This is a genomic window from Desulfonatronospira thiodismutans ASO3-1 (assembly GCF_000174435.1).
In the GTDB taxonomy this organism is placed as follows: Bacteria; Desulfobacterota; Desulfovibrionia; order Desulfovibrionales; family Desulfonatronovibrionaceae; genus Desulfonatronospira; species Desulfonatronospira thiodismutans.
The window spans coordinates 657,832-773,174 of the sequence record NZ_ACJN02000001.1; the positions used below are offsets into that span (position 1 = coordinate 657,832).

104 protein-coding genes and 1 tRNA gene (1 of these 105 running past the window's edge) are annotated in these 115,343 nt (G+C 51.2%); 39 read left to right on the forward strand and 66 right to left on the reverse strand.

Annotated elements, in window-relative coordinates; genetic code table 11:
• The first annotated feature begins 120 nt into the window (after window positions 1-120).
• Entirely contained in the window at window positions 121-1,248 is a 1,128-nt protein-coding gene (locus tag DTHIO_RS03025; protein ID WP_008868883.1) for a hypothetical protein, read from the forward strand.
• 149 nt (window positions 1,249-1,397) lie between these two features.
• On the opposite strand, the gene DTHIO_RS03030 is transcribed toward DTHIO_RS03025, so the two are convergent.
• The 3 genes from DTHIO_RS03030 to DTHIO_RS03040 are packed head-to-tail and all read right to left on the reverse strand — an operon-like array spanning window position 1,398 to window position 5,112.
• On the reverse strand, window positions 1,398-3,260 hold the full coding sequence (locus DTHIO_RS03030; protein WP_008868884.1) for a putative nucleotidyltransferase substrate binding domain-containing protein: 1,863 nt from the start codon (window positions 3,258-3,260) through the stop codon (window positions 1,398-1,400).
• Window positions 3,257-4,804, reverse strand: coding sequence for a sodium:solute symporter family transporter (locus tag DTHIO_RS03035; protein ID WP_008868885.1), 1,548 nt, complete (start codon window positions 4,802-4,804; stop codon window positions 3,257-3,259). The genes DTHIO_RS03030 and DTHIO_RS03035 overlap by 4 nt, the downstream gene beginning before the upstream one ends.
• A complete protein-coding gene (locus DTHIO_RS03040; protein ID WP_008868886.1) occupies window positions 4,804-5,112 on the reverse strand; it encodes a DUF485 domain-containing protein in 309 nt (102 codons plus the stop codon). Before DTHIO_RS03040 ends, DTHIO_RS03035 begins: the two co-directional genes overlap by 1 nt.
• Before the next feature lie 379 nt (window positions 5,113-5,491).
• Between DTHIO_RS03040 and DTHIO_RS22235 the strand changes: the two genes are divergently transcribed.
• Together DTHIO_RS22235 and DTHIO_RS22240 are read left to right on the forward strand one after the other, a co-directional pair.
• Entirely contained in the window at window positions 5,492-6,565 is a 1,074-nt protein-coding gene (locus DTHIO_RS22235; RefSeq protein WP_050775116.1) for a Druantia anti-phage system protein DruA, read from the forward strand.
• A 56-nt stretch (window positions 6,566-6,621) separates the two neighbouring features.
• Window positions 6,622-7,287: an ISAs1 family transposase gene (locus DTHIO_RS22240; RefSeq protein WP_050775117.1), complete on the forward strand. Its 666-nt coding sequence runs from the start codon at window positions 6,622-6,624 to the stop codon at window positions 7,285-7,287.
• Window positions 7,288-7,477: 190 nt separating this feature from the next.
• Here the strand turns inward: DTHIO_RS22240 and DTHIO_RS03055 are convergent, their stop codons facing one another.
• The 6 genes from DTHIO_RS03055 to DTHIO_RS03080 all read right to left on the reverse strand — a co-directional run bounded on the left by DTHIO_RS03055 (window position 7,478) and on the right by DTHIO_RS03080 (window position 10,959).
• Window positions 7,478-7,774 carry a hypothetical protein gene (locus tag DTHIO_RS03055; RefSeq protein ID WP_008868889.1) on the reverse strand — a complete coding sequence of 99 codons (297 nt, stop codon included), beginning with the start codon at window positions 7,772-7,774 and terminating at the stop codon, window positions 7,478-7,480.
• Between the two features lie 73 nt (window positions 7,775-7,847).
• Window positions 7,848-8,711: a plasmid pRiA4b ORF-3 family protein gene (locus DTHIO_RS22245; RefSeq protein ID WP_244156297.1), complete on the reverse strand. Its 864-nt coding sequence runs from the start codon at window positions 8,709-8,711 to the stop codon at window positions 7,848-7,850.
• Between the two features lie 20 nt (window positions 8,712-8,731).
• Window positions 8,732-9,061 (reverse strand): hypothetical protein, encoded by a 330-nt coding sequence (locus tag DTHIO_RS22250; protein ID WP_244156298.1) that lies wholly within the window; start codon window positions 9,059-9,061, stop codon window positions 8,732-8,734.
• Window positions 9,062-9,145: 84 nt separating this feature from the next.
• Window positions 9,146-9,427 (reverse strand): type II toxin-antitoxin system RelE family toxin, encoded by a 282-nt coding sequence (locus DTHIO_RS03070; protein ID WP_244156299.1) that lies wholly within the window; start codon window positions 9,425-9,427, stop codon window positions 9,146-9,148.
• Entirely contained in the window at window positions 9,402-9,632 is a 231-nt protein-coding gene (gene relB, locus DTHIO_RS03075) for a type II toxin-antitoxin system RelB family antitoxin (protein ID WP_008868892.1), read from the reverse strand. The genes DTHIO_RS03070 and relB overlap by 26 nt, the downstream gene beginning before the upstream one ends.
• Window positions 9,633-9,798: 166 nt before the next feature.
• Window positions 9,799-10,959: an ATP-binding protein gene (locus DTHIO_RS03080; RefSeq protein ID WP_008868893.1), complete on the reverse strand. Its 1,161-nt coding sequence runs from the start codon at window positions 10,957-10,959 to the stop codon at window positions 9,799-9,801.
• A 14-nt stretch (window positions 10,960-10,973) separates the two neighbouring features.
• Between DTHIO_RS03080 and DTHIO_RS20925 the strand changes: the two genes are divergently transcribed.
• Entirely contained in the window at window positions 10,974-11,300 is a 327-nt protein-coding gene (locus DTHIO_RS20925) for a hypothetical protein (protein ID WP_144311426.1), read from the forward strand.
• 152 nt (window positions 11,301-11,452) lie between these two features.
• Here the strand turns inward: DTHIO_RS20925 and DTHIO_RS20300 are convergent, their stop codons facing one another.
• The 14 genes from DTHIO_RS20300 to DTHIO_RS03135 form a co-directional block, all read right to left on the reverse strand.
• Entirely contained in the window at window positions 11,453-11,695 is a 243-nt protein-coding gene (locus DTHIO_RS20300; RefSeq protein WP_008868894.1) for a type II toxin-antitoxin system HicA family toxin, read from the reverse strand.
• Window positions 11,695-11,961, reverse strand: a complete 267-nt coding sequence (locus DTHIO_RS03085; protein ID WP_008868895.1) for a type II toxin-antitoxin system HicB family antitoxin — start codon at window positions 11,959-11,961, stop codon at window positions 11,695-11,697. Before DTHIO_RS03085 ends, DTHIO_RS20300 begins: the two co-directional genes overlap by 1 nt.
• The gene (locus DTHIO_RS03090) at window positions 11,949-12,173 is read right to left on the reverse strand and encodes a hypothetical protein (RefSeq protein ID WP_144311427.1); all 225 of its coding nucleotides are present in this window, start codon (window positions 12,171-12,173) and stop codon (window positions 11,949-11,951) included. Before DTHIO_RS03090 ends, DTHIO_RS03085 begins: the two co-directional genes overlap by 13 nt.
• Window positions 12,174-12,814: 641 nt before the next feature.
• A complete protein-coding gene (locus tag DTHIO_RS03095) occupies window positions 12,815-14,203 on the reverse strand; it encodes a hypothetical protein (RefSeq protein WP_008868896.1) in 1,389 nt (462 codons plus the stop codon).
• 184 nt (window positions 14,204-14,387) lie between these two features.
• A complete protein-coding gene (locus tag DTHIO_RS19455; RefSeq protein ID WP_008868897.1) occupies window positions 14,388-15,062 on the reverse strand; it encodes a DUF4276 family protein in 675 nt (224 codons plus the stop codon).
• Window positions 15,055-15,531: an AAA family ATPase gene (locus DTHIO_RS19460; RefSeq protein WP_050775119.1), complete on the reverse strand. Its 477-nt coding sequence runs from the start codon at window positions 15,529-15,531 to the stop codon at window positions 15,055-15,057. The genes DTHIO_RS19455 and DTHIO_RS19460 overlap by 8 nt, the downstream gene beginning before the upstream one ends.
• Complete coding sequence (locus DTHIO_RS19465) at window positions 15,506-16,162, reverse strand: AAA family ATPase (protein WP_050775120.1); 657 nt, start codon at window positions 16,160-16,162, stop codon at window positions 15,506-15,508. The genes DTHIO_RS19460 and DTHIO_RS19465 overlap by 26 nt, the downstream gene beginning before the upstream one ends.
• Window positions 16,163-16,228: 66 nt before the next feature.
• Window positions 16,229-16,477 carry a hypothetical protein gene (locus DTHIO_RS03110; RefSeq protein WP_144311428.1) on the reverse strand — a complete coding sequence of 83 codons (249 nt, stop codon included), beginning with the start codon at window positions 16,475-16,477 and terminating at the stop codon, window positions 16,229-16,231.
• Window positions 16,478-16,514: 37 nt separating this feature from the next.
• Window positions 16,515-16,823 carry a HigA family addiction module antitoxin gene (locus DTHIO_RS03115; protein ID WP_008868899.1) on the reverse strand — a complete coding sequence of 103 codons (309 nt, stop codon included), beginning with the start codon at window positions 16,821-16,823 and terminating at the stop codon, window positions 16,515-16,517.
• A gap of 12 nt (window positions 16,824-16,835) precedes the next feature.
• On the reverse strand, window positions 16,836-17,114 hold the full coding sequence (locus tag DTHIO_RS03120; RefSeq protein WP_008868900.1) for a type II toxin-antitoxin system RelE/ParE family toxin: 279 nt from the start codon (window positions 17,112-17,114) through the stop codon (window positions 16,836-16,838).
• 361 nt (window positions 17,115-17,475) lie between these two features.
• Entirely contained in the window at window positions 17,476-17,895 is a 420-nt protein-coding gene (locus DTHIO_RS03125; protein ID WP_008868901.1) for a helix-turn-helix domain-containing protein, read from the reverse strand.
• A gap of 389 nt (window positions 17,896-18,284) precedes the next feature.
• A complete protein-coding gene (locus tag DTHIO_RS22875; protein ID WP_083803939.1) occupies window positions 18,285-18,338 on the reverse strand; it encodes a hypothetical protein in 54 nt (17 codons plus the stop codon).
• Complete coding sequence (locus DTHIO_RS03130; RefSeq protein WP_083803913.1) at window positions 18,335-18,760, reverse strand: ATP-binding protein; 426 nt, start codon at window positions 18,758-18,760, stop codon at window positions 18,335-18,337. Before DTHIO_RS03130 ends, DTHIO_RS22875 begins: the two co-directional genes overlap by 4 nt.
• A 253-nt stretch (window positions 18,761-19,013) precedes the next feature.
• The gene (locus DTHIO_RS03135; protein WP_040417458.1) at window positions 19,014-19,226 is read right to left on the reverse strand and encodes a type II toxin-antitoxin system HicB family antitoxin; all 213 of its coding nucleotides are present in this window, start codon (window positions 19,224-19,226) and stop codon (window positions 19,014-19,016) included.
• Between the two features lie 206 nt (window positions 19,227-19,432).
• On the opposite strand from DTHIO_RS03135, the gene DTHIO_RS22620 reads away from it, so the two are divergent.
• Both DTHIO_RS22620 and DTHIO_RS03140 read left to right on the forward strand, forming a co-directional pair.
• The gene (locus DTHIO_RS22620) at window positions 19,433-19,567 is read left to right on the forward strand and encodes an AAA family ATPase (protein ID WP_279614608.1); all 135 of its coding nucleotides are present in this window, start codon (window positions 19,433-19,435) and stop codon (window positions 19,565-19,567) included.
• A 176-nt stretch (window positions 19,568-19,743) separates the two neighbouring features.
• Window positions 19,744-20,745: an ATP-binding protein gene (locus DTHIO_RS03140; protein WP_050775122.1), complete on the forward strand. Its 1,002-nt coding sequence runs from the start codon at window positions 19,744-19,746 to the stop codon at window positions 20,743-20,745.
• Between the two features lie 112 nt (window positions 20,746-20,857).
• On the opposite strand, the gene DTHIO_RS03145 is transcribed toward DTHIO_RS03140, so the two are convergent.
• From DTHIO_RS03145 to DTHIO_RS03155, 3 genes are all read right to left on the reverse strand, one after another.
• Window positions 20,858-21,196 carry a type II toxin-antitoxin system PemK/MazF family toxin gene (locus tag DTHIO_RS03145; RefSeq protein WP_008868903.1) on the reverse strand — a complete coding sequence of 113 codons (339 nt, stop codon included), beginning with the start codon at window positions 21,194-21,196 and terminating at the stop codon, window positions 20,858-20,860.
• On the reverse strand, window positions 21,181-21,423 hold the full coding sequence (locus DTHIO_RS03150) for a ribbon-helix-helix domain-containing protein (protein ID WP_008868904.1): 243 nt from the start codon (window positions 21,421-21,423) through the stop codon (window positions 21,181-21,183). Before DTHIO_RS03150 ends, DTHIO_RS03145 begins: the two co-directional genes overlap by 16 nt.
• Before the next feature lie 188 nt (window positions 21,424-21,611).
• Window positions 21,612-23,522, reverse strand: a complete 1,911-nt coding sequence (locus tag DTHIO_RS03155; protein WP_008868905.1) for a DUF294 nucleotidyltransferase-like domain-containing protein — start codon at window positions 23,520-23,522, stop codon at window positions 21,612-21,614.
• Between the two features lie 371 nt (window positions 23,523-23,893).
• Here DTHIO_RS03155 and DTHIO_RS03160 point away from each other — a divergent pair, with 371 nt between their 5' ends.
• The 7 genes from DTHIO_RS03160 to DTHIO_RS03190 all read left to right on the forward strand — a co-directional run bounded on the left by DTHIO_RS03160 (window position 23,894) and on the right by DTHIO_RS03190 (window position 28,809).
• Window positions 23,894-24,148: a DUF4212 domain-containing protein gene (locus DTHIO_RS03160; protein WP_008868906.1), complete on the forward strand. Its 255-nt coding sequence runs from the start codon at window positions 23,894-23,896 to the stop codon at window positions 24,146-24,148.
• Window positions 24,149-24,199: 51 nt separating this feature from the next.
• A complete protein-coding gene (locus DTHIO_RS03165) occupies window positions 24,200-25,975 on the forward strand; it encodes a sodium:solute symporter family protein (protein ID WP_008868907.1) in 1,776 nt (591 codons plus the stop codon).
• Between the two features lie 196 nt (window positions 25,976-26,171).
• The gene (locus DTHIO_RS03170) at window positions 26,172-26,426 is read left to right on the forward strand and encodes a glutaredoxin family protein (protein ID WP_008868908.1); all 255 of its coding nucleotides are present in this window, start codon (window positions 26,172-26,174) and stop codon (window positions 26,424-26,426) included.
• Entirely contained in the window at window positions 26,423-26,755 is a 333-nt protein-coding gene (locus DTHIO_RS03175; RefSeq protein ID WP_008868909.1) for a ferredoxin-thioredoxin reductase catalytic domain-containing protein, read from the forward strand. The genes DTHIO_RS03170 and DTHIO_RS03175 overlap by 4 nt, the downstream gene beginning before the upstream one ends.
• A gap of 57 nt (window positions 26,756-26,812) precedes the next feature.
• A complete protein-coding gene (locus tag DTHIO_RS03180) occupies window positions 26,813-27,034 on the forward strand; it encodes a NifU family protein (protein ID WP_008868910.1) in 222 nt (73 codons plus the stop codon).
• Between the two features lie 83 nt (window positions 27,035-27,117).
• The gene (gene gltX / locus DTHIO_RS03185; RefSeq protein WP_008868911.1) at window positions 27,118-28,509 is read left to right on the forward strand and encodes a glutamate--tRNA ligase; all 1,392 of its coding nucleotides are present in this window, start codon (window positions 27,118-27,120) and stop codon (window positions 28,507-28,509) included.
• A gap of 63 nt (window positions 28,510-28,572) precedes the next feature.
• Window positions 28,573-28,809, forward strand: a complete 237-nt coding sequence (locus DTHIO_RS03190) for a type II toxin-antitoxin system RelB/DinJ family antitoxin (RefSeq protein ID WP_008868912.1) — start codon at window positions 28,573-28,575, stop codon at window positions 28,807-28,809.
• Here the strand turns inward: DTHIO_RS03190 and DTHIO_RS03195 are convergent.
• The 22 genes from DTHIO_RS03195 to DTHIO_RS03305 all read right to left on the reverse strand — a co-directional run bounded on the left by DTHIO_RS03195 (window position 28,775) and on the right by DTHIO_RS03305 (window position 58,698).
• Window positions 28,775-29,677 carry a Rossmann-like and DUF2520 domain-containing protein gene (locus tag DTHIO_RS03195; RefSeq protein ID WP_008868913.1) on the reverse strand — a complete coding sequence of 301 codons (903 nt, stop codon included), beginning with the start codon at window positions 29,675-29,677 and terminating at the stop codon, window positions 28,775-28,777. The genes DTHIO_RS03190 and DTHIO_RS03195 overlap by 35 nt on opposite strands.
• Window positions 29,678-29,689: 12 nt before the next feature.
• A complete protein-coding gene (locus DTHIO_RS03200) occupies window positions 29,690-30,565 on the reverse strand; it encodes a methylenetetrahydrofolate reductase (RefSeq protein ID WP_008868914.1) in 876 nt (291 codons plus the stop codon).
• A 52-nt stretch (window positions 30,566-30,617) separates the two neighbouring features.
• Complete coding sequence (locus DTHIO_RS03205) at window positions 30,618-31,265, reverse strand: methylenetetrahydrofolate reductase C-terminal domain-containing protein (RefSeq protein WP_008868915.1); 648 nt, start codon at window positions 31,263-31,265, stop codon at window positions 30,618-30,620.
• 131 nt (window positions 31,266-31,396) lie between these two features.
• Window positions 31,397-33,328 carry an FAD-dependent oxidoreductase gene (locus DTHIO_RS03210; RefSeq protein ID WP_008868916.1) on the reverse strand — a complete coding sequence of 644 codons (1,932 nt, stop codon included), beginning with the start codon at window positions 33,326-33,328 and terminating at the stop codon, window positions 31,397-31,399.
• Between the two features lie 66 nt (window positions 33,329-33,394).
• Window positions 33,395-34,174, reverse strand: coding sequence for a dihydropteroate synthase (locus DTHIO_RS03215; RefSeq protein ID WP_008868917.1), 780 nt, complete (start codon window positions 34,172-34,174; stop codon window positions 33,395-33,397).
• Between the two features lie 283 nt (window positions 34,175-34,457).
• On the reverse strand, window positions 34,458-35,231 hold the full coding sequence (locus DTHIO_RS03220) for an ATP-binding protein (RefSeq protein ID WP_008868918.1): 774 nt from the start codon (window positions 35,229-35,231) through the stop codon (window positions 34,458-34,460).
• A gap of 28 nt (window positions 35,232-35,259) precedes the next feature.
• The gene (acsC, locus tag DTHIO_RS03225; protein ID WP_008868919.1) at window positions 35,260-36,603 is read right to left on the reverse strand and encodes an acetyl-CoA decarbonylase/synthase complex subunit gamma; all 1,344 of its coding nucleotides are present in this window, start codon (window positions 36,601-36,603) and stop codon (window positions 35,260-35,262) included.
• 78 nt (window positions 36,604-36,681) lie between these two features.
• Entirely contained in the window at window positions 36,682-37,629 is a 948-nt protein-coding gene (locus tag DTHIO_RS03230) for an acetyl-CoA decarbonylase/synthase complex subunit delta (protein WP_008868920.1), read from the reverse strand.
• A gap of 365 nt (window positions 37,630-37,994) precedes the next feature.
• Window positions 37,995-38,843 carry a bifunctional methylenetetrahydrofolate dehydrogenase/methenyltetrahydrofolate cyclohydrolase FolD gene (gene folD / locus DTHIO_RS03235; protein WP_008868921.1) on the reverse strand — a complete coding sequence of 283 codons (849 nt, stop codon included), beginning with the start codon at window positions 38,841-38,843 and terminating at the stop codon, window positions 37,995-37,997.
• 172 nt (window positions 38,844-39,015) lie between these two features.
• Window positions 39,016-39,471, reverse strand: a complete 456-nt coding sequence (locus DTHIO_RS03240; protein ID WP_008868922.1) for a cyclic nucleotide-binding domain-containing protein — start codon at window positions 39,469-39,471, stop codon at window positions 39,016-39,018.
• Window positions 39,472-39,552: 81 nt separating this feature from the next.
• Window positions 39,553-42,315, reverse strand: a complete 2,763-nt coding sequence (gene fdhF, locus DTHIO_RS22255; RefSeq protein WP_492207314.1) for a formate dehydrogenase subunit alpha — start codon at window positions 42,313-42,315, stop codon at window positions 39,553-39,555.
• 8 nt (window positions 42,316-42,323) lie between these two features.
• The gene (locus tag DTHIO_RS03255) at window positions 42,324-44,105 is read right to left on the reverse strand and encodes an NADH-ubiquinone oxidoreductase-F iron-sulfur binding region domain-containing protein (protein WP_008868925.1); all 1,782 of its coding nucleotides are present in this window, start codon (window positions 44,103-44,105) and stop codon (window positions 42,324-42,326) included.
• 58 nt (window positions 44,106-44,163) lie between these two features.
• Window positions 44,164-44,625: an NADH-quinone oxidoreductase subunit NuoE family protein gene (locus DTHIO_RS03260; protein ID WP_008868926.1), complete on the reverse strand. Its 462-nt coding sequence runs from the start codon at window positions 44,623-44,625 to the stop codon at window positions 44,164-44,166.
• A gap of 318 nt (window positions 44,626-44,943) precedes the next feature.
• Entirely contained in the window at window positions 44,944-46,992 is a 2,049-nt protein-coding gene (locus DTHIO_RS03265) for a molybdopterin-dependent oxidoreductase (RefSeq protein ID WP_008868927.1), read from the reverse strand.
• 17 nt (window positions 46,993-47,009) lie between these two features.
• Entirely contained in the window at window positions 47,010-47,621 is a 612-nt protein-coding gene (locus tag DTHIO_RS03270; RefSeq protein ID WP_008868928.1) for an NADH-ubiquinone oxidoreductase-F iron-sulfur binding region domain-containing protein, read from the reverse strand.
• 219 nt (window positions 47,622-47,840) lie between these two features.
• Window positions 47,841-48,248, reverse strand: a complete 408-nt coding sequence (locus tag DTHIO_RS03275) for a CBS domain-containing protein (protein WP_008868929.1) — start codon at window positions 48,246-48,248, stop codon at window positions 47,841-47,843.
• Window positions 48,249-48,278: 30 nt separating this feature from the next.
• Entirely contained in the window at window positions 48,279-50,603 is a 2,325-nt protein-coding gene (locus DTHIO_RS03280; protein ID WP_008868930.1) for an NADH-ubiquinone oxidoreductase-F iron-sulfur binding region domain-containing protein, read from the reverse strand.
• Window positions 50,604-50,684: 81 nt separating this feature from the next.
• Window positions 50,685-51,170, reverse strand: a complete 486-nt coding sequence (locus DTHIO_RS03285; protein ID WP_008868931.1) for an NADH-quinone oxidoreductase subunit NuoE family protein — start codon at window positions 51,168-51,170, stop codon at window positions 50,685-50,687.
• A gap of 72 nt (window positions 51,171-51,242) precedes the next feature.
• Entirely contained in the window at window positions 51,243-53,201 is a 1,959-nt protein-coding gene (gene cooS, locus DTHIO_RS03290) for an anaerobic carbon-monoxide dehydrogenase catalytic subunit (RefSeq protein ID WP_008868932.1), read from the reverse strand.
• Window positions 53,202-53,247: 46 nt separating this feature from the next.
• Entirely contained in the window at window positions 53,248-55,428 is a 2,181-nt protein-coding gene (gene acsB / locus DTHIO_RS03295) for an acetyl-CoA decarbonylase/synthase complex subunit alpha/beta (protein ID WP_008868933.1), read from the reverse strand.
• A gap of 357 nt (window positions 55,429-55,785) precedes the next feature.
• Window positions 55,786-56,556 carry an ATP-binding protein gene (locus DTHIO_RS03300; protein WP_008868934.1) on the reverse strand — a complete coding sequence of 257 codons (771 nt, stop codon included), beginning with the start codon at window positions 56,554-56,556 and terminating at the stop codon, window positions 55,786-55,788.
• 246 nt (window positions 56,557-56,802) lie between these two features.
• On the reverse strand, window positions 56,803-58,698 hold the full coding sequence (locus tag DTHIO_RS03305; protein ID WP_008868935.1) for an ASKHA domain-containing protein: 1,896 nt from the start codon (window positions 58,696-58,698) through the stop codon (window positions 56,803-56,805).
• A gap of 427 nt (window positions 58,699-59,125) precedes the next feature.
• Here DTHIO_RS03305 and DTHIO_RS03315 point away from each other — a divergent pair, with 427 nt between their 5' ends.
• Together DTHIO_RS03315 and DTHIO_RS03320 are read left to right on the forward strand one after the other, a co-directional pair.
• Window positions 59,126-59,947 (forward strand): DUF3786 domain-containing protein, encoded by an 822-nt coding sequence (locus tag DTHIO_RS03315; protein ID WP_008868936.1) that lies wholly within the window; start codon window positions 59,126-59,128, stop codon window positions 59,945-59,947.
• Between the two features lie 21 nt (window positions 59,948-59,968).
• Window positions 59,969-60,598, forward strand: coding sequence for a DUF3786 domain-containing protein (locus tag DTHIO_RS03320; RefSeq protein ID WP_008868937.1), 630 nt, complete (start codon window positions 59,969-59,971; stop codon window positions 60,596-60,598).
• A 10-nt stretch (window positions 60,599-60,608) separates the two neighbouring features.
• Here DTHIO_RS03320 and DTHIO_RS03325 read toward each other — a convergent pair whose 3' ends face one another.
• On the reverse strand, window positions 60,609-61,190 hold the full coding sequence (locus DTHIO_RS03325; RefSeq protein ID WP_008868938.1) for a flavodoxin family protein: 582 nt from the start codon (window positions 61,188-61,190) through the stop codon (window positions 60,609-60,611).
• A 149-nt stretch (window positions 61,191-61,339) separates the two neighbouring features.
• Window positions 61,340-62,890 carry an ASKHA domain-containing protein gene (locus DTHIO_RS03330; protein WP_008868939.1) on the reverse strand — a complete coding sequence of 517 codons (1,551 nt, stop codon included), beginning with the start codon at window positions 62,888-62,890 and terminating at the stop codon, window positions 61,340-61,342.
• Window positions 62,891-63,220: 330 nt separating this feature from the next.
• Between DTHIO_RS03330 and DTHIO_RS03335 the strand changes: the two genes are divergently transcribed.
• The 5 genes from DTHIO_RS03335 to DTHIO_RS03355 all read left to right on the forward strand — a co-directional run bounded on the left by DTHIO_RS03335 (window position 63,221) and on the right by DTHIO_RS03355 (window position 70,248).
• On the forward strand, window positions 63,221-64,984 hold the full coding sequence (locus DTHIO_RS03335; protein WP_008868940.1) for a formate--tetrahydrofolate ligase: 1,764 nt from the start codon (window positions 63,221-63,223) through the stop codon (window positions 64,982-64,984).
• Window positions 64,985-65,166: 182 nt separating this feature from the next.
• Complete coding sequence (locus tag DTHIO_RS03340; protein ID WP_008868941.1) at window positions 65,167-67,128, forward strand: transglycosylase SLT domain-containing protein; 1,962 nt, start codon at window positions 65,167-65,169, stop codon at window positions 67,126-67,128.
• A gap of 135 nt (window positions 67,129-67,263) precedes the next feature.
• Window positions 67,264-68,574: a histidinol dehydrogenase gene (hisD, locus tag DTHIO_RS03345; RefSeq protein WP_008868942.1), complete on the forward strand. Its 1,311-nt coding sequence runs from the start codon at window positions 67,264-67,266 to the stop codon at window positions 68,572-68,574.
• 5 nt (window positions 68,575-68,579) lie between these two features.
• Complete coding sequence (locus tag DTHIO_RS03350; RefSeq protein WP_008868943.1) at window positions 68,580-69,494, forward strand: phosphoribosylaminoimidazolesuccinocarboxamide synthase; 915 nt, start codon at window positions 68,580-68,582, stop codon at window positions 69,492-69,494.
• On the forward strand, window positions 69,484-70,248 hold the full coding sequence (locus DTHIO_RS03355; protein ID WP_008868944.1) for an enoyl-ACP reductase FabI: 765 nt from the start codon (window positions 69,484-69,486) through the stop codon (window positions 70,246-70,248). Before DTHIO_RS03350 ends, DTHIO_RS03355 begins: the two co-directional genes overlap by 11 nt.
• 476 nt (window positions 70,249-70,724) lie before the next feature.
• Here DTHIO_RS03355 and DTHIO_RS03365 read toward each other — a convergent pair whose 3' ends face one another.
• Window positions 70,725-71,753, reverse strand: coding sequence for a M48 family metallopeptidase (locus DTHIO_RS03365; RefSeq protein WP_008868946.1), 1,029 nt, complete (start codon window positions 71,751-71,753; stop codon window positions 70,725-70,727).
• Between the two features lie 78 nt (window positions 71,754-71,831).
• A complete protein-coding gene (locus DTHIO_RS03370; protein ID WP_008868947.1) occupies window positions 71,832-72,428 on the reverse strand; it encodes a LemA family protein in 597 nt (198 codons plus the stop codon).
• A gap of 457 nt (window positions 72,429-72,885) precedes the next feature.
• Between DTHIO_RS03370 and DTHIO_RS21340 the strand changes: the two genes are divergently transcribed.
• The 3 genes from DTHIO_RS21340 to DTHIO_RS03380 all read left to right on the forward strand — a co-directional run bounded on the left by DTHIO_RS21340 (window position 72,886) and on the right by DTHIO_RS03380 (window position 74,085).
• Window positions 72,886-73,044 carry a hypothetical protein gene (locus tag DTHIO_RS21340; RefSeq protein ID WP_008868948.1) on the forward strand — a complete coding sequence of 53 codons (159 nt, stop codon included), beginning with the start codon at window positions 72,886-72,888 and terminating at the stop codon, window positions 73,042-73,044.
• A 509-nt stretch (window positions 73,045-73,553) separates the two neighbouring features.
• Window positions 73,554-73,644 (forward strand) — tRNA-Ser (locus tag DTHIO_RS03375).
• A 105-nt stretch (window positions 73,645-73,749) separates the two neighbouring features.
• The gene (locus DTHIO_RS03380) at window positions 73,750-74,085 is read left to right on the forward strand and encodes a hypothetical protein (protein WP_008868949.1); all 336 of its coding nucleotides are present in this window, start codon (window positions 73,750-73,752) and stop codon (window positions 74,083-74,085) included.
• A gap of 221 nt (window positions 74,086-74,306) precedes the next feature.
• On the opposite strand, the gene DTHIO_RS19470 is transcribed toward DTHIO_RS03380, so the two are convergent.
• Together DTHIO_RS19470 and DTHIO_RS03395 are read right to left on the reverse strand one after the other, a co-directional pair.
• A complete protein-coding gene (locus DTHIO_RS19470; protein WP_008868950.1) occupies window positions 74,307-76,736 on the reverse strand; it encodes an ATP-binding protein in 2,430 nt (809 codons plus the stop codon).
• A 291-nt stretch (window positions 76,737-77,027) separates the two neighbouring features.
• On the reverse strand, window positions 77,028-79,088 hold the full coding sequence (locus DTHIO_RS03395) for an SEC-C metal-binding domain-containing protein (protein WP_008868951.1): 2,061 nt from the start codon (window positions 79,086-79,088) through the stop codon (window positions 77,028-77,030).
• Between the two features lie 1,213 nt (window positions 79,089-80,301).
• Between DTHIO_RS03395 and DTHIO_RS03400 the strand changes: the two genes are divergently transcribed.
• The gene (locus tag DTHIO_RS03400) at window positions 80,302-80,811 is read left to right on the forward strand and encodes a nitroreductase family protein (RefSeq protein ID WP_008868952.1); all 510 of its coding nucleotides are present in this window, start codon (window positions 80,302-80,304) and stop codon (window positions 80,809-80,811) included.
• Window positions 80,812-81,046: 235 nt separating this feature from the next.
• On the opposite strand, the gene DTHIO_RS03405 is transcribed toward DTHIO_RS03400, so the two are convergent.
• The 4 genes from DTHIO_RS03405 to DTHIO_RS03420 are packed head-to-tail and all read right to left on the reverse strand — an operon-like array spanning window position 81,047 to window position 85,151.
• Window positions 81,047-81,898, reverse strand: coding sequence for a transglutaminase family protein (locus DTHIO_RS03405; RefSeq protein ID WP_008868953.1), 852 nt, complete (start codon window positions 81,896-81,898; stop codon window positions 81,047-81,049).
• Window positions 81,895-82,680, reverse strand: a complete 786-nt coding sequence (locus DTHIO_RS03410; protein ID WP_008868954.1) for a proteasome-type protease — start codon at window positions 82,678-82,680, stop codon at window positions 81,895-81,897. Before DTHIO_RS03410 ends, DTHIO_RS03405 begins: the two co-directional genes overlap by 4 nt.
• A gap of 24 nt (window positions 82,681-82,704) precedes the next feature.
• Entirely contained in the window at window positions 82,705-83,700 is a 996-nt protein-coding gene (locus DTHIO_RS03415) for an alpha-E domain-containing protein (RefSeq protein ID WP_008868955.1), read from the reverse strand.
• A gap of 14 nt (window positions 83,701-83,714) precedes the next feature.
• Window positions 83,715-85,151, reverse strand: a complete 1,437-nt coding sequence (locus DTHIO_RS03420) for a circularly permuted type 2 ATP-grasp protein (RefSeq protein ID WP_244156301.1) — start codon at window positions 85,149-85,151, stop codon at window positions 83,715-83,717.
• Between the two features lie 1,100 nt (window positions 85,152-86,251).
• Here DTHIO_RS03420 and DTHIO_RS03425 point away from each other — a divergent pair.
• From DTHIO_RS03425 to DTHIO_RS03450, 6 genes are all read left to right on the forward strand, one after another.
• Complete coding sequence (locus DTHIO_RS03425; protein ID WP_008868957.1) at window positions 86,252-87,376, forward strand: branched-chain amino acid ABC transporter substrate-binding protein; 1,125 nt, start codon at window positions 86,252-86,254, stop codon at window positions 87,374-87,376.
• A 226-nt stretch (window positions 87,377-87,602) separates the two neighbouring features.
• Window positions 87,603-88,508: a branched-chain amino acid ABC transporter permease gene (locus DTHIO_RS03430; RefSeq protein WP_008868958.1), complete on the forward strand. Its 906-nt coding sequence runs from the start codon at window positions 87,603-87,605 to the stop codon at window positions 88,506-88,508.
• A gap of 40 nt (window positions 88,509-88,548) precedes the next feature.
• On the forward strand, window positions 88,549-89,511 hold the full coding sequence (locus DTHIO_RS03435; protein WP_008868959.1) for a branched-chain amino acid ABC transporter permease: 963 nt from the start codon (window positions 88,549-88,551) through the stop codon (window positions 89,509-89,511).
• Window positions 89,508-90,311, forward strand: a complete 804-nt coding sequence (locus DTHIO_RS03440; protein ID WP_008868960.1) for an ABC transporter ATP-binding protein — start codon at window positions 89,508-89,510, stop codon at window positions 90,309-90,311. Before DTHIO_RS03435 ends, DTHIO_RS03440 begins: the two co-directional genes overlap by 4 nt.
• A gap of 2 nt (window positions 90,312-90,313) precedes the next feature.
• Complete coding sequence (locus DTHIO_RS03445) at window positions 90,314-91,021, forward strand: ABC transporter ATP-binding protein (RefSeq protein ID WP_008868961.1); 708 nt, start codon at window positions 90,314-90,316, stop codon at window positions 91,019-91,021.
• A 17-nt stretch (window positions 91,022-91,038) separates the two neighbouring features.
• On the forward strand, window positions 91,039-94,650 hold the full coding sequence (locus DTHIO_RS03450) for a proline dehydrogenase family protein (RefSeq protein WP_008868962.1): 3,612 nt from the start codon (window positions 91,039-91,041) through the stop codon (window positions 94,648-94,650).
• Between the two features lie 254 nt (window positions 94,651-94,904).
• Here the strand turns inward: DTHIO_RS03450 and DTHIO_RS21800 are convergent, their stop codons facing one another.
• Entirely contained in the window at window positions 94,905-97,727 is a 2,823-nt protein-coding gene (locus DTHIO_RS21800) for a PocR ligand-binding domain-containing protein (RefSeq protein WP_008868963.1), read from the reverse strand.
• A gap of 84 nt (window positions 97,728-97,811) precedes the next feature.
• Window positions 97,812-98,252 carry a hypothetical protein gene (locus DTHIO_RS03465; protein ID WP_008868964.1) on the reverse strand — a complete coding sequence of 147 codons (441 nt, stop codon included), beginning with the start codon at window positions 98,250-98,252 and terminating at the stop codon, window positions 97,812-97,814.
• Between the two features lie 612 nt (window positions 98,253-98,864).
• Between DTHIO_RS03465 and DTHIO_RS03470 the strand changes: the two genes are divergently transcribed.
• Window positions 98,865-99,194: a helix-turn-helix transcriptional regulator gene (locus DTHIO_RS03470; RefSeq protein ID WP_008868965.1), complete on the forward strand. Its 330-nt coding sequence runs from the start codon at window positions 98,865-98,867 to the stop codon at window positions 99,192-99,194.
• A gap of 555 nt (window positions 99,195-99,749) precedes the next feature.
• A complete protein-coding gene (locus DTHIO_RS21945; protein WP_208596363.1) occupies window positions 99,750-100,034 on the forward strand; it encodes a hypothetical protein in 285 nt (94 codons plus the stop codon).
• 289 nt (window positions 100,035-100,323) lie between these two features.
• On the opposite strand, the gene DTHIO_RS03480 is transcribed toward DTHIO_RS21945, so the two are convergent.
• Window positions 100,324-101,781, reverse strand: a complete 1,458-nt coding sequence (locus DTHIO_RS03480; RefSeq protein WP_008868966.1) for a protein adenylyltransferase SelO — start codon at window positions 101,779-101,781, stop codon at window positions 100,324-100,326.
• Between the two features lie 394 nt (window positions 101,782-102,175).
• On the opposite strand from DTHIO_RS03480, the gene DTHIO_RS21595 reads away from it, so the two are divergent.
• Window positions 102,176-102,532, forward strand: a complete 357-nt coding sequence (locus DTHIO_RS21595) for a hypothetical protein (RefSeq protein ID WP_161598624.1) — start codon at window positions 102,176-102,178, stop codon at window positions 102,530-102,532.
• A gap of 388 nt (window positions 102,533-102,920) precedes the next feature.
• Here the strand turns inward: DTHIO_RS21595 and DTHIO_RS03485 are convergent, their stop codons facing one another.
• Window positions 102,921-103,745: a sensor histidine kinase gene (locus tag DTHIO_RS03485; RefSeq protein ID WP_008868967.1), complete on the reverse strand. Its 825-nt coding sequence runs from the start codon at window positions 103,743-103,745 to the stop codon at window positions 102,921-102,923.
• Window positions 103,746-104,022: 277 nt separating this feature from the next.
• Here DTHIO_RS03485 and DTHIO_RS03490 point away from each other — a divergent pair, with 277 nt between their 5' ends.
• From DTHIO_RS03490 to DTHIO_RS21345, 5 genes are all read left to right on the forward strand, one after another.
• The gene (locus tag DTHIO_RS03490) at window positions 104,023-106,455 is read left to right on the forward strand and encodes a glycosyltransferase (RefSeq protein ID WP_008868968.1); all 2,433 of its coding nucleotides are present in this window, start codon (window positions 104,023-104,025) and stop codon (window positions 106,453-106,455) included.
• A gap of 73 nt (window positions 106,456-106,528) precedes the next feature.
• Window positions 106,529-108,127: a phosphate signaling complex PhoU family protein gene (locus DTHIO_RS03495; protein WP_244156302.1), complete on the forward strand. Its 1,599-nt coding sequence runs from the start codon at window positions 106,529-106,531 to the stop codon at window positions 108,125-108,127.
• Between the two features lie 75 nt (window positions 108,128-108,202).
• A complete protein-coding gene (locus DTHIO_RS03500) occupies window positions 108,203-109,105 on the forward strand; it encodes a GAK system ATP-grasp enzyme (RefSeq protein WP_008868970.1) in 903 nt (300 codons plus the stop codon).
• A 240-nt stretch (window positions 109,106-109,345) separates the two neighbouring features.
• On the forward strand, window positions 109,346-109,705 hold the full coding sequence (locus tag DTHIO_RS03505; protein WP_008868971.1) for an amphi-Trp domain-containing protein: 360 nt from the start codon (window positions 109,346-109,348) through the stop codon (window positions 109,703-109,705).
• Window positions 109,706-109,989: 284 nt separating this feature from the next.
• Window positions 109,990-110,199: a hypothetical protein gene (locus DTHIO_RS21345; RefSeq protein WP_161598625.1), complete on the forward strand. Its 210-nt coding sequence runs from the start codon at window positions 109,990-109,992 to the stop codon at window positions 110,197-110,199.
• Window positions 110,200-110,208: 9 nt separating this feature from the next.
• Here the strand turns inward: DTHIO_RS21345 and DTHIO_RS03515 are convergent, their stop codons facing one another.
• From DTHIO_RS03515 to DTHIO_RS03530, 4 genes are all read right to left on the reverse strand, one after another.
• Window positions 110,209-111,294 carry an HprK-related kinase B gene (locus DTHIO_RS03515; RefSeq protein WP_008868972.1) on the reverse strand — a complete coding sequence of 362 codons (1,086 nt, stop codon included), beginning with the start codon at window positions 111,292-111,294 and terminating at the stop codon, window positions 110,209-110,211.
• 260 nt (window positions 111,295-111,554) lie between these two features.
• Window positions 111,555-112,412 carry a phosphate ABC transporter permease PstA gene (gene pstA / locus DTHIO_RS03520; protein WP_008868973.1) on the reverse strand — a complete coding sequence of 286 codons (858 nt, stop codon included), beginning with the start codon at window positions 112,410-112,412 and terminating at the stop codon, window positions 111,555-111,557.
• Between the two features lie 35 nt (window positions 112,413-112,447).
• On the reverse strand, window positions 112,448-113,344 hold the full coding sequence (pstC, locus tag DTHIO_RS03525; RefSeq protein ID WP_008868974.1) for a phosphate ABC transporter permease subunit PstC: 897 nt from the start codon (window positions 113,342-113,344) through the stop codon (window positions 112,448-112,450).
• Window positions 113,345-113,467: 123 nt separating this feature from the next.
• Entirely contained in the window at window positions 113,468-114,283 is an 816-nt protein-coding gene (locus DTHIO_RS03530) for a PstS family phosphate ABC transporter substrate-binding protein (RefSeq protein ID WP_008868975.1), read from the reverse strand.
• Window positions 114,284-114,648: 365 nt separating this feature from the next.
• Between DTHIO_RS03530 and pstB the strand changes: the two genes are divergently transcribed.
• Window positions 114,649-115,343, forward strand: partial view of a phosphate ABC transporter ATP-binding protein PstB gene (gene pstB, locus DTHIO_RS03535; RefSeq protein ID WP_244156328.1) — the 5' portion only. The gene runs 94 nt beyond the window's last position; the window shows 695 of its 789 coding nt (coding positions 1-695); its start codon is at window positions 114,649-114,651; its stop codon lies beyond the right edge, outside the window.

Consider the following 115,343-nt stretch of genomic DNA (forward strand, 5'->3'; position numbering starts at 1 on the left):
GTCCCCAGTTTAGACAGGTTGAAAAATTTTATAAGTTTCGCTGTAGTGTTAAATGAAATCAAGAAAAGGGAAGCAAGCATTATCGCAGCCCAAATTACAAGCCCGGAGAACTAGTCGATCATGAGCGAATACCAGTATTATGAGTTTCTAACTGTAGAAAGAAAGCTGACCTCTAAAGAGATGTCCGCTTTACGCAACATATCTTCCAGAGCACATATCACCCCGGTAAGTCTGACCAATGTATACAATTTTGGTGATTTCAAGGGGAACCCGACTGATTTGGTCCGGAAATTTTTCGACGCCCATGTATACATGGCCAACTGGGGAACCGCAGTGTTTATGATCAACCTGCCCCTGGAAGCCATTTCCAGGGAAACGGTGGAAACAATGCAGGCGGAGGACTTTCTGGATTTCAAGGCATTCCAGAATCACTGGGTGATTACCTGGAGCCTGGATGAAGAACCAGAAGATTTAGATCGTTTCGTCATGGACGATGGAACAAGCTGGATGCAGCGCCTGCTTCCCATCAGAGACGAGCTGTTGCGCGGAGACTTGCGAAGCCTGTATATCGGCTGGTTGGCTGCAGTGACCAAGGAAATGGTAGATGATGATGAGCTTGAACCCTTAAGCTTAGAAGGACTGAAGAGCCTGACTCCTGCACAGCAGGCACTTGCAGAGTTTCTGGAGGTGGATCCAGATCTTTTGGCAGCAGCTGGAATGGGCAGCACAGATGCAGAGGATCCCGAGCGGAAACAGGAGATGATGGAAAAATGGCTGAACACTATGTCCCATGAGAGATTGGTGAGTGTTTCGCGTCTTCTTTTGACCGGCCAGAGTCAGCAGGCAGAAAGAGAACTCAAGAATGAATACTATGCCTGGATGCGTAGCTTATCAGATGGATCCAGCCGGAAAGATTTGCGCACAGTGGAAGAACTTCGAGAGAATGCCGATTCTGCGCAAAAGATACGTCTGGAAAAGGAGCGGCTGAAAAAGAAGAAGGAAGAGGAAAACGCCGCCAAAAAAGACAAGCCCATCTCAAGGAGCTGGCCCAGAATTGCTACCAGGAATGGAAAACAATTCAAAGTACTGTGGCCCGTGGTTCCGGGGTGGCTTACCAGGAAGCGTGCCAGGCCCTTGTTGACCTATCTGAGGCCTGTGCCAACTACCGGGATCCAGAGACTTTTCAGCAGGAGCTCAATCAATTCGTGGAAGATAACATGCGTCGCAAAGCACTTATCAATCGCTTGATAAAAGCCGGTCTTTTGGATCAGGCTATGCGAGCCAGGAGACCAACTGGTAAATGACTGAAAAAGTCAGGCAGGTTGTCCAGGAACCATAACTGAGTGCCCCCAGAATGGTTACAGCCCGTTTATTCAGCTGGAGTCATCAAAAAACTGTCAGGTCAGCAGGCGCAGGCTGTATTTATTGCTCAATAATGACTGAAATTCCATGACCACCTTGAAACAGTCCTTTAATCTGTCCCGTTCCATGATCGAAAGTCTGTCCGGGGATATGAAATTATCAGGTATTGCCTGGCTATTAATTTGTTGGGCCTGGGTCCTGACCCTTAGGGTCTGAAGGAACTCAAAAGACTGCCTGAGACCTGCGGCAAAACCTGTTGAGAATACGCCCTGTTCATGCAAACGGGAGATTCGTTCTTCCGTGGGTGTTTCCAGGACTGCATGCTCCACTGCAAGAGTTCTGATTCCGTGGGTCAGGGGGAAAACACCTCCCATCTTTATGTCCAGCCTGCCCTTGTTCCTACCGCTTTTATCCACCACCAGCTTGTTGAAAAACCCCAGTGGAGGCTTAAAACGCACGGCTTCATGGGCCATGTATTTCAACAGCAGATTGCTTCTGCGGATCCGCTTGAACAGATAGGACTTGAGCATTCCGGCCAGGGTGCCGTCCCCGGCTACATGGCGCATATCCAGCAACAGGGAGGTAACAATGATGCTGTTCATGTCCGCAGACTGGGCCATGTCGTCAACCAGATCCAGGGCCTGGTCAATGCTCATGCGCCATTTGGAGTTGCTCAGCATGACTTCATGGGGACATGCAGGAAAGCCAAGATCAAGCAGAGCTCCAATGAATTTTGAAGAAAAATCCTCAAAGAAAGACAACTGGGTTTTCCCGGAAGCCTCGGAATAAATAAGGGCATTGTCCTGGTCCGTGGCCAGATACTGTTCCCTGCGGCCTTCACTTCCCAGGGCCAGAATGCAGAATGAAGCGGGGGCAGGCTGTTCCATTTCAGCCAGGATCAGATCATGGACACGGACCTGGATCTGATGGTGCATTTCACTGATCAAACGTCCCAGTTGAAAAACACCCACTCCTTCGGCCACCGAGCGCAGGACCATGTTCCGGACCTGTTGAAACACTCTTTTCAGTTCCGAAAAATCTCCGGCCCGAACTATCTCTCTGGACAGGTAGACAGGGTTCTCCCCTTTCACCGAAAGCAGATCCCTTTCCTCGATAATCCCCCTGGGGTCTGTCCCGCTGTCCTGGACCACCAATCTGTGGATTCCCCGGGAAACCATTCTGGAAAAAGCCTGAAAAAGCAGTTCATGCGATGCCACGGTAATCAACGGAGAAGACATTACCCCTTCTACCGTAATACTCCCGGGATCCAGGTCCCGGGCCACCACCTTTTTCAATATGTCCTGCTGGGTGACTATCCCCAGGAACTTACCTTCCTGTCTGACCAGGCAGGCCGTAGTCCCTTCCTGCAACATGATTCTGGCGGCCAGAGACACAGATGTGTCCATCTGCACAGTTACGGGAGCCTTTACTGATACATCCTGCAGGGTCAGGCACATATAGGGATCCATGCGGGAAAAGCTTCGCCATTGCCGGATATCCTGAATCCTGTTTCGTAAGATCCCGGCTTTGCTTTGAAAAAAACTGTTCATCCGGTCATGGCCAAGAAAGAGCCTGAAGTCGTCTCCGCTTATGGCGCACAGGGTGCTCTCCCGGATGGCTATTGCAGCCTGGCCCTGGGGGGGTAAGAAAAAAAACGACTCGTAACCGAAAAACTCTCCGGAAACCAGGGTGTCCACGACTTCGTTGTCGGACAGGATCTGCATAACGCCGTCCAGAATGAGATAGAGATAGTCGTGGTCCTTTTGATCCAGAAGGATCATCTCGCCAGGTGAAACTTCTTTCCGGCCTGCACGGGCTCCGGCCTTTTTAAGTTCTTCAGCCGAGAGGCCGGACAGAGGATGGACTCCGGCCAGAAAATCGGCAATCTCGCTGCTCATTCAGATCCAACACCCAGGTAGTTCCTTATTTTCTGTTCGTCGTATCTGCTTGAAGCTTCTGCATCAGGCCTCAGCCTGGAGCCTATGTATCCGGCTGCAAAAGCTCCGGCTACGGAGATGATGGCCGGATTGGACAGGGGGAAAATGGCCGTGGGATTGCGCAGGAGGTCAACCCAGACCGTGGGACTGAGGACAATCAGGCCTACTGCCAGTGTCGTGCCCGTGGCAATGCTTGCAACCGCTCCGAACGTGGAATAGTTTCTCCAGAGAATGGACAGGACCAGGGCGGGAAAATTGGCGCTGGCAGCCACGGCAAAGGCCAGACCTACCATGAAGGCCACATTCTGTCCCTGAAAGATGAGCCCAAGTACAATGGCCAGGACTCCCATGGATAAAGTGGCGATCCTGGCCACCTTGACCTCTTCTTCTTCGGTGGAACGCCCGGCTCGGAACACTCCTGCATAGAGGTCATGAGACAGGGTGCTGGCACCGGCCAGGGTCAGGCCGGCCACCACCGCCAGGATTGTGGCGAAGGCCACGGCGGCCATGAAACCTAGAAATACCGCCCCTCCTGTGGCCTCAGCCAGAAGCATGGCAGCCATGTTGCCTCCGGAGTCAATGGCCGAAATAATATCCTGACCTACAATGACCATTGCTCCAAAACCGATGGTAAAGGTCAGAATGTAGAAAAAGCCAATGAATCCAGTGGCATAAAAAACGGATTTTCGGGCTGTCTTGGCGTCGCGCACAGTATAGAAGCGCATGAGTATGTGCGGCAGGCCGGCTGTTCCAAACATGAGGGCGATGCCCAGGGATACAGCGTCCATGGGACTGGCCACCAGCCCGCCGGGCTCCAGCACCCTGTCTCCGTAGCTCATGGCTGCCTGGCTGAACAGTTCACCATAGCTGAATCCGAAATGCAGCATGATCAGGAAGACCAGGATGGAGCCCCCGCTCAAAAGCAGCACCGCCTTGATGATCTGTACCCAGGTGGTGGCCAGCATCCCTCCGAAGAGCACGTACATGATCATGACCATGCCTACGATCACCACAGCTATCTCATAGGGCATTCCGAAAATCATCATGATCAGGGTCCCTGCTCCCACCATCTGGGCGATGAGGTAAAAGAACACAGTCATAAGAGAACCCACAGAGGCAGCAATGCGGATGGGCTTTTTGGAGAGACGGTAGGCCAGCACATCCACAAAGGTGAATTTCCCGAGATTGCGCAGGGGTTCGGCAATGAGAAACATAAGGATTGGCCATCCCACCAGAAAGCCGATGGAATAGATGAGCCCGTCGAAGCCACGCAGGGAGACAAGTCCGGCGATACCCAGAAAAGAGGCAGCGCTCATGTAGTCCCCGGAAAGGGCCAGACCGTTCTGCAGACCGGTTACCCCCCGGCCTGCGGCGTAAAACTGGGAAGCAGACTGGCTTTTTTTGGCTGCATAATAGGTAATGCCCAGTGTAGCACAGATAAAGACCAGGAAAAACAGGATGGAGGTGGTGCTTGGTTCTCCTATGGCTGTATCCACTACTTCCATCACTTTCTCCTCATGCTTTGCAGGATTTCCTGGACAGATTTGTCATAATAAGAATTGGACCAGAAGACATAGATGCCGGTGAGAATAAAGGCCAGGACGATGACGAAAATGCCCACTGGAATACCCAGGGTCATATGTTCACCTATCTTCACGGACAGAAGATGGGGGGCATAGGCCAGAACCAGGATAAATCCGAAGTAGGCCAGCATCATTATGGCGGTCAGGCTCAGGGAGACCTTCCACCTGTTGACTACAAGCCTGCGGAATTTCTCTTTGTCCATGGAATCCGGAGAGGGAGGCGGCTGCATTGTTGGCTCCTTGGGATGTAATCATTCAGGGGGTGCCGGAATCGGCCAGGGGACAGTCCCCGCGACACATTGCCTTTACAATCACCAATATTACAAGCGCAAAATTCCGTGATCCTGCACAGACCTACACAGCGAGGGACAGTCCCCAGGCCTTGCGCCAGTTATCAACATCGAGAACCACCTGAATGGTTACCTTGGGATTATGGTGGGGGTACAATCGGCTCGGTCAGAATAAATATAGAATTATTCGGAAAAAATATCAAGTACTGCCAGGTATCTGTTCAGGGCCAATTTATGCTCACAAAAAAATTCAAAAAATTTATAGAATTAACCCCAAATCCTGGACAAGTGCTCGAAAGTTTGTTACAAGGGGCTCGCCATGCACACAAAGCCCCGTCCTTCATATTTGCTCAGCGTAAGGCTGCAACCAATCAAAAGGGAGCAGGAAAGCCTGTTCAAGTCTTTGATGGCCAAGTATCACTATCTTGGAGCCTCGCCTAAAATCAGCGAAACGCTCTGGTATGTCGCCACCTACTCTGATCAGTGGGTTGCCCTGCTTACATTCTCGGCTGCAGCCTTGAAATGCGCGGCCAGGGACCGTTGGATTGGATGGGAATATCGGCATCGGTTTGACCGCTTGAAGCTTCTGGCCAACAACACTCGTTTTCTTATTCTGCCGGGCTGGAATCTGCCAAACCTGGGATCTCGCATCCTATCGCTTTGTGCAAAGCGCATCTCTTTTGATTGGCAACAACATTTTGGCCATCCACTGCTGCTCCTGGAAACCTTTGTCGATCCCAGACGTTACACAGGCACTGTATACCGCGCCTCAAACTGGACAGAGCTTGGACTGACCAAAGGCTTTAAAAGAGTCGGCCAAGGATACAGTGCCAAACCTTCATCCCCCAAACTCATCTTTGTCTTGCCGCTTCAAGCCAACGCCAGAAAACTGTTGTCTTGTGCCATTCTTAACGCAGCATATCAAAAAGGAGAACCCAAAATGACCATGAATGCTAAACAGATGGAATCACTCCCGGATTACTTCAAAACTGTCACCGACCCTCGAAGAACACATGGACGCCGTCATCGAATCTCTACAGTTCTGTCCATTGCAGCAGCAGCCACCCTGTGCGGAATGAAAGGCTACAAGGCCATTTATGGCTGGGCCAACAAACTGGGACAAAAGGCCCGGCAACGGTTTCGGTGCCGCAAGGAAAATGGAAAATATGTTATCCCCAGTCAGTTCGTCATACGTGATGTTCTAGTCCGTGCGGACCCAGTTGAATTAGATCTGGCTATGCAACGCTTTAACGAAGATCAAGGCCTCGAAGACACTTGTCTGGCTTTTGATGGCAAAACCATGAAAAACGCCATTGATGAAAATGCCCGGCAAACCCATATTGCCAGTGTTGTTGGCCATGAATCCAAGACCACCCACACCCAAAAAAAGTAGGTGCTCTGCCTGCAGAGGATGATGACCAAGAAACGAAGCAGACAAACGAAATCGGGATGTTTATCCCCATCCTGGAACAAATAGAAATCTCCGGGAAAACTATCACCGCCGACGCGCTTCTTACTCAGAAAAAACTGGCCGAATACATCGTTGGGCGCAACGCAGCCTACCTTTTTACCGTCAAAAAAAACCAGCCCACTCTCTACTTCGACATCAAGAAATACTTTGAACACCGCAAAGAACCTGACTATTGCCTCCAAGATCCACCAGGTCATGGCCGAATAGATACCCGCTCCATATGGACTACCACCGAGCTAAATGAATACCTTGAATTTCCCCATGTTGGCCAGGCGTTTTGCATTCATAAAAAAAGCTATGACCCAAAAACCAATAAAGTCTGTGAAAACACTTTTTATGGCGTAACCAGCCACCATCCAAATAAGGCTGATCCGGCCAGAATATTACAAATCCATCGTGGACATTGGAGTATTGAAAACAGCAAACATTATATCCTTGATTGGACTTATGACGAAGACAGAAACAGAATAAGAACCGGAAACGGCCCTGCAAATACAAATCGCTTGAGAGGTTTTGCCATAGGCTTGCTCAAGTCCAAAGGAGTTAAGGACATCGCTCAAAAAGTGAGAGACCTGCACCAACAAATCAGGCCCGTTCTGGACTATTTCAAGATGACAAAAAATTCTCAAAAACACAGAACATAACAAAGGAGAACAAATTTGCCGTGGGTATCTGTTTAGCGCTTTGCATGTGGCATGGGGAATGGCTCTCCCCACACTTATTTTTTAAACCTGTCAATCTTCATAATAATAATTACTGGAGTGCCTGTCCCTGCTTTCCCTGTAAGGGTCCGTCAAGTTGAGACGCTTGAATTTGTTTCCTACATACATATTATCAAAACTTCTGATATTCTTCCTTCAGTCTTTCAAAAAGATTGCAGAGCGCAATATAGCCTGGATCAGATCTGTCCGGGTACTCCCTGGGGTCTTTCAAAACATCCTCAATTACATCCAGCAGGCAATCAAAATCCCAGGAGTACAATCCAAGTGGCCGCTTACCCTTGTAATTCTCTATACGCCTATCCAACCCGAAGGCTTCTGCCATGCAATGAGTATGCCGCTGAAGCTCTTCCAGCTCCTTTCCACTTATCAAAATATTGAGTTTGATGTCATGCTTGCCTGGTTTTATCATGATTTGTTCCTGGAGTTAGTCTTTGGAATGCTGAAAATGAAAAGTGCCGGCTACCAGAGAGTCTGACCATAATTCAAAGGACATCATTCTTCCAGAAAGGCTTTTTTCCATCGGGTTGTGGGACTGGAAAAGCGCACTTTCTCAGGGCGAAACTCATGTCAGGATTATAGGGGTAATATTTTTTAAGATGCCCTTTCAGCCAGGCAACCATCTCTTGATGGTCTTCATGGTCTGGATCATTCAAGATATCCAGTAATTGATAATATCCGCGCACGCCCCCGCAATCCTCCGGCGGACAGGCCCTTTCGCCCCCTAAGCATTTAGGATATTTACTCCCTTTCTCTTTGACCAGCAGGCCTTCAAACAAGGCATCATGCATCCATCCATCTCCAAAATCGTATTCATATTCAAACCATTGTCCGGGCTGGTGCAAATAAGAATCAAGCTTTATGTCCCATCCAGGCAAAGTTTCCAGGTCATCCCACTTCTCAGATGGAATACCGATTTCTATGACATCCCGCTTATGTTTGGGACGGAATCTAAAAGCGTGCAGATGATAGTCCAGCCAGCCCATGGCATCCTGAATAGCAACGTGCAGCCCCCAGAAAGTGTAGGTATCAGGGACCTGAATTCTTCGCCATATGGGCGGTTCAATCTCTTGAAGCCTGATGTAGAACTGGTAAATCAATTGGCTCATTACTGCCCTCCCCTTTTGTCTCTTGGATGGATACCTGAAAAGAACCTTTGCCTGGTTGCCGGCTGCATAATCCAGCATCCGGCCCAAGATTTCGTGCCTGATCCTGCTGTCCGAGCTGTGCTCGATCTCCACATAATCCAGGCGGAGTTCTTCCAGACTGGCCCTTGCCACGTTGGTCAGTTTCAGTTCGATCTTTTTGGACGTTCCACTGGCCTTACTGCCTTCCGCTATGTTTTGCACACCCGACCTGGCCGCCTGGATCATCTGTAACCATTCAGGAGGTCCTCGGTGGTGATTACTGGCACGAGGCTTGGGGACTGTCCCTCGCTAAGTACCGGCTGTGCTGGTACACAAAACTTCGCGTCTGTAATTTTTGTAATTGTGCGTAAAAGGTGTCGCGGGGACTGTCCCCAGGCCGGTTCCGGCACCCCCTGAATGGTTACGATCATCTGATCCTTTGTCCTGCTGAACCGGTTAATGTAGCGGTCGCAGAATCGAACAGTTACATCATATACCAGCTGGGCCAGCTGAAAACTTTTGAGATTTCGATAACCGCCGTGCTTGGGTATGAGGGTTTCTCGCTGAGGCAATCCCGACCTACATCAACAAATCAACTTTCACCATCTGGCAAACTCCTGAGGCAGTCATTTGTGGACCTGACTGTTCTCACTACCTCAGTGTCCGCCATATACATTTTTTCTATTACCCACCCTGACTACCAGGACGACAAGCTCTTGGTCCCGAATTTCAACAATAATCCGGTAGCTCCCCACCCGATATTTCCAGAATCCGGCCAAGTCCTTGCGCAAGGGGTCGCCGTATATCCTGGGATCTTCAGCAGGAGCTATACGGTTCAAGAGATACGACCAAATATCAGCCTGGCCTTGACGGTCAAGGCTTAGAAGCTCCTTTTTTGCGTGCCTGTCAAATCTAATCTTCCAGGAAGCCAAGCTCACGTCCCACTTCTTCTAAACTGTAGGTTTCGCTTCTCCCGGCCCGGAGGTCCTCGCTTCGTTTTTGAGCCAAGTATATATCCTCCAGGTCCTCCAGGTACTCGTTGAGGGCTTCCTTGATATAGTATGCCTTGGTTCGTCCAGTGGCCTCGGCCAGCTCGGTCAAGCGTCTATTAATATCGTCAGGTATTCGTATTGAGGTTGGCATTTTTGTCCTCCTTGTTATGTGATAAATGTATCACGCTAGATACCGTAAAGTCAACTTGGCCTTATTCAGGAAATAGGGGTTTTTATTGTCGAAATTCACTGTATCCTTAAGCAGTTAACGTCCATTTAACCTCATCTTTTTATCCGTACGATGTACTTTAAGGTTGTCATCGCCCGCAAAACAAGGCTGCTGCAGGGATCAGCCGGACATCTTCCACGGTTTGGTATTCTTCTCCAAGATAGAACAAAAACCGTTTTACCTTCAGATTTTTTTTCGGTTTAAAGTTCATCAGGCTGGTAATGTCACTTCTTCCTGGATGCCTGGTGGATTTGACCTCAATTGCGTACAAACAGTCCCTGGTTTCAAAGATCAGGTCTATTTCGTGGCCTGAAGCGCTTTTGTAGTAGCAGAATTCGTCTGTGGGAATAAATCCCAGCTTACGACGCTTTTCCAGTTCGGAAATGACGAAGTTTTCCAGAAGGGCGCCCGGCCCGGCCTGCGTCCTGAGACTGAAGATGATGCCGTTATCTGCAAAATATGTTTTGGTTGCTTTAATATAACGCTTTGCAGGCCCGAAATTGTATCCCCTCAATTGAAAGGTCAACTGGGCCTGGTTCAGGGAGTTCAGATATTTTTTCGCGGTTGGATGGCTGACTCCGGATTCCCTGGCAAAATTGGACACTTCAAGGTGAGATCCAAGGCAGTGGACCAGGTTGTGCATAATCCCCAGCAGACCCTGAAGGTTTTCAATGTTGGACAGCTGCATGAGATCCCTGGTGAAGTAGGAATTTTTGTAACGGATCAGTATCTTTGCCTTCCCTTCTTCATTCTTCTGTGCAGCCACTTCCGGAAATCCGCCGAAGGTTACGGCCTGATCCAGCATTCTTGCCCCCTGCTTGAGCTGAACATGATTTGCTTCATCAATGAAAACATTATGGGTTGGCCGACCAAGTTCCTCCCCCCAGCAAAGTGCAGGCAATGACAGAATTTCAATCCTTCCGGCCATGGTGTCTGCTGCAGCATCCAGCAGTCCGATTGAACTGGAGCCGGTCATAAAAATTTTTGCATCCCTCTGATCAATGGCATGCTTGACCGCAATGGTCAGCCTGGGGGAGCGCTGAATTTCATCTATTATGCAGGAATTACCCAGATCCTGGACAAAACCTTTTGGATCGCGTTCAGCCCAGTCCAGATAATCCAGGTCATCCAGGGTGGTGTAGTTTAAATCAGGGAACAATCCCCTGAGAAGGGTTGTCTTGCCTGACCGGCGAGGGCCGATGAGCAGACAACTTTTATATGAAGGAATGGTCAGCCATCTTGAAAACATAGTTTAAAAATATCATGGATATTTTAAAAGTCAAGTTTAAAATTATCCAGGCTGAGTGGTCAAAAAATCCAGATCTGATTTTTAATCAATGCTTTCAAAGTTGTCCTGGGAGTTCATCTCTTGGCGAATTTCAGCATAAATTCCTTTTTAAGACATCTATGGGTTATTTACCCACACATGCGACGGCACAGACGGGGACAAGAACCGCAAACTCATGCCTTATCTGGAGTATGCCGAACCCGGTACCTGATGATCCGCAAAAAAGCAGCCCGTTGCCATACCCATTGGCGGCAGAAGTGGCCGGTCATGGCAAAGATTATCTGTCTTTGGGTCTTTTATAGGATATGGGTCCGTCCTCGTAGCCCACTTGCTTCAGCCACCAGGCTGGATATGGCACGGGCTGGGCAATGGCCCCTTTCTGGTATTTTCTGTATCATATCAAGCTGTTGACCTGACCCGGCTCCGCATTTAATTGGAAAAGTGTAGATTGGTATCAGGAAAGACTATCCAGAAGCTCAAAATATCTTGTTCTGGATATTCCGGCAGTAGTCAAGTTAGTACGGATATGTGTGGTGGGTACATTTCCGGGGCTGGTTTTGATTACCAGCGGACGATTGATCCCTGGCTTAGTCATGATTATATGGTCGCCTCTTTGTCTTTTTACAGTGAAGCCTTCAAGCTCAAAAAGGCGGATCAGGGTCTTGTGATGAACAGGTACAATCTTACGCGTGCTCATTAAATTGCCAGAGCAACCCGTTCTTCTATAACAGTCTCTCTCGGTTTCCAGGTTTGATTATCTCTGGTAAAACCTGATTCTTCGAGAACTTGATCAAGTGTTCCCATTTCGGAACATTCCTCAATAAAGATTTCTAAAGCTTCTACAAGGGATTTTTTGGCTTCCTCTATTGTCTCTCCAAAGCTGGAAACATTTAATGAGGGACAAAGTGCTACATAGATGTCGTCTTCCTTAAAAATTTCAACCTTAATATTTAGCTGCTGCATTTTTGACCACCTCCTGCTGGACTTAACCAGATATTTAGAGCACGCATCACCTTTTGACAACCCTGTTGATCCTGCTTCACCCCACCAAGCCTCTTAATCAGCTGCAAAGCAACCTTCACGAAGGGTTTAAGGGGAAGAACTAAATCAACCCCGATGTTTTCTGATGAATCATTCATAAAAAGATCTTCAAAGCCCTCAAAGCTGTCAGTCACAGTCAATTTTACTTCGCTGTCCAGAACCTGTAAGTGCTTTCGGCCGCACTTGATCCTGGCCTGCTTTCAAGTTTAGTTGTGACAACCTAAAATTGACCACCCTCAAGTCAGTGGCTTACTCCTGAAACCTTGTCATAAAAAACAAGAACCACGCCAAAGACGCGTGGCAGGCATAGATTGACAGGATAAGCAATCAGCGGCCCCGGTGAAATCAGCTGCGCTGTCCTTCGGAATTTCACAGAGCAAGCCGGAAGCCGCAGATTGCATTAACCATCCAGCACTCACTTTCTTCCGACATTTATGAGTGCCGGAAAAAAGTGAGTGCTGGAGTGACAACCTTTTGGCCTGGCTTCCGGCCAGGACAAAATGATTTTTCTCTTAATCCATCTCTTAATCTATGCCTGCCACGCGTCTTTGGCGTGGTTAATCCTGCCTGCCCCGTGTATATTCTTCCAATACACTGGGGTCAAATAGCTCTTTTCTTTATTGGGTTGTGGGCCAGGCCCGCGTTAGAGCATAGAACCTTAGAACTGCTTTTTCCATATCAAAATGGCGGTTCCAAGACTCAAAATCAAGCAAAAAACGAACTTTTCTCAAATATTTTCAATATATTGGCTGGGTCAGACCCGAATAAAGCAAATTCACTCCGGCAGCCAGGCGCAATCCACCCAGTGCTCTATATAGCGTTTCACAAAGTCCTTCATCTCCCGGATGTTGGCCGCAGGTTCGCGGCAGGCCCGGGCACAGGTAGAAACGACATCCCGGTAGAACTCCGGAGCTACAGCCCTGATGCCTTCATAATTCAAAAGCAACTTCGGAAGGCGCTCTGTGATTTTGGCTCCGCGAGGTGCCATCACAATGCTCGGAGGCTCACCATACGTGTTGATCAAAATGTATCGCCAACTTGGGTCTGCGGGTCCCTGGCGCGGGACAATTTCACAGGAGCATGCATCCCCGCCGCCGGAAATGGATTCGTAGATCTCCTTGATGGCCTGGGGTTTGTGGGCCACCAGGGCATAAGGTCCGACCCCTGCATAAACACCCATGCTTTTGTCGTATTCGATGCCGAGCAAGGCTTCCAGGTCAAAGCGTGCATGCCGGTCAAGGGGAGTTTTCCCTGAGATAAACCATTGAAGTTGCCGCAGGGTGATCCCGGCACACCCGGCAATCTCTGCGGGCGGATTGGGCCAGCACGCCACGAGGTTCCTGGCGATTTCGGCCGCGTTGTCCCAGTCACTGTCGGTCCAAAAATCATCGTCGTCTATATCCTCCGGTACCATCTCACCTGTCAGCAGCCAGGTACTGCCATCAAACCCGTCGTGGTTGAAATATCGGGGCTGATCAGGGGGTAGAGAAGTCTCCCAGGATGACAGCCATGGACCGGGTTCCCAGTCGAGTCCACCGGTCACTGTCGGCACCGGAACTCGTGCTGGTAAAGCCAGCCAGCATTGGATCCTGTCTACAACCTCACGGCTGTGCACGCCCCTGAGAATACGACCACCACTGACAAAAAAATCGTGGTCTTCTTGAGCGTTTCGGCAAAGGTCCTGTACGGACCCGGCAAGAGACCGGTCTTTTCCGTCGTGCTTCCTCGGCAGCCACCGGCTGGAGTCCTGGGCGGAGCGCAGGGAAGCCGGAAGGGATTTCTCTTTTGCACCGGCGACCTCGACCTGAACTCCGATTTTTGCCATTTCCTCAGCCAGTTCAGGGCTGGCCGCCGCCAGGTGACGGTTGACCCGCAGAATGTCCGGTTGGCCATTCAAGCCCTCGGCATTACCCCACGCCTCCAGAAGAACATCCCGGAAGGGTCTGGGCTGATCGACCGGAGTGAAGGTCATCCACCGAATGGGTAACCCGGCAACGGTCAATCCATAAAGTATGAGCGGGCTGAGCCCGTATCGCCCTGCATCCTTGAGCCTGATCGGGTCCCGCACTGATACGATGCCATGCTGCGAGTGGTGAAAAAGGAACTTGGCTATCGCAACGTAAAAATGATGCTCTCTTGGTGATGGCTGCGTCTGCTGATTCATGCTCCCTCCTGGGGAAATGCGAGCTTTCCCCGAGAATTATTGTAAAGTACTCCTGTCATTTTCCGGGTCAGCCCGACGGTTTCACTTTGCCTGGGGGAAAATATCTATTGGCTCTGATCATGTTTTCTTACATCTATGTTTTTGGCCCTGTTCGACCCCGAGTCTGAACATAGATCTGTCATTCTCATAAACTTTCCAGCCTGTGGAGCCATCGGTCCAGCCACGGGCATTTACTCCGCAGAGTGGAAAGCCCTACTTCTTGGACTGTCAAAACCCCACATGCAACCTTGTCGTAATTGGACACAAGCTGAATAATCCTCATGGAGGGAGCATTTTCCGGAGAATCGTCAATCATCTCCACCTGTCCAGCAAAACTACTCTTTATCTCTTCCAGTTCTCTGGTGATTTTCTGGGAAGAAACGGTCATACCGGTGACACTCTGTATGACTCGGGCTGTAGTTTCGGGGTCAACAAAGAGAAGACTTTCAAATTCATGCAGTTGGACACAAGGATGAAACAAGCCTCCAAGTTCGGGAAGATCATCAATCAAGGCTTCTTCAACGTAACGACCTCGACTGGACAAGGGTTGTTTGGATGCATCATCTCGTCCCGGCCAGGAATGTGGCATCCGAAAATAATAGATTAAAAGGCTGACGTGCCGTCCTGTTCTTTGCCTGGCCAGACGTATCAGCTCTTTGCGATATACGGACCAGTTTTTCACACCACCTCGTTTTTGTTGCGGTCTTCCAGCCAGAGTACCCTGAACCGCCACTCCCCGGGATGCGATATAGGGGGCAACCACACTTTTGCAGAATTCTCGCTCGGTGTGACCCTCACAGAGTACAAGAACATCAAGCATAGTTGATCCCGCCCCCGACATTGCCCTTGAGCCATAACTCTCCCAGACTGAACTCCTGCAGCCATTCTGCCAGTTCTTTGCTGTCCAGGCGCGTCAGCCTGGTTGCGCCTTCTATCTGATCCACCGTTATGACCTGCTCAGGCTCGAATTCGCTTAAAAATATGGGAGCCTGGGTACAGATGATGATTTGCATCCTTGAAGACGCGGAGCGGACCAGACCCGCCAGGATAACCAGGGCCTCGGGATGCAGACCGAGCTCTGGCTCATCGATAATGATCGTGGAGGGAGGGCAAGGTTGAAGAAGCGCGGTGATCAGACATAAAAAGCGAATGGTCCCGTCTGAGAGATGACCAGGGGAAAAGATGTAGTCTTTGTCCTTTTGACGCCAGGTAAGGCGCACCTGATCCTCGGTTTTGTTCTTGCGCACTGTCAATTCAAAATCGTCAAAAAACGGAGCCATGCGCTGCATTGTTCTGCGAATGACCTTGATACGTTTCAGGATGTTTCTCTCTCAGGCCATACAAAAAAGCCGCCAGGTTTTCCCCATAAGGATCCAGCCTCTTGGTCTGCTCAACTCCGGAGTCCCGCCGCATACCTGCGGTCATGCTGGTGTCATGAAAATGATACACCTGCCAGCTGGAGACTGAATTCCATACGTACCAGTTGGTACCCAGCCTGGCAGTAAAACCGGGCTCGTCTTTGCAATCCTTCAAAACCGATTCCAACCGTCCCTCAGCAAGGGTAAAAAGAGAGCCGTCCCCAGTATATTGGGTCTGCTCCTCACCTATCAGGATATCCCCTTCAGCAGTGGGCTCCAGGGAAAAGATGTAGCGGTTGTCACCGAAAGCAAGGTCTGCTGTGATCTGTTTCGTATATTGAACCCCGTTGAAAAAGTATCCATCTGCTGGACCAAACTTTTTTATGTATTTTTGAAGCCGCTGCTGCACCAACTCCCGCAACAGACGGAAGAACTCCACGACATTGCTCTTACCTGCTCCGTTGGCACCGATAAGAACATTCAGGTCATGGAGCTTAAAGCCTTCCAGGGATTCAAAAGACTTGAATCCGTAAATCGAGATCTTATCCAGCTTTTTGGCCATGTAAATTTGCTCCGCAAAAAGTAGCTGTAAGAGGATGGAAAGCTTACCCTTACAACCCTTTGGTTATCAAAAATTATCCACAGACCACCTGCTGCCTTCCGTATCAGATCCGGCTATCCCCGCCTCCCTTCTGATCACCAGCCACCCGGGCGGAGCATCCGGATTGATCTGCTCACCCACAATCAGCTCCGGATGCCTGTCCACGATATCCTGCAGCATGTCCTCGCTCTGGTACTCCTGGTGAGGTACCCTTTTCAGACTGCCGCTTTTATCCGGCAGAAAGATGCTATCCCTGGATACTTTTTGCAGTTGCATCATGCATGCTATGGGCATAATTTTTGAGTCGGCTGAATTAACATTTTTGGGCTGAAGATTCAGACCACGGTTTAATTTTATTAAGCAATGGGCCAAGAGTTCTTTCAGCGACTTCTGTATCGTATGCAGCTTGAGCACGTAACCAATAACCATTCGACAGGCCGAAGAATCGGCATAACCGCAAATCGGTATCGGCAGAAATGGAACGTTTATTTGAAACAATCTCACTTATACGTTGGGGGGGAACATCAATCTCCTTGGCCAGGCGATACTGGCTAAGTCCCATAGGTTTAAGAAATTCTTCCAACAAAAGTTCGCCCGGTGTGATGGGATCGAGTTTTTTCATAATAGGTACTCCTTAGTGGTAATCTACGATTTCCACATTTTCTGCTCCCGCATTTGTCCAATTAAAGCATATTCGAAACTTATCGTTTATGCGGATGCTATATTGACCGGCACGATCACCTTTGAGTGCTTCGAGACGATTCCCGGGGGGCACTTTTAAATCATCAAGTCGATTCGCGATTTGGAGCTGGCGAATTTTTCGGCGGGCTATCTTAGCAATATTCGAGAATTTTTTGACACGGGAACCTTGTGATAGTGCTTCAGTATATTCACATTTGAATGATATAATCATGCATCAGATGCATAACGCGCAGCGTGATTAATGTCAAGTCAGAATATAATGAACCCGTCCCCCTTGGAGGCTTTTAGCTACAACCATCCTGGATTGCCCAGTTTATGCATTGCCTGAAATGAGTAAATTACATGTTAAATTGCCCAAAATATACTATGCATAAAATGGGACTTGGCAGTGAAAAAACCCCGACCTGGCAAGGAGCCGGGACGGGGGGATTTTCGACATATTGGCTGGGTCCGACCCGATCAAAGATTCGCACAGCGACCGCCGGAGAATGGCCTGCCCAGGAGTACATGGGTTATAGTAAGTTTGAACGCTTACACCTTTATCAGCAATAAAAGACACCTTCCTGGGTGTATTAATGCTGCACAAAAACCGGAGTCCCGCCGCCAGCACTTTGCTCCTTACCCTGACAGCGAACTCCATCCTCCTGCAACAGGACCTCTGCCGGTATATTCAGATGTGCATGCAAAGCGCGAATCATGGCCAGGGACAGCCGTCGTTTTTTATTCAGCACTTCAGATACCTTGGAAGAGGAACCAATAATCTCGGCCAAATCCTTCTGTCTTAGTCCCAGATCCTGCATCCGCAGCCTGATGGCACTAACAGGATCCGGGTATTCTATTGGGTACTGTTCCCTTTCATACTTGTCCACCAAGTGCACCAAAAGCTCCAGCTCTCTTTCCTCTTCATGGTCCATACCAGCGGATGTAAGAGTTTCAATCCTTTCCAGGGCCTGATAGTATTCGGTATCGTTCTTTATCAATCCAAGAACCATATTTTAAGCTTAGTGGCTTAGCGGCTTAGCGTGCCACCTCTTGAAGAATTTTCTCACGCGAAGGCGCAACGGCGCAAGGAAGACCTCTTTTAAGCTTAGCGGCTTAGCGGCTTGGCGTGAGGTTTTCTCGGAACTTTACTCCGAACTTTTCACCGAACACTCAACCCAAAAGATCCTCTTGAAAGCTTAGCGTGCCACCTCTTTCTTGAAGAATTTTTTCACGCAACGGCGCGACGGCGCTAAGAAAAAGGGTTTAAAAGCTTGGCGGCTTAGCGTGGGATTCCTTCTCCATCTTATTCTAAACTGTCACCCAACACCTTCCAGTGACCACCTTTGGCAGGACCAATTCTCTTTAGCTGGCCGCCCAACTTAAGCATTTTGATGCTTTTCTACACTGCCCGGGTGGTTATACCCAGTTCTCCGGCAAGTTCTGCAATGGTCATTTGAGGGTTTTTGACCAGAAGTCGCAGAATTTTCTCCGAACTTTTCTCCGAACTTTTTTTCTTTGTTTCAACTCCGGCTCTTCCTGCAACTGTAACAGATCTGGATAAGCTTTTTTGCCCTCAAATGTCTGCGGCTTTGGCAGGAACACTGTGAAGCGCAGACGCATGCCGATTTCCTGAATCAGGGGAGAACGGACACCCAGTTCCTGGGCCTGACGCATGATGCTTGGAATACCGCTGCCCCACTGCTCTATTAGTCTCAGTTCACGGAACACCCTTGCAATGACTGAATTGCGAATTTTTGAAATGCCCTGCATCATATCCTCAATAGTCATTCCAGGCAGAAGGATGCCGGGGTTTTCAACTTCAATACGGTCATCAAAATCCCCATGTGTCAGGATAGATGTCGCTTTGGATGAAATTCATGAAGGGACTCTCAATCTTAGTTTAGAGCGTTTTGAAGAGGAAGGACAACCACCAAAAACATATCTGTTGGCAGGTAAGTGCCATATTTCAGCAGAACAGACAAGGACAACAAACTGACCTGGACAGGCAAAAGAACCCCGGGATATGCCGGGATTAAGCCTGGGTTGAAATACAGAACAACATTTTACCCGTTTTGTGAGACGGACCCTGAAGGGGCAACTGGTATTGGTAAGGGATGTAAACAACTCTTCAGGCATACATCAGGCGACGTCCTTTGGGTTCCGGAACAGGGTCTCCAAATTCCCTGGCAGTATCTATCCAGAGCTGTATCGCCTCTTTTACATTGGCAAGCGCAGCTTCATAGGAATCTCCATGAGCCATGCACCCTGGCAGTTCAGGCACTTCTGCCAGATAGGCCTGGTCTTCTTCGCTCCAGTAAATGATTGTTTCATACTTAAACATCATTCATCCCTATTAGTTTAAACCAGTTGAAAAGAAAGGATAACGACCATAAGAATATTTGTTGGCTTGGTAAGTGCCATATTTCAGCAGGATAGACAAGGACAACAAACTGATCATAGGCATCCGGTTGGTTGATAAGCCGACTATTTTGAAATGTATTTTAAAAAAGTCTTGACTATTATAAAATGTGAATTTAAAAAGTCAAAATGAAGCGTTATATCTTTCCCTGGGTCAAAGAAGACCTGTCCAGAAAAATGGTCCTGATTACCGGCCCCAGACAAGTGGGCAAGACTTATCTGTCCAGGCAGTTCCTTCCCTTTTTCACAAGCCACAATACCTGAACTTTGATGGTAAGCATTCAGGGGGTGCCGGAACCGGCCAGGGGACAGTCCCCGCGACACCTTTCCTGCACAAAATAATCTGACAAACGCGAAGTTGTGTGAACCTGCTCAGTTAGTGCTTAGCGGGGGACAGTCCCCAGGCCTGGTGCCAGGGACTAAAACTGAGTACCCCCTGAATGCTTACCTTTGATGTGCCTTCGAATGCAGGCATTATAAAAAAACAAACCTGGCCGCTTGGCGCTGATCTGCTTGTTTTTGATGAATTGCATAAAATGAAAGGCTGGAAAAAATACCTCAAGGGTGTTTTTGATGGACGGGAAGAGAATCAGGCGGTTTTAGTGACGGGCAGCGCCAGAATGGAAACCTTTCGGCAAAGCGGGGAATCCCTGGCAGGAAGGTACTTTCATTATCACCTGCTGCCCCTTGGTGTGCCTGAACTGGCCGGTCATATGCCACCGCAAGACGCCCTTGAAGTACTTAATGAGCTGGGGGGCTTTCCTGAACCCTGTCTGTCCGGCTCAGCTGATTATGCCGCCAGGTGGCGCAAGCAGTATTACACTGACCTTGTCAGGGAAGATATTCTGGAATTCGGCAGGATCAGCGAACTAAAAACCATGAAGTTTCTCCTGGAAATGCTTAGATCCAGGGCAGGTTCACCCCTTTCTTTCAGCTCCATTGCCCGGGATCTGCAGGTTGCTCCGCAGACCGTGCAGAACTACATATCCATTCTGGAAAGTCTGTATATTGTCTTCCTGGTACGCCCTTATCATAAGAATGTCGCCCGTTCTATTTTAAAGGAACCCAAACTTTATTTTTATGATACCGGTCTGGTGCTCGGGGATCAGGGAGTAAAGCTGGAAAATACTATTGCCGTATCTCTGCTCAAGCATGTGAATTTTATTAACGACACCACTGCCAAAGACGTACACCTGCATTATCTGCGGACCAAAGACGGTAAAGAAATCGACTTTGCCCTGCTGGATGATTCCGGGGATATGCATATGATTGAAGTGAAACTTTCTGATGAATCTCCTTCCAGGTCCTTTAATTTCTTCAGAGAAAAATTCTTTCAAAACGCACAGTGCACTCAGGCAATAATGAATTTAAGGCGCGAACAGTATGTAGATGGGATCCAGATCAGAAACGCGGCCGCATTTCTGGCGGAGTTAAGCTCCTGACTTTGCTGCCATTCAAAAGTTATGCATCAGGGTCCGTTGACGTGACTGCTTTCAGGATAGGCAAGGACAAGAGGCTGACCGGGGCAGGCAAAAAATCCCCGGGGGATACTGGTCAGCCGCCGACAATCTCATTCAACCCGTCAATGATGCTTACAAGTTCCTCCGAAGATGCGCTGGCAATCTTTTTCCCAATCCGCTTTGTTGAGAGCGTACGTACCTGGCTGATTTTGGCCCAGGATCTTTTGGGAAGTTCTGTATCTGACAGTTCAAGGGTCAAAGGAAAACCCGCCCGTTGAGGCTGACTGGTAATGGCTACGGCAATGACCGTGCCGGATCTCTCATTAAAGACGTTGTGGCTTAAAACAAGAACAGGGCGTAAGCCGCCCTGTTCCTGGCCAGTTACCGGGTTTAAATCTGCCCAGTAGATTTCCCCCCTTAATATTCCGGCCATTCTTCCAACTCCCATGCGAAGCCTTCTTCAGCTGACGATTGTTCAACTCCCGGATCAAGCTTGGCGCATTCCCGGGCCAGACGGCTTTTGTCAATGCGTTGCAGCTTTTCAGCAACAGCCTGCTGAATGGCGTTGCTGCGATTGGGGTACACTTTGGATTTAACGAGAAGATCAAGCCGCTTAAGTGTCTTGTCGTCAATTGTGATTGCAATTTTTGAAGCAGCCATATTTATCACCTCCGAGTATGACAATAAATCATACCTGGATCGTTTTCAAATGTTTTTTGAAGGCCGGGGACATTGAATTATAGCCGGCTTGAGGCAATGAGTACTTATGCAATTCAATGCAGCCTGAATACAGAAGCTCTTTTTACCCATTTTGCGTCAAACTCATTCTGGGTAAAAAACGGACCTTTTCAGGATATGCCTATGTCCTGGGTGAGTTCCATGCGCATTTTGCCCTGAGCGGTTTTGATTCTTTTGAAGGCCTCCTTCAGGGACTGCCGGTCGATATAGGTGAGCATCTTCGGCTGTATCAGGTTGTCCGCGGGTTTACCATCGTCCACTATCATCCGGGCCTGGTGCGACAGGCGCAGAAGCATCATGAAGCCGTAGGCATGGGATAGCTCATCAAAGTCCTGTCCAGAGAGTACGCCCTGTTGACGCAGTTTTTCCAGCCTGTCCAGGGTGTTGGTTTCAGCAATAAAATACTTCAGGGCATAAAGTCGGGCGAAATCCACCAGAAGCTGCATGGGCTGCTTTATATCCAGGCAGTTTTTCTTTTCTTTGGTGTTTTTTATAACCAGGTTGCCGAAAAAGTCCAGCGGCGGCTTGAAATGCAGAGCATTTTCGGCAAAGTGCCTGAAAAAACCCTTCCATTTTCCCAGGGATTCAAAAAGGTACTGCCTGAGCTCATTCACCATGCCTTTATCCCCGTAGCCCAGCCTGAAGTCAAAAAATATACTGGAATGCAGAAGATCCTCCGGCTCCACCTGGTGAATCCAGTCCCAGAAGTATGTTTTCCACTGGCCCAGTGACTGGCACCACTTGGGATTCCGGGCCATTATGCCGAAATTACAGAAAGAAAAACCCACCTCATCCAGCCGGGTGCATATCCTGTCGCCAAGTTCCAGAAAATATTTTCTTACCTCCTCTTCCCGCTCCGGCTCTACGTCTTCGTACACTATGGCATTGTCCTGGTCCGTCTTGAGGGTCTGCTCCTTACGCCCTTCGCTGCCCAGGATCATGAATGCAAACCGCGCCGGAGGATGCCCCATTTCGTCTATTGTCCAGGCTGCGATTTTTTTAAGTATGGCATCGGAAATCTCGGTGATGATCCGGTTCAGATGACCCGCCCTGGCCCCGCTGTCCATGAGGGACTTGATCATGCCCGGCACCTGGAGCTGCCTGTGTTTGAGCTCTTCAAGGGTCTGAGCCAGTTGAATCTCCCTCATGAGATAAACCGGGGATCTGCCCTGAGCCAGCAGAAGGTCCTGTTCCGTGGCTATGCCCAGTACATTGTCCCGGTCGTCGGTGATTACCAGATGTTTAACACTGTGTTTCATCATCATGATAATGGCTTCAAACACCTGGGAATCTTCGGGCAGCGTAATCAGGGGCCTGGATGCAATCTCCTTCACCGGGTTGTGTACCGGGTAATTTTGGCTGACCACCTTGCTGCGCAGGTCATTGTCTGTAAGCAGTCCTATGCTTTGATCCAGGGCGTTCATGGTTACCACGGCGCTTTTTTTCTGGTCCCGCATGAGGGCGGCCGCCTCCTTGATGCTGGCGTACTCGCTGCATGAGGCGAATTCTCTTGAAAAAATATCCTTTAGCTTAAGGTTTAGAAAGGCAGAGGGTGATACCTGTTTTTCATCGTCCATGCTGCCGGTAATCAGGGCCTGGTATGGTGCCTGAAGCATATGACTGCAGAAATTCCGGGCGAAGTGCTGAATGAATTCAGGATAGCGGGAACAAATATCCAGGAAGTGCTCTTTGGGCAGCAGGTAAATATTTGACTCCTCCAGGGTCCTTACGGTGCGGATGGAGATGCTCTTGTTGAAAAGTACGGACAGACCTCCGTAAATACTTTTCTCTCCCAGGATTTCGCGAAGTTTTTTGTCTTCTTCTTCCAGAATAAATTTTTCCATCTTTCCCGAAGAGACAATGTATATGTGATTTAAAATAGACTTGTTCTGGACAAAAAGTGTCCTGTCCGCCGGGAATCCGGCATGGGTAAGATTTTGTGCTGCCCTGGAAATTTCATTTTCAGGAAGGATATCAAAAGGTTCTACTGAGGACAAAAACTTTACGGTCTGCTCATTCATGGCTTCTCTCCTGTAGTCTTCAACGGATCAAGCGCGAACTTGAGGGGGTAACCGGCGTATGTAATCGATAAATGAGCAGGACTGTTTTGTAAATGCGCCATTTTAGCTTTTTGCTGTTTTGACCAGCATTTTTCTGCCGCTGACCACAAAATGCATGCATTTTTTTTGGATCACATAAAAAATATCGAAATGGGATGTATACCCTTGAGGCTTTCCGGGTAGGCTCCGGGAGACAGAAAGTCCACCCCGGAAAAAAGTAACCATTCAGGGGGTCCTCGGTGCTGACTAATGGCCGGTACCTGCCCCCCTGAATGGTTACGGAAAAACAATCCGCAAGCATTGGTCACGAATATCTATTTAAGGAGGAGGTTATGTCCAAAAGTTTTGAAGAGTACTGGAAGAAAAATCTGACCCTCATCGGCATTCTGCTGGCCATCTGGGCCTTTGTGTCCTACGGGCTGGGTATTTTTCTGGTACAGCCACTGAACAACTTCTGGATAGCCGGATTCCCTCTGGGATTCTGGTTTGCTCAGCAAGGTTCAATCTATGTGTTCGTTATCCTGATCCTGGTTTACTGCGTACTCATGAACAAGCTGGACCGTGATTATGATGTTGATGAACAATAACCGCCCGGGACAGAGGCGGCCAACCTTGTGTGTTTTCAGGAGGAAAAAATAATGTCCATTCTGGCCTGGACCTATATAATGGTCATCTTATCATTCGGATTATACATTTTTATTGCCTGGCGCTCCAGGGTCAAAGAGACCAAAGGATTCTACGTGGCCGGATCTTCGGTGCCGCCCCTGGCCAATGGAATGGCCACGGCAGCGGACTGGATGAGCGCTGCTTCATTTATTTCCATGGCAGGTCTGGTATCCTTTATGGGTTACGCCGGAACGGTTTATCTCATGGGATGGACCGGCGGGTACGTGCTCCTGGCCCTGCTGCTGGCCCCTTATCTGCGCAAATTCGGCAAATTCACCGTACCCGACTTCGTGGGGGACAGGTACTATTCTTCCACAGCCAGGATAGTGGCCCTTATCTGTGCCATATTCGTATCCCTGACCTACGTGGCAGGACAGATGCGCGGTGCAGGCATCGTTTTCAGCCGCTTTCTGGAAGTGGAAGTCAGCACCGGGGTGGTCATAGGTATGGCCGTGGTCTTTTTCTACGCCGCCCTGGGGGGAATGAAGGGCATTACCTGGACCCAGGTGGCCCAGTACTGTGTCCTGATTGTTGCCTTTATCCTGGCCGCTGCCGCCATTTCCTATAAACTCACAGGCATGCCTGTCCCGCAGCTTGGATTCGGCTCCACCCTTATCGAGGGAGAGCGCGCCGGGCAGTATGTCCTGCAGGCCATCGACGGCATCCACGAAGATCTCGGTCTGCACCGCTATACCGAGGCCTTTCATCCGGGAGGCATGGGCATGCTTTCCGTGGTCAGCATTACCCTGGCTCTCATGGTGGGCACAGCCGGGCTGCCCCACGTCATAATCCGCTTTTTCACCGTTCCAAGCGTAAAAGCTGCCAGAATAAGCGCCTTCTGGGCTCTCCTGTTCATCGCCCTTCTGTACACTACAGCACCCACAGTGGCCGGATTTGCGCGCTATAATATGATCGATACCATCAACGATACCCCCTACACTGAAGCCCCCAGCTGGTTCAAGAACTGGGAGCAGACCGGCCTGGTGGCCTGGGTGGACAAAGCAGGAGACGGGATAATCCGGTTCAGGGACGGCGATCCTTTTGTAGGATCTCCCGATTTGACCGGGGAAAGAGGGGAACACGGTGAAAGACTGGTTTCCAATGAATTAACAGATAATGACAACGAACTTTATATCGACCGGGATATAATCGTGCTGGCCAGCCCGGAAATGGGCAATCTGCCGGCCTGGATGGTGGGACTTGTAGCTGCAGGAGGTCTGGCTGCGGCCCTTTCTACGGCCTCGGGGCTGCTCATAGTCATAGCTTCGTCCATTTCCCACGATCTGTATTACCGGATACTTAACCCCCAGGCCACTGAACGACAGCGAATGGCGGTGGGACGGATTATGATTGCCATTGCCGTGCTCATCGCCGGATATTTCGGGATAAATCCGCCCGGATTCGTGGCTGAGGTGGTGGCCTTTGCCTTCGGGCTGGCCGCCTCGTCCTTCTTTCCCATAATAATACTGGGCATATTCACCACCTGGGTCAACCGGGAAGGAGCCATTGCCGGGATGATCGCCGGCATCAGCTTTACCATGATGTATATCATCCAGACCAAGTTCATGGGCATGGATCCCTGGTTCTTCGGTATCGTACCTGAAGGCATAGGTACTGTGGGCATGCTCATAAACGCCGCAGTCACCCTGACCGTGTCCTCCTTTACCAAGTCGCCCCCGGCCCATATCCGGGAACTGGTACAAAATGTGCGCACACCGCGCGGTTCAGGAGAAGCCTCCGGGCATTAACCCCTTGTATTTTCATCTCAATATTCTGCAGCCGGCCCGGAAACAATTCCGGGCCGGTTTTTTTGTGGTTATCTGGACATTGCTTAGGCAAAAGAAATGAGTTATCAACTCCTGATGCAGGCTAATGCCTCCTGTTACCGGTTACAGGGGCAGAAGACCGTATCTGTGGCCCGCAATAAACAACAAGGAGATAATTATGAGTAAAAAGGTATATGTATATGCCCTGAGTACCTGTGTGCACTGCAAAAATACAAAAAAATTCCTGGAAGAAGAGGGAATAGAGTATGATCATGTGGACGTGGATCAGCTCACCGGAGACGAGAGAGAAAAGGTTGTCAATGAAATCAAGGAATACAACCCCAAGCTGTCTTTTCCCACCCTGGTTGTAGACGGGGAAAAAGTTATTGTAGGACTGCAAAAAGATGAAATCAAGGAGGCCTGCGGAAAATGACCCCGGAACAACTTTATGAAACCCTGCAGAAAATACAGGAACCCAAGGGATATTTTTTCAACAGGGACCGCGAGATGGTCATGGAACTTCTCCAGAGCCTTATTTACAACAGGGACCACCTGGGTTACATGGCCTGCCCATGCAGACTGGCCTCCGGGGACAGGGATCAGGACAGGGACATAATCTGCCCCTGCGTATACCGCGAGCCCGACGTACAGGAATATGGAAGCTGCTACTGCGGTCTTTACGTTTCCAAGGAATGGAACGAGGGTGAAATTCCCAGAGAATACGTCCCGGAACGCAGGCCTCCGGAAAAGAACTTATTGTAGACCGGTTTGCCGGCCCAGGCAAATATCACACAATATATTACCCAAAGGAAAAAGAATATGAAGGAGCAGGTACAGGAAGTACTGGAAAAGATCAGGCCATCGCTTCAGGCTGATGGCGGAGACGTGGAGCTGGTGGAGGTTACCGAGGACAACGTGGTCAAGGTCCAGCTGCAGGGTGCATGCAAGGGCTGCCCCATGTCCCAGATGACCCTTAAAAACGGCATTGAGCGCTTGATTATGCAGGAGCTGCCCCAGATCAAGTCCGTTGAATCTGTATAACTCTCTTCCAGATATTTTTTTATATGGCGGATCTGCATGGGTCCGCCTTTATTTTTACAAATCCTGATTTCAAGGAGAACAAGATGAGCAAGGTTGTTGCCAGGTTTGCCCCCAGCCCCACCGGGTATCTACACATCGGCGGAGCAAGGACCGCCCTTTTCAACTGGCTGCTGGCCCGGGGAAGCGGCGGGCGTTTTCTTCTGCGCATCGAGGACACCGATGTGGAACGTTCCTCTCAAGAGATGACTCAGGCCATTCTGGATTCCATGCACTGGCTGGGCCTGGATTATGACCAGGAGCCCTATTACCAGAGCAAACGTTTTGAGGTATACAAGGAGTATATCCAGAAGCTGGTGCGCACAGGCCATGCATATTATTGCCGCTGCACTCCGGAAGAGGTTGAAGAGATGCGCGAAAAGGCCCGGGCCCTGGGACAAAAGCCCAAGTACTCCGGCAAATGCAGGGAAGCCTGCCTGCAGCCCGGACCGGATACGGTCATAAGGCTGAAGGCCCCACAGGCTGGTCAGACTGTGTACCAGGACCAGGTCAAGGGCAGCATAGCCGTGGACAATACCCAGTTGGACGACCTTGTTCTGGAACGGATGGACGGCACACCCACCTACAACCTGGCCGTGGTGGCCGATGACATCGAAATGGGCATAACCCACGTCCTGCGCGGGGATGACCATATAAACAACACCCCCAGGCAGCTGCTCATCTACCAGGCCCTGGATGTTACCCCGCCGTTTTTTGGTCATGTGCCCATGATCCTGGGACCGGACAAAAAAAAGCTTTCCAAGCGTCACGGGGCCCTTTCTGTAATGGCCTACAAGGAAATGGGCTACCTGCCCGAGGCCCTGGTGAACTATCTGGCCCGGCTTGGCTGGTCCTACAAGGACGAAGAGATATTCAGCCTGGAGGACCTGCTGCAAAAATTTTCCCTGGACAACCTGGGAGCCTCGGCCTGTGTTTTTGATACTGAAAAGCTTAAATGGCTCAATTCCCATTATATAAAAGAATCTTCCCCGGCGAGGCTGGCACTTATCCTTCAGCAGCACCTGGATGCATCACAGCCGGTTCCTGCGCAAGCATACCTGGAAAATATAATCCCCCTTCTACAGCCAAGGGCTTCCACCATGCAGGAGATGGCGGAAATGGCGCATTTCTTCTTAGTGCCGGACCAGGAACTGGAAATGGACCAGAAGGCCGTGGACAAGTTTTTGACCCCGGAGGCCAGGGAGTACCTGAGAGAGATCGCGGAGATACTTGCAGGAATGGAAGAGTTTGACCAGGAAAACCTGGAGCAGGCCATGAAGGTCTACATCGAGGAGAAAAACATCAAATTCAAGGCCATAGCCCAGCCCCTGCGGGTGGCCCTCACCGGCAAGACCGCCAGCCCGGGCATCTTTGAAACCATGCAGGTACTGGGCAGGGAAAGCTGTGTCAACCGGCTGAGGCGGGTTCAGGGTATATAGGCCTGCTTGACACTTTTTTTCCACATGAATACTGCATAGCTATGCATAAAAGGAGCAGGATATATGAGCAGCACCACAACCAGCCATAACCGGGTGGATCCCAATATCAAACGGGACGCCGACCAGATAATCAAAGATATGGGTATAACCATATCAGACGCGCATGAACTTTTTTATCGGCAGATTATCGCCAACCAGGGGCTGCCTTTTTTTGTTGCTTATAGGCAAATCAACGGTTCATGGCATCATCTGCCCGGTTGGCAGGCTAATGTGAACTGTATTGGCGCAATATTTCTATGATTTTCTGGGCGTCATGTTCCTTCAGGGTCCCCTTTTCACGGGCCAGCTTTACAGTGTATTTGCCCAGTTCGCAGTAAAGCCCCAGCAGGTCAGGGCTTTCCCGGGAAATGGCTGCCAGGTGATCTTCGACAGTTTGAGCGTCCCCCCGGGCAATGGGACCGGTAAGGGCGGCAGGTATACCAATCTTCTCGATGTTTTTAAGGGTACCCTGAATCAGGGGCAGAAGAGCATTCAGCGAATCCTGCCTGTCTATTCCGGCGCTTTCGTGCAGTTGCAGGCCGAATCCTATTGTAGCCACAAAAAAATTGGACACCACTGCAGCGCCGGCATGATATAAAGGCTTGCCCCCCAGCTGAATATTCAGCTCTTTGCCCTGAAACACCCGGACCATATCCCTGGCCGTGTCCAGAGCCGTTTCATCCTCGCTTTCCAGGCAGAAATAAGAGCCGGGCATGTTTTTTATAGCCTCCTGCACACTGGGCAGACTCTGCAGGGGATGCATGGAAACTGTAACGGCCCCTTTATGTTTTGCGGACGCCAAGGCTTCAACGGACAAGGCCCCGCTGGTATGAATAACCAGGCTGCCTGGCCTGAACCCGTCCCTGCCGGCGATATCCTCGCAGACCAGCCTCACGGCGTCATCTGAAGTTGTAATAAGTACAATGCCGGCGGAGCGGGCAGTTCCGGCCAGGTCGGTGGAGGCCTCGCCCTGCCCGATGAAATCCCTTGCCTTGACCGCGGACTCCAGGCTTCTGCTGGCAATGCCAGTAATATTATATCCAGCATTGCTCAGCAGATACCCCATAGCCGTGCCCACTACTCCGGCACCGATGATAGCTGTGTTCTTCATGGGTCCCCGCACCCCCATACTCCCATGGGTCTAAAGCCCTGCCTCATCCAGAACCATGGGGATCTTTTTCTCCCAGCCTATGGCCATAATATGTACGCCGTGGCAAATGTCCTTCATGCCTTTTACTAAGTGGGATGCTATTTCCACGCTGGTTTTGACCTTGTCGTCTGTATCAGTCATAGCCTTGATCTGGGACTCGGGCACAGATATTCCGGCGACGTTTTTATTCATGAATTTGGCCATGCCTGCGGATTTAAGCATGATTATCCCGCCCATTACAGGCACATTAAACCCTTCAACCCGTTTCATGAATTTCTCGAAACTGTCCAGTTCGAATACCCCCTGGGTCTGGATATACCTGGCCCCGGCCTCGATCTTTTTTTCCAGCTTGATAAGCTGCATTTCCAGACCGGCCCCGGCGTCCGCACCGGGATTGACCACTGCCCCCGGAAAAAAGTCCGGTACACCTTTAAGCTCGTTGCCGGCCATGTCATGTCCACCATTCAGGGTCTGCATCATCTGCAGAAGGCTTACTGAATCACAGTCAAAAACCGGCTTGGATTCGGGGTGATCCCCCAGAACAGGATGGTCGCCGGTGAGGGCCAGGACATTCTGAATCCCCAGGACCCAGGCGCTCAAAAGGTCAGACTGCAGGGCCAGCCTGTTTCTATCCCGGCAGGTCAGCTGGTATATGGGCTCAATGCCTTTATCCGCCAGGATATGACTGACCGCCAGGGAGCCCAGCCGCATGACCGAGCTTTGCAGGTCAGTGACATTTATGGCATGTATTCTGTCTTTGATGGCCTCGGCGTCCTCCAGCAGCTCATGCATGTCAGTGCCTTTGCCCGGCCCTACCTCTGCGGTTATCAAAAACTTGCCTGACTCTACTGCTTCCCTGAATCCCATACTATAACTCCTGTTATTGTGAATACTTGTAACCCAACAAGTACTTAAACAATTATTCTTCGCGTTTCAGCCTGGCCGGATGAACTCTTGCGGCCTTGGGCGGATTGATTTCCTTTAGAATATGCAGCTGGCCCAGACGCATCATGCGCACATAGATGAGCTGCCAGGCGCACCTGGTATCCTTGTCCACCTCACAGTTGCCCTCCTGCGCCCCTCCACAGGGTCCGTCGGCAAGGCTTTTGGCGCACCTGGCCACAGGGCATACACCTCCGGTCCTGGACAGGATGCACTGCCCGCAGGCTGCGCAGGTTTCCACGAACCCGCCCTTTCCGTCGGCACCGCCGAAAAACACTGTATCCAGGGCCGGATATACAGGAATATTGCCCAGGGTCTCGGCCATGGTCTGCACTCCCGCTCCACATCCCATGGACAGGATGGCCTCGTACCCGGCAGCCTTGTCCTTGATCTGTTCGATAAACATGGGATCGCACTGGCGCACCTGGGTTTCCTCACCTAGCTCCAACTGCTGACCCTGAGCTTTTGCAGCGGTACGCAGGGAAGAAGCCAGCACTTCCACCTGCTGGGCCCCGCCGCTGAGGCAGACTGTCACACAGCTGCCGCAACCGGTTATAAGTACCTTGCCGTACTTTTTTATCGTTTCCTGAATCTCGGCCATGGGCTTGACTTCAGCAACAATCATGTTCTCACCCTCTTTTGTTTTCAGTATCTGGCCTGCAATCTTGAAAGAAGCAGTGATCAGCCCCATCCTGCATTCAAAGGGCCCTTCAGATACATTTTTATTACAATCCAGCCGGGAACCTTGGGAAAACCTTACTCAACAAGCCTTATCCGTTCAGGTTCGAGGCCGATACTTTGAAGCACCCGGGAGGCTCTCTGCACGTTTCTGCGGGTCCACAGGCTGCAGTCCTTGAACTTGCAGTCCTCTTCACCGCAACCGGACACCAGAACTTCTCTGGCCCCGGCCTCAAAAGGGACCAGGAGTTCATATACGTCAATGCGTCCCAACCCGGGCCTGGTTATAGTGTATACATTTTCGCCCTGAACATCTCCTGGCCTGGATTTGCTGAAATCACAGACATAAGCGAAGCTGAAGTCACCAGGGGAGCTACTTTCAGCTTTTTCAAGCACCCGGCGGATATTCTGGCGCAGCTCTGTTCTGGGTTCCAGGCCAAGATCGATGGCCGCAGCCGGGCATTGACCGGCGCAGATCCCGCAGGCCTGGCACTGGCTCATATCAATGACAGCCTTTTCCTCACCCGGCCTGGGGACATTATACGGACAGACCAGGACGCAGTTCAGGCATACTGCGCAGTCTTGGGAAACATGGGCCCCAAGGCTGCAGTGCAGGCAGCGGGATGCTTCCGCCCTGGCCTGTTCTGGAGTGAAAGCATGCTCCACTTCATCGAAGGAATGAACCCTGGAGCCGGGATCAAGGCAAACCGGCTTTTCCCTGCCGGCCTCAGGCACAAGGCGGGCCACATCATCATCCAGGTCCTCAAGAACCTCTTCCTGTTCTTCCGGTGACTGATCCATGCCGCGCAGATACCTGTGCACTGCATCAGCCGCCTTTCTGCCCGATGCTATGGCCTGCACCACTGTAGTGGGTCCGCTGACAAAATCTCCTCCGGCAAACACCCCTGAAGTCCTGGTGGCCCCGGCGGCGTCCTTTATTTCCAGCCTGTCCCCTCCTTCTGTGCAGAGTTCCTGCACGGCCTCGGTCCTGGGTGCGTAGCCCGTGGCCAGGATGATGGTATCCGCCTCCATCTCGAAAGCAGAGTCCTCCACACAGGTCAGCTTGCCTTTTCCCCCGCAGGACTTGTCCAGATCCATGCGCACGCAGCGCATTTTTTCTACTTTGCCGCTGCCTTCAAAGGCTTCCGGAGCCGTAAGGAACTCAAACCTGACCCCTTCTTCCCGGGCATCTTCCACCTCGTCCATCCCTGCGGGCATTTCATCAATGGTGCGGCGATAAGCAATGGTTACATCTTTGGCCCCCAGCCTTAGACAGGTCCGGGCCGCATCTATGGCTGTATGACCGCCTCCGATGACAATGACTTTATTGCCCGGATTGAATTTTTTACCCCGGCTGACGTCCTTTAAAAACTCCACGGCAGTCCAGACTCCGGAGAGCTCCATTCCGCTGCACTCGGGACAGGTGCTTTTTTCACTGCCCATACCCAGAAATACAGCATCAAAATCCTTTTGCAGGTCCTGCAGGAAAATATCCCTGCCCAGCATGTACCCGGTTTTTATTTCCACGCCCAGGGAACGGATGCGGTCCACCTCTGAGCGCACCAGGTCCAGGGGCAGCCTGTACCTGGGAATACCCCGGGTGAGCATGCCTCCAGGCTCATCCTCGGATTCAAAGACCGTTACGCTGTAGCCCATGAGAGCCAGGTCGTGGGCCGCAGTCAGGCCGGCAGGGCCGGCTCCCACTATGCCGATTTTCTCTGAAAAACGAACTTCCGGGCCTGGAACTTCTGAACCAACGGAGGCACTGTCCGAGGCAAAACGCTTAAGGGCCCTGATGGCCACCGGCTCATCCACGCTTTTACCCCGGCGGCAAACGGATTCGCATTCCCGGGTACAGATACGCCCGCAAACTGAAGGAAAAGGGTTGGTTCTGCGGATAATCCTGTCGGCTTCCTGCACGTCTCCCCTGGCAATGGCCGCCACATAGCCCTGGACATCCATGTGGATGGGGCATTTTGCCTGGCAGGGAGGCATTGCATTAATCTTCATGGATATAGCACTCCTTGTAAGTTTGGACGGGGCCGGCTATGCCAAGAGGCCGGCCCCCTGAAAAATTTATTCCAGGTATGAGTCGCAGTAGAGGATGTCGTTTTTGAAAAGGCGGGCGGTCTTCATACTCTCCATGAGCCTTTGATCCATGGGATCGGCTATGGCTGCGTCCAGGCCTACGGTCATGAGCATGACCAGGTAGGTGGAACTTAGAATACTGTGCAGCCTTTCAGGTGTGCCATTATAAACGTTACTCAGGCCCACCACGGATTTGATGGGCGGGTCGTTGAGCTGGCGAAACATCTTGATGGCCTCCACCACTTCCATGGCCTGGTTCTGGGCCACTCCCACCGGGAGAATCAGGGGGTCAAGATACAAACGCTCCACGGGAACGTCGAATTCAGCCATGGCTGTCATGATATCCACGGCAATGGCCACCCGCTCGTTGGCGTCCCGGGAGACGCCGGCCGAAGTCATGGTCAGGCCTATGACGTCGGCATCGTATTTTTTGGCCATGGGCATAATTGTCTCCAGCTTGGCCCTGTCCCCGGAAGTAGAGTTGATTATTGCCGGATTTTTGCATACCTGCAGCCCGGCCTCCATGGCCTCGGCGTTGGTGGTGTCCAGGGACAGGGTCACGTCTGTAACCTCCTGAACAGTGTTCACCAGCCACTGCATGATTTCCGGGCCGTTCTTGGTGGCCGGACCAGCGTTTATGTCCAGGGCATTGGCTCCTGCCTGCACCTGGCTCACGGCCAGGTCCTGGATGGGCTTTTTGTCCCTGTCCTTCATGGCCTGCCCGATCTGCTTGAGCATGACATTGATCTTCTCACCGATAATTAACATATTTCCCCCTTGATTCCAGGTCAGAATATCCATTTCTTGTTACTGCAACCTTACGTAACTAAGGTCCGGGGACTTTGCAAACAGGACGTAAAAACTCACTCCAAGGAAGCGTAAATCAAAACCTACAAACAGTTTTTGATAATCGCAATATTTACTATAAGATACTTTAAATTAAGTTCGGTGTTTTACGGTTTTGATTAACGCTTCCTACGTCGTTCAGACAGTTTACGCCCATTTTGCAAAGCCCCCGGACCATAGCTCTGTGCTCACAAATAGTGAATAATTACAAACGCTCTTTCAAACCATTCACCAGAACCTCTATCTGCCGGGTGAAAGCGGCATCCCCGGGATCCGGGGCAGCCTCCTTAAGTGAAGCCAGGCGGACTCCGGGACTGTCCTGCACAACTCCCAGGATATGCATATCCTTGAGTCCCTGTCTTAAAAGCTCTTCCTCTTCAGAGGAGCGGATCTTGTTTAGAATCACCAGTACTTTTTCTATTCCAGTTTCTCTGGCCAGCCTGTCTATGGTCCTGGCGGTCTGGATGCTCTGGCGGTCCGGGTCGGCCACCACCAGCAGGGCATCCACCCCCTGGGCGGTGCCCCGGCCCAGGTGCTCTATGCCGGCCTCCATATCCAGAAGGACAAGTTCCTTTCTTCTGAGCACCACGTGGCTGACCAGGCTCTTGAGCAGAGCGCTCTGGGGGCAGATACAGCCATGCCCCCCTTTTTCTATAGCCCCCAGCACCAGAAGCCTGACTCCATCGTGCTCTACGGACATGCTGTCCGGAAGGTCGTCCACTCTGGGGTTTAATTTGAACATGGACCCGCTCTGTCCGGGCTTGGCCCCGGTGCGCTCTTCAATGAGCTCCGTGGCCCTGGAAATGGGCAGGATCTGCTCAGCCTTTTCCGGAGGTATTCCCAGGGCCGAAGCCAGGTTGGAGTCAGGATCCGCGTCTATGGCCAGCACCCTGTAGCCATGCCCGGCGAAGAGCCTGGCCAGGCAGGCGCTGATGGTGGTCTTGCCCACGCCGCCTTTACCGCTTACTGCCAGTTTCATATATCTACCTGTCTGTAAAAAAAACAGTCTATTGCCAGGACTTGAGAAAACCGGGAATTTCACTTGCTTCCCTGGGCCCGACCATAACTTCCCAGCCTTCAAGCTCTTCTTCCAGCTCACCCTTGATCTGGGCCACATATCCTGGAATGACTACCTTGCGGTGCTTGACTTTGTCTTCGATGCCGCTTTTCTTGATAAATGCCGCAATCTTTTCCGCGGTGAACTTGCCCGCGGCCCAGGCGGTAAGTGTCGACAGGCCCTCGGAATCCACGATGCCCAGGTGGGCCGGACGCTTGCTGGACTCGATCTCCGAGGACACTATGAAATAGGTCAGGGAGAAATTGGTGGTCACCAGCACAGGTGAAGATTCGTCCGGGGAAGCGAAATCGTAGAAACCCTCCTTGACCTGCATAGGCCTCTGGGGGTCGGTATAGATGTTCTGGCGCAGGACAAACAGCGGCAGGGCGCTCCATGGCTCCAGATTGTTCATGACCATTATTCCGCCGTACTTCATGACGTAAACAGAGGCGTGGATGGCTTCCAGCATTTCATCCTGGGTTTCCTGGCAGGGAAAAGTGATGGTGGGGTAGCCCAGGGGACGAAATTTCTTCTTCAGGGCACTACGGCGCATCATGACCAGATTTTCCAGGGTCTTGGACAGGTCCCTGCTGCCGCTGTCCAGGACCAGGTCCTGTACCCCGGCCTTGCTTATCTTGTCTGTTAGTCCGGAGAGTTCCTCCACGGAACCAGCGCGCACCACCAGAGGGCACTGGTGTTTTTTGGCCAGCTCGGCCATGGCATCACAATTTTCAGGCGTGGCGGAAGCCATCAAAGGCTTGCCGGTCCCGCACACGTCTAAGGCAGCTGACATGACATCGGGGTCATCGCTCATGAGCACTAAGGGCAGATCGCAGGACCCTTTTACCTTTTCCACCAGGCCGGCAAAGCTGGATTTGTCCCCGGAAGAGCACTTCAGGGCTGCCAGGTCGGTCTTGAGTTCGTAACCCACGCGCTCAAAGCGCATTTTTTTGAGGCTTTCCAGCCTGGAATCCACTTCCGCGGCCTCCATGGAATCGTCAATAACTAAGGCAAAGCCGCATGGATTGAAAAAAGTCTTCTCGTGCCTGAAAAGAACCTGCTCCCCGCCTATCTTCAGGGCATTGTCCCCCTGGCCGATGGTTACTTCCCGCATGGGCGGAGCCGAGGCTTCGGAAAGGGCGTCCTTGGCCTCCTGGCTGACATGGGGGCAGGAATCCAGGCTTGCGCCCCCGGAAGCCAGCTTCATGGCAAAAGCCAGGCAGGTAGGCACTCCGCATTCTCCGCAGTTGGTCTGGGGAAGCTTCTTGTAAATATCAAGTCCGGTCAAAGCCATTATCGCACCTCCAGGTACATTTTAATTTTTGTTGTAAATCTCCGTGTCCTGCATGCTTAAAACAAGACTGCTTGAGCCCTATTTTACTCCCAGACCTTCCATGGTACTGCGCATGAGCTTAACCGTCTCCGGATGCCTGACCACTACTATGTCCGCCCCGGCAACCAGCAGGCTGGTCACTCCGATGGCTTCCCACATTATGCCCCGCTTTACCGGATCACCGTATTCCGGGTGCTCGTCCGTTCCCACTTTGGCTTCCTTGGCCTTCCAGGCTTCCCGGCCCATGTCGCAGATGATGGGCATCTGCATCATGGCGTCGTTTTGCTGCAGAGCGGTCAGGCGATCCCTTTCAATTACCGAATAGGTGTATTCCAGTCCGTAACCCAGGGCACCGGTGGAGGGGTCGATCAGGATACGCTCGGCCGGCATGCCCAGGTTGGTCATGAGGATATTGAGCTGTTTGGCCATATTCACATCAATGGGGGTCTCCCCGGCCACGTTGTGCCCGAAGCCCATGGCCGCAGCGGATATGGTCTTGTAGTTCTCCTCCACAGCCGGTCCCAGGACCATGGCCCTGCCCTCCATCTGTTCAGCGACCTTTTTCAAGACCTCGCCGTCCTTGGAGGCGTTGCCGCAGCCGTAAATGATCAGGGGAATCTCCACGGAATCAGCCACCTTTCTGACCACTTCCAGGGCTTCGTCCGGGCCTTTGTCCGCACCGTTGGGGTCGATGCTCAGAAGTCTCAGGCAGATGAGATCCGCCCCGAACTCGTCTTTGCACTTGGCGGCCCATTTCACTGGATCGTCCCAGACATCCCCCAGCACGTCCTCCAGAGCCTTAGCCCAGTCCCCGGGGGCTTCATCGCAGACTTCCATGGCCAGTCTGGGGCGGTTGGGCATTTCCCCTTCAAAGAGATAAAAAGGTAGAGTAGTTTCCCCTCCTACCTGCACGCTGGCATCACCTGTACCAATTTCAACTTTGTTGATCTTGCCGGTATAACGGTCTATGGGAGCGCTGTAGCTCATGATTACCTGTCTCCTTGTGGCTTTTTGCCCGCAGATTACACAGACTTAAACGGATCTGGGTCACCGGAAAACCGGCTCATTTCATAAGTGGCTGCCTGTGCAATCCGCCCCATTGAAGCTTTGCCTTCAACGGGGCAGGCAGGATTTTTACATTGTCCTGAAAAAACATAATTATTTACCATCAATGGCAAAGAGCTAGGGTCCGGGGGCTTTGCAAACTGGGCGTAAACTGTCTGAACGACGCATCCTTGGAGCTCGCCCTGTTAAATACCGCATAGCGGTCCTGCTTCGCAGGGTTTATCAGGGTGAAGTCTTTACGTCCTGTTTGCAAAGTCCCCGGACCTTAGGTGAAAAGTTATAGTCCGCTAAATGGCTCTTTTTCTCGCGGACTTGACGGTATTGGACATGAGCATGGCAATGGTCATGGGGCCAACCCCGCCCGGAACCGGAGTAATGGCCGAGGCCTTTTCCTTGACTTCCTCGAAAGCCACATCCCCTTTGAGGCCGTCTTCCACACGGTGAATGCCCACATCCACCACCACGGCTCCTTGTTTGACCATATCCGCTGTGACCATTTCCTTTCGTCCCACTGCCACCACCAGGATATCCGCCCGGCGCGTCACCTCAGCTATGTCTTTGGTCCGGGAGTGGGCCACGGTGACTGTAGCGTTTTCGTTTAAAAGCAGAAGGGCCACAGGCTTGCCCACAATATTGCTTCGTCCCAGAACCACGGCTTCCTTGCCTTCCAGAGTCACATTGCTGCGTTTTAAAAGCTCGATGATTCCGGCCGGCGTGGCCGCCCTGAACCCATCCTGAGCCAGCACCACCCGGCCGATGCTTTCCGGGTGAAATCCGTCCACATCTTTTTCTACCTTGATGCGGTCCAGGACCTTGTTTTCATCAATGTGTCCCGGCAGGGGCAATTGTACTAAGATGCCGTCAATCTCCGGGTCATTGTTCAGATCGTCCACCATGGACAGGAGTTTTTCCTCGGATACGTCTTCAGGCAAGACATGCTTGCGGGAGACAATGCCTAAGGCATTGCATGTCTTTTCCTTCATGTTGACATACACCTGGGATGCCGGGTCTTCTCCCACCAGGACCACAGCCAAACCGGGGGTGACGTTTTTCTTTTGAAGCTCTTTGATTTCTTCGGCAAGCTCTTCCTTGATTTTTGCGGATACGCCCTTGCCGTCGAGTATTTTGTCCTGCATAGTTTAAATCCTCCTTTAAGACCGGAAAAGAAAAATGCGGCTGGTTAAATAACCTATGGTCTGCAACACACTTCCCTTCCAGGCGACTTTTAAATGTTTAGGTTCTTAAAGCCAGACCTGCATATATTTTTAGACGAACGGTAAATATACTGAGCGCAACGGTGCAGATGGCCTAATAGCTTATGAGAACGCTTAAGAATTTGTCATTCATACGCCTCAGGTTGGAGCTCAGTGCCACCACCATGCTCTTGAAAAAATCCATGGCCAGGGCGCAGTCATCCGCCACAAGCTCTTCAAAGGATTCCTTGGGAATCAGAAAAAGCTCTGTGTCTTCCATGGCCTCGGCCTTGGAAACGTGCTTGCGCTTCTCGACAATGGCCAGTTCCCCGAAAAAATGCCCTTCGCCCAGCACCACCAGAGTCTGCCTCCAGCCGTCGGCGGCCATCTTGGATATCTGGATCTTTCCGGAATGGATAAGCCACAGTCCCCTGGTATCATCCTCTTCCTGAAACAGGACTTCGCCCTGTTTTATGGATACCTTTTCCACGATCTTGGCAATTTTGCCCAGCTCATACTCATCCATATCCTGAAGCAAAATCTGTTTTTTCAGCATCTGCGCATCAATCATGACTTCTCCTTGCTTTCATACTCCCTGGTTTGACAAACTTTAAAAAGGCCAAAGGACATTAGTTGAGAGGCCTTTGAACGTTTACGTATTCTCTATGGGTTCCAGCTTTACTGCACAAACTTTCAGTTCCGGAATTCTGGCAATGGGATCCACTGCGGTATTGGTAAGCATATTGGCCGCAGCCTCAGTAAAGTGAAAAGGAATGAACACTGTACCCTGAAGAGGCCTGTTGCTCACCAGGCCATGGATATCAATGCTGCCTCTTCTGGAACTGACCCGGACTAACTGATCCTTATCTATGCCCAGCCTGCGGGCATCCTCCGGGTGGATCTCCACATAACCCCGGGGCATGACCTTGTTCACGGCCGGGCTGCGCCTGGTCATGGTCCCGGTATGATAATTGAAAAGCTCCCTGCCGGTGTTGAGAACCAAAGGATATTCACTATCCGGCAACTCTTCCGAGGGACGGTAATCCACAGGAGTAAAAGCCGGTATCCTTTTGGGAAAGGCCCCTTTGAAAAGGTAGGGAGTGCCGGGATGATCACTCGTGGGGCAGGGCCACTGCAGACCTCTGTGCTCCAGGCGTTGATAGTCCATGCCTCCCAGGGCGGGCCAGGCCTTGCCCGCTTCCTGGAAAACATCCTCGATGCGGTCATAAGAAATATCATAGCCCATACTTGAAGACAGACTGGCAATGATCCAGGAATCCTCCCTGGCCTCTCCCGGGGGTTCCACTGCCTTGCGCACCCGCTGCACCCGTCTCTCGCTGTTGGTGAAAGTGCCCTCCTTTTCGGCAAAACAGGCCGCAGGCAGTATAACATCCGCCATCCGGGCCGTCTCCGTCATGAAGATATCCTGGACCACCAGAAAGTCCAGGTTCTGCAAGGCCTTTACCGTATGCTGCATATCCGGATCGCTTACCACGGGGTTTTCTCCTTTTATGTACAGAGCCCTGAAATTGCCTTCTGCAGCAGCATCAACCATTTCCGTGGCTGTAAGACCGGGGGTGGATGAAAGCTGTGCCCTCCACAGTCTTTCAAACCGGGCTTTGACCTCGGGAGAGGCCACGCTCTGGTATCCGGGGTAAAACGGAGGGACACAGCCCATGTCAGTGGACCCCTGAACATTGTTTTGACCCCGCAGGGGATTCACTCCAGTGGAACGGCGTCCCAGGTTGCCGGTCATAAGGGCCAGGTTGGCAATGGCAAAGACATTGTCCGTGCCGTGGGTATGCTGGGTGATCCCCATGGTATAGTAAATCCCGGCTTTTGATGCCCTGGCGTACGTCCTGGCCGCATCGATTATTTTTTCCCTGGCCACTCCGGTCACTTCTTCCCCGTATTCCGGCGTGTACCCCTCCAGGGACCTGGCCAGGGCCGGATAGCCCTGGGTGCGCTCGTCGATATAAGTCTTGTCCGCAAGGTTTTCCTGAATGATGACATTCATGATGCAGTTGAGAAGGGCCACATCGGTTCCGGGCTTGAGCTGCAGATGATCATGGGACCACCTGACCAGCTCGATCTTTCTGGGATCAATGACGATGAGTTTTGCCCCGCGCCGCACCGCCTTTTTCATCTCCAACCCTATAATGGGATGGGTCTCCGTAGTGTTGGAGCCGATCACCAGCAGGACATCGTTGTCCTTGATCTCCTCATAGGAATTGGTCATGGCTCCTGAACCGAATACTGTTGCCAGACCGGCAATGGTGGAACTATGTCAGTATCTGGCACAATGGTCAACATTGTTGGTGCCCACTGCCATACGCATGAACTTCTGAAACAGATAATTATCCTCGTTTGTGCACCTGGCCGAAGCCAGACCGCCGATGACATCAGGGCCATGGCGGTCCTTTATTTCCTTGAGCCTCAAGGCAACAAGATCCAGGGCTTCCTCCCAGGAGGCTTCTCTGAACTGTTCATAATCAGGCCTGGAGGCGTGACCCTTCTTTGATTCCCTGTATGGGTTGTCCCGGTTCAAAACAAAATCTTTTTTTGCCCCGGTCCTGATGAGTGGCTTAGTCAGTCTGTCCGGACTGTTTACAAAATCGTAGGCAAACCTGCCCTTGACGCAGAGCATGCCCTGGTTGATGCTGTCTTTTCTGGAATATATCCTGGCGATTTCATTCTTTTTCACAGCCAGGGTGAGATTGCAGCCGCACCCGCAGTACGGGCAGACTGTATCCACTTCCCTGAATTTCTGACGCCCCTTGCTGGCCCACATCCTGCCGGTGAGAGCCCCGGTGGGGCACACTGCCACGCACTGTCCGCAGAACTCACAGTCCAGGTCCTTTTCAAAAGGCGGGCAGACTTTGGTCCAGAGTCCCTTGTAGGCGAAATCAATGGCCCCCACTCCCTGAATCTCATCGCATATGCGCACGCATTGCCCACACATGATGCATTTTTCCATTTCCCTGCGGATGAAGGGGTTCTGGTCCTGCTCCGGATACTTTCTGTTTTCGCCCTCAAACCTGTTTTCCCGGATTCCGTAGTAATAGGCCAGTTCCTGGAGCTTGCAGTTACCTGCCCGCTCGCAGAGCATGCAGTCATTGGGGTGATCTGAAAGCAGAAGCTCTACGTTGGTCCGCCTGAGCCTTTCCAGGTAATTGCTGGAGGTTTTGACCTTCATGCCCTCCTGGACCAGGGCCGCACATGAGGCCACCGGCCTGGATGTGCCGGTCACCTCCACCAGGCACAGCCTGCAGCCTCCGAAAGGAATCAGGTCCGGATTGTGACACAGGGAGGGAATGGTTAGATCCAGTTTCCTGGCAGCATCCAGGATGGTGCTGTCTTTATCCACTGTGACGTCTTTGCCGTCTATGTTCAAGGTTACCATGTCAGTACCCATATATTCACCTACTCTTTGAGTATTGCACCGAATTTGCAGGAATCAAAACAGGAACCGCACTTTACGCACAGTTCCTGGTCGATGAAGTGCGGTTTCTTCCTGGTTCCGCGAATGGCGTCCGCCGGGCAGACCCTCTTGCACATGCCGCATCCGGTACAGGTCTCTTCTATGCAGGAAAAGGTCAGAAGACTTTTGCATACCAGTGCCGGGCATTTCCTGTCCCGGATATGTATATTGTATTCGTCCCGGAAATACCGGACCGTGGACAGCACCGGGTTGGGAGCGGTCATGCCGAAACCGCAGAGTGAAGTGGCCCGGATATGGCTGCCCAGGTCCTCCAGGAGTTCCACGTCGCCGTCCCGGCCGTTTCCAATGGTTATGCGCTCAAGGATCTCGTACATCCTGCGCATGCCGATCCTGCACGGAGTGCACTTGCCGCAGGACTCGGCCTGGGTGATATCCAGAAAGAACTTGGCCGTGTCCACTATACAGTTGGTCTCATCCAGGACCACCATGCCCCCGGAGCCCATGATGGTTCCGGCTAAGGCCAGGGATTCATAATCCACCCGGCTGTCCAGGCAGGACCCGGGCACACATCCTCCTGTGGGACCACCCAGCTGGATGCCCTTGAAAGCCCGGTCCTGGTCTATGCCGCCGCCCACCTTGTACACCACGTCCCTCAAGGTGGCTCCCATGGGGACCTCCACCAGTCCGTTGCTTTTCACCTTGCCGGTAAGGGAAAAGACCTTGGTGCCGCCGCTGGTGTCGGTACCCAGGCCTGCAAACCAGGATGCGCCGTTTCTAAGGATTTTGGGAACATTGGCCAGAGTTTCGGCATTATTGATAACCGTGGGTTTGCCCCGGATTCCATTTTCCGAAGTGCGGGTCATCCTTGGGGTGGGCATGGCCCTTTTGCCTTCGATGGACTGCACCAGGGCGGTGGCCTCTCCGCAAATGAAGGCTCCAGGAGCGGGATACAGCTTTATGTCCAGGTCATGACCGGATTCAAAAATGTTTTTACCCAGAAGTCCGCGCTCGTAGCACTGCTTCAGGGCCAGGCGCAGACGCTTCACAGCCAGGGAATATCCGTCCCGGATATAAATATAGCCCTTGCCGGCTCCAATGGCCCGGGCACAGATCATCATGCCTTCTATCACGGCATGGGGATCTCCCTCCATGATGCACCTGTCGGCGAAGGCTCCGGGATCGCTTTCATTGCCGTTGCAGACTACATATTTCTCCTGATCGTCAACCTTGTAGGCAAACTCCCATTTGTGCCCGGTGGAAAAACCGGCTCCACCCCTGCCCCTGAGCTTAGAGCGCTTGATCTTTTCGATAATTTCCACGGGATGCATGTTGTTGAAAGCGTTGCGGGCAGCTTGGTATCCCTTTACATTCAGGTAGGCATCCAGGTCTTCGGGATCGATTTCTCCGCAATGAGCCAGTACGACTTTTTTCTGGTTGTCCTGAAAGGACTGGTGCAGCTCGTCTGCTGTCCATTCCTGAACAGGACTGCCGCCCAGGATGTGCTCTTCAAAGATCCTGGGCACCATGTCTGACTTGACGCGTTCGTAGGTGGTCTTCTCCCCGTCAACAACCACGTCCACCAGGACATCCCTGGCACAGAAACCCCGGCATCCCACTTTGTCCGCCCTGCACCTGTTCTGAAAACTCGCCTCCAGGTCGGAAGAAAGCACCAGTTTCCTGAAAGCGTCCAGAACTAAAGCGCCTCCAGCAGAAATGCTTCCGGTGCCGGAACAAACCTTTATCACAACAGAGTTGTTATCCATTCATACCACTCCAGTTATATATACACAGTCCTTTGATAATAACTTACCATTGGACAATTTACTCCTCGGCCCGGAGCTCATTTACTTCCTTCATCATCTTCTTGATGTTCACCTCGCCCTGGACCTGCTGATTTATGACTACAACCGGTGCCATGCCGCAGGCCCCCACACAGTTGACCTCTTCCACGGTAAACATACGGTCCTCGGATGTCTCCTCCCCGGAGGGGATGTCCAGTTCCATGCGCATGCGGCTCAGGATTTTTTCCGAGCCCTTGACATGGCAGGGGGTGCCGCGGCAGACGGTAATGATGTTTTTGCCCCTGGGCTTAAGGTGCAATTGAGAGAAAAATGTGGCTATGCCGAAAAACCGGCTGGGTGGTATGTTCAACCTGTCTGACAGTTCATAAACCGTCTCTTCCGGGACATATCCAAAATTTTCCTCCAGGTCCTGCAAAAGAGTCAGGGCATTGCCCTCATTTTCATGATAATTTTCAATTACTTTATCCAAGACATGGTCCATTGTATCATCCCTGGTTTTCTAATATGTTACTTATGTTTCAGATGGCTGGCTAAAAGATGTGACTGCAAAAAGTCTTATTTCCAATCGCAGTAGTCAGTGGCCAGTAGTCAGTAAAATCAAAGAACTAGATGATCCATATTTACCACTACAAGTTAATGTCTGACTTTTTGCAGATGCATCCTAAAAACAACTTTTTTAGCTGAAAACCCGTGGAAACTGAAATCAGCCCTGGCCAGCAGAGGAAAGTGGTGTTGTGTAATGTAAAATGGCCGGATAACTATCCGGCTTATGCAGTATACCCGGCCATTAAAAGCAGATCTAAGTCATGCCGGACTCTTTAAGCCATAAGAGCCTGGAGGTTTCAAGCACCGGGGCATTGAGGGCCTGCAGATAGGATTCCGGGGTTTCCTGAAACGCTTCCTTTCTGGTCATATCTGCAACCGATAGACTGACCTCTGAACCGGCTGCCTTTTTTACTTCCGAAAAAGTGGGCTTTTTCAGGGTAACCCCCATGTTTTTGGCCAGCTGAATGAAAATGTCCCGGTGGGTTCTAGATTCACCCCGGGGTTCTATGGCCTGCTCCACTGTCTTTAGTTGCCCCAGATAATCCACCATGCTCCCGGAGGACTCCAGGTAAGTAGCTGCAGGCAGAACCATGTCCGCCTCCCTGGCCAGTCCGGTAAAGCTTGAGGACTGCACCACAAGGAAATCCACACCGTCCGGCTTTTTGCTCAAAGGCACATCACCCACGGCGTAAAGAAGCTTTACAGTGCTTCTGCCCCGCTGCACCAGGCCATGCTCCACAGCAGCCATATCCTGAAAAGTATTGTCCTTGCTTTTGACACCCATGAGCACCACACCCCGGGCGTTACTTTCCAGGGGCATGGCCATGGCCTGCCCCTTGATCCAGGCCAGGTTGGATGCAACGTCAAAAAAAGCAGGATCGGAAATGATCAGGGGATTGCTGCTGCCGGCGAACATCTCAGCCGCCTGCTGCATGTTCTTGTCCGTTGAGGCTTCCTGGACATGTTTTAAAAGCTTCTGGTCCACCTTGATTCCATGGTCCGGGACAGATTTGATCATGCCTTGTATGGCCTGTATCTCGTCCCCGTTTAAGTTTATTTCCGCCAGCTTATCTAAAGCGGTTTCCTGGGAGTTGATGGTTATAAGCCTGCCCTTGCGGGAAAGTCTTCTGCGCACTGCGACATCCAGTGCAGGAAGCACCCTGGTCCACTGGGATGGGTTTACCCCCACCAGGATAATGAGATCAGCCTTGTCTATTTTTGCCTTCTGGGATTTTTCAAGCTGCTCCGGCCGGGCATAAAGGCTGGCTGTGGAGTCGATGCTGGAGGTCTTGACCACTTCCCCGGAAAATCTCTGCAGGGTCATGGCATCCTCGTTGAGAATAGAGGCCGTGCTTATAAACCCTGTGTTTTTTCCGGCTTTCTTGAGTCTGCCCGCCAGGTCCTCCAGGGCATCCTTCATGGACACCTCCTGGAGCTGACCCCCCTTTCGCACCATAGGAGAAAGAATGCGCTTGCCCCCGTCGACATGCTCGTAACCGAACCTGCCGTAGGTGCAGATAAAATGCTGTTCAGTGGAGGGAGCTTTGCTTCCGGCATTGATCTTCTGGATCAAGTCGCCTTTTGTACTCACGGTGATATCGCAACCGCAGCCGCAAAGCATGCATACGGATTCATGCCTGGAAAATTCCCACTCCCGGCCCTTTTGCTCCCTGTCCGCCTCGCGCAGGGCGCTTACAGGACATACATCTATACAGCTGCCGCAGAAAGTGCACCCGGACTCATGCAGAGGCATGTCATTAGCTGTAATGACCTTGGATTCGATTCCCCGGCCCATGAAGTCCAGGACATTGGTCCCCTGTTCCTTGCACACCCGCACACATCTGCCGCACAGGATGCAGTAGGCCGGGTCCCTTTTAACGAAAGGATTGCCTTCGTCCACGGGATAGGTAAATTTTTTCCTGCTGAAGGAACTTTCCCTGAGCCCGAATTCGTAGGCGTAATCCTGCAGATTGCAGACACCGGACTTGGTACAGGTAACGCAGTCCAGGGGATGCATGGACAAAATAAGATCCACGACGAATCTTCTGATTTCCTGGACTCTTTCAGTCCTGGTATGGACCGCCATATCCTGCTTTACTTTTGTATTGCAGGCTATTACAGGTGCCTTTAGCCCCTCCACCTCCACCAGGCACATCCTGCAGGCGCCTATCCCTTTCATGCCCTTGAGATAACACAGATTGGGGATGTGAATCCCGGCGAGTTCAGCAGCATCTATGAGATTCATCCCGGCGGGAGCCTGGACTTCCTGGCCGTCTATCCGGAGTTTTACCTGCTTATCCATTCAAACCTCCTAATATCTTAACTATTGTCTTCTTTTCTGGGATTGGATCCGACAACTATGGCCCCCTCAGGGCAAACGTCCACGCACTCCCCGCACCCTGTGCACCTTTTCAGCCTGATTTCAAAGGGCTGATATCCGGTAAAATAGGGCTTTTTGGTCTCGCCGAGTACAGCATTGTACCTGCATACCTTTTTGCATTCCCCGCACATGGTGCAGAGTTCAGGCACTATTTCATATCTGACCAGGCTTTTACATTCCCTGCTTGGGCATGACCGGTCTACATGCTCCATGATTTCGTCCCGAGAATTTTCAAGCAGCTCCAGGATAAACTCACCAGTGTCTTTACCCCTTTTGCACAGGGAGCCTCGGACCATGTTGTCTCCGATACGCCTGAGCAGGTCCAGGTCCCGGGAGTCAACCTCGGCCCCCCGGCTGGCCAGCCTGGCCACCCGGATCTGGGCCTCCCCGGTACCCAGGGCGCAGGGGTAACATTTACCACACATGGGTTTGTCCAGGAACTCGTCAATAAAATACTGCATCTGCTGCACAGGACAGGCCCGTTCTTCTGCTTCCTTCCTTATATCTTTGAGTTTTTTCGGTTTTTCTTCCACATAGTTTTCCGTGCTCATTGTCACCTCTGCTCATTGATGCGGTTGTTCGTAACCATTCAGGGGGTGCCGCAACGGCCTGGGGACAGTCCCCGCGACACCTTTCCTGCACAATTAAAATATGACAAACGCTAAGTTGCGTGAACCTTCAAAGATAGTACTTAGCGGGGACAGTCCCCAGACCTTGTGCCAGGAACTACAAGTGAGTGCCCCCTGAATGGTTACAGTTGTTCTTATTTCCTACATGGCCTCGGCCATGAAGCATATCTCGGGCAGGACATGTGATACCAGATCTCTATAGGTGATCATGCCCTTTATTTCATCCCCCTGGACTATGGGCAGATGCCGCATTTTGTTTTTTGAAGCAGTTGCCAGTGCCAGGCTTACTTCAGTGGAAGGTTCAAAGGTAACAAGATCACCCCTTTTTACCTCCCGCACCCTGGTATCAGAGGCCTGCACCCCGGTGGCGAAGCAGGTAACCACGTCTTTTTCCGTGAATATGCCGCGCAGCCTGTCATTGTCGTCCACAACGAACACACCGCTGACGTTCATTTCTTCCAGGAGTTTTATGGTCTCGGCCACGGTCTCGTCCTGGTGCACCTTGACCACCTGGGCCAGCTTGGAATCCAGTATATCTTGCAGTAGCATTTGTTTTTCTCCTGTAATCCCCGGCTTGGTTTAAATGTAGCTTATTTCAGGCAACAGGTATGAAACCAGGTCCCTGAAAGTTACCATGCCCAGGATCCTGTCTCCATCCACAATGGGCATATGCCTCTTCTTGTTCCTGGAAGCGATGAGGATGGCTGAACTGATGCCCATGGACGGCTCGAACTTGATAAGATCCTTGCGGGCCACGTGTCCCACAGGTGTATCCTGGCAGGAAAAGCCCTTGTTGTAGCAATGCACCACATCGCGCTCAGTAAAAATACCTATGAGCTTTGCGTTGTCATCCACCACGAAAACACTGCTGACATTGCGGTCATGCAGGGTCCTGATGGCGTCGGCAACAGTGGAATCATGATATATGGTTATTACCACATGCGGTTTGGATTTGAGAACATCCCACAAGGTCAGTTTGGCCTTGCGTTTGACTGAAACCATTGCTTCATAGGGTATTTTGATTTTTTCCACGGCAATCTGAGCCTTCTTCTTTACCTTGACCGCTCCTACAGGGCAGATCTCAAAACAGGCCTTGCACTTGGTGCAGTATTCCTGGTCTATGAAATAGCTGGACCGCCTTTCCCGCACAGCATCAAAGGCACAGGCATCCCTGCACAGACCGCACAGTATGCAGGCCTTCTGATCGATGGTAAAAACTCCCATGCCGCTGCAGACATTGGCCCGGCAGTACTTGTCATGGATGTGCTCCTCGTATTCCTCCCGGAAATACCTGAGGGTGGTGGCCACGGGATTGGGAGCGCTTCTGCCCAGTCCGCACAGTGATCCTTCCCCTACGGTTTCAATGAGCTTTTCCAGCCTTTCTATGTCTCCGGGCTGTCCCTCTCCGGAAGTTATGCGCTCCATTATCTGCAGCATCTGGTAGGTCCCCACCCTGCACGGGGGGCACTTGCCGCAGGACTCGGACTGACAGAAGGCCAGAAAAAACTTGGCAATATCCACCATGCAGTCACTTTCGTCCATGACCACCATGCCCCCGGATCCCATCATGGAACCTACCTGCCACAGGGAATCAAAATCCACCGGCAGGTCCAGGTACTGCTCCGGAATACAGCCCCCGGAAGGCCCTCCGGTCTGAATGGCCTTGAACTTCCTGTTGTTCAGGATTCCTCCGCCGATCTCGTCCACGATTTCGCGCAAGGTGATCCCCATGGGTACTTCCACCAGTCCGGTGTTGTTGACCTTTCCCGCCAGGGAGAAGACCTTGGTTCCCGGAGAACCCGGTGTGCCTATGCCCAGAAACCAGTCTGCCCCTTTTTCGATAATGGGGGGTACACAGGCGTAAGTCTCGATATTGTTCAGGTTGGAAGGGTACCCCCATGCTCCGCCCCCGACCTCCGAAAGCCTTGGAGGCCTGGCCCTGGGGAATCCTCTCTGGCCTTCCAGGGAGGCCACCAGGGAGGTGGCTTCGCCGCATACGAATGCTCCGGCCCCTTCCTTGATGAATACGCTGAAATCAAAGCCTGTGCCCAGGATATTCCTGCCCAGAAGGCCCATCTCTTCTGCCTGCTTAATGGCTTTTTCCAGGGTCTTTATGGCCAGAGGGTATTCGTGACGGACATAAATAAATCCAAAGTTTGCATCAATGGAATAAGCGCAGATGAGCATGCCCTCCAGCAGACTGAAAGGGTCGCCTTCCATGATGGAGCGGTCCATGAAGGCCCCGGGATCGCCCTCGTCCCCGTTGGCGATGACCAGCTTGGGCACCCCTTTGCCGGAACGCTTGGTATGGGCCCATTTAAAACCGGCCGGGAACCCGGCCCCTCCCCTGCCCCTGAGATTGGCCTTTTTGACCTCCTCCAGGACATCATCGGGGCTCATTCTGGAAAACATCTTTTTCACGGCCTTGAATCCGCCTGCGGCTATATACTGGTGGATATCATGGGGATCCACCTTCCCGGTGTTGCGCAGAGCTATTTTGACCTGCTTGCTGTAAAAGGGCACCTCCTGAATCTGTTCTTTTACCTCGTCCAGAAAGGAATCACGGTAAAGAAATTCCCGGACAGGCTGACCACTGCCCATGGTTTTGGAAATCATTTCTCCGGCACGTTCGGGTTTTACTTTTTGATAAAAATACCCGTGCGGTTCCACCTGCATCAGAGGACCTTTCTGGCACAGACCCTGACAGCCGGTTTTGACTATATCAACCTCTATCCCCTGCCTGGCGGATTCATCAGCCAGTTCCCGGGCAATCTCCTGAGAGCCCAGGGCAGTACAGGGCAAACCGCAGCAAACCGACGCCCTGACCTTGGCTCCATTGCCTTCCTGCCGGCGCAGTGAGCCTTCCAGGGATTTAAAATCTTTTAAGCTCTTCAGCCTCTCCATCAATACTGCTCCTTATGTATTTGACCGCAGGCTGCGTGCCTTTGGTTTCAGCCGGGGAACAAAGCGAATATTACCGGTACCCTACTCCTCTTTTACGGAATCAATGAAAGCATCCAGCTTTTTCCCGTCTATTTCGCCAACCACCTCTTCGTTGCAGGTGACCACCGGGGCCAGGCCGCAACAGCCTACACATCCCACCGTCTCTAAGGTCATGGTCAGATCTTCTGTGGTTTCCCCGTCCTTGACGTCAAACTCTTCAGACAAAGAGTCCAGAACCACCTTGGCCCCCCGCACATAGCAGGCTGTCCCGAAGCATACCTTGACGATTTTTTTGCCCCTGGGCTTGAAATGAAACATCTTGTAGAAGCTGGCCACGCTGTATATCTCGGTCAGGGATATGTTCAGGGACTTAGAAAGTTCTTTTAGTTCTTCCGGGTCAAGATAGCCCATCTTGTTCTGTATCTCGTGCAGGGCCGGAATGAGTATGCCTCTTTTTCTTTCCTCCTCGCCGATGATGGCTCCAAGTTCGCCCATTTTTTCATCAAAGTTCATATCTTCCAACTTCATAGATATTTGTCCCCTCTTATGCTTTTAGGTTCAAAGTCGCGTTGCATGACCTGCTCATGTCCACTTAAAAACCTACAGACTGCTCTCGCGCCGGGCGGCCATATCCATGAGCACCCTTTCCACGCCGAACTTGCCCGGCTCATACTTCTTAAGCTTGAGGGCATCCCTGGCTGCGTCAATGTATTTCAGGGCCATGTCGAATATCTTTTCCGGATCCGGCTCAAAATGAAAAGCCCCCTTGAATCTCTCATACCAGGTCTCGCTCATGATTCTGGTCACTTCGTTACTGGCCCCTACCGGAGACTCGCCGCCAAAAATAACCGGCACACCGGACGCAGCGAAATAGGTCCCGATGGCCAGGGCCTTTTCGGACATCCATTCCGGGGCAATGCCCACTCCGGGCATGCCGCCTATCTCTTCGGACAGGCCGCCTTCAGCGGCCATGGCGGTAAGAATGGTCAAAATCCTGGAGTTGTCCACGCAGGAGCCCAGGGGTAGAATTGGGGGAATGCCTATGGCCTCGCAGACTTCCTTCAGCCCTGGACCGGCATGCTCCAGGGCCATTTCCGGAGTCATATACCCGGCAGCCTGGCAGGCATGTGAACCGCATCCAGTGGAAACCACCAGCACGTCCGACTTGATGAATTCCTTGGCCAGGTAGCGATGCAGCCCCTGGGCCGGAACCCTGGGGTTGTCGCATCCGGCCAGGCCTACAACTCCCCGGATACGGCCCACCTGGATGGCGTCGTTTAAAGGCCTGAAAGAAGCACGCATACGCCCGCCCTGCATATATTCGATGTATTCCTGGGAAAATCCGGCCACCAGGTCCTGCTGATCCGTGGCTGTGTATCCGTTTTTCTTGCGGTTGGGAAAATTATCCACGGCAAGCTTGATGATTTCCTTGGCAATCTCTGCGGCCCGGTGCTCTTCATAGCCCACATGAGTGGCACCGGTAAATTTGGCCTTGTCAGAGGTGGTTACTACCTTGGTGTGAAACCGTTCCGAGAGTTTTACCAGGGCAGGCATGATGCACTGCACGTCTACAGTCATGGCATCCACCTTGCCGGTTAAAATGGCCAGTTCCTGGTTGGTGAAACCTCCGGCTGTGGGTATGCCGTGGCGCATGAGGATCTCGTTGGCGGTACAGCACATGCCGCCAAGGTTTATGCCTGCGGCCCCCTTGGAGCGCGCATACTCCTGCATTTCCGGGTCATCGGCCATTAATACTATCATCTCCGCCAGGGTGGGCTCGTGGCCATGCACCACGATATTCACCTCGTCATCCTTGAACATGCCGAAGCCGGCCTTGCCCCGCATGGGATGGGGAGTGCCGAAAAGGACATCGGAGATATCAGTTGAAATCATGCTGCCGGCCCACCCGTCAGCCAGGGCAACCTTGACAGCGTTTAAAAGCAGGTTGTCCGGGTCGTGATCCACACCCATATGGGTGCGGTGCATGCCCTCGCAAACCTCCCGGTCAACTCCCCTGGGGATGACCCCCCACTTTTTCCACCGTTCCTGGGTCTTTTGTGGAGCCCGTTTGAGGTAGTTGATCTCGCCCCTCTGGCGGCCGAAATCATCAATAAGGGTGGTGGCCACGTCCTTGGCTACTTCCATTACATCACGGCCCTGGTGATTAATTTCCAGGATATCGGCCATCTTGAAAAGCTTGTGCTCGTCAGCGATTCTAAAGTCTTTGGCCTCGCCAGTGGCCACGGCCAGCAGGGTAAAGGCCATATCCCGGGCATGATCCGAGTGAGCCGCTGTACCGGACACCACTTTTCTCAGAAAATTCCTGGCCACAATGCTTGGCAGGCTTGCCCCGCATACTCCTGTAGCCTCTTCTTCGGCATTGGAGCCGATGAGCCTGCAGGGTCCCACATGACAGTTGGAACAGCAGGCTCCTGATGAGCCTATGGGGCAGGACTTCATTTTGCCGGCCTTGTCAAAACAAATACTTATATTCTGTTCATCGCTCCATCTGACGATCTGCTCGGCAGCCTCGTTGGCGCTTCTAATGGGCTTATCCATCTTTAATTCCTCCGGATTAATTTAATCAAACTTTAGCTGATGCTCTCTACATCATGGGATCCATGCCAAGAGCTGGATGTCCTACCTTTTCCAGGTATTCTAGTACTTCCATCTCGGTGGTGGCCACTGTCTCATCGGCGATCTTGTCCAGCATGTCAGGCTCGCCCACCTTTTCGGCCTGGGCCTGGAGCATGTTGCGCAGGCGTTCCTTCAGGTGCGAGGGCATCCATACCAGGCGTTTGAATCCTCCCTCTGCTGAAATGAATTTGTCGCTGCCCAGGTAAAACTTGCCCACCCCCAGAAATCCCGGGGTCTGTATACCGCCGCCAACCATTCCAGCCAGGGTGGAAAAGGTCATACCGCTGGGGGTCATGCCGGAAAAGTCGCGATCCACCACCATAACCCCGTTGGCAGCGGGCAGCAGGGCCACAATGCACTCAAAGCAGCCGCAGGAGGTCATGGGGTCTTCCAGGATGCTGTAGGCCTTGAGCCTTTCCAGGTTGCCCTTGGAGGCCTGGGATATAAATTCGTTGACCCCCTGCCATTCACCCTTGTGCTGGTCTATAACCTCGCCCTTGGCCACCGGCTTATTGGGTCCGGATGGGTCGATTTCGTAGGAGGCCTGGCCGTCCAGCCAGTTGTAAGCGCCGCACAGGCCCAGACGCTCCGGAGTAATGACGCAGACATGGTTGGGTGCAAAGGACTGACACAGGCTGCAGGAGTAAAAGGTATCCACTGATTCGTCCTTGAGACCGGCCAGGCGCTCGTCACGTTCATTATACAGGGTCCTGGCCTCCTGCAGGATTTCGTTGACCTTGTCCTCTTCTGTATAAAGGGTTACCTGGACCTTGTCCGCAATGGAGGGAAAATCGGACAATAGCTTGGCATGCAGGATATCGCCTATATGACTGAGCTTGAACCCCTTTTCCCTGGCCTGCCTGCTGATGCGGATCCAGGAAATGTCCCTCTGGCCCATGTGCATTATACCCTCGGCGCTGTTTATCAGGTGATGAAACTGCCTTTCCAGAATGGGCTCAAAATCCTTCTGCATCTTGCGTCCGGCAACGTCCACCACTATAGCTAAGGGCAGTACCCCCACCGGCTCCAGCTCATCGATGTCCGGACCCACAACCTCTATCCGGCCGTCCTCCACCTCTTCCATCTCCCGCATGCGCAGCAGTTCGCAGCAGGTGGATTTGCGGCCTCCGCATTCGGCGAAAAGATCATCCTTGCGCACCCGCTCGCCCTCAAAGGCCGGGCCGTAGGACAGGGGAATGGGTATCTCGGTGACCGTCACCTTGAGCCCGCGCACCTCGATGGCTTTCTGAACGATCTTGTCGTGGGGTATGGACGACACCACGTGCTCGTAGGTACAGACACCCGTGGGCAGAATCTCCGGAATATCCGTGTCTGCAATGGTGGGAAATCCGTAGCTTATGGCCCCGGCGGCGGTGGCGTACTTCTCGTCGTCCACCTCGCCCAGGGCGATGACAAAGGCGAATATGCGCTGCTTGTTGTATTTTAAGATATTCTTGAAGTCCCCCGGCTTTACCCCGCCGAAGGACATGGCCGCCCTGGCCGCAAAGCCAAGGGAGTAAACCTGGCCGTGGACTTCATTGTCAAAGGGGACCAGTCGGGTGTCCCAGCCCAGCTGCACCCCTTCCTCGGCCAGCTGGTCAGCGAAACAGACCCCGTTGGTGCTGCCGGCCATAAATACGTACAGGCTTTTCTGCTGCAGTTCCCTGGCGATCTTCACCGCGGTCTCGTTGTCCGGTGCCGCTCCCACAACAGCAGCAAATCCGGGAGCGCTGCCGTCAACAAACTCCACTCCGCGCTGGCGCATGATAGCGTCATCAGCAGCACCCAGGTAAATGCCGTGAACCGGTGAAGGGCCAATTACATAACGCACTCCCTGCATTATCTCCTGGGCGAAAAGTGTGGATATGCCGCTGTCTAAGGTCTGACCCAGGTAAGGCAGCCAGAGGGAATCCGTGGGAATCTCGCCCAGCATGTCCCTGGCCAGTGCCAGGGGCTTTTCCATATCTGAAAGCTTCTCTACCTTGTGTCCGCTCAAGGCGTAAATCACAGGCAGATAGTAGCCGGTATTGGGAAAGGCCACCGGTTCATCCGGGCCTTTGGCGTCAATGGCCTCTTTGAGGCGCTCCTCGGCACGTGAGACTATGGCATGCGCTCCGCGTATGGCTGCAGACGCTATTATCTTTGACATGTGAAATCCTCCTGGTATGCTTTAATATCTCTTGACCAACGCGGGCTGTGCCCGCAACCCAATAAAGAAAAGAGCTATTTGACAGGATTAACAGGATTAAGAGATGGATAAAGAAAAAAATCATTTTGTCCTGGCCGGAAGCCAGGCCAAAAGGTTATCACTCCAGCACTCACTTTTTTCCTGCATTCATGGGTGCCGGAAGAAAGTGAGTGCTGGATGGCTAATGCAATCTGCGGCTTCCGGCCGCTGATTGCTTATCCTGTCATCCTGTTAATCCTGTCTAAGTTTCTTGTTTTTTCTGACAGGCTTTCATCAGTAAGTCGCTAATGCGGGCTGTGCCCGCAACCCAGTTATCGGTTATCTGTTACCCGTAATTACTTCCCGGCACAACCTGTCCACCGCTTCCACCGCTTTAGAATCCCCGGGGAGTTCCAGCAGGGATTGCCCCCGGGCCGTAAAATCCAGAATCATCTCGTCCGCCGGCAGCAGTACGACCGGTTCCAGGCCCTGTTCCTGGACGGTTTTTTTCAGATTGTCAGGAATATTCGAGCTGCTGCGGTTTATCACCAGCCTGCTTTTCTCCACATTCAACTGCAACTCCCTGCTCAGATTCCTGATACGCCCCGCAGTTATAACTCCAACCGGCGTGGGCTCGGATACAATGAGCATTATATCGATATTTCTGGTGGTGCGCCGGCTCAAATGCTCCATGCCGGCCTCATTGTCCACCACTACAAAAGGATAATTTTCTGCCAGGCTGTCAATATGGCGGCGCAGGAGGTTGTTGGCATAGCAGTAACAGCCCTGGCCCTCGGGACGACCCATGGCCAGCAGGTCAAAACCGCTGGACTCCACCAGGGCCTGCTGCATCTGGTACTCTACATAAGCCTCTTTGGACATTCCAGCGGGGATTTCTCCATCCCTTATCTCCTGGGTCATATCTTCACGCATGCCGCCTATGGTCTTATCCACTTCCACTCCCAGGGACAGGTTCAAAGTGGAATTGGAATCAGCATCAACTGCCAGCACCGGCCCGTGACCGTTTTGAATCAAAAATTTTAGTATAAGCGAGGCCAGAGTGGTTTTCCCGGTCCCCCCCTTGCCCACCAGGGCAATGGTCTTACTCACTTTAACATTCTCCTTATAGATTAAACCCAGACAGCCTAAAACTTCAAGTAAAACATTAACTATTTATTCAGCAATTACTTTTGAAATTTATTCCTGCTCTTGAGATTGACAATAACCAGCAGAAATAAATGCGGAACTGATTCCTGGCACTCAACTCTCTAACTTTTCTGACTTCTGCCCCATGCCCTTTGCCCTATGCTTTCTTACCCCATGCCCTCTGCCCCATGCGCCATGCCCTCCCAAAGCTCACCCCATAAGGCTGGCCTGAACTGATGGAAACATGGACATGTCCGTATGGGGCATAAAAAGAGCGGATACGTACTGATCCATGAATGAAGGATCCTGGCTGAGCTCCAGGTAGGTCATTTTTTTGCAGACCTGCAGGGCCTCCTGGCGCATCCGCCTGGACAGAAGCATTACCCTGGATCCCAGCAGAGAGCCGTTGCCTATGTATTTGACCCTGTCCGGGCTGATTTCCGGAAGAAGTCCTATGGTAACCGCCTTGTCCAGCTCAAGGTAGCGGCCGAACCCACCGGCTATGAGCAGTTCGTCAACATCCTGCAGAGTTATGCCCACAGCGTTCAGCAGGGTGGTGATGCCGGCGAATACCGCAGCCTTGGCCCGCAGAAGATTGTCCAGATCACCCTCGGTGATGACTATATCCTGACCATTTTGGGCGTCTTCAGCCCAGACCAGGACATATTCCAGAGCCTCCTGTCCGCGGATCCTGGGGGTGTCCAGTTCTGTATTAAAGCGTCCTTTGGAGGTTATCACTCCGGCCATGAGCAGTTCGGCCATGGCGTCAATGAGCCCTGAACCGCAGATCCCCCTGGGGCTGGACTGGCCAACGGTCAAAATCATGGGCTCAAAGGTACCGGGATCGATCCGGACCTGTTCCACAGCTCCTGTGGCGGCGCGCATCCCGTGCTTGATGGCTCCCCCTTCAAAGGCCGGCCCTGCAGAGCACGAACATCCGATGAGCCACTCGGAGCCGCCCAGGACTATTTCTCCGTTGGTGCCCACATCTATATAAAGGGTCAGCTTTTCCGAACGAAAGAGGTTGGAGCCGATAAGCCCGGCAGTAATGTCTCCTCCCATATAGCTGGCCCTGGAAGGAGTCAGGTATATCCTGGCCGAATCACTCCACTCCAGGGATAGTTCACCGGCCTGAAGAACAGGCGGAGCACTTGTCACCGGCACATAAGGCTCCTCCCTGATGCCTGGTTCCACGCCCATAAACAGATGAGTCATGGTGGTATTGCCGGACATGACCACGTCGGCTATATCCTGACTTTGCACCCCGGTCTCCTTGAGCATCTCCTGAATCAGGCCGTTTAGAGTACTGTGGACCAGGCCCTGGATATGGGCAAGGTTTTCCCGGTTTCTGGAGGCGTAGACTATGCGGGAGATGACGTCTTCTCCGCAAGAGTACTGGCTGTTGTAATCCGAGCGATGAGCCTGGACCCGGCCGTTTTCCAGGTTGACCAGTTCCGCGCAGATGGTGGTGGTGCCGATGTCTACGGCCAGACCGTAAACTGGCTCTGTCCTGTGGCCGGGAAAGACCTGGGTAACCTCGAAACCCTCATCAGTGGCAAAAACGGTAAAGGTGGCCTTCCATCCGGAAGATCGAAGAGTACTGGAAGCCTGCTTGATTAGCGGCAAGGAAAGATGGATCTTTTTGCTGCCAAGCTGTTTTTCCAGGGCCCTTGTCAATCTGTCAATATCACTGACATTGTCTTCCAGGGAGGGAGGAGGCAGTTCCAGATAGATCCTCTGGACCGAAGGGTTGATCTCAATATGGCCAAGCAGCTCGGAAGGTTCCACGCTGGTGAGCATGGCCCTTTCAATGGCCTGGCGGTCGATTGCCCGGGCATCTTCAGGCAGGTGGACCTCTATATCCGAGTTGATCCTGGTGATGCAGGCAAGGGCATATCCCTTTTCCTGATCAGCGGCACTTATTCTGGCAGATACATCAGACTCAAACTCACCCTTTTCCACCAGAACCTTACACTTGCCGCAGCTGCCGCTGCCGCCGCAGGAAGCGCTGAACTGTACCCCGGCCAGCATGGCTGCCCGCAGCAGGTTTTCGCCCTGCTCCACCTGGACCTGTTTGCCTGCGGGAAGAAAAGTCACATTGAACATAAAAGTTTTCCGTTTTCCTGGATGTATACTCGGGATCTGGATATTATGGCAACGCTTTACACCAGCTCACTTGATTGTGCTGATACGGAAAGAACACATACATTAAAAAAACAATTCCTGTAAAGCTTTAAAAAATAATCCCCTCTCACCTTTTAGATGAGCGGCAATTTTTTAAAGTGGAGCGGAGCTGTGTTCTTCACCGGAAAAAACTTGATAAAAAACAGGACTTGTGCTTAGGCTTTCAGTTTTAAGCGCTGACACATAATTTTATTGTAAGCATTCAGGGAGTCCTCGGTGGTGATTACTGGCACCAGGCCGGTTTCGCTGCTAAAGCCTGGTTGCAGGGCAGCCCGGAAAAATTTCTTCAATGAAAACCTGCAGGCTCTTAATGTACCACCTGAAATGACCTTCATAATCCGGAGAACTCATGAGCAAGAATTTGAACCCCATGCAGATCTATCAGCTTTTGAACCAGTCCAACTGCCGGGAATGCGGGGAACCTACCTGCATGGCCTTTGCTGCTTCAGTTTTCAAGGGACATAAACAGCTTTCTGCATGTCCTTATGTTGATAAAGAGACACTGAATAAATATTCTGACCTGGAACCGGCCCGGACAGGCACTGAAGAAAATATGCAGCAGGCCATGCATTACCTGCAGCAGAAAATCCCTGAAACTGATCTGGCAGAGGCCGCCCGGAGAACCGGTGGTATTTTTGAAAACCAAAAACTGACCCTGCAGATAATGGGCAAGAACTTCAGTGTGGACACAAAGGGTGGCCTGGACTCGGAAATACATGTCAACCCCTGGGTCAGCATACCTGTTCTTCAATACATACTGCATGGAAAAGGCAAAGAACCCACCGGCAACTGGGCTCCCTTCAAGGAACTGCCCCATGGCCGGCCCAGGGCGGGCCTTTTTGAGCAGCGCTGTGAAAAACCTCTGAAAAGGGTGGCGGATAACTATCCGGATCTTTTTTATGATATACTGGACCTGTTCGACGCTATGGAAGTGGACAAAGGCTTCAGGGCGGATGTTTCTTTTCTTCTATATCCTCTGCCCAGACTGCCCATGATCATTGCCTGGTGGTATCCGGCGGAAGACCTGGAGTCGGCTTTGCATATCTTTTTCGATGAAACAGCCAAGGACAACCTGGGGGTGGACGGTGTTTTCGCCCTGGGGACCGGGCTGGCCATGATGGTGGAAAAGCTGGCTCTGCGGCACGGAGTAAAAGGGTTCATTCCTTTATAAACACTTTTGCCAGGACAGATCATGACAGACGAATACAATACAAATGACGGTGAACAGGAGGCCTGGGCCATACTGCAGGGCCTGGATCCGCAGCTGGTAAAAAAAAGGACCCTGGCCGGGTCTGGGGCAGGTTCAAAAAGTTTCAGCCTCATGTGCCTGGGCCGCAAACTGGACATCGACCCGGCAGAGCGCGTTATAAGCACCCATTCCAGGCAGGCCCAGGTCCTGCTGCAGGACCTGGGCTGCTATACCCGGCTGTCCATTCTCAGGTACCTGGTGCACTGCCCTGATGAACCCCTGCACAATGAGTGGATCAAGCCGGCAAGCATTCCCGGAGGCAGAATATTTGACCAGGGGACCCATGTCCTGCCCCTGAATGAACCGGCCGCACTTATTCAAAAAAAAACCGGGAGCGCACAAAAGGCATGCGCCGGGCTGGGCGGCCACCTTCATGGCAACGGCGACCTGAGCATGATACTTTACCCCATGCCCCGCTTCCCGGTCCTGTTTATCTTCTGGTACGGGGACGAGGAGTTTGCACCTGTCGGCTCAATCCTCATAGATGCCCTGTGGCGGGATCACCTGCCAGTGGACATCACCTGGGCTGCAGCAAAGCTCTCTTTTGAAATGCTTTTTAACCAGTTGAAATAATACGATATGTTCAAAGATCATAATACATGTCCCGCCCCAGAGAATATGCCTCATCCAGGTATTCCGGGTAGTTCTGGACATCGTTCGCCCCGTCCAGGCCACGAAACAGCAGGCTTCCCCAGAGCTGCATATCCAGCACATCAAAGAAATATCGTACGCTTAACACTGCCCCGTCAAAAAGCCTGGCCCCCCTGGTGGCCCCTGCGGAAATAAAAAGCCCCTTGCGCTTTAGATCTTTTTTTCCGGGCTGCTCCTCATCTATCCAGTACTTGCGTACCCACATGGACTGAAAACGGTCCATGAAAGCCTTGGTATGGGCGCTTACAGAGTAGAAAAAAATTGGCGAGGCCAGAATAAGCCCCCTGGCTTGCAGTATCCGGTCCCGGACTTCCTGGAAATCATCCTCAATGGCGCATTCCCCGTCCTTTTGACATTTGTATATCTCCAGGCAGGGGGATATCTTCAGGTCCCGGAGTACATACTCCTGCACCGAGGCCCCGCTGTCCCTGGCCCCCTGCACCGCCCTGGATAAAAGTGCAGCAGTATTGCCCTTGCGCCTGGGACTGCCGTATATGGCTACTAAATCGGACATGACATTACTCCTTAAACTTTATACAGACTTATGAACTTCTGATAGTTGCAATTTCAGTTCAGTTATTTCAGTATGTTGCTGTCACACAATTTTGGATTCATAAAGGCTTTTACTCCCCTACTCCCCTACTCCCATACACCCATACGCCCTTACCTGCATACTTCCTGAGGCCTGGGAACTGACGGAAAAAGGCTGACATCAGTATGGGGAATAAACCTGGCCCCGGAAAACCTGTGCATGAATTCCTGGTTCACGTTCAGCTCGATATAGGTTACCCTTCTGGCGGCATCCATTATCCTCTGCCTGAAATCACAGTCTGTTATGGCCCGCACGGCTCCCTTCAAAGAAGTATTGCCTACCGGATGGTACACGTTCAGGGGCAGATCCGGAAGCATTCCCAGGACCACGGCCTTTTCCGGATCTATGTGTCTGCCGAAGGCCCCGGCCACGTTTATCCTGCCCAGGTCCTCAAAAGACAGGCCCACCTGCTGCAGAAGGGTGCTTAAAACCGCATACATGGCGGCCTTGGAACGGATCAGGGCATTTATATCCGACTGGCGTACCGTCACCGGCTGACCATGGCCGCTCTGCTCCCCCTGCACAACTACAAAACAGGGGTTGTGCTCGTCTTCTACAAATCTTTCTTTCATGGACTCGGGCCTGAATTTACCCCGTGTATCCAACATGCCGGCCAGGTACATCTGTGCAGCCAGATCGATAAGACCGGATCCACAGATGCCAAGAGCAGGCTCACCGCCGATGGTTGAATAATCCAGGAATTTTGAATCCGGGTCAATGCTGACCTTGTCTATGGCCCCGGGACCGGCCCGCATCCCCATCCTGGCCACACCGCCCTCCAGCGCGGGACCGGCAGCCCCGGCGCAGGCCAGGAGCCAGTCTTTGCCTCCCAGAATCACTTCGGCATTGGTGCCCACGTCAACAAGCATGCCCGGCTGGTCCTCAAGGTCCAGGTCACAGGCGACAATCCCGGCCAGAAGATCCCCCCCGAAATAACTGCCGACGCTGGGAGCAACCCAGATTGGTGCACTAGAGCAGATCTCCAGGCCCAGGTCCCTGGCCCGGAAAATATCTACAGTATTTGCAACCGGGATGTAAGGTTCCCTGCACATATGATAAGGGCTGAGCCCCAGCAGAAAATGGGTCATGGCGGTATTTCCGGCCATGCCCAGGGCCATTAGATCCCCTGAAACCATCCCGGCCCGGCCTGCCAGGTCGGCCGCCATGGCATTTATGTCCGAAACCGTGGCCCGCTGCAGTTGCGCAAGTCCTGCATTACGTTCAGCATAATGAATCCGGGTCAGGATGTCCGCACCGAACTGCCCCTGTGCATGCTCCCGGGATACCCTGGCCATCTCCTGTCCGGACAAAAGATCCACGAGACAGGCCTCCAGGTGGGTTGTTCCCAGATCCAGAGCCATTCCGGGGAGTTTTTGCGGCATCCCGGGGAAAAAACTGATAATTTCCATCCCGTTGCCCGTATCCCTTACCACAGCCGCGCCCTGGAAGCCTGCGTCCCTGAAGCTGCCGGCCACCCCGGCCATATCCGGCAATGGACAAGTGATATTCTCCTGCCCGGTTGCCTGGCGGACCGAGCGTTTCAGCCGGTCCAGATCCGCTGTATTATCTGAAAGACTGGGCTTTGAGGCACTGACCTCTACTGCCTGAACCATACTTTTCATCCTGTCCTGCTCCTGACATTAACAAAGCTTTATTCAAAAAATATGCTGACCGGGCCTCAAATTGCCAAGTTCTTTATCCAGCAACTTTTATCCTCAACTTGCTGACAATGCAAATATTGTCTATGAAAACTGTCAACCGGAAGGCAGACATTTCAAATCCAGGTATAAAGTCCCACACAAACAGAACCGTGTTTTTTTACCGCAGACCAGAAATGTTCTGCCTTTCATCTGATTGCATATTGCCGGACGGGTTTACGTGTCTGTAACATTAGATCAGATGATAATGCTTTTTCGGAGACGATATAAAAACCCCACACAAGGAGGACTAATATGGCTCTTGACCCCACCAAGCACAAAGACTGGGAAATAGCCGAGGAAGCGGAAAGCCGCATGAAGACAGTTTACGAACTGGGCGAACAGCTGGGCCTGGCTAAAGAGGAACTGCTGCCCCACGGACACTACGTGGCCAAGCTGGATTACCGCAAGATCCTGGAAAGCCGGCAGAGCAAGCCCGACGGCAAGTACGTGGACGTTACCGCCATTACCCCTACTCCTCTTGGAGAAGGAAAATCCACCTGCGCCATGGGCCTGGTTCAGGGGCTGGGCAGAAGGAACAAATCTGTAATGGGTGCCATTAGGCAGCCTTCCGGCGGACCTACGATGAATATCAAGGGTTCCGCGGCAGGTGGAGGCCTGGCCCAGTGCATCCCCTTGACCCCTTTTTCCCTGGGACTCACCGGGGACATCAACGCCATCATGAATTCTCATAATCTGGGCATGGTGGCCCTGACTTCCCGCATGCAGCATGAAAACAACTATACCGATGAAGAGCTGGCCAAACGCGGCCTCAAGCGACTGGACATTCATCCCAAAAAAGTCGAATTCAACTGGATAATCGACTTTTGCGCCCAGGCCCTGCGCAACATCACCATTGGCCAGGGGGCCAAAATGGACGGCCCCATGATGCAGTCCAGATTCGACATTGCGGTAAGCTCGGAAATCATGGCCATTTTGTCCGTGGCCAAGAACCTGGAGGACATGCGCAATAAAATCGGCAAGATCGTTGTGGCCTATGACCGCCAGGACCGCCCCCTCACCACTGCCGACCTGGAAGTGGACGGGGCCATGACCGCCTGGATGGTGGAGGCCCTGAACCCCAACCTAATGCAGACCCTGGAGGGTCAGCCCGTGGCCGTTCATGCCGGTCCATTCGCCAACATAGCCATTGGACAGAGTTCGGTCATCGCCGACCGCGTGGCCCTGAAACTGGCCGATTACAACGTCACCGAGAGCGGCTTCGGAGCCGACATCGGATTTGAAAAATTCTGGAACCTCAAGTGCCGCTATTCCAATCTCAAGCCGCACTGCGCCGTGGTGGTGGCCACCATCCGGGCCCTGAAATGCCACGGTGGAGCGCCCATTCCAGTGCCGGGACGGCCCATGCCCGAAGAATACGGCAAGGAAAACGTAGGCTGGGTGGAAGAAGGCTGCAAAAACCTCCTGCATCACATCGAGACCGTCAAAAAGGCCGGCATCAACCCTGTGGTCTGCATCAACGCCTTTTACACGGACACGGATAACGAAATCAAGGCTGTGCGCCGCCTGTGCGAAGAGGCCGGAGCCAGGGTGGCCGTATCCAAACACTGGCAGTACGGCGGGGACGGAGCCCTGGAATTTGCCGATGCAGTCACTGATGCCTGTGAAGAGAAAAACGAATTCCGCTTCCTGTACGACCTGGAAACCCCTCTGGAAAAACGCATCGAGCTCATTGCCAGGGAGGTCTATGGAGCAGACGGTGTAAGCTTCGGGCCGGACGCCCAGGCCAAGCTCAAACGCATGGAAAAAGATCCGGACATGAAGGACATGGGAACCTGCATGGTCAAAACCCACCTGTCCCTGTCCCATGAACCCTCTCTCAAGGGCGTGCCCAAAAACTGGACCCTTCCGGTACGCGACATCCTGACCTACAAGGGTGCGGGATTCGTGGTTCCTGTAGCCGGCACCATCAGTCTCATGCCCGGCACAGGCTCCGATCCGGCCTATCGCCGCATCGACGTGGATACGGAAACAGGCAAGGTAAAAGGACTGTTCTAAGTCCGCTTTAACCCAATATTAAAGACTTCAAAAGGGAGCAGGCCACTGCTCCCTTTTTCTCTCACCATCAAAACTTTTATCCCCGAAACTTCCATTCATGCTTGCCCTTCTTCCGGTAATGGGTTAATTTCGCCGTCAGTAGAAATTCTTGCGGCAAAGCCGTATCCATTCGGAGGCTTGAAATGGAGCTTAAAAAAAGCCTGGCAATATGTGCAGCTGCTTTATTTTTCATATTATCTATCACCCCTTCCAGCGCCGGAATACAGCAGGAAAGGCAGGATTTTCTTGATGCTGAAAAAGCCCTGCAGGAAAACCGCCTGGATGAATTCCAGTCCCTGAGCGCCGGGCTGATAGACTATCCCCTCTATCCATACTTAGTTTTTGAAGAACTGCGGGAGAACATCTCCATTTCCCGCGAATCCGATATTCTTGCTTTTCTAAGAGATTATCAACAAACTCCCCTGGCTTCACAGCTGCGTTCCAGGTGGCTGGATCACCTTGCAGGGAACCAGGAATGGTCCAGGCTGGCCAGGGATTTCCAGGCAGGCTCATCCCGGGAAAAAACAAAGTGCTCATACGGAAGAGCTCTTCTGGAGACAGGGCAAAAGGACGCAGCCTTTGAACACGCCGAAAAAATGTGGCTGCATGGCAGATCCAGGCCTGATGAGTGCGATCCCTTGTTTAATGCCTGGCGAGATGAAGACAGGCTGACCCCGGAACTTGTCCGGGAGCGCATCGCCCTTTCCATTGATCAGGGCCAGCTCGGACTGGCAAGATACCTTGGAAGGTACCTGCCAGAACAGGACAAGCCCTGGCTTGATCTCTGGCTGGATATTGCCCGCGATCCTTCACTTACACCAGATCAGGACTGGTCCCAAGCAGCCGGCACCCCCCAAGGGAAAATCCTTGTTTACGGCATGAAGAAACTTGTGCGCAAGGATACACCGGATGCAGCTGACGACTGGGACCATATCCTGGAAAAAAACCAGCTCGACCGTAAAGACTTTCCGGAAGTAGAGCAGGACATCGCCCTTTACCTGGCCCTTAGACGCCATGACCAGGCTCTGCAGCGTTTCCAGGATCTCCCCGACGATCTCAAGACCCCCAGGCTTCGCGAATGGCATGTGCGCACAGCGCTTTACGAACAGAAATACAGTGAAGTGCTGGATGCCTGGGACAATCTTTCCAGCTCCCAGAAATCATCTCCAAGGTGGCAGTACTGGAGAGCCAGGGCCCTTGAGGAGCAGGGACTTGTCCAGCAGGCTTCGGGTATCTATCTTGGCCTGCTTGGCAGGCAGAACTATTTTTCATTGCTGGCTGCAGACAGGCTGGGCCAGGCCTATTCCCTGAACCATTCCCCATTGGACCCCCATCCTGAAAAGATTGATGACCTTAAAAGCGCCCCAGGAATTCAGAGGTCCTTGGAACTGTATTACCTGGACCGTGAAATCCAGGCCCGCCGGGAATGGATGCATGCCCTGCAGGGCAAAGACCGGGAAATGATGGCAGCGGCTGCAGTCCTGGCCCGGAGTATCGGCTGGCACGACCGGGCCATTCAGGCTGCTGCAGGTGCAAGACAGTTTGAAGACCTTGCCCTCAGGTTTCCCCTGTCCTACCATGACCTGATAGCCGAGCATGCAGGCAGCAGGGCACTGGACCCTGCCTGGGTCCTGGCTCTGGCCAGACAGGAAAGCATGTTCATGCCGGACGTACGTTCTCCTGCCGGGGCCATCGGCCTGATGCAGATCATGCCCGCCACGGGCAGGACTATCGCTGCCAGGCTCCAGGAGTCCCTGAATAATCCCCACCGCCTTACTGATCCCGCCACCAGCGTGCGCTACGGTGTTTTTTACCTGGATCTGCGGCTGCAGGAACTTCAGCAGAACCCTGTCCTGGCTACCGCCGCATACAATGCAGGGGCCCACCGGGTCAAAAGATGGCTGCCCAAATCCCAGAACATACCCGCGGATATCTGGGTGGAAAGCATTCCCTTCAATGAAACCAGGGATTACGTGGAGAGAGTCAAGACCTACACCACCATCTACCAGATCCGCATGGGCATGGAACCCACCAGAGTGTATCAGAGGATGCCGGCCGTCCTGCCGGGACACCTGGCCGCGGAACAGGTTGCCGGAGCAGAGTAGCCCTGAGACACGGTTTCACCTTGATTTGACCGGGACCAAAACCGTTCTTGATAAAATCACCGAAGCGCATTAGATTGTTGTTCTTCTTACGAAAGAGGTTCGCGAGTTTCGCATACTAAAGCAGGAGCACAATCCATGTTCGGAAGACAGTTTTCTTACACTTCAACCCATGACTGGCCTCATATAAAATCATGGCTGACCCTCAGAATGCAGCCGGACATGTCCGTAGAAGGCAAAGTCCGGGAGGTCATGAACAAAATCAGCAAGTCTGGAGACGAGGCCCTGGTGGAATATACCAGGCTTTTCGACTGCGAAGATTTCAGTCTTGAGAACCTGCGGGTCACACAAACGGAAATCCAGGACTCAATGTCCATGATTCCAGGCAATGACCTGAAAATCATCCGCACAGCGGCTGAAAAAATCAGGAACTATCACCTCAAGCAGACCAGGAACTCCTGGTTCACCACTGACCCTGACGGTGCTTTTCTAGGGCAGATGGTCACTCCCTTGCCCAGGGCCGGCCTTTATGTCCCAGGGGGACAGGGCGGGGATACTCCGCTTATTTCCAGTCTGCTCATGAACGCCATCCCGGCCCAGGTGGCCGGTGTGGAATCCATCTGCATGGTGTCCCCGCCGCGCAAGGACAAAACTCTCAATCCCTATCTCCTTGCCACTGCACACCTTCTGGGGCTCGATGAAATCTACAAATGCGGCTCGGCCTGGGCTGTTGCAGCCCTGGCTTACGGTACTCCGGAAATACCCGCCGTGGATATGATAGCCGGACCGGGCAACATATTTGTGACCACCGCCAAAAAGCTGCTCATGGGCCAGGTGGGCATCGACATGATTGCCGGACCCAGCGAACTGGCGGTTCTGGCGGATTCCAGCGCCAGACCGGATTACATTGCCGCTGACCTTCTATCCCAGGCCGAACACGATCCCCTGGCCGGGACCTATCTGGTGACTGATGATGCAGACCTGATTGAAAAAGTGGCCCATGAGCTGGAAAACCAGCTCCTGAGTCTGCCCCGTGCGGATAACGCCCGCAAGGCCCTCAAGGACTGGGGAGGATCATTTGAGGTCCCGGACATGCAGACAGGGATGGAACTGGTCAACCGCATTGCTCCGGAGCACTTTGAACTCTGCCTGCAGGACCCCTGGCCCATGCTGGCCAGGGTCAAAAACGCCGGGGCAGTATTTCTGGGGCATACCAGCCCGGAGCCTGTGGGGGACTACTTCGCCGGCCCCAACCACGTACTGCCCACCCTGGGAACAGCCAGGTTCTCCCAGGCATTGTCAGTTGAAAACTTTCAGAAAAACATAAGCATCCTGGCCACAGACAAAAGTTATCTGCAGCAGCACGCTTCCGGTATCGCCCGCCTGGCCAGGATGGAAAACCTGGAGGCACATGCCCGCAGCGTAGAAATAAGACTTAAAGGAGAGTAAAGAACATGCAAGTGGTAACTCAGACCAGCATCACTGAATTTCCATTGATTTCACGGGGCAAGGTCCGTGATATTTACGAACTGGATCCGGACACCCTGCTCATTGTGACCACTGACCGTATGAGCGCCTTTGATGTGGTCATGTCTCAGCCCATTCCCTACAAGGGAGCCGTGCTCAACCAGATCACGCTGTTCTGGATGGATATGTTCAAGGACCTGGTGGACAATCATCTTATAAGCTCAAATGTAGAAGATTTTCCAGAACCTCTAAAACCTTACAGTGAAGAACTGCGTGGACGCTCGGTCATGGTCAGAAGGGCCGCCCCTTTGCCCATTGAATGCATTGTCCGGGGCTATATCACCGGCTCCGGGTGGAAAGATTACCAGCGCACCGGCCAGGTCTGCGGCTATACCCTGCCTCAGGGACTGGTGGAATCCCAGAAGCTGGAAGAACCCCTTTTTACTCCTTCCACCAAGGCCGAGGCCGGAGCACACGACGAAAACATAGACATGAAACAGGCCGGGGAAAAAATCGGCCAGGAAATGCTGCAACAGGTGCAGGAGCTTTCTTTATCCATTTACGGCCAGGCCAGGGAATATGCCGAAAAAAAGGGTATTCTCATCGCAGACACCAAGTTTGAATTCGGCACCAGGGATGGACGCATCATGCTCATTGATGAAGTCCTCACCCCTGACTCCTCCCGTTTCTGGCCCGCGGACACGTATAAGCCCGGACAGGGACAGTCCAGTTTTGACAAGCAGTATCTGCGGGACTGGCTGGAACGCTCCGGATGGAATAAAAACCCGCCCCCTCCGGATCTTCCGGAAGAAATCATCAATGAAACCACAAAGAAATATCTGCTGGCATACAAATTACTAACCGGAAAAGACCTGATGCAGGGAGGGACATATGCTGCTTAAAGATAAAAAGGCTGTCATCTTCGGAGTGGCCAACAACAAAAGCATCGCTTACGGCATCGCGGAACAGTTCAAGGAGCATGGAGCATCCCTGGCCTTCAACTACGTCGGGGAATCTCTAAAAAAAAGAGTTGCTCCCATAAGCGAAGAACTGGGCGGTGAGTTTATCTTCGACTGCGATGTCACCGATGATGAACAGATCAGGGCGGCAGCCGAAACAGTCCGGGAAAAATGGGGCCAGGTGGACATCCTGGTACATTCTGTGGCCTTTGCGCACCGGGATGACCTGCAGGGCAGATTCATCGACACCTCCAGGGAAGGATTCAGGCTGGCCATGGATGTCTCGGCTTATTCCCTTCCGGCCATCTGCCATGCCTTCGAGCCCCTCATGAATCCCGGGTCCTCGGTTATGACCATGACCTATTACGGCTCAGTAAAAACCGTGACCAACTATAATGTCATGGGAGTGGCCAAGGCCGCCCTTGAGGCCTCCATGCGCTACCTGGCGGTTGACCTTGGTCCCAAAGGAGTCCGGGTAAACGCCATCAGCGCCGGTCCCATAAAGACCCTGGCTTCCTCCGGAATCTCCGGGTTCAAGACCATCTTGAGCACCATCGAGGAAAAAGCGCCCCTGCAGCGCAATGTGACCCAGACAGACGTGGGCAAATCCGCTGTATACCTGGCCTCTGACCTGTCTACCGGCACTACAGGGGAGGTTTTGTTTGTAGACTCCGGATACAATATAGTCGGTGTTTAGTTGACTCAACGTGTATCATGGTTACAATGACAAATAACCTACCTGTCAGGTACTAAAACCTGCTGGTACACTAAAAACCTGCGAGGTCAACAATGGAATCCATTCTGGTTCTTATTTTAGTAGTGGTGGCCATGATATTTTTACTCAAGGTCGTTTTGCCCAGTTGCGGCTTTCAGGGCGGCTGAAGCCCGGGCAGTTCCAGAGGCCGTGAGCCTGAAAAAGACATGGACCCGGACAATCCTGGAAAACCAGGAGATGAAAAATAAACCTAAACCCTTTTTCAAACGTTGATATACTGTGCGTCTTTTTCCACACCGCGCACATAATCAGCGCGCTGCATTGAGCATGGGGACGGTTCCGCACCTGCATCCAGGCCTGCATTTTCCAGCTGCAGGCAACATTCATGCAGGCAGTTTCGGGGCTGTTCCCTGCTTTTGAGATCATCCCCGGACTTGCTTCAAATCTAATGGCCCAGCTTATTCCCGTCCAAAATCAGGATTTATCCGCCTGATCCTGTCTTCAATGGGAGGGTGGGTGGCAAACAGGCTTTCAAACTTGCTTACAGCCTCTGTAAAAAACATGTGGCTGGCCTGTTCTGCATTGGGGTTGTTCAGGTGGTTTTTGTTTTTTGTCCTGGACATATCCCGGATTTTTATCAAGGCCCCCTCCATGGCCTGAGGCATGCGGGTAAACTGCACTGCCGATGCATCAGCCAGGTATTCTCTCTGCCTGGAAATGGCCGCCTTTATAATATTGCCCAGGAGCATGCCCACGACTCCGGCCATGATAAGCCCTGCCCCGAGAATCAAGATTACAATCAAGGCCCTTGGATCCGTCCTGGACCTGTTGCCGGAAATCATGGAACCATAAAAAGCTTTGCGGATGACGAAGCTGCCCATGTAGGTAAGGATCAGCAGGCCGAATATGATGCCCATGAGCTTTATGTTCAGGTACATATCCCCGTTCTGGATATGGCTTATTTCGTGACCCACCACCGCCTGGAGTTCAGAACGGCTCAGGCGCTCCATGGCCCCGGAAGTAAGACCGATTACAGCGTCATCCTCATGCCACCCCGCTGCAAAAGCGTTTATGGAATCTTCTCCATCCATCACGTACAGCTTGGGTATTTTTGTCAGGCCGGAGGCTATGGACATTTCATGCACCACATTCAGGGCCTTTTGCTCGTTGCTATTCCGGGTTTGCGGGGAAACCAGCCTGGCATTAAGTATGTCAGCTACAACGCTGCCGCCTTTGCTTAACCTGGAAACCTGGAAAAGAGTGCCTCCCACGATAACTAAAGCCACTACTCCCCCAAGTACTACCATCTCTGTCCGGTAAATGTTCATGGCCATCCAGGCTTGCTCAACCGTACCATAACTAAAAATAAAATACCCGAAAATAAACAGATAAATTATGGCAAGTACACCTATGGTACCAAGTATAAATAAAAACACTAAATACCTGCTGGTCCTGATGGCCTGCTCTTTGTGCTTGAAAAAATCCATATTGTCCTTTGCAGCAAAATAATTTTGCGTTCAGTGATAATACTTTTGCCCTGCTGGAATACAACCGGACTCAAAAGTTCAGGAAAATGAGACTTTGGGGACTTCTTTTATCTCCTCTCTGTCGAATTCCAGAAAAGAAGCTTTTTTAAAACCCATGGCAGGGGCAAAAACAGCCTGCGGCATGGACTGCTTGTATGTATTGTAGGCCATAACCGCATCATTGTATGCCTGCCTGGCAAAGGAGATTTTGTTCTCGGTGCTGGTCAGTTCTTCCGAAAGCTGCATCATATTTTGGTTGGCCTTGAGGTCGGGATAATTTTCGGCCAAGGCGAACAACCTGCCCAGTGACCCGGAAAGAAGCCCCTCAGCACCGGACAGCTTCTGCATAAGGTCCGGCTCACCCGGATCCGAGCTTGCCTGCTTCGAAGCTTCAAGGGCCTGGTTGCGGGCCTTGATAACGTTTTCCAGGGTTTCGCGCTCATGCTGCATGTATGACCGGGCAGTCTCCACTAAGTTTGGTATAAGGTCGTACCTGCGCTTAAGCTGGACATCTATCTGGGAAAAGGCATTCTGGTAGCGGTTCTTGAGCTTGATCAGGTGGTTGTAAGTCCGGAACATATAAAAAATAAAAAAGGCCAGGAGCAAAACCGGGACAATCCATGCGATACTGGACATATTCTCTCCTTTTAATGCGATGACTGTATTACTTAGTTGACATGGCAAACGATTTACCGACAAAAAAGAGATAGCAGGTTGGGCTGAAGCAGGCAAGACCTATCTGCCGTAAGCATTCAGGGGATCCTCGATGGTGACTAATGGCACAAGGCCAGGGGACTGTCCCCCGCTAAGTAATAATTATGCAACTTCACAAAATTTTGCGTCTGTACTTTGTGTATTTGTGCAGGACAAGTGTCGCGGGGACTGTCCTCCTGGCCGGTACCTGCCCCCCCTGAATGGTTACACTTAAACAGTCCCGCTACGGTACACTTACAACCTGGCTATCCGGCAGATTTCCGGAGTCTAGTAAAAAACTGTCATAATCAGCTTGTGATTTTTTATGTAAAGTGATACAGGAATTCCAGTGATAGATTTTTGTGGCTTTTAAACTATCAAATCAACGGAGGAGGAGGCAATGAAAACAGTCAGTTTTTTGTTTGCACTGATGCTGTGCGGTATGCTGATTTTTGGTTTTATGGGATGTAACGCAGAGCGTTCAGCCGCACCTACAGACAGCCCTGCACCTGTCAAGCCGGCTCCTGAACTTCCAGAGCCAGTTGATCCCCAGTCTTGAGCCAGCTGGTTGTCAGCTTTATGCATCACTTACTGGGGCAGGGCATGTGTCAGGTACAACTTTCCCCGGAAGAGAAATGGTAACCATTCAGGGGTTCCTCGGTATTGATTGCTGGCCGATTCCGTTCCCCCTGAATGGTTACAATTAACCTGTCAACGACAATCATTTGTTCCTCAAGGGACTGGCTCTCCCCGCACTTATTTTTAAAAATCAGCAAAACTTCCTTCAGATAAACAAGTGCGGGGATACCTGTCCCTGATGTAACAAGCAAACCACTTTATTAGTGTCGCTGCAGGTTGAATCCACATAAGGATCACCCCTTTATTTGAGTGGATAAACAGTATTATAAGAAAAATGGAGATGATTTACTATTGACTATATCGTACGATTCGATTATATGATTTCTTCTTAACGCAATGGTTTATGAGCAAATGTTCATAGTCGATTCTGTTGTAAAACGGGAAAACTTTAGGAAAATACAATCGCTCAACCATGCGGATAAATCAAGTGGAGAGGTGTCCGAGTTGGCCGAAGGAGCACGATTGGAAATCGTGTGTACCCTAGCGGGTACCGAGGGTTCGAATCCCTCCCTCTCCGCCATCAAGTCAATAATTTCAAGCCCTTACAGCCAAGAATCTCACTCATCTCCCATCTAATACAATTATTATTAACAAGCAACACCAAACCAGCACCAGTGGAGGCATCATGAAAATCAACATCGATAACAACCTGGTGGAATTAGCTCCTGAAAACACTGATGAAGCCCAGGACCTGGAAAAACTGTGGAAGTTGATTGTGGACTGTGTGCGTGAGAACAAAAAGCTCAATCCTGTTGGTGAATACCACCCGCAGAAAAACAGCCAGGCCCGTTTTCACATCGAAGACATCCCAGCCCCCGAACCCCGGAAAACTCAATGGTCAACCAGCAAGGCCTCTGAAGATAATACCTTCTACTGTTCTATATGCAACAAGTATATTCACATAGTTAAAGACCAGGAAATACCTCTGTGCTGCGGACGGGAAATGGAGCCCATTGAATAATCGAGGGATTCAGGAAGTCCCTTTAACCAAAGGGCTCCCTGTCGTAGACAGGGGTTTCAATGGGGCTCCATGCTTCTTATCCGCCGCGTGGACTCCAGCCCGTCCATGACCGGCATGTGAATATCCATAAGAATTACAGTCGAATTCCTGGTGTGCAAGCATTGTCAAAACCTGCTCGCCTTTTTTGGCCAGGCTTACGAGAAAATTCTGGTCTGGATTATTTATACCGGCGTATACAAATATCCCCCGACCTTATTCTGTATACCTTGCAGAACCTTTTCCAGATCTTCTTTCTGTACGGGCTTGGCCAGATAACCATTCATACCGGCCTGAAAAAATACCTCTCTGTCCCCTTCCATGGCATGAGCGGTCATGGCGATTATAGGTACATCTCTTCTGGCTCCCAGTTCCCGGGAAGTACGAATGGCCCTGGCAGCCTCCAGACCGTCCATAAAGGGCATGCGTATATCCATAAGGATGCAGTCGAATTCATGTTGTTGCAAAAGCTCCAAAGCCTGAGAGCCATCCTCGGCAATCATCACTTTATGCCCCAGGTATTCAAGAAGTCTGCCGGCAAACAACTGGTTGGTAGGTTCGTCCTCGGCCACGAGAATACGCAAGGGTTTACCGGCACCTTTATGGTTTTGCAGGGCATCATCCTGGTCTGCTTCAGGAGCAGCAGGAACCTTTAACGGCAGAAATATGTAAAATGCTGTTCCTTCGCCCGGTGCACTATCCACAGAAATAGTTCCGTGCATCAGATCCACCAGCCTGCTTACTATTGAGAGACCAAGGCCTGCCCCTTCATGCCTGCGGGTGCTGGAGCCGTCCTCCTGGACAAATGGCTGAAAAAGGTCATCCAGTTTTTCCGGTGCTATCCCAGAACCGGTATCAGTCACCGTGATGAGCACCTGATGCCTGTCCAACCCCCGTTTCTGAAGGGTCCAGTTTATCCTTACCCTGCCCTCCCTGGTAAACTTAAGTGAATTGCCCACCAGGTTAAAAAGTATCTGCTGCAGCCGGGTCTCATCCCCCATGAGCCTGGAGGGCAGGGATGGATCCAGGGTATATTCCAGTTCAATACCCTTTTCACCGGCCTGAATCCTGAACAGCTCGCATACTGATCTGCAAAGCTCCTGGACATTAAACTCCTCCTCCAAAATAACCATCCGACCGGCCTCGACCCTGGAAAGATCCAGGATATCCGAAAGCAGTCGCGTCAATCTGCTGGCTGATGACAGGGCCAGGTCGACGTATTCCTTTTGGTTGCTGTCCAGCCTGGTGGTCTGCAGAAGCTGCATCATGCCAGTAATGCCGTTCAATGGCGTTCGTATCTCATGGCTCATGTTGGCCAGAAACTCACTCTTGGCCCTGTTGGCGGTTTCAGCTTTATCCCTGGCCGCTTCCAGCTGGCTGGATTTTTCTTCCAGCTCGCCGGTCCTCTCCCTGACCCTGTCCTCCAGCTCCCTGGTATGGCTTTTGATCTTCCGGGCCATACCGGAAAAGGCCCGGGTCAGACCTCCTACCTCATCAGACCCGGCAGGAGGCAGGTCAACATCATACTCCCCACGGGCCAGGGCATCGGCAGAATTATGCAGCTTATTCAAAGGACGCAGCACTATTCTCTCCACCCCATAAGCAAACATAAAAAGCAAAAGCACCAGCATGACAGCCAGAACAGCCACAGCCTTGCTCAACCAGGCACCTTCCACCACCTGTGCCGACTGCAGATCCACGGCAGTGACCACATGCCAGCTCAATTCAGGAATCCAGGCAAGTGATATGAGCTGTTTTCTACCATCCAGGTCGGCCCAGAAAGTCTGAACCTGAGCGGGATTTTCCCGGGCCATCTGCATGGCCTGATTCAGTCTTTGAACGTACCCCGGTGTGGAGAAATGGCTCTGTAGAAAAGACTGATGCCTCTCAGGACGCAGCTGCGCATCAATCTCTGCACCTGAACCATAGGCTATGAGGCTATGGTCCGGATGGGCCTGGATAAGACCTGCCGAGTCCAGAATAACAGGAGTTACCCCGGGTTCATCCACCGCAATGAACTCCTGGAGAAAGCCGGATAGATCAAGGCCAGTGCCGGCCATGCCAATCTTTTGTTCACCATTCCATACTGGCACATTTATCCAGACCTTGACTTCATCCAGGTGCACATCCGGATTTACATTGATATTGTAGGTGCCGAACTCCATTGCACTGAAAAACCAGGAATCGTCAGGATTTTCAGGGTCCAGATAATAGCGGGGCTCCTGGCTTTTTTCCTTGTCGGGACCGTTGTAGTAGTAAGCCAGGGTTTCCCGGTTGACTAAAAAATAGCTGCTGTCCTGAAAAACATCCTGGTATCCCTGTGCTTCCTGAAAAAAGATGGACCTTTTGTTTTCCGAAAGAGGATCCTGCAGCCACTGCCTCAACAGGACTGAGTCTGCAAAGCGCTGGGCCAGGGCCAGCTCTTTGCTTACAGGCTCCTTAATCTCCTGGGCCTTGAGCAGGGTAAAGTTTTCTGTGTAGGCCCGCCCGAAATAGTTCTTGCCGCTCTCCAAGACCTGCCAACCAATGAGGATGGTCGGCACCAGGGCCACCAGACAGGCTGCAACCAGAGCAAGAAGGAATTTTTTGCGGAGGGTAAGCTTGAATATATTCATTTTTTTAGTTCAGCTGGACAAGCACATTACGCTGCAACAGCTGCATTCAATCTGCTTTAGATTTGTTCGGGACCTGTTCATAACTGCATGGAAAAAGGCCTTGGGCAGGAAGTGAACCTACAGCCCGAAGTTTTAAGTAACATGGAAGGTTTTAAAATTGCAAGCACTCTTAGGGAAGGTGCCAGGATGGATTTGTCACTCACCAAAAAATACAATGACTATTGCCCTTAATAGCAAAGGGCGTTTTTTACCCATTTTCGGTCAAACCTGATCTGGGTAAAAAAGCCAATGTCATCCTGCCTGCCCGGAATACTGCCGGATCCATTTTTCCAGCTCCTGCCGGTGGATGAGATCCAGCACTTGAAGTTCATCTTTTTCATACCTGATCATAAGCCGGTGATAAAGTCCGATGCGCACCCTGTAAACCGAGGAAAGCCGCTCCAGCCTTTTACTCTGGCGCAGGGTGTCCCTGTGGTGCGAGGCAAATCCTGCTGCGGCCCGCAGGGCTTTGGCTACAATGCCTGCCGGCAGATTCTCGCAGCTTTTTCTGAACTGTTCGGTATATACAGGAATAAACACTTTGTTGACCGCCAGGCCATCTTCCTGGGCCGGTTCCTGCTCAACATCTTCAGACTTTTCCTTGTCCTGCCCGGCCTGATCCTGAGTTTTGTACTTTTCCTTCTGCTTGGACTCAAGCTGGCTGCGCAACCTGCTGCGCTCATTCTGCTGCTCTTTGATTTCCATTTTCAAACGCTCAATACGCCGCTTTAAATGAGCAACATCGGCCTGCTCCCCGGTCCGGTCCTGACTTTGAGCCTGCTCTGCACCGCCGGTCTTTTTGAGTCTGTTTTCCTTTTCCAGCCTCTCGCTCAGATTTTCAAGTTCACGTTCCTTGTCCCGCAATTCCCGCTCCTGCCTGAGAGCATCACGGCGTCCTTCTGAGATTTGTTGTTTAAGCTCCTGGATCTCCCTGTCTTTGGCCTCGAGATCAACATCCTGCTCAAACTTATCCATGGACCATTCCAGATAATCTTCAACAGGGTCATCCAGGGGATCAAGGTCCAGATCCGCTCTGGAACTGCGAAGAACATTCATTAAGAATTTACTATCCAGAAAAGAGCCCCTTTCATCCAGCAAAGCTGAACGAATGAAGATTATGCTCAGGGCGGGAAACAGTTTTTCAAAGCAAAAAGCAAAGTCCACAGGATTATAATTGAAAAAATCGTCCTGGTTGCTGAGAACATTTTGACAGTACTTTTCCATCTCCATAAACAGATCTTTGTTTTCCAGGAGAAACATGTGAAAATCTCTGCAGGCATAGTCTGGTTCATCTTCCGGTAAATGGCTGCGAATCAATTTAGACAACTCAAGATTGCCGTCATCCAGGGCTTCTTGCTCAAGGTCATGCATACGCTCAAGGGCAAACTGCTCCTTTTCCGGTCTGCCCTTGAGCTCCAAAAGCATATTGTAGCCTGTTTCAAGCAGGCCGAAAGAGACGGCCTTCCGGTATGCAGCTAACAACTGCCTGGGGTTGAGTTTTTCAGGATCAACCTTTTTCAGCTGGTATGCCCGCATATTGTCAATAACGCCGGTGTCTTCCACCAGATCCGGCGAAGCCATCACTTGAGACATGGTCAAGCCGGCATAGGGGGATGCATCATGAAGAAGCTCCTCGTCCTTTTCCAGGCAGCATTTTTTATATTTTTTGCCGCTGCCGCAATGACATGGTGCATTTCTGCTGATTTTGGCCACAGGCCGGCGGACTGTTTGAGATCTGCCGATGTAGCTGGGAGCTCTGGACCTGGGCAGTTCTTCATGAATGTCTTTTTCCACCAGAATTGGCAGAGATTTGCTCAGCCAGTCATTGTCCTGCAGCATGTTCAAGGCTGCCTGAATATAAACCCTGGTCTCGGGAAGCAGTAAGCCGTGCTGCATTTTTGTCAGAACCTTTTTTACTTCCTGATTCCTGGTGCCCGACCTGATACTTAACTCTGCCGCAAGTACAGCGGCCAGCACATTTCTCTGACTGGAAATATCCCTGGCTGTGGCAAGGTCAAGCAATGGTCCTATAGATTCTTCATCCTGGTCCCGAAAGGGATAAATAAAATCATCCAGGTTATCCACAACTTTCAGTGACTGACACAGTACCTGGGGGTCAAAACGCATTCTTTCCCAGGCAACGGCATTGAGCATAATGCCCAGGGCCTTATCTTCGCCATCATAAATCAGCTTCTGCATGAGATCTGTTAGATCCTGAGATGGCATCTGAGCCAGGTCCCTGGCCAGTTCTGAAACTGAAGGCGCACAACGATCAGTTTTACGCAGCCTTTCTATCAGCTTTCCATTAATCATAATCTGCTTGAGAGTTAAAAGTTATGAGTTGATTGCTACCAGACGTCCCTCCGGGGTCAGCAGGTCGACCACTGCCGTTTTTGGGTTCAGATTCAGCCGTAACTCTACAGGGGGGAGATTTGCCAATTTGCCTGTCTGCCAGGCGGGTAATGCCTTGCTGGGGATCTTTTATTCTTCAAAACCGTGTGTGCGGAGCACCCGTGTGCCCGCTAAAATTCCGCAGGACAGCAAAGCGTATTTTAGTCGGGTGTACGACTGAAGGCTTCCCGTGCCAAAGAAGATTTTTTTGGCACCCCAGTTTAATGCCCTGCGGGCTAGCTCGTTGAGCTATTCAACGGGGCAGGCTGGCAACTTCGTTGCACACCCCGGTGAAACCCGCTGCGCTGACCCAGCACTCACTTTTCCATTTGTTTGCTTGTGATGAAACCGAAATTATTAAAGTGAGTGCTGGGTGTTTCACGGGGCGAGCGGGCGGCTCTGCCGCTCACGGCTGGGGAGTACGCCTCAAGCCTATTCCCGGTGGCGATTGCTGGCTCCCCCTGAATGGCTACATTCAGCCTAAGCCAGAAGCAGCTTCGAAGCAAGAGCTGCATGTAAGGCGCTTAGCACAGATTTCAAGCATGTTGGCAACTTTTTCTGACACCCTGCCCCTCTGGATTAGACGTAACCATTCAGGGGGCAGATACCGGCCAGGGGACAGTCCCCGCGACACTTTTACTGCACAACTGAAAAGTACAGACGCAAAATTTTGTGAAGCATCATAATCATCACTTAGCGGGGACAGTCCCCTGGCCTTGTGCCATCAGCCACCACCGAGGTCCCCCTGAATGGTTACGATTAGACTATGCGCACGGCGTAAACTCCCCTCCCATGGAAGAAAGTATGGCGGTATGGGGGTATCCATGTGTGGGTGTAAAGATGTTTTGACTCCCATACTCCCATACGCCCTTACTCCCATACTTCTTAAGGCCGGGGGTGGTTATAACCGACCTTTTCATTATCTCTCCCCTCCTTAGCCAAGGAGGGGCCGGGGGTGGTTGTATGAGCTCCCTTCCTTTTTCAAATGATGCCCCGAATGGGCCTCTTTTTCTGTGCAGGATCGCCGGAAAAAACCCAGTACTTTTTGCAGACGCATCAGACTTGACTGGAGAAATAAAAACATTCAGATTTATTAGACCAGAACCTTGACAAGTATACAAAAAAGGAGAAGCTTATGGATGTTATTGAGGCCATTATGAACCGGAGAAGTATTCGCAAATATAAAGACAAGCCGGTCACTGATGAACAGATAAAAACCATCCTTGAAGCTGCCATGGTGGCCCCCAGCGCAGGCAATGCTCAACCCTGGCACTTTATTATCTGCCGGGACAAGGAAACCCAGTCCAAAGTCAAGGAAATCAACCCCTATGCTGCAATGGCTGATAAAGCCCCGCTGGGCATTCTTGTCTGTGCTGATTTGAGTCTGGAAAAATTCCCCGGGTACTGGGTCCAGGACTGTTCAGCGGCCACCCAGAATATTCTTTTGGCTGCTCACAGCCTTGGGCTTGGTTCAGTATGGACAGGGATTCATCCTATCAAGGAAAGAGAGGAGGGTTTCCAGAAACTGTTCAATCTTCCAGACCAGGTAATTCCCCTGGCCTATGTCGTCATCGGGTACCCCGACCAGGACCACAAGACACCCAGCAGATACAAACCTGAAAGAATACACTACGACAAGTGGTGATTTTTCCAGCACAAGCGTACCATACCCGGCTAAAAAAGCTGAGTGCAATGGGACTTGTCCCTGCAAACGTAACCATTAACGGCCCTGGGGACAGTCCCCGCGACACCTTTCCTGCAGAATACAAAAAGTTCAGACGCTAAATTTTGCCAAGCTGCATAATCATTACTTAGTGGGGGACAGTCCCCAGGGCCTTGTGCCGGGAACTACCACCGAGGACTCCCATGAATGCCTTCATTTACCTGAGTCTTTTCATGTGCACGCTGTGTTCCATGCTGGAACGCGCCTCGTTTCCCCGGTATGTTCCCACTACAGGCATGATGTTTTCCAGGTCCGGTGCTGCTGCCAGGGCTACGTGGCGGTCCGCCACTGCCAGACCATGGGATGGATCATAGCCGCGCCAGCCCGCCCCGGGAAGATAAACCTCGGCCCAGGCATGCAGCTCTGCCTCCAGAATGTCTTCATCTCCTTCCTGGTATCCGCTAACAAACCTCGAGGCTATTCCCAGCTGCCTGCAAAACTCCACAAACAGTGCAGAGAGGTCTCTGCAGCACCCCTGCCTGGTTTCTAAAAGCCTGGATGGGGGTATAATCCCTGTGTCCCATCGCTGCTCCAGCTTGACATGCTCGAAGATCCAGTTAGTCAGTTGAGACAGAAGGCTTACCACATGGTTTTCATCTCTTTTGCAGGTGTCTGGGTCAAACCAGGAAAAGAAATTGTCGAGCCGAGAAAACCGGGGGGTGAGACAGGATTTAAGGTCGGTTTTCTCCTGGTGGTTTAGACCTGGGGGAATGCCTTGACTGGAGCCCGGCAAGACAAAATCAAAGGGGTTTGTGCGCAGCGTCTGTACTTTGGAAGTACTTTTTATCTGCATTATGGAATGAAAGCCTTCAAACCAGGCCAGTACAAAGGAGTTCCCCCAAACGTCCAGCCCAGTGGAGTAACCCGTGGGCAGAGGGTCTATGCTGATACTGTGCTTCAGCACCTTTTGCCCGGGATCATTGCGGGGATAAAGTCTTAAATAGTGGGGCTCAAAAAAGACTCCCCTGTTAAAATGGTAAACAGTGGTGTTGGTTATGGAATAGATCAATTCTGTCTACCATCCGGGGGCTCTATTGGACTGCGTTTTTCAGGATTTACTTTAGTCAGCCTGGCAGCTATGTCTTCCACCCATTCCGAGGGTAGTTCGTGAACTAAGGACCTCAGCTTTTCCTGCCACCAGGTGGAAATCTCGGACAGTTCATCCTTTTCGTAGCGGTGAGTGACCATGTTTCCGGCATTCCGGTAGTAAAGGATGACATCTACAGGAAAGTCGACATCAGAAGCGCTTATCCTGGTGGAATCGAAGGCCAGGCAGCCCACTTTTAAGGCAAAAGAGAGATCGTCTGTATATTTAAGAGTCCTGTCCAGAACCGGCTTGCCATATCCGCTTTCGCCTATTATGTGATACGGGGTGCCCGGAGTTATTATCACCCAGTTTCCTTCGGGGTAAACAAGGAAAAGCTGATGCGCGGCATCGTTTTTCAGCTGTCCCCCTACAAGCATGTGCATGTTGAAGGAAAGCCCGTTCTGCTTCAGGAAGGCACCGTCCTCTTCAGCCACAACCCTTATGTGCCTGGATATAGCATTTACCGCCTTATAAATCCGGTCAAAAGGCTCCTCCCTTTGCCCCAGTTCTTCATCGAAATAGATTATCACCTTGTCCCGGATGGATCGCAGCCCGGAACTCATGATGAAAAAAGCCCCATTGCCGTTTCCAAAATTGTAACAAGTAATCTTGGGGGCGCTGGTCAGTTCTTTGCCCGAGGTGATCCTGGTATCAGCAATCCCCACGAGTCCCTGTTCTACTGCTATACCCAGACAGAAAGTCATGCAATACACTCCTTTTTATGTAAATCAGCCACCGGCATTAATCTGCTCCTGAACAACCTCCTGCTGAACACCAGGCCATAAAGAGAAAAAAGTGTCAAACACTGCTGTGTCCAGCCTGTTCATCTTCATTTGCAGCTCCTCGGTGAATTCATGCAGCCCCTGATCAAATATATCCTGTATGGTTTTGTATGAGAGACTGGAACAGATCTGCCCCAGGTATCTCTCCGCGGAAGTGGTAAATCGCCCCAGGTTGTTGCCGGTAAGGTCGTGCAGGCATGACTGGGCCTGGGACAGACAGTACAGGATGGAGCGGGGAAATACCCGGTCCAGTATGAGAAACTCAGCTACTTTTTCCGGCACTATTCTGCCGTAATCGTGCCTGAAGGCCTGAAATCCGCTGACAGCCTTAAGCAGAGCCCCCCACTGAATATAATCCAGCGTGGACCCCACATGGTTGATGCTGGGCAGAAGCATGAAGTATTTTACGTCAAGAATCCGTGATGTTTTATCCGCTCTTTCCAGTAAGGCTCCCAGACGAAAAAAACGCCATGGCTCATTATGGGACATGGTTTCCCAGGCGATGCCGCCTATGGTCAGGCTCCTCCACTTTACATCCGCGCAGAAGCTGTTGGGCATCATTTGAATTGTTTCCGGGCGTTCACAGGCATGCTGGACCTGATGATACAGTACATTAATGGCCTCCCACATGTCAGCCGGCAGAATATCCCTGACAAAAATGGCATTTTGCCTGGCTGCCCTGGCGCAGGACAGTATGGAGTTGGGATTGACCGGATCCGCGGTCAGAAAATAAATGCAGCCCTCTTTGCTCTCTTCCTGATACCTGGCCTGGAAATCCTTGTAGTCCCCCGTGGTAACCACCAGGGGCATCCACTGGTCAAGGTACTGGTCCTGGACATCCAGGGTCAAATGCCAGTTGACATCCAGAAATCTGGCTATGTTTCCGGCCCGTTCCAGGTACCTGCTCATCCAGTATACTGCATCCGCTGCTCGGCTCAGCATAAGACAAAAACCTCCTATTCACACAGTACCCATGTGTCTTTGCTGCCCCCACCCTGGGAAGAGTTGACCACAAGGGAGTTTTCTTTCAGTGCCACCCTGGTCAGCCCGGGCACAACCTGGATATCCTGACCATAAAGTATGTATGGCCTGAGATCCACATGCCTGCCTTCAAAACGGTCGTTGACTATCACCGGGGACCGGGAAAGGGAAATCACTGGCTGGGCTATATAATTGCGTGGGCTCTGCTGTATCCTGGCTGCAAAATTCTCCCTTTCTTCCCGGCTGGAGTCCGGCCCCACCAGCATGCCATACCCCCCGGACTCGTTGGCGGGCTTGACCACAAAATGCTGAAGACTGGAAAGGACATGATGCATCTGTCCGGGTTCCCGGCAGAGATATGTGGGGACATTGGGTATAACCGGATCCTCATCCAGGTAATATTTTATTATCTCCGGTACATAGGAATAAACCACCTTGTCATCTGCTACACCTGTTCCAGGGGCATTGGCTATGGCCACCTGGAAATTGCGGTAGGCCTCCATTATCCCAGGAACACCCAGCAGGGAATCCCCGCGGAAACAAAGCGGATCCAGGAATTCATCATCTATGCGGCGGTAAATGACATCTACACGGACCAGTCCATGGGTTGTGCGCATGTGCACATAACCGTCCAGCATCACCAGGTCCGCACCCTCCACCAGAGCCATTCCCGCCTGCTGAGCCAGGTAGGAATGCTCGTAAAAGGCAGCGTTGTAAATTCCCGGGGTGAGCAGGGCCACATTGGGTACATGGTCACTTGCCGGGGCTATGGAATAGAGCATATCCAGCAAGAGCGAGGGATAATTCTCCACCGGCCGGACCCGGGATTCACTGAAGGCCGCTGGAAGGATATTTTTCATAACCTGACGATTGGCCAGGACGTAGGATACCCCCGAAGGGGTTCGCAAGTTGTCTTCCAGGACCATAAAAATTCCGTTTTGGTCCCGGATGAGATCAGTACCGGATATATGACACCATACACCCTGGGGCGGCTTGAGGCCCAGGCACTTAGGATTATAGCCCGCAGAGGTCTCTATCACCTCCCGGGGAATTATTTTATCCCGGATAATTTTCTGTTCATTGTAGATGTCGTCTAAAAAGAGGTTCAGGGCATAAATTCTCTGCTTGAGCCCCTGCTCCAGCGCTGCCCATTCCCGGGCTTCTATGATTCTTGGAACCATATCAAAGGGGATTATTCTTTCTGAACCCTGTCCCTCACCGTAAACCGCAAAGGTTATGCCCTGATCAAAAAAGGACTGTTTCGCAGCAGCCTGCATGGCCTGGATCTCCTGGAAGGAAAGAGACTCCAGTTTGTCCAGCAGGACCCTGCATCCCGGCCTGGGCCTCTGGAACGACTCGAACATCTCGTCATAATAAGGCCCCGGGTCATAATTGCGGAAGTTTTGTTCCAAAGCAGTCAACATAGACAGCCCCTTCTGATTGCTTCAGGTTCAACTTTAAGGGTTTCCCCTTGCGGACAGCTTTACCGTAACCATTCAGGAGGCACTCAGTTGTAGTTCCTGAATGGTTACTCTTTACCCAGGTACAAAAATGTCAAACCGGATAACAAGCTGCAACCACAGGAACAAGAACGTCTGTAAGGCGCTTTGTTGTCCGGGTTGCTGAAATCTTCAAACCTTAAACATGATTTGCCCCCGTATGTTACCAAGCATCTACTGGACCAGATTACAGATGTGCAACAAATACAGTTGATTTTAATGTCGCCTGTCGAGAGCTGCCCGGACAGATGACAAAAGCCAAAAGACTCAGGATGAAGCGCGTGCCGGGAAAAAAATCAAAGACTTATGCGAGGCAGGTTAATAGATGGAGCCTGTTTTCAGAGATCAGACATCAGAGGCCAGTAAAAACAAAGATATATGTCACGCGAACCACGCGAACCACGCGAAGCGCGTGGCAGGACGTGTGGCAGGACGTGTGGCTGAGTTGTTGATTTCTCGACTTTTTGCAGGTGCATCAAAAAAACCGATTTTTTACAATTTTATATCAGACCTTGAAGTACAGTGCACAATTTTGTAAAAAAAATACATCTACAGGCCCTGTCTTACAAAAAAACAACCTGCCCGGTCCGTATCCAGATTAAGTGTCATTAGAAAAAGCCTACCAGGAATTTAAGCCGGACTATTTTTTGCTTGTAAACCTGATCACCGTTCTTTAACGGTCCTGATTTTTATTTTTTAATTCAAACAAATCAAATTCCAGGCATGAACCCTTTATAAGTCCGTGCTGCAGTGACAAGCGAACCAGCCACCACAGAATGCCTGAATGTCTTTACTGTTTTTAGCGGACAGGATTGACTGAACGGACCGACGCAGGGTCAACAACTTTTTCATTCCAGAGGTATTATTAATTCTTGATTTACTGATTGAATTCATTTAATTAAATCTAATCCGCCATCAATCAGCGGCAAACAATTATGTAAAAATTTTGTTTTTCCAGGCTGATACTTAATTTCACCAACCTCTTACCACCCTACCTATGAAGGAGGCAATCCATGAAAGTGCAGGTTAAAGTGCTGGTTTTATCTCTGGTCATGACCATGTTTCTGGGACTGGGCAGTGCCTGGGCCGAAATCAGAATCGGGCTCATGGCTCCCCTCACCGGATCCTGGGCCAGTGAAGGCCGTGATATGAGGGACATTGTTCAGTTGCTGGCGGATGAGGTCAATGCGGCCGGGGGAATCAACGGCCAGGAAGTGCATCTAAGGGTAGAAGACGACGGTGGAGATCCCCGCACAGCGGTTTCCGCAGCCAACCGCCTGGCTACAAGGGACGTGACCGCTGTCATTGGAACATATGGCTCTTCCATTACCGAAGCCACTCAAAACATCTATAACGACTTCGGAGTCATCCAGGTAGCCAATGGGGCCACATCCGTCCGTCTCACTCAACAGGGGCTGAACTACTTCTTCAGGACCTGCCCCAGGGATGACGAACAGGGCAGAGTCGCAGCCGAGACCATAGATGAGATGGGCTACAACAGCGTGGCCATCCTCCATGACAGTACTTCATACGCCCGCGGCCTGGCTGATGAAGCCCGCGCGCTGCTGGAACAGGACAACAAGGAAATTGTCTTCTTCGACGCCCTGACACCCGGAGAACGCGACTACAGCACCATCTTGTCCAGGCTTAGAAACGCTGAGCCCGAGATTGTGTTTTTCACCGGATACTACCCGGAAGCCGGCATGCTTTTGAGGCAGAAAAACGAGATGAACTGGAATGTACCCATGCTGGGAGGTGATGCCACCAATAATCCTGATCTGGTCTCTATCGCCGGTACTGCCTCTGCAAAAGACTTTTATTTCCTGAGCCCTCCAGTGCCGCAGGACCTGGAGACTCCCCAGGCCACTGAATTTTTGTCTTCATTCAATGAAATACACGATTCCAATCCCGGCTCCATCTGGGCCGTGCTGGCAGGAGAGGCCTTCCTGGTTCTCACTGATGCCTTGGAAGCCACCGGTTCCACCGACAGGGATGTCCTGGCGGATTACATGCGCGATGAGCTGGAGATTGACGGGCTGACCGGCACCATCTCCTTTGATGAATACGGCGACCGGTACGGTGAACTGTATCGACTGTACCAGGTCGACGACGAAGGCAACTTCGTTATGCAGAATTAGCAAGTCCAGGATCCGGGGTCCGTAGTCCGGGTTTTGGACTGAAAAGGATTGCGGGCTCCGGGTTCCGGGCAATCCGTGGTTGCTGGCACCTGTTATCTGTTCCTGGTTCATTGCTACTGTCCTGATAGCAATTAACAGATAACTTCAGCAATCAATCCGCAAGATCATGGACACTTTAGCTTTATAGCGTCCAGCAGGCCCTCAAAATCTAACCCTGGATATTAAAATGCAATTTTTTTTCGAACAGCTCATCAATGGTCTGGCTGTCGGAGGAATTTACGCGCTGATTGCCCTGGGATACACCATGGTCTACGGGGTCATGCGGCTCATCAACTTTGCCCATGGGGACCTTTTCACCATTGGTGCCTACCTGGGACTTACAGTTCTCACCAGTGTTGCTGTTACTGCCTATCTTGGACCTTTTCTCGGGGTCATACTACTCATGATGATAATCATGTGCATGGTGGGAGTAGTGGGCGTCGTACTGGAGAGGGTGGCATACCGCCCGGTCCGCCAGGCTGACAGGCTTTCTGCCGTGGTTTCCGCTCTGGGTGCTTCAATTTTTCTCTCCAACTTAGTGATGCTTATCTGGGGTCCAAGGTTCAGGGTCTACCCGGATGACATCCTGCCGCGCATTACTTTGAACATCCTGGGCCTGGATGTACCCTTGATGCGTATCCTGGTGCTCCTGGCTTCACTGATTCTCATGGGCATCCTTTACTATTTCGTCCAGAAAACCAAGACAGGTACCGCCATCCGGGCTGTGGCCATTGACCATGGGGCCTCCAGACTCATGGGCATCAATGTCAACAGGATCATCTCCCTGGTATTTCTCATTGGACCGGCCCTGGGAGGTGCAGCCGGGGTCATGGTTGGACTGTATTACGGCCAGATCAATTTTACCATGGGCTGGGCCTTTGGTCTCAAGGCCTTTATCGCTGCAGTTCTGGGAGGAATAGGCAATATCCCGGGGGCCATGATCGGCGGACTGCTGCTGGGGGTAATCGAGGCCCTGGGGGCTGCTTTTATCTCCACTGCATGGAAGGACGGCATAGCCTTTATTGTGCTCATTCTGATCCTGATATTCCGTCCCACGGGTATCCTGGGAGAAAGGGTGGCAGACAAGGTCTGAGCAGTACAACCGGGAACTCATAAGCTATTCAGGAAGCAACATGCGCAAACACAAGAATACTATCCAGGTTGTGGCGTTTACCGTCGTCATTCTGGCCTGCCCCTTTTTTCTGGATGCCTACTGGATTGACGTCATCAACAATATCGGCCTTTACGCAGTTCTGGCCCTGAGCCTTAATTTTATTGTCGGGTATACCGGTCTTTTTCATATGGGCCACGCTGCCTTTTTTGCCGTAGGGGCCTATGCAACCGGCATATTAAACACATCATACGACATTCCCATTGTGCTGCTGCTGCCTGTAAGCGGTCTGGCGGCGGCCCTTTTTGCATATCTTGTGGCCAGGCCCATCATTCATCTGCGGGGAGACTACCTGCTCATAGTCACCATAGCCATTGTAGAAATTGTCCGCATCGCCCTGGTCAATGATATTTTCGGCCTTACCGGAGGCTCCAACGGAATATTCGGGATTTCCAGACCGGACTTTTACTTTTTCGATATCCGTACTCCCCACCAGTTTTTCTACTACATCTGGGCCTTTCTGGCCCTGAGTGTGCTGCTTTTTTACAACCTGGAAAAGTCCCGATACGTCAGGGCGCTGAACTACATCAAAAATGACGAGGTGGCTGCCGAGGGCAGCGGAGTCAATGTCGACCATCTCAAGTTGACCGCCTTTGTCCTGGGCGCTTTCTGGGCCGGAATGGTGGGCAATATCTATGCTTCCAAAATGACCCTCATTTCTCCTGCATCATTTAATTTCTGGGAGTCGGTGATTTTATTCGTCATTGTTATCCTCGGTGGTTCCGGAAGCATCAGGGGGGTAATACTGGGAGCTTTTCTCATAATCGGGCTGCCGGAAATATTCAGGCAGTTCGCCGGAGCCAGGATGCTGGTCTTCGGTGGAGCCATGGTGGCCATGATGGTGTTCAGACCTCAGGGCTTTCTGCCCCCGCTGCCAAGAAAATATCCAGTTCATAAAATACAACCCGGAGAAAAGACCTTATGACCCTTCTGAGCATCAAGAACCTGACCAAGAGGTTCGGCGGGCTGCTGGCGGTGGACGATGTCTCATTCGACGTGGAACAGGGCAGAATCGTTGGTCTCATCGGTCCCAACGGAGCAGGCAAAACAACGGTGTTCAACCTGATTACAGGCAACTATATTCCCGATGAAGGGCGGATTATGTTCGACGGCCACAGCCTGACAGGTCTGAAAACCCATAAGATAGTCGCCCTGGGTATTGCCAGGACCTTCCAGACCATAAGGCTTTTCAAGAACCTGACAGTGCTTGAAAACGTAATGGCCGGGTGTCATTGCCGCATGAACTCCGGCATCCTTTCCTCCATGCTGCGCATTCCTTTTCAGCGCAGAGAGGAGCGAATGGCCCTGGCCCGGGCCCTGAAAGAGCTGGAATTTGTGGGCCTTAAGCAGCACATGGATATCAATGCCATGAACCTGTCCTACGGCAACCAGAGGCTGCTGGAAATCGCCCGGGCCCTGGCCAGCAATCCCAAGATCATCATCCTGGACGAACCCGCCGGCGGCATGAATGATTATGAGACCACCCAGCTGGTCCTGCTGATAGAAAAAATGCAGAAAAGAGGCCTGACAGTCCTGCTCATTGAGCATGATATGAACCTGGTTATGCGCATCTGCGAGGATATTATCGTTCTGGAACACGGGGCCAGAATAGCTCAGGGCACGCCCGCGGAAATCACCCAGGATCAAAGGGTCATAGAAGCTTACCTTGGCATTGAGGAAGAAGATGAAGAGGATGAAGCCTTTGAAGCTGAAGGCAGGGATTAGACATGCTGCTTAGTGTTAAGGATCTGTTTGTAAATTACGGCAATGTGGAAGCCCTGCACGGCATCAATCTAAATGTCCGGGAGGGAGAAATCGTGGCCATGCTCGGGGCCAACGGTGCAGGTAAATCCACCACCCTCATGACCATTAGCGGCCTTATCAATCCGGTCAAGGGTTCTATCTTTTATAACAACATGGATATTACCACCATGCAGGGCCATGATGTGGTCGCTCAGGGTATTGCCCAGGTGCCCGAAGGCAGGCGGGTCTTCTCCACCTTGACGGTACAGGAGAACCTTGACCTGGGGGCATTTACCATGACCGACAAAGACAGGATCAACAGGAGACTGGAGTGGAATTTTGAGCTTTTCCCTAGGCTGAAGGAACGCAAAGACCAGCTCGCAGGCACCCTGTCCGGTGGTGAGCAGCAGATGCTGGCCATAGCCAGGGGTCTTATGGCCCATCCAAAGCTTCTGTTGCTGGATGAACCAAGCCTTGGCCTGGCCCCCATCCTGGTCAAATCAATCTTTGAAAAAATAAAGGAAATAAATGCCGAGGGCCTGACAGTACTGCTGGTGGAACAAAACGCCCGGGCCGCCCTGAAACTGGCCCATAGAGGCTATGTCATGGAAGTGGGCAGAATTGTTCTGGAGGACAGTGCGGATAAGCTTCTGAAAAACCCGGACGTACGCAAGGCCTATCTCGGAGGATAAACAGATAAGGAGAAAGCATGCCCTCCCACCACGAACAGATCCTGCAGGATGCAGTCAATCTTGCAGTTAGATGGCAGAATCGCGCCAACACTCTCCTCACCAGTGAAGAGAAAAGCATTCAGGAGCAGATGAACCGGCTGTTGACCCACCCCATGGACAAGGTGGTGCTGACCCGTCTTATCGACCAGTGTTTCCGCTCCCATGATCATGAGCGGGTGGCCGACCAGGTCAACCATTTGCTGTCTGTGTACGGGGTACCGGATTTTTTCTCCCGGGTGGAGCGCCTTCTTATCCAGATGTTTGTGGGGATGGGCAGGCACTTTCCCCATTTTTCCGTGCCCAGGCTTGTGCAGCAGATGCGCAATTCTTCCTCCAGGGCCATTATCCCGGGAGAGGAAAAAGCCCTGCACAACCACCTGGAAAAGCGCAAAAAACAGGGCGTGCGCATGAATATCAACCATCTCGGTGAGGCTGTTCTGGGTGAAGACGAGGCCGCGCACCGTCTTGAGACTTATATCCAGGACATGCAGAATCCTGATGTGGAATATATATCCGTAAAGATCTCCACCCTTTATTCCCAGATCTCTTCCCTGGCCTTCGAGCATACGGTGGAGATTATGAAAGATCGTCTGTCCAAGCTTTTCCGGGTGGCCAGGGAAAACTATTTCGTCCGCAGCAACGGTCAGAAAGTGCCCAAGATAGTCAACCTGGACATGGAGGAATATCGGGACCTGGAAATAACTTATGAGGCCTTCATCCGGACCCTGGAGCAGGATGAGTTTCGGGATTATTCTGCAGGTCTTGTTCTCCAGGCCTACCTGCCGGATGCTTTCTCCAAGCAGAAAAAGCTCACAGAGTGGGCTTTGAAGCGGGTTGCTGCCGGGGGAGCTCCGGTTAAGCTGCGCATTGTCAAGGGAGCCAACCTGGAGATGGAGCTTCTGGAGTCTTCGCATTTCAACTGGCCTCTGGCCACTTATGACAACAAGCTGGATGTAGATGCCAACTTCAAACGCATGCTGACCTACGGCATGGAGCCTGAACGTATCCAGGCGGTCCATCTCGGAGTGGCCTCTCACAATCTTTTTGAGCTGGCCTATGCTCACGAGCTGGGACATGTCATGGAGGTTACGGACTGGTTCTGGTTTGAGATGCTTGAAGGCATGGCGGACCATGTCCGCCGGTCCCTGCAGGAAAGCGTAAAAGACATACTGCTCTATGCCCCGGTAGCTTCCAGAGAGCAGTTTATCAATGCCATCGCCTATCTCATCCGGCGTCTGGATGAAAACACTTCCCCGGAAAATTTTCTGCGCTATGCCCCGCATCTGACTACCGATTCAAAGGCCTGGTCCTTTCTAAAGAATCAGTTTCTTCAGTCCTGCAGACACATGCAGGATGCTCCGGACAGCCCCAACAGGACCCAGGACCGCAATGAGGAAAATTTTCCTGAAGATATGGGGAGCTACTGGACCAGAACCTTCCGCAATGAGGCTGATACGGACTGGTCTTTGCGGTCTGCCCCTGTATGGGCAGGCAGTATCCGCGACAAATGGATGAATGATGGTCAAAAGCCTCCTTTGCGCATACCTGTGGTTGTCGATGGAGAGGAGATATTCAACGGGTCAGAAACCCGGGAGATTGTGGATGTATCCACTCTTGATGAGGCAAAAGACAGAAAAGTCGTAAGTGCAGTCTATTGCCTTGCCGACAGCGGCAACATTCAAAGAGCGATTCAGGTGGCCAAGGATGATCCCGACGGCTGGAGAAATACAAGCCTTGATGAACGCCACCGCATCCTGGACCTGGTGAGCCATGAACTGCGCCGGGCCCGGGGCGACCTTATCGGTTCAGCGGCTGCCAACTGGGGCAAGCTTTTTACCGAGAGCGATCCGGAAGTCTCCGAAGCCATTGATTTTACAGAGCTTTATCCGCATTCAGCCCGGATCTACAAGGACCTGAATGTTTCCTGCTCGCCCAAGGGGACAGGCCTGGTGATTGCGCCCTGGAATCTGCCCATTGCCATCCCCTGCGGAGGCATTGTGGCCTCCCTGGCTGCAGGCAATACGGTTTTATTCAAGCCTGCATCAGCCTCAGTGCTGGTGGCCTGGGAACTGGTTCAATGTTTTTATCGGGCCGGAGTCTCCAGAAAAGTCCTGCAGTTTATTCCCTGTTCAGGCAGTACTGCCGGGGACGAACTTACTAAACATCCGGACGTGGACTATATCATTCTCACCGGCGGCACGGATACCGGCATGCATATCCTCAAAAACCGCCCGGATGTTTTCCTGGCTGCTGAAACCGGTGGCAAAAACGCCACCATAGTGACCTCCATGTCTGATCGCGACCAGGCCATCAAAAATATCATTCATTCGGCATACAGCAACAGCGGACAGAAATGCAGCGCTACCTCTCTGGTGATTCTGGAAAAGGAGGTCTACCAAGACGAGCTCTTTAAGCGTCAGTTAGTGGATGCAGCCAGGAGCTGCAGCACTGGTTCGGCCTGGGAATTTCAAAACAAGGTGGGGCCGCTTATTGCTCCGCCTCAAAAAGACCTGCTGCGGGCCCTGACAGAATTAGAGCCAGGGGAAACCTGGGTCCTCGAGCCCCGGCCCAGCCCGGCCAATCCTTATATCTGGAGTCCGGGGATAAAATGGGGTGTGCAGCCGGGAGGTTATACCCACATGACAGAGTTTTTTGGGCCGGTTATCGGGGTCATGCGCGCTGAAAACCTGGAACAGGCCATAGAACTGGTGAATATGACCGGGTATGGTCTTACTTCCGGACTGGAGAGCCTGGATCAGCGGGAACAGGAAATCTGGAAAAAAGGCGTCAAGGCCGGCAACCTGTACATAAACAAAGGTACCACAGGGGCCGTAGTGCTGCGCCAGCCCTTCGGCGGCATGGGCAAATCCGCCCTGGGTGCTGGAATCAAGGCTGGAAGCCCCAACTATGTCTATCAGTTCATGGATTTTACTGAAACCGGCTATCCCGAATCCGGTGCGGTGCAGCAGGAATCACACCTTCTGCGCACAGTCAACGAATGGGAGATAGATCTGCGCTGGAACCGCATCCATGAAGACATAGCAGAAGACATCACCAGAACAATATATGCAGTTAAAAGCTACCTGTACCAGTGGGAGAAGGAGTTTTCCAAGGAGCACGACTACTTTCACCTGCGTGGTCAGGACAATGTGCTGCGTTACCTGCCCAAGGGCAGGGTAGCCATCCGGGTGCACCCTGATGACAGCCTTTTTGAGGTCCTGGGGCGCTCTGCAGCCTGCATTGTTACAGGATGCAAGCCTGTCATCAGTCTGCCTGCTGGACTTGAAAATGCAGTGACCGGTTTTCTGGACAGTACAAGGGGCAGACTGTTCAACAGGGATGTGCAGATAATTGAGCAAACTGATGAAGAGCTCTGCGAAATGATCCAGGAACTGGACCGGATCCGTTATGCCGGTCCAGAACGGGTACCTGAAGTGGTTTATGCCCGGGCGGCTGAAACCGGGTTTTACATCTCCCGGACTCCGGTCTTTATGGAGGGGCGCTTAGAGTTGCTGCAGTATCTCCAGGAACAAAGCATAAGCAACAACTACCATCGTTATGGCAATCTTGGAGAAAGGGGGCTTATCTGACAGGAACCAGTCAGGCAGAAGTCAAGGGGCGGGAGACAAAAGCGCCGCAGCTGTACCCGGCGGTCAACCGGCTGGGGGAGCCTGCAGCCAGGAGAAAACCGGAATCAAGCGTGCTGGAACAAATAGACTGTTTTTAGCCGCAACTTGCATCCCGCCTTCCCGACCCGGCCGCGCAGTGCGCTGTGTGGCCAGCTTCGGATTTCCGGACTGCAGTACTTTGGAGCATCAGGACACAACTCTGAAGTCAACCTGCATCAAGTGCAATGCTTATTGAGTACCCGCTCCAGGTCCTCTTTCTGTACCGGCTTGGCCAGGTAGTCATCCATTCCTGCATGCAGAAATCTCTCTCTGTCTCCATCCATGGCGTAAGCGGTTAAAGCTATTATGGGAATTCGGGAAGTCTTGGATTCAGGTACTTCCAAATTCGGGGATTGAGGAATTGAGGAATTGAGGAATTCCGGGATACGTTCTCCCATCTCTGACGTCCGGTCTCCGTCCTCTGTCTCCTGACCTCTGTCCTCTGACCTCTGATTTTTGATCTCTGACTTCTGATTTCTGTCCCCTGCCCTCTGCTCCATGCCTGCCCCGTGAAACAGCCCAAAGGGCTCCCTGTCGTAGACAAGGGTTTCACTGGGCCCCCCTGCCCCATGCTCCATGCCCCTTGCCCCATGCTCCATGCTTCTTATCCGCCGCGTGGCCTCCACCCCGTCCATAACCGGCATGTGAATATCCATGAGAATACAGTCGAATTCCTGGTCTGCAAGCATGGTCAAAACCTGCTCGCCGTTTTCGGCCAGGCTTACCTGGTGTCCTGATTTCTCCAGCAGAAGCTTCATGGGAAACTGATTGGAGGGATCATCCTCAGCCAGGAGGATTTTCAGCTTTTGTCCATGCTGTAGTGATTCCACTGACTGCCTGGTCCGGCTTGCAGGCTCTTCAGGCATGCCCAGAGGCAATGAGACAAAAAAAGTGCTGCCCTGCCCCGGTGTACTGTCTACAGCCAAAGTGCCGTGCATCAGCTCCACAAGCCTTTTGACAATGGACAGGCCCAGGCCGGCCCCCTGATATCTTCGGGTGAAGGCGTTTTCAGCCTGCGCAAAAGGTTTAAAAAGTTCATCCAGTGTGTCATCAGTCATGCCGATTCCGGTATCCGAGACAGTAAGAAGCACCCGGGCATCTCTGCCGCGCCGCTGCTGCAGATGCCAGTTTACGCTTATCCGTCCCTCCTGGGTGAACTTCAGGGCATTACCCACCAGATTGAAAACAATCTGCTGCAGCCTGGCCTCGTCTCCCAAAAGGACCTGAGGCAGGCATGGGTCCTGGGTGAATTCTAAAGATATATCCTTTTCTCTGCTGGTGACCATGAAAAGCTCATCAACGGAATCACACAGCTTCTTTAAATCCACCTGTTCTTTCCGTATCTCCATCTGGCCGGCCTCAATCCTGGACAGATCCAGGATGTCCGACAAAAGCCTGGTGAGCCTGCTGGCGGAAACAATGCCCATATTGGTGTATTCCTGCTGTTCCGGGCTCAGTTCGGTACTTTGCAGAAGCTGCAGGATGCCCATAATCCCGTTGATGGGTGTACGGATTTCGTGGCTCATATTGGCCAGAAATTCCGACTTGGCTTTATTGGCGACATCGGCCTGCTGTGTGGCGACTTTTTGTTCATGTACACTTCTGGCCAGTTCCAGGTTGCTCCAGCTGAGGGAAGATATAAGCATGGCAAAGCGGGAGTAGAACTGCATGGCTCTGTTTACGGTGTCGCGATCCAGCCTGCGTACTTTATGCAGGGCCCTGATGTAGGCTTCCTGGTCAAAACCGTACTTTCCGGCTTGATCCCTGAATGTTTCTATGTCCAGTTCTTCGTCGTCAAAGACAAACTGCCCGATATAAAGATTGCCCAGGTGATGCCCGCCCACCACAATGGGGGTGGCCATGTCCCACATATTGTTTTTACACTTGTAGAGCTTGAACTGACCAGGGGTAAGTCCGGAGGAAAGCATCAGATCGCTTTCCCTGCAGTTTGCAAGGGCATCCGGGTGCGCACGGTGAAAATTTACACAGATCTCCTGCCAGCCGGTGGAAGCAAGGAGCCGCCCTTTGAGATCGACTATGGCCCCGCCGATATTGGTCAGGTAATAAAAATCATCCATAAAATCCTGCACAGTCCGGGTATCGAGAATATCGCCAAGCTCCAGGCCCCCTAAGTCTTCATACGGCTCGAGTATAGCTTCAAGCTTTGTCCGGACCCGGGTTTCGCTTTCACGCAGGGCCTGCTCCGCCTGCCTGCGCTCTGTGACATCTCTTGTGCTGAACAGTATTTCTCTGGCAGCCCCATCCTGGTCCAGGATGAACTTTCCGAAAGTCTCAAGCCAGACATATTCGCCGTCTGCCCGGCGATACCGGTATTCTACACTGCGGCCGTCCTCACGGCAGGCCAGAAATTCTCCAAAAGAAGTCTCAACTTCCTTGTAATCATCAGGATGGACAAACTCCATGACATTTCTCCCCGGCAGATAGTCCAGGTCGTATCCCAGAACGGCATGCGACGGGCCGACATACTTAAACCTGCCTTCCAGATCGGTGATGGACACCATGTCCAGCATATTTTCGGCAATGGAATTCAAACGCTCGGTCTTTTCTCTTAGCTCTGCTTCGGCCTGTTTCTTTGCTGACACATCCGTGATAAAGCCCTGGATATGCGTAATTTTTCCCTTGTCATTGCGGACAAGCCTGGCATTCTGGGCCACCCACAGGACTGTCCCGTCCCGGCGGCGTATCCGGCACTCGTGGTTGAACACTTCCACCTGTTCCTCCAGAAGGCGTATGAACTCCATTCTGTCCAATGGATCAATATACACCTGAGCACTTATGTCGGTAATGGAATCTATCAGATCGTGAGATGAGTCATAGCCAAGCATGCGGGCCATGGCCGGATTGACGGACAGGAACCTGCCCCCGGGGGTGGAAGTAAAAATTCCGACAGGTGCATCCCTGAGGATTTCCAGGCAATCCTGGAGATCGTCCTGAACCAGGAAACCACTGCCCTGCAATAGATCATTACTGTCCGGCATACTTTACTCCAAAAAATTTTCGGTTCAGGTTCAAGACAGCACAGAAGCAATTTATACAGCTACATCTGAAAACCATGATATCTGTTACTGTATTGTAGGATTGTGAGGGACAACTGCAAACCCTTTTCCCGGGAGCTTGGCTGCCCTGAATCTTACAAACGACGTGTTGGAATTATTTCCCATGCCCTGGATTATCATGGCCATTCCTATTTGGAGCTTAGTGTAATAAAAGAAGCTTGAAGGCTTGCCTCCAAGAAACAAAGGGCCGTGGTAAAAATCGAACTCTTTAATGTAGGTGATCAGCATATTGGTGATTTTAGCATCCGGGCTTACAAACTGCTTTCCGACTTCTTTAAGGACCTGCTTTATCATTTTATCTTTTACTAATTTTCCGGCTGAGATAAAATTTCTGTCATCAGACAAGTTGTCGAGAAAGTATTTTCCCACCACAACGAGGTCCTGTTCATTTTGAAGCAGATCGCTTAATTCTTCGAGCTTTCCAAAATAATCTGGTCTGGCTTTCATGTTCATAATCCTTGTAATAGATCAGCCCATTTTAAGATAATCTACGGGACATGCACCTCATGCACTTATTTTTCCAAAGGATGATTGCCAGGTATTAAAAATAAGTGCGGGGAGAGCCAGTCCCGGTGCCACATACAATTGTGAAAAGGCTTTTGGAAAGTGCTTGAAATTCTGAATCCAGCTGAAGTCCTGGTGGCTCAAGGGAAATCTCTTTAAAAGATGCAACTGCAACATGCGCTTTTTTACATGCTCATTACGCAAGATCGCAAACAATTGTCAATGCACTGTTTATTGTTAATTTTTGCCATGTCTCGTAACCATTCAGGGCGTGCCAAAAAAATTTTCTTAGGCACGGGAAGCCTTCAGGCGTACACCCGACTAAAATACACTTTGCTGTCCTGCGGAATTCTATCGGGCATGCAGGTGCTCCGCACACACGGTTTTAAAGAATAAAGAGACCAGTTTTGCACACTTTGCGTCAAACGCGAAATGTGAAATAACCATGAATTTCAGGCTTGACGTATTCTTTATCTTCTGAAAAAGTACGTCCTACACATAAGACAAAAATACCTACAGGTCTTATAAATAAGACATTTAGAGGTGGAGAGCGAAATGAAGGTACGCACGTATTCACGCTATACCCTGCGGGCAATAAGCCTGCTTGCAACGCTTATAAAAACCGGCAGGCTCGAAAAGCGCATAAAGACACAGGAGCTGGCTGAACGAGCCGGTATTTCCCGAGATCTGCTATATCGTATAGAAAAAGGGGATCCCAGGGTCGAACTTGGAGTAGCCCTTGAAGTTGCGGCCATTGTTGGCGTGCCTCTTTTCTCGGCAGATGTGAGCGAGATCGAGGAACGAAGCAAGCAGGCATCAGAAAAATTGGCACTACTCCCCAGGGCTGTCCGCAATCGCCAAATGAAAGCAAATGATGATTTCTAAGGCGGGCTTTGCCCGCAACCCAATAAAGAAAAGAACTTTTTTGACAGGATTAACAGGATTAAGAGATTGATTAAGAGAAAAACATTTTTGTCCTGGCTCCCAGTTTAATGCCCTTCGGGCTTGCTCTGCGAGCAATTAAACGGGACAGGCGGAAGCCAGGCCAAAAGGTAATCACTCCAGCACTCACTTTTTTCCGGCACTCATGAATGCCGGAAGAAAGTGAGTGCTGGATGGTAAATTCAGTCAGCGGCATCAGGCCGGTGGCTGATTATCCTAACCATCCTGTTAATCCTGCCTAAGTTTCTTGTTTTTTATGACAGGTTTCAGGAGTAAGTCACTAAAAGCTCAAAAAACGATACACAGAATGAGGTTTATGTCTGGATCTGGCTTCCGAATCAAACTCATCCTGTAGTAGCTGGACGTCTGGCGTCCACAGCCCAGGGCCTCCAGTTCAATTATGGCCGAAGTTATCTGGAGAGAACAGATGCCATTCCCATTTATCTGCCGGAATTGCCTCTGCAGCCCGGGGTGCTGCCTTTGCCCCCGGGGCTTTCCATGCCCGGCAGTTTGCTATATGATATCTGCCCCCAACTCCGCACCGGACAGGAGGCAACCCAGGCCATGTTGATTTCAGGACACAATCGTTTCAGCCGGTTAGATGTTTGCAGAGATGCTGCACAACAGTTTCTTCTTTCAAAAACAGAAGCTCAGACCATCATGGATCACCAGATAGAAACCATCCATCAATATTGGAATCCGGTCTGCGAAGAAGCTGAATTGCCTCAAGCAGATAAAAACCTGTTGTGGTCAAGACAGTTCTTAAACCCATATTCCATTTGACTACAGCATTCTCTGCAGGTAGCCATTCAGGGGATCCTCGGTGGTGATTACTGGCACGAGGCCTGGGGACTGTCCCTCGCTAAGTACCGGCTGTGCTGGTACACAAAACTTCGCGTCTGTAATTTTTGTAATTGTGCGTAAAAGGTGTCGCGGGGACTGTCCCCTGGCCGGTTCCGGCATCCCCTGAATGGTTACCTCTGCAGCTTGTTCCGCACCAGGGTTACGCGGGGACTGTCCTCAGTCACGCCAGAGGCGTGATTCCGCCCCCCCCTGATTGCTTACCACAGATTCAGGTTCCACAAAAAGTGTTGGCCACCACTTCTTCAGGCCGGGGAGGCAAGGTATAGCTTTTGAAACCCTCCTGCTCCAGGTAAGGATTCTTCAGAAGCTCATTCATTTCATGAAAAAGGCTGAAATCGCCCTGATTGGCGGCCTCAATTATCTCCTCAATCTTGTGATTGCGAGGAATGAACACCGGATTGTGCTCATTCATCATTTTTTTTATCTCTTCCGGGTCCAGTCCCTGCTGCATAATCCTTCTGCGCCACCTGTCACAGAAATCCTTTAATTCATTACCGGGACTGAACCACCCTGGATAACTGCCCGAGTTTACAAGCTCTGCAAGATTTCTGAAGCTCTGCGTATAGTCCAGCTTTTCCCTCTCCAGGTAGTGCAGCCAGTCTTTGACCAGTTCTTTGTCCTGCTCCCCGGGATGATCAAATATACCCAGCTTGCAGCACATTTTTTCATGGGCCCTGCGCTCCAGAAATGCCTGAGTGCTCATCAGCTCATTTTCCAGAATGCGCACAGCTTCATTACTATCCTGAGGCATAAGCGGCAAAAGGCATTCCCCCAGCCGGGAAAGATTCCAGAGTACTATGGGCATCTGGTTGGAATATGCATAACGCCCGCCCTGGTCGATAAAACTGTACACCCGGTCATGGCTGAACTCATCCATAAAGGCGCACGGTCCGTAGTCTATGGTTTCTCCGGCCACGGACATGTTATCCGTATTCATAACTCCATGGATAAAGCCCAGGGCCATCCAGCCGCTGACCAGCTCAGCCTGCAGCCGCCCTACTTTTGCAAGAAAAAGTACAGGGGCGTCTGGTTCACCTTTGATTTCGGGATAGTGCCTTTGAATGGTATAATCCAGAAGGGTTTTCAGGCTTTCATGGTCCTGCCTGGAAGCAAAATACTCAAAGGTGCCGATGCGGATATGGCTTGAAGCAACCCGGGTCAGGACCGCTCCGGGCAAGGCTTTGTCCCGGTAGACCTGCTCGCCGGTCAGAACAGCCGCCAGGGACCTGGATGTGGGCAGCCCCAGGTGATGCATGGCCTCACTTACCAGGTATTCCCGCAAAACCGGACCCAGGGGGGCTTTGCCGTCCCCGCCCCGGGAAAAAGGGGTTCGGCCTGAGCCTTTAAGCTGCAGATCAAAACGCTGTCCCCTGGAATTTACCACTTCCCCCAGCAGAAGCGCCCTGCCGTCTCCCAGGCTGGGCACAAAGCTTCCGAACTGATGTCCGGCATAAGCCAGGGCAATGGGATCAGCACCCGGCAACTGCCTGTTGCCGGAAAAGCAATCAGCAATCTCTTCTTCCGAATATTGCAAGTTCTCCCAGCCTAATTCATCAGCCAGATCACTGTTCCAACTGATGAGCCGGGGAGCAGGGACCCTGGCCGCTGCCACCCTGGCATAAAAATCTTCCGGCAACCCGGCATAACTATTATCAAATCTAAACATATGGTTTTCCTTGTGACAGGTTTAAGGTTTATTTATATGGATTATGGCATAAGGATTATGGGTCAAATTCAGTGACTTACTCCTGAAACACTGCCATTAAAAACAAGAACCACGCTAAGAAGCGTGGCAGGCCTTAGACAGGATTAACAGGATGGATAGGATAATCAGCCACCGGCCTGATGCCGCTGACTGAATTTACCATCCAGCACTCACTTTCTTCCGGCATTCATGAGTGCCGGAAAAAAGTGAGTGCTGGAGTGATTACCTTTTGGCCTGGCTTCCGCCTGTCCCGTTTAATTGCTCGCAGAGCAAGCCCGAAGGGCATTAAACTGGGAGCCAGGACAAAAATGTTTTTCTCTTAATCAATCTCTTAATCTATGCCTGCCACGCTTCTTTGGCGTGGTTAATCCTGTCAAAAACTCTTTTATTTATTGGGTTGCGGGCAAAGCCCGCCTTAGTTTTGACTGATGCACATCTGATCCATATCCCTGCTATCAATAATAATAACTTTTTCCATTTAAGCAAGTTTTTAACGGTTAATGACCTGCCTACCCCGCAAACCCTGTCACAAAAATATAAACTTCAAGGGATAGACGGAGAGCCAGCGCCCGGCAATTCTTCACACTTTGCGTCAAGCGCGAAATGTGAAGATGATGTAACTTGTGAGATACCTGCCTGGAGGGACGGTATGAAAGAAAGGCGTTACCAGCTTTTCGGACAGGTAACCTTGCATGGCTCCGACACCCCATGAATGGTTACAAGCCCCAGAACAAGAAACATGAGTGTCAGTGCAATGCCGTACTGCAAATGTCTGGAGTGGGCGGAAACCAGGTCCGGCATGAAAAAAATCAGTCAGTGGAATGTAACCCAAAAGAGAGGAGACGGTAACACAAGTTTCGCAAAAACATGGTACTTGATCAACCATTCTTGGGGTCAAGAGCTGGTATACCTTAATGCGTAAGTAAACATGCTTTAAAACCTCCTGATTTTTAAAGCGGTTCACTGCACCTCATGCAAACTGCCCGGCACCTCTTGAATCGGCACGTTAAGCAGTTCAGCTTACCTGGCCCCAGGAAATCAGCTTCTCATGCGGGTGCCGGGCAACCATTCTGCAGCAGGTAAATATTATTGTATTTACATTATCCTGCAGTCTCATGAAAAATAACCGGCAGCTGCACATAAAACACAGAGCCCTGGCCTGGAGAACTTTCCGCCCAGATCCTGCCTTTGTGCATACTTACAAATTCCCTGCTGAGGACCATGCCCAGACCGGTGCCCTTTTCGCCGTTTGTGCCATTACGCCTGGTCTTTTTTTCCGGTCTGAACAATCCGGAAAGGGTTTTCTGATCCATGCCTATGCCGTTATCCCTGACAACAACTTCAGCCACACCGTTATGTTGCCTGCAGGACATCTGTATAAGGCCGTTTTCCGGGGTAAACTTGAGTGCATTAAAGACCAGATTGCGAAACACCGCCTGAAGCATATTCTTATCAGCTACAATCTCAATTTCATGGACAACACGTGATTCCACCTTGATGCCCTTTTGCCTGGCCGGCCCGGAGGCAAGGCTGGCATTATTTTTCAAAAGATCGCTCAATAATATGCGCTCAGGCATAAAACTGAGCTCTCCTCTCTGCATCAGAGACCACTGCAGGATATTTTCCAGCAACATATACTGATTTTCAGCGCACTCTTGCATATCCTTGAGCGCAACCTGGAGTTCCTCCCTGGTAAAGCTGTCAATGTCTTCCACCATCATTCGAAGAAAACTCAAAAAACCTGCTAGAGGAGCTTTGAGGTCGTGGGCCAGAATGGAAAAAAATCTGTCCCTTTGCTCGATCCTGGCCTTCAGTCTGTCAGTTTCCGTAGTTATTTTTTGGGTTTCCTGACCACGACGGATAAACAAGAAACGCGATCCATTGCCCTGGCCTGGGCAAGCAAAATTGCCTGTCTGATTCAACATAGACTTCCTCCAAAGAAGTTGAGGTTTCGTGCCAAAATTTTCGTGATTCAGACATCATTAAATATCCTTTCTTTTACATTTCTATTACCAGAAAATTTCTTTTTTACACCTTTCATCCCTCTACATTCAAACAGTCTTGTCTCAACATCTTAACCTCCATGTCATTATCCGAACATAAGCAAGATATACCAACCTGAGTGAATGATTTGTAGAGCCACTATCTGGTCAGACTGAATTTTCAAATAACTTGCGGGGACCGCCGGAAAAGGAGGGTTTTATGGAAAAATTTACCAGTGTGGACATGCATGTTCACTCCAGGCATTCCACCAGGCCATCACAATGGGGCCTGCAAAAGCTTGGATGCTCCGAAAGCTATACCGGGCCTGAATTCATCTACAAAAGACTCAGGGACAAAGGCATGGACCTGGTGACCATCACCGACCACAACTGCATAGACGGTTGCCTGGAAATAGCACACAAAGACGGCGTGTTTGTCAGTGAGGAAATTACCGCTCATTTTCCAGACGACGGATGCAAGGTCCACGTCCTGGCTTATGATATCAGTGAAGAACAGCACAGCCGGATACAGGAAATCAGGTTCAACATCTTTGAACTGGTCAGCTATCTTCAAACCGAGGATATTCTACATGCAGCAGCTCATCCACTTTTTTCAGTCAACGGCAAGATGAGCTACGAAAACTTCGAAAGGCTGCTGCTTCTTTTCAAGATTATGGAGTGCAATGGGGCCAGGGATAAAACCCAGAACGAGGCTCTGGAGTTTATTCTGGATAATCTCTGCCCGCTGGATTTCGAATACCTGCAGAACAAATACGATTTGAAAGCAGCGGGAAATAAACCCTGGGAAAAGAGCATAATCGGTGGATCCGACGATCACAGCTCTCTGAATATCGGCCGGATGTTTACCAGGGTACCCGGCAATCATAACCTGAAAAAATTCCTGGAGCAGGTAAATAAAGGGTGCTCTAATGCCTGGGGAACACCATCAACCCCTAAAACCATGGCCCACAACCTTTACTCAATTGGTTATCAGTTCTGTAAGCACAAATTCAATCTGCACCGCTATACCGGACAGGACAGCCTGTTACAGTTTCTTGACCAGACCCTGCATCCAGGACAGAAGATCCCAAAAAACATCAAGGACTCCATTCTTGGCTTTATCTACAAAAAGACGGGATCAAAAGGCAAAACCCCGGCCAGAGAATTTCACAGGCTTCTCAGCCGGGAAACGGAACTGATGCTGCGTACAGATCCGGAAATCACCAGAATGGTCCAATCATCGGTAAACCCTCATGAATATATGGGGTCCAGATGGTTCAGGTTTGCCAATAAGGCAGGCAACAGGTTGCTCTCTCATGAGGCGGGCAGGCTTGTGGAACAGGCAGCATCTGCCGGTTTTCTGGACATGTTTCAGACCCTGGGCTCGGCCGGCAGCCTTTACACCATGCTTTCCCCCTACTTTGTATCTTATGGAATATTCAACCAGGATCGCCGCACAAGCAAGGAATTCATTTCCAGCTTTAAAAAAAGAAAAGGGATCAGAAAATCTGCTTATCAAATGCGGGTGGCACATTTTACGGATACTTTCTACGAAATAAACGGAGTGGCCAGAACCATGCAGCAACTGGCCACCACAGCTGCGGTCACAAGCAAAGACCTGACCATCATCACCTGCCGGCCTGATTCAAGCAAATCTCTGGAAATGGACGGGGTTCAAAATTTTGAGCCCATGGGCATGCTGGATCTGCCGGAATACCCGGAAATCAAACTGTATTACCCGCCTGTCCTGGAAATGATAGACTACTGCTTCGAGCGGGACACCACCCACCTGCATACAGCCACGCCGGGACCCATGGGGCTGGCTGCCCTGGCCACAGCCACAATCCTGGGACTGCCCATATTCGGAACCTATCACACCTCTCTGCCCCAGTACACAGGGCATCTTACCGGGGATCACGCACTGGAAGCACTCATGTGGAAATATATAATCTGGTATTACAATCAGCTGGATAAGGTTTTCGCCCCGTCGAAAAGTACCGCTGACGAACTGCGCCTCAAAGGCGTCAGGAGCGAAAAAATCAAAGTCTACCCCAGGGGAGTGGACACGGACAAGTTCAACCCGGCCAAACGCAATGGATTTTTTGCCAGGCATTATAAGATCCAGAATAAGACAAAGCTGTTGTACGTAGGCCGCATCTCCAAAGAAAAGAACCTGCAGATACTGGAAAAGGCTTTTCAGAAAATCTGCGAACATACATCAAAAGTGCACCTGGTGATAGTGGGTGACGGACCCTACCGTTACGAGATGGAGTACAGGCTCAAAGACTATCCGGCAACTTTTACCGGATATCTTCAGGGAGAAGAACTGAGTCAGGCCTATGCATCATCCGACCTGTTCGTCTTCCCCAGCTCAACCGACACCTTCGGAAATGTAGTGCTGGAAGCACAGGCCTCGGGTGTTCCCGCCATAGTAGTAGATCAGGGCGGGCCGGGCGAAAACATCATCCAGGGCGATACAGGACTCGTTGTGCCTGCTGAAGACAGTCATGCCCTGAAAAGAGCCATTCTTTCCCTTCTGGCCCATCCAGAGGATTTGAGAGAAATGGGACAAAAGGCCAGAAAATACATGGAAAGCAGATCCTTTAAAAAGGCCTTTGAACAGACCTGGGAAATGTACCGGGAATGTGCGTAACATCCTGAAAAAGCATGTAAGGAAGATGTGATGTATGCATAACCTTCTCGACCTGAAAGAAAAAATTCATTTCATGACTTTGGAAGTAATCCGTCAACTGGAATCGGTAAAAAGAATCATCAGAAATCCTGACCCCCAGGTGGCAGACAGGGTCAAAAACAGGGACGACCTGATAGACAATTACAAAGCAGTCATTGAAAATATCTGCTTTTCAAGGATTCACGGCCATCATTACCTGACCCGGGAAGAGGCGGATTTTGTTAGAGCGGTAAACATCATAAGCAACAACCTGGAGAGAATAAGCGATTTTGCAGTGAATATACTGGGGCAGCTGAATCATCTCCACGACATGAAGACCATGCAGAGCTACAGGTACCGTCACTACTTCCAGCAAATTACAATCTCTCTGGAACTTGTGGTTCAAGGTCTGTTCAACCGTGACCATGAACTGGCCCTGCGCATATGCAAGTCTGAGTTCATTGTGGACAAGCTCTTCAAAAAGAGTTTCAGGCAGATCCTTGAAGACTTGCATTCCGCGGACAACAAAAGCGATCTCATTACCTGTCTATTTATTTTCCGATATCTGGAAAGAATGGGTGACTCCATGCTCAACATCGGGGAAGCCATTATTTTTTCAGTATTCGGAGAAAAGCTGAAAATTCACCAGTATCACGCCCTGATGGAAAATCTTGGTTCTATGGACAATGAGCTTTCATTTGAGGAAATCGGCTTTGAATCCATCTGGGAATCCAGGTCTGGATGCCGTATAGGCAAAATAATGGATTCTGGCCAGAGAAATGGACAGGCGGTATTATTTAAAGAGGGCAGAATTGAAAAAATTGCCAGGGAAAAAGCAAACATAGAAAAATGGAAAAGCATTTTTCCAAGTCTGGTGCCAAGAATAATCAGCTACAGTCAGAACAGTAAAAATGCTTCCATGCTCATGGATTTTCTGCAGGGTTGTTCTGTGCAGGACACCGTTCTTTCCAGGGACCGGGAAAGCATGGACAATGCCGCCTTTATACTTAAAGAGACTCTGTCCATTATCTGGCACGATACTCTGGAAAACACCGCTGTGAAGCCTGACTTTATTTCCCAGATGATACAGCGCCTTGACGACGTAATCATGATTCATCCGGAATTCAATTTTTCTGATTTTGACAATTCACTATCCCGACCCCTCCCTGAAAAACTTCTACAGATCCTTAGTAAAATAGAGACTGAACTTTCTTCTCCTTTTTCGGTATTTATTCATGGAGATTTCAACACCAACAACATCCTTTATAACCAGAAAAACCAGCAGATCTACTTTATAGACCTGCACAGGTCGCGATATGGAGACTATGTTCAGGACATTTCGGTATTCCTTGTTTCCAACTACCGCATGCCCGTGTTTTATCCCGATGTACGCCGGGCCATAAACAAAATCAATAAAACGATCTTTTGTTTCGCCAATCAGTTTGCTGCTGAAAACAGTGACAAGACCTTCCATGCCCGGCTGGCTCTGGGCCTGATACGTTCTTTTTACACCTCAACCAGGTTTGAGTTGAACAGAGAACTTTCCAGAAGCATGTACAACAGATCGCTGCAACTGGCACAACTGCTGCTTGCCCACCAGGGAAAACCATGGAGGGATTTTTCAGTACCCAGAAATATTTTTGATTACCCATAGCCTGTAATTGTATAGATCCCCTGGCCGGCACTGTTACAAAAAACCAGCTATAAAAATCTTATGCATGGAGGCTCAATGTCTATTGAAAAACAAAAGAACTATAAAATAGCGGTCATCGGCAATCCGGGCAGCTGGTCCACTGAAAAGCTGGCAGACGAACTGTATGAAAGAACCAGCTTCAGACTTGTGGTGGATCCAGCACAGCTGGCCTTTGACATGCAGGGCAGGACACTTGTTGCCGGAAACACTGATCTGGCTGAGCTGGACGGTCTGGCCATAAAAAAGATCGGACCCGTTTATTCTCCAGATATGTACAACCGCCTGGAGATACTTCGATTTTTTTGCTCCCTGGGCAAGCCTGTGTTTTCAAGACCGGAAATGGTCATGATGGCTGTAAACAGGCTTAGCTGTACTGTAAATCTTCAGATAGGAAACATCCCCATGCCCCCCACAGTCATCACCGAAAGCCGTGATGAAGCAGTCAGGGCAGTGCGTAAATTCGGCAAAGCTGTATTCAAGCCGCTTTTTTCTTCCAAGGCCAGGGGAATGCTTTTAGTAGAGGACAATGCAAATTGTGGCTCAGCAATTGCCAATTTTCAAGCCTCGGGAAATACTGCCATGTATATTCAGAAGATGGTTCAGATTCCGGGCAGAGACCTGGGAATAAGTTTTTTGGGAGGCAAATATATCGGCACTTATGCCCGGCGCAAGGGAAATTCATGGAACACCTGCACCTCCAACGGAGGAAAGTACGAGCCATGCGAGCCGGACGCGGAAACCATAAATCTGGCAAGTAAGGCACAAGACCTGTTCAACCTTGATTTTACCTGCGTGGATGTTGTGGAGACAGAAGATGGCCCCATGGTCTTCGAGGTATCAGCCTTTGGAGGTTTCAGGGGACTTTATCATGCCTGCGGCCTGAATGCGGCCGGCATGTATGCGGAATATATTATTAACCAGCTGGAATCCCGGCAATAATGCCGATGTAAGCATTCAGGGGGTCCTCGGTGGTGACTCATGGCATTAGTCCAGGGGACTGTCCCCGCTGAGTAATGACTATGCAGCTTCACTTAATTTCGCGCCTGTACTTTTTTGTTTTGGTGAAGGAAAAGTGTCGCGGGGACTGTCCCATTGGCCGGTACCTGCCCCCCCCTGAATGATTACGATAAAGTGGCAACACAGGACTATAATATTCATAGCAAACCAAGGGAGGAATGTATGGGAAAAGATGAACTTAAATTCAAGGCAGTGGTGGAAAAACAAAGCCTGATAGCCACTCTGGAAAATCTGATGGACTCAATTCAAGTAGGAAGGCTATATGTAGGAGATGGGCAGCAGGGAATACTGCTTGTTCCCGCACCCCACTTAAAGCTTGAAATCAGGGCTGAATCCAAAAAGGACAAGGAAAAAATATGCATGGAGATCAGCTGGAGAACCGATAGCAAAGAGTTTGCGTTTAAGGAGCCGGAGCTGGTTATATCCAGCCAGGCTCCTGAAATAACATATGAAAGTGAAGCAGGGGATGCAGACCAGGAATACCAGGAGAGCAATGAACAAACTGAAGAAGAACTGCGATAAAAATCACTCTTCTGCATGATTAACCCAACAACGACACTTAGAAAATAGGTTGATTGTCAAATCAGGGATAGGCACTCCGGCGCCCACTTGAATGAGATTTTGTGCCACCCAGGCCTGATTTTTAGCTCCAAGTGCGTGCCGGAAGTCCCCTTGAGGCACAAATAAGTGTCGTTGTAGGGGGAGGTGGTGATGATTTTATCATTATTACTGAAACCCAAAAGGCCCAGCGGATCTGCCAGTCGATAGTGCGCTGTTTCGCAAGACTGGCAAAAAAATTTTACACGGTGGATGACAATAAAAGGGGTTATATTCTGGCCAAAAACCGGGATGGGGTGAAAAAGAAGTTTGCCCTTGTTTCTGTTTCCCTGGCCATAGTGGACTGCTTTGAAAACATGACCCTGAACCAGATCAGCCAGCTGGCCGCCGGAACCAAAAAACTGGCCAAATCGAAGCCTGGCAATTCATTTGCACAAAACAGAAGAACCCAGACATAGGCACATTATTTATATAAGTTCAGCACATCTGTCCGAGGCCTGTTGGAAGTCTATGCCTCCGCCAAGTTCATAAACCGGAATATCCTGAAAAAATTTCATGTAGTCCAGAGGGTCAGGCTCCAGCACCCTGAAGTTGTCTGATGGATAGTAAAAAAGACCAGGAGATTTGATCACTGCCTGCAACAGCTCTGACCTTTTTTCCAGGTTCACCCTCTGCATTTCCAGGCTCTGTCCGTGCCTGCTCCAGTTTAAAATGACAAGCGCCTTTACTCCTGATTGCAGCTTGAACCTGTCCCGACCGAAACACTTATCCAGCCAGACGTCATATTTATGCTCCATTTTCCAGATCATGTCTTTTGAAATTCCGGAAAATTTCCTGATTTCTTCAGATGTCAGAATCCCGGTCAGACGCGGATTGTTCAGTATTGTACCCGGATTGACCCTGGGCAGCTTGGCCACTCCGAACATTTCTACATGTTCCTTTTTTTTGCGGACCATGAGGCGGTCATTGCTGACAAAATCAAGGCCTTTATTCATGAGGTGAAGGGCCAGAGTAGATTTACCCAGACCGGAAAAACCCGCCAGAATAATCCCCTGCCCTTTTCTTGAAACTGCTGCTGCGTGGCACAGTAGACAGCCCTGGTCCAGCTTCCACTGGATGAAGCGGTTATTGATAAAGTTGACAATCTGGTTGTCATTTTCTGTACACGGTCCGATGGCGATATTTTCACTGGAGTTCATAAAAAACAGCATCCCGGAGAGTTTTTTGCGAACCACCCTGCCCCCGGGAATATTTATGTACTGCTCCTTTATACGCTTTTTGCTGCAACCGGGGTGCAGGTCAGTCAGGCTGATACCAGGTTTAAGCGGGGGGTTTTCCAGAGCTTTAATCACAATATGGGGCTGGTCATCATTCTGGATTAAAAAAGGCTTAAAGTATCTCAAAAGCTTTTCCCGCAAAACAGGTTCATCCATCTCCACCCTGATGGTACAGTCATCCAGCTGAAGATCAACGGACTGATCCAGTGTATCCTGAACATTTGAACAGCCCAGCATATGCAGGAAACTTTGCCCGGGGGTAATTGGATAATGCATTGTGACATCCTCTTTAATGATAAACATATATACAACAAAAGTAACAGGTTATCCCTTTTTAAGGAAAGCAGGGGACAGGCACCCCCAAACCTTCTCCGGGCTGTATGCCTCCGGGCAGGAAGCCATGCCACATGCAAACGGCTAAACTGTTACACTTTACTGTTTTCTAAGTGTTTCAAATTCCTGGCAATCTTTTATCCGTTGGTTTCCAGCACATTTACTTCCTGTATTTTTCCGGGAAGTGTCAGTGAAATCCAGGTCTACAGCCTTCTCTGCAGCTTGTTCCGCACCAGTATTGCGACTAAGTTCAGTCCCAGAACCAGAAACATGAGTGTTAGTGCAGTGCCGTACTGCAGAGGTCTGGTCTGGTCTATGTTGACACCGGCTGTGGCCAGGACATAGATGTGATAAGGCATGGCCATGATTTCATCAAAAATCGAACTTGGGATCTTGCCGGTATAAAAGACAGCCGCGGTAAACATGATGGGAGCGGTTTCACCTGCGGCCCGGCTTACACCCAGGATCATGCCGGTAAGCATGCTTGGCAGCGCAGCAGGCAGGACCATCCTGTAAACGGTCTGCCATTTGGTGGCCCCGAGAGCCAGAGAGGCTTCGCGGTAGGACTGAGGAACGTTTCGCAGGGCTTCCTCAGCTGATCCGATAATCAGCGGCAGAATAAAGGCCCCCAGGGTAAGAGAGCCAGCCAGTAGACTGACCCCCATGTTCAGATAGAGAACAAAAAAGGCCAGCCCGAAAAGACCGTAGACAACCGAGGGCACTCCGGCCAGGTTGATTATGCCCATGCGTATGATTCTGGTCCATCTGCCGCCGCCGGAAAACTCATTAAGATAAATGGCAGTGCCCACACCCAGGGGAAAAGCCACCAGAATGGAACCCAGGCTTATATAGACAGTACCCACGATACAGGGCCAGATTCCCCCCTCGGTCATGGACTTTCTGGGGTGTTCGGTCAAAAACTCCCAGCTTATGGCACTGATCCCGTTAATGGCGATAAATCCCAGAAATAGGGCCAGGGCCAGTACGTTCAGGTAAATTGCGGCCCTGAAGATGGAAAAAGCGATGAACTGATTACGCTTGCGTGCAAAATTGGATCTCATTTTGGAATCTCTGCTGGATGGTTTATCAATTGCTTTTAAAGTGTGGCCGCACCTACCTGCTTATGTCTTTCCGACAGGTAGCTGGCCAGCAGATTGAAAAGAAAGGTGAAAACAAAAAGAACCAGGCCGATGGCAAAAAGGGCATGGTAGTGATCACTGCGGAATGGAACATTGCCCATTTCAGCAGCGATGTTTGCCGGCATGGGCCGCACCGGATCGAATATGGATTCCGGAATCATGGCCGCACCGCCGGCCACCATGAGCACCACCATGGTCTCCCCTATGGCTCTGGCTATTCCCAGGACTACGGCTGTGGATATTCCGGCCAGAGAAGCAGGCACTATTACTCTGGCAATGGTTTCCCATTGCGTGGCCCCCAGGGCCATGGAGCCTTCCTTCATATGTCTGGGTACGCTGTAGATGGCATCCTCGGATATGCTGGTAATGGTGGGCACAGCCATGAAAGCCAGCATAATGGAAGCGTTCAGTACATTCAGTCCCGTACCCAGATCGAACATCTCCTGCAGAAAAGGGGCGACAACAACCATACCGAAAAAACCGATGACTACGGTGGGCAGGCCCTCAATGAGCTCCACAATGGGCTTGATCACCGCCCTTGTCTTTGGATGCGCAATTTCGGCCAGGTAAATGGCGCTGAAAACTCCCAGGGGAATGGCCATGATCGAGGCCAGGGCCACTACACTGGCAGAACCGGCTATCAGCGGCAGAATTCCGTAGTCCGGGTTGATATCAGTTGGATACCATTCTTTGCCCAGGATAAAATCTCTGACTGAAATAACATCGAATATGGGAAGGCCTTCTAAGATCAGAAAAAGAAAAATCAGGGTCAGGATTATTATCCCGCTGGCCCCTACAATTAGAAAGACCCCGTGTACCAGGAGATCCTTTTTTTGGCTTGAAATAACTGCCATATGATTCACTTATGCTGGTGTTTTTTATAGTTATGATGAAAAATATTTATACCATTATGGAAATATTGAGGGAGCAGAGCAAACAGGCCTCTACCCCCTCAGTATTTTTTTGCCGCAGAACCGTTACCAGATGGGTACGTACCCGCCTTCTTCAATAAGCTCAGCGTTATCCGGATGCTGAATGTAGTTGATGAACCTGAGCACATCCCCGGAAGGCCAGTTGTTGGTAATCAGCCACAGGCTCCTGGAAACAGGATATTCACCTGATGCAGTGGTTGTGGATGTGGGCATTACGCCGTCAACCTTCACACTCTTGAGCCTGTCGGTAAGATAGCCCAGGCCGATATACCCTATGGCATGCCGGTTATCCTGCACTGTCTGGACAATGGCTCCGTTGGAGGCCAGCATTTGGGCCCTGGGAGTCAGGCGATCGCCCTTGAGTACCTCATCACTCCAGACAACGTAGGTACCTGAATCGGAGTCTCTGGAAATTATGGTGATGTCCCGGTCCGTTCCACCAACCTCTGACCAGTTGGTAATATCGCCGTTATAGATTTTCCTGAGCTCTTCCAGGCTCAGTTCATCTACGGGATTATCCGGATGCACCACAGGAATAATGCTGTCGTAGGCAATGACAAAGGGCACCGGATAAATTCCGTTTTCAACGGCCCGTTCTACTTCGCTGTCTCTTATCCACCTTGAAGTCTGGGCGATGTCAGTGGTGCCGTCGATCAAGGCCGCGATACCGTTGCCGGAACCTCCACCGGAAATGGAAAAATTGAAACCGGGATTGTCTTCCATGAAGGCCTCCGACACCACCTGTGAAACAGGCAAAACCGTGGTTGAACCGTTGATCTTAATCTCACCGGCCTTTACCGGAGCTGCCAACAGGCACAACCCAAAAACCAAAGAACCTAATAAAACCAAAACTCTGTTCATTTTAAACCTCCATAAAATTGTTGAAATTAAGACTGGATGACTGTCCAGCCCTGACTTGAGAAGTGTTTTAAGCATCTTTGGATTGTTTTGCATGCCGAACATGTGGTGATATTGTTACAATTGTGAAACAGTTAAAACAATTGTTTGCTGGCCAGCGAAAGAACATCTGCGAAAGGCTGTATTGTTCGAAAAGTAACCTCTTCGTAAAACTTTTGTAACAAACGAGGGATAAGTAATTCTCTGTTCATCAATACGAGTGTCCCTTAAGCAGGGACTACATCCAACATATCATTAAAAGAGGTTTTTTCATGAATTCTGAACAGATTCTGCCCAGCAATCCCTTATCCGGAGGCGTGGTCCAGGATATGGATCCCAATAAAAAAATCAGTCTGGACCAGGAGCACTGCTGTCTGGAGGTCAAGGACCTCAATCTTTTTTACGGCTCGACCCAGGCCCTGAAGTCCATTAACATGGAAATACCTGTAAAACGGGCTACAGCCTTTATCGGTCCCAGCGGTTGCGGCAAATCAACCCTGTTGCGCTGTTTCAACCGGCTTAACGATATGATAGATATATGCAGAGTACAGGGGGAGATAAAACTGGACGGAGAAAATATATATGATCCTAAAGTTGATGTGGCCGAACTCAGGCGCAAAGTGGGCATGGTCTTTCAGAAACCCAATCCTTTTCCCAAATCCATCTTCGACAATATCGCCTTTGGCTTGCGCCTCAAGGGCATAAGGAACAAAAAGCATTTAAGTGAAGTGGTGGAAAAATCCCTGAAAGGGGCGGCCCTTTGGGATGAGGTCAAGGACAGGCTGCATGAAAGCGCCCTGGGATTATCAGGCGGGCAACAGCAGAGGCTGGTCATTGCCAGGGCCATAGCCATTGAACCCAATGTGATTCTGCTGGACGAACCCTGTTCTGCTCTGGACCCCATTTCCACATCCAAGATAGAAGAGCTGATTTATTATCTAAAAGAAAGCTATACCATTGTAATCGTCACCCACAACATGCAGCAGGCAGCCAGAGTTTCAGACTTTACTGCATATATGTACCT

Excerpts from the sequence above, each read along its gene's own strand:
- DTHIO_RS03025 (WP_008868883.1), top strand. The coding sequence starts at position 121 with ATGAGCGAATACCAGTATTATGAGTTTCTAACTGTAGAAAGAAAGCTG.
- DTHIO_RS03030 (WP_008868884.1), bottom strand. The coding sequence starts at position 3,260 with ATGAGCAGCGAGATTGCCGATTTTCTGGCCGGAGTCCATCCTCTGTCC.
- DTHIO_RS03035 (WP_008868885.1), bottom strand. The coding sequence starts at position 4,804 with ATGGAAGTAGTGGATACAGCCATAGGAGAACCAAGCACCACCTCCATC.
- DTHIO_RS03040 (WP_008868886.1), bottom strand. The coding sequence starts at position 5,112 with ATGCAGCCGCCTCCCTCTCCGGATTCCATGGACAAAGAGAAATTCCGC.
- DTHIO_RS22235 (WP_050775116.1), top strand. The coding sequence starts at position 5,492 with ATGCACACAAAGCCCCGTCCTTCATATTTGCTCAGCGTAAGGCTGCAA.
- DTHIO_RS22240 (WP_050775117.1), top strand. The coding sequence starts at position 6,622 with ATGTTTATCCCCATCCTGGAACAAATAGAAATCTCCGGGAAAACTATC.
- DTHIO_RS03055 (WP_008868889.1), bottom strand. The coding sequence starts at position 7,774 with ATGATAAAACCAGGCAAGCATGACATCAAACTCAATATTTTGATAAGT.
- relB (WP_008868892.1), bottom strand. The coding sequence starts at position 9,632 with ATGCCAACCTCAATACGAATACCTGACGATATTAATAGACGCTTGACC.
- DTHIO_RS03080 (WP_008868893.1), bottom strand. The coding sequence starts at position 10,959 with ATGTTTTCAAGATGGCTGACCATTCCTTCATATAAAAGTTGTCTGCTC.
- DTHIO_RS20925 (WP_144311426.1), top strand. The coding sequence starts at position 10,974 with ATGGATATTTTAAAAGTCAAGTTTAAAATTATCCAGGCTGAGTGGTCA.
- DTHIO_RS20300 (WP_008868894.1), bottom strand. The coding sequence starts at position 11,695 with ATGAGCACGCGTAAGATTGTACCTGTTCATCACAAGACCCTGATCCGC.
- DTHIO_RS03085 (WP_008868895.1), bottom strand. The coding sequence starts at position 11,961 with ATGCAGCAGCTAAATATTAAGGTTGAAATTTTTAAGGAAGACGACATC.
- DTHIO_RS03095 (WP_008868896.1), bottom strand. The coding sequence starts at position 14,203 with ATGAATCAGCAGACGCAGCCATCACCAAGAGAGCATCATTTTTACGTT.
- DTHIO_RS19455 (WP_008868897.1), bottom strand. The coding sequence starts at position 15,062 with ATGCTTGATGTTCTTGTACTCTGTGAGGGTCACACCGAGCGAGAATTC.
- DTHIO_RS19460 (WP_050775119.1), bottom strand. The coding sequence starts at position 15,531 with ATGCAGCGCATGGCTCCGTTTTTTGACGATTTTGAATTGACAGTGCGC.
- DTHIO_RS19465 (WP_050775120.1), bottom strand. The coding sequence starts at position 16,162 with ATGGCCAAAAAGCTGGATAAGATCTCGATTTACGGATTCAAGTCTTTT.
- DTHIO_RS03110 (WP_144311428.1), bottom strand. The coding sequence starts at position 16,477 with ATGCAACTGCAAAAAGTATCCAGGGATAGCATCTTTCTGCCGGATAAA.
- DTHIO_RS03115 (WP_008868899.1), bottom strand. The coding sequence starts at position 16,823 with ATGAAAAAACTCGATCCCATCACACCGGGCGAACTTTTGTTGGAAGAA.
- DTHIO_RS03120 (WP_008868900.1), bottom strand. The coding sequence starts at position 17,114 with ATGATTATATCATTCAAATGTGAATATACTGAAGCACTATCACAAGGT.
- DTHIO_RS03125 (WP_008868901.1), bottom strand. The coding sequence starts at position 17,895 with ATGGTTCTTGGATTGATAAAGAACGATACCGAATACTATCAGGCCCTG.
- DTHIO_RS03135 (WP_040417458.1), bottom strand. The coding sequence starts at position 19,226 with ATGTTTAAGTATGAAACAATCATTTACTGGAGCGAAGAAGACCAGGCC.
- DTHIO_RS22620 (WP_279614608.1), top strand. The coding sequence starts at position 19,433 with ATGAAGCGTTATATCTTTCCCTGGGTCAAAGAAGACCTGTCCAGAAAA.
- DTHIO_RS03140 (WP_050775122.1), top strand. The coding sequence starts at position 19,744 with ATGCTTACCTTTGATGTGCCTTCGAATGCAGGCATTATAAAAAAACAA.
- DTHIO_RS03145 (WP_008868903.1), bottom strand. The coding sequence starts at position 21,196 with ATGGCCGGAATATTAAGGGGGGAAATCTACTGGGCAGATTTAAACCCG.
- DTHIO_RS03150 (WP_008868904.1), bottom strand. The coding sequence starts at position 21,423 with ATGGCTGCTTCAAAAATTGCAATCACAATTGACGACAAGACACTTAAG.
- DTHIO_RS03155 (WP_008868905.1), bottom strand. The coding sequence starts at position 23,522 with ATGAATGAGCAGACCGTAAAGTTTTTGTCCTCAGTAGAACCTTTTGAT.
- DTHIO_RS03160 (WP_008868906.1), top strand. The coding sequence starts at position 23,894 with ATGTCCAAAAGTTTTGAAGAGTACTGGAAGAAAAATCTGACCCTCATC.
- DTHIO_RS03165 (WP_008868907.1), top strand. The coding sequence starts at position 24,200 with ATGTCCATTCTGGCCTGGACCTATATAATGGTCATCTTATCATTCGGA.
- DTHIO_RS03170 (WP_008868908.1), top strand. The coding sequence starts at position 26,172 with ATGAGTAAAAAGGTATATGTATATGCCCTGAGTACCTGTGTGCACTGC.
- DTHIO_RS03175 (WP_008868909.1), top strand. The coding sequence starts at position 26,423 with ATGACCCCGGAACAACTTTATGAAACCCTGCAGAAAATACAGGAACCC.
- DTHIO_RS03180 (WP_008868910.1), top strand. The coding sequence starts at position 26,813 with ATGAAGGAGCAGGTACAGGAAGTACTGGAAAAGATCAGGCCATCGCTT.
- gltX (WP_008868911.1), top strand. The coding sequence starts at position 27,118 with ATGAGCAAGGTTGTTGCCAGGTTTGCCCCCAGCCCCACCGGGTATCTA.
- DTHIO_RS03190 (WP_008868912.1), top strand. The coding sequence starts at position 28,573 with ATGAGCAGCACCACAACCAGCCATAACCGGGTGGATCCCAATATCAAA.
- DTHIO_RS03195 (WP_008868913.1), bottom strand. The coding sequence starts at position 29,677 with ATGGGGGTGCGGGGACCCATGAAGAACACAGCTATCATCGGTGCCGGA.
- DTHIO_RS03200 (WP_008868914.1), bottom strand. The coding sequence starts at position 30,565 with ATGGGATTCAGGGAAGCAGTAGAGTCAGGCAAGTTTTTGATAACCGCA.
- DTHIO_RS03205 (WP_008868915.1), bottom strand. The coding sequence starts at position 31,265 with ATGATTGTTGCTGAAGTCAAGCCCATGGCCGAGATTCAGGAAACGATA.
- DTHIO_RS03210 (WP_008868916.1), bottom strand. The coding sequence starts at position 33,328 with ATGAAGATTAATGCAATGCCTCCCTGCCAGGCAAAATGCCCCATCCAC.
- DTHIO_RS03215 (WP_008868917.1), bottom strand. The coding sequence starts at position 34,174 with ATGTTAATTATCGGTGAGAAGATCAATGTCATGCTCAAGCAGATCGGG.
- DTHIO_RS03220 (WP_008868918.1), bottom strand. The coding sequence starts at position 35,231 with ATGAAACTGGCAGTAAGCGGTAAAGGCGGCGTGGGCAAGACCACCATC.
- acsC (WP_008868919.1), bottom strand. The coding sequence starts at position 36,603 with ATGGCTTTGACCGGACTTGATATTTACAAGAAGCTTCCCCAGACCAAC.
- DTHIO_RS03230 (WP_008868920.1), bottom strand. The coding sequence starts at position 37,629 with ATGAGCTACAGCGCTCCCATAGACCGTTATACCGGCAAGATCAACAAA.
- folD (WP_008868921.1), bottom strand. The coding sequence starts at position 38,843 with ATGCAGGACAAAATACTCGACGGCAAGGGCGTATCCGCAAAAATCAAG.
- DTHIO_RS03240 (WP_008868922.1), bottom strand. The coding sequence starts at position 39,471 with ATGATTGATGCGCAGATGCTGAAAAAACAGATTTTGCTTCAGGATATG.
- DTHIO_RS03255 (WP_008868925.1), bottom strand. The coding sequence starts at position 44,105 with ATGGATAACAACTCTGTTGTGATAAAGGTTTGTTCCGGCACCGGAAGC.
- DTHIO_RS03260 (WP_008868926.1), bottom strand. The coding sequence starts at position 44,625 with ATGGACCATGTCTTGGATAAAGTAATTGAAAATTATCATGAAAATGAG.
- DTHIO_RS03265 (WP_008868927.1), bottom strand. The coding sequence starts at position 46,992 with ATGGATAAGCAGGTAAAACTCCGGATAGACGGCCAGGAAGTCCAGGCT.
- DTHIO_RS03270 (WP_008868928.1), bottom strand. The coding sequence starts at position 47,621 with ATGAGCACGGAAAACTATGTGGAAGAAAAACCGAAAAAACTCAAAGAT.
- DTHIO_RS03275 (WP_008868929.1), bottom strand. The coding sequence starts at position 48,248 with ATGCTACTGCAAGATATACTGGATTCCAAGCTGGCCCAGGTGGTCAAG.
- DTHIO_RS03280 (WP_008868930.1), bottom strand. The coding sequence starts at position 50,603 with ATGGAGAGGCTGAAGAGCTTAAAAGATTTTAAATCCCTGGAAGGCTCA.
- DTHIO_RS03285 (WP_008868931.1), bottom strand. The coding sequence starts at position 51,170 with ATGAAGTTGGAAGATATGAACTTTGATGAAAAAATGGGCGAACTTGGA.
- cooS (WP_008868932.1), bottom strand. The coding sequence starts at position 53,201 with ATGGATAAGCCCATTAGAAGCGCCAACGAGGCTGCCGAGCAGATCGTC.
- acsB (WP_008868933.1), bottom strand. The coding sequence starts at position 55,428 with ATGTCAAAGATAATAGCGTCTGCAGCCATACGCGGAGCGCATGCCATA.
- DTHIO_RS03305 (WP_008868935.1), bottom strand. The coding sequence starts at position 58,698 with ATGTTCAATGTGACTTTTCTTCCCGCAGGCAAACAGGTCCAGGTGGAG.
- DTHIO_RS03315 (WP_008868936.1), top strand. The coding sequence starts at position 59,126 with ATGAGCAAGAATTTGAACCCCATGCAGATCTATCAGCTTTTGAACCAG.
- DTHIO_RS03320 (WP_008868937.1), top strand. The coding sequence starts at position 59,969 with ATGACAGACGAATACAATACAAATGACGGTGAACAGGAGGCCTGGGCC.
- DTHIO_RS03325 (WP_008868938.1), bottom strand. The coding sequence starts at position 61,190 with ATGTCCGATTTAGTAGCCATATACGGCAGTCCCAGGCGCAAGGGCAAT.
- DTHIO_RS03330 (WP_008868939.1), bottom strand. The coding sequence starts at position 62,890 with ATGAAAAGTATGGTTCAGGCAGTAGAGGTCAGTGCCTCAAAGCCCAGT.
- DTHIO_RS03335 (WP_008868940.1), top strand. The coding sequence starts at position 63,221 with ATGGCTCTTGACCCCACCAAGCACAAAGACTGGGAAATAGCCGAGGAA.
- DTHIO_RS03340 (WP_008868941.1), top strand. The coding sequence starts at position 65,167 with ATGGAGCTTAAAAAAAGCCTGGCAATATGTGCAGCTGCTTTATTTTTC.
- hisD (WP_008868942.1), top strand. The coding sequence starts at position 67,264 with ATGTTCGGAAGACAGTTTTCTTACACTTCAACCCATGACTGGCCTCAT.
- DTHIO_RS03350 (WP_008868943.1), top strand. The coding sequence starts at position 68,580 with ATGCAAGTGGTAACTCAGACCAGCATCACTGAATTTCCATTGATTTCA.
- DTHIO_RS03355 (WP_008868944.1), top strand. The coding sequence starts at position 69,484 with ATGCTGCTTAAAGATAAAAAGGCTGTCATCTTCGGAGTGGCCAACAAC.
- DTHIO_RS03365 (WP_008868946.1), bottom strand. The coding sequence starts at position 71,753 with ATGGATTTTTTCAAGCACAAAGAGCAGGCCATCAGGACCAGCAGGTAT.
- DTHIO_RS03370 (WP_008868947.1), bottom strand. The coding sequence starts at position 72,428 with ATGTCCAGTATCGCATGGATTGTCCCGGTTTTGCTCCTGGCCTTTTTT.
- DTHIO_RS21340 (WP_008868948.1), top strand. The coding sequence starts at position 72,886 with ATGAAAACAGTCAGTTTTTTGTTTGCACTGATGCTGTGCGGTATGCTG.
- DTHIO_RS03380 (WP_008868949.1), top strand. The coding sequence starts at position 73,750 with ATGAAAATCAACATCGATAACAACCTGGTGGAATTAGCTCCTGAAAAC.
- DTHIO_RS19470 (WP_008868950.1), bottom strand. The coding sequence starts at position 76,736 with ATGAATATATTCAAGCTTACCCTCCGCAAAAAATTCCTTCTTGCTCTG.
- DTHIO_RS03395 (WP_008868951.1), bottom strand. The coding sequence starts at position 79,088 with ATGATTAATGGAAAGCTGATAGAAAGGCTGCGTAAAACTGATCGTTGT.
- DTHIO_RS03400 (WP_008868952.1), top strand. The coding sequence starts at position 80,302 with ATGGATGTTATTGAGGCCATTATGAACCGGAGAAGTATTCGCAAATAT.
- DTHIO_RS03410 (WP_008868954.1), bottom strand. The coding sequence starts at position 82,680 with ATGACTTTCTGTCTGGGTATAGCAGTAGAACAGGGACTCGTGGGGATT.
- DTHIO_RS03415 (WP_008868955.1), bottom strand. The coding sequence starts at position 83,700 with ATGCTGAGCCGAGCAGCGGATGCAGTATACTGGATGAGCAGGTACCTG.
- DTHIO_RS03425 (WP_008868957.1), top strand. The coding sequence starts at position 86,252 with ATGAAAGTGCAGGTTAAAGTGCTGGTTTTATCTCTGGTCATGACCATG.
- DTHIO_RS03430 (WP_008868958.1), top strand. The coding sequence starts at position 87,603 with ATGCAATTTTTTTTCGAACAGCTCATCAATGGTCTGGCTGTCGGAGGA.
- DTHIO_RS03435 (WP_008868959.1), top strand. The coding sequence starts at position 88,549 with ATGCGCAAACACAAGAATACTATCCAGGTTGTGGCGTTTACCGTCGTC.
- DTHIO_RS03440 (WP_008868960.1), top strand. The coding sequence starts at position 89,508 with ATGACCCTTCTGAGCATCAAGAACCTGACCAAGAGGTTCGGCGGGCTG.
- DTHIO_RS03445 (WP_008868961.1), top strand. The coding sequence starts at position 90,314 with ATGCTGCTTAGTGTTAAGGATCTGTTTGTAAATTACGGCAATGTGGAA.
- DTHIO_RS03450 (WP_008868962.1), top strand. The coding sequence starts at position 91,039 with ATGCCCTCCCACCACGAACAGATCCTGCAGGATGCAGTCAATCTTGCA.
- DTHIO_RS21800 (WP_008868963.1), bottom strand. The coding sequence starts at position 97,727 with ATGCCGGACAGTAATGATCTATTGCAGGGCAGTGGTTTCCTGGTTCAG.
- DTHIO_RS03465 (WP_008868964.1), bottom strand. The coding sequence starts at position 98,252 with ATGAAAGCCAGACCAGATTATTTTGGAAAGCTCGAAGAATTAAGCGAT.
- DTHIO_RS03470 (WP_008868965.1), top strand. The coding sequence starts at position 98,865 with ATGAAGGTACGCACGTATTCACGCTATACCCTGCGGGCAATAAGCCTG.
- DTHIO_RS21945 (WP_208596363.1), top strand. The coding sequence starts at position 99,750 with ATGCCCGGCAGTTTGCTATATGATATCTGCCCCCAACTCCGCACCGGA.
- DTHIO_RS03480 (WP_008868966.1), bottom strand. The coding sequence starts at position 101,781 with ATGTTTAGATTTGATAATAGTTATGCCGGGTTGCCGGAAGATTTTTAT.
- DTHIO_RS03485 (WP_008868967.1), bottom strand. The coding sequence starts at position 103,745 with ATGTTGAATCAGACAGGCAATTTTGCTTGCCCAGGCCAGGGCAATGGA.
- DTHIO_RS03490 (WP_008868968.1), top strand. The coding sequence starts at position 104,023 with ATGGAAAAATTTACCAGTGTGGACATGCATGTTCACTCCAGGCATTCC.
- DTHIO_RS03495 (WP_244156302.1), top strand. The coding sequence starts at position 106,529 with ATGACTTTGGAAGTAATCCGTCAACTGGAATCGGTAAAAAGAATCATC.
- DTHIO_RS03500 (WP_008868970.1), top strand. The coding sequence starts at position 108,203 with ATGTCTATTGAAAAACAAAAGAACTATAAAATAGCGGTCATCGGCAAT.
- DTHIO_RS03505 (WP_008868971.1), top strand. The coding sequence starts at position 109,346 with ATGGGAAAAGATGAACTTAAATTCAAGGCAGTGGTGGAAAAACAAAGC.
- DTHIO_RS03515 (WP_008868972.1), bottom strand. The coding sequence starts at position 111,294 with ATGCATTATCCAATTACCCCCGGGCAAAGTTTCCTGCATATGCTGGGC.
- pstA (WP_008868973.1), bottom strand. The coding sequence starts at position 112,412 with ATGAGATCCAATTTTGCACGCAAGCGTAATCAGTTCATCGCTTTTTCC.
- pstC (WP_008868974.1), bottom strand. The coding sequence starts at position 113,344 with ATGGCAGTTATTTCAAGCCAAAAAAAGGATCTCCTGGTACACGGGGTC.
- DTHIO_RS03530 (WP_008868975.1), bottom strand. The coding sequence starts at position 114,283 with ATGAACAGAGTTTTGGTTTTATTAGGTTCTTTGGTTTTTGGGTTGTGC.